Annotated in this window: 104 protein-coding genes and 2 tRNA genes (2 of these 106 only partly in view); 39 read left to right on the top strand and 67 right to left on the bottom strand. The window is 41.1% G+C overall.

Annotation, left to right across the window (positions count from 1 at the left end; all coding sequences use genetic code 11):
• A protein-coding gene (gene ilvC, locus QQK02_RS00760) for a ketol-acid reductoisomerase (RefSeq protein ID WP_284206022.1) crosses the window boundary here: on the bottom strand, positions 1–125 show its 5' portion. It extends 1360 nt beyond the left edge of the window; 125 of the gene's 1485 nt are visible here — the first part of the coding sequence; it begins with the start codon at positions 123–125; its stop codon lies off the left edge, out of view.
• Positions 126–234: 109 nt separating this feature from the next.
• On the opposite strand from ilvC, the gene ilvY reads away from it, so the two are divergent.
• Positions 235–1116 (top strand): HTH-type transcriptional activator IlvY, encoded by an 882-nt coding sequence (gene ilvY, locus QQK02_RS00765; RefSeq protein WP_284206023.1) that lies wholly within the window; start codon positions 235–237, stop codon positions 1114–1116.
• Here the strand turns inward: ilvY and QQK02_RS00770 are convergent.
• A complete protein-coding gene (locus QQK02_RS00770; protein WP_284206024.1) occupies positions 1113–2639 on the bottom strand; it encodes a YifB family Mg chelatase-like AAA ATPase in 1527 nt (508 codons plus the stop codon). The two genes, ilvY and QQK02_RS00770, sit on opposite strands and share 4 nt — an antisense overlap.
• A 447-nt stretch (positions 2640–3086) precedes the next feature.
• Here QQK02_RS00770 and ilvG point away from each other — a divergent pair, with 447 nt between their 5' ends.
• From ilvG to ilvA, 5 genes are all read left to right on the top strand, one after another.
• A complete protein-coding gene (gene ilvG / locus QQK02_RS00775) occupies positions 3087–4748 on the top strand; it encodes an acetolactate synthase 2 catalytic subunit (protein ID WP_284206025.1) in 1662 nt (553 codons plus the stop codon).
• On the top strand, positions 4748–5005 hold the full coding sequence (gene ilvM, locus QQK02_RS00780) for an acetolactate synthase 2 small subunit (protein ID WP_284206026.1): 258 nt from the start codon (positions 4748–4750) through the stop codon (positions 5003–5005). The genes ilvG and ilvM overlap by 1 nt, the downstream gene beginning before the upstream one ends.
• Positions 5006–5104: 99 nt before the next feature.
• Positions 5105–6031, top strand: a complete 927-nt coding sequence (locus tag QQK02_RS00785; RefSeq protein WP_284206027.1) for a branched-chain amino acid transaminase — start codon at positions 5105–5107, stop codon at positions 6029–6031.
• Positions 6032–6178: 147 nt separating this feature from the next.
• Positions 6179–8065 carry a dihydroxy-acid dehydratase gene (gene ilvD, locus QQK02_RS00790; RefSeq protein WP_284206028.1) on the top strand — a complete coding sequence of 629 codons (1887 nt, stop codon included), beginning with the start codon at positions 6179–6181 and terminating at the stop codon, positions 8063–8065.
• A 3-nt stretch (positions 8066–8068) separates the two neighbouring features.
• The gene (gene ilvA / locus QQK02_RS00795; protein ID WP_284206029.1) at positions 8069–9622 is read left to right on the top strand and encodes a threonine ammonia-lyase, biosynthetic; all 1554 of its coding nucleotides are present in this window, start codon (positions 8069–8071) and stop codon (positions 9620–9622) included.
• A 54-nt stretch (positions 9623–9676) separates the two neighbouring features.
• On the opposite strand, the gene ubiK is transcribed toward ilvA, so the two are convergent.
• The gene (gene ubiK, locus QQK02_RS00800; RefSeq protein WP_284206135.1) at positions 9677–9934 is read right to left on the bottom strand and encodes a ubiquinone biosynthesis accessory factor UbiK; all 258 of its coding nucleotides are present in this window, start codon (positions 9932–9934) and stop codon (positions 9677–9679) included.
• Positions 9935–10082: 148 nt separating this feature from the next.
• Between ubiK and rep the strand changes: the two genes are divergently transcribed.
• On the top strand, positions 10083–12098 hold the full coding sequence (rep, locus tag QQK02_RS00805; RefSeq protein WP_284206030.1) for a DNA helicase Rep: 2016 nt from the start codon (positions 10083–10085) through the stop codon (positions 12096–12098).
• A 353-nt stretch (positions 12099–12451) separates the two neighbouring features.
• On the opposite strand, the gene QQK02_RS00810 is transcribed toward rep, so the two are convergent.
• From QQK02_RS00810 to QQK02_RS00885, 16 genes are all read right to left on the bottom strand, one after another.
• Positions 12452–12829, bottom strand: a complete 378-nt coding sequence (locus QQK02_RS00810; RefSeq protein ID WP_284206031.1) for a PH domain-containing protein — start codon at positions 12827–12829, stop codon at positions 12452–12454.
• 70 nt (positions 12830–12899) lie between these two features.
• A complete protein-coding gene (locus tag QQK02_RS00815) occupies positions 12900–13304 on the bottom strand; it encodes a CBS domain-containing protein (RefSeq protein WP_284206032.1) in 405 nt (134 codons plus the stop codon).
• On the bottom strand, positions 13301–13651 hold the full coding sequence (locus QQK02_RS00820; protein WP_284206033.1) for a P-II family nitrogen regulator: 351 nt from the start codon (positions 13649–13651) through the stop codon (positions 13301–13303). The genes QQK02_RS00815 and QQK02_RS00820 overlap by 4 nt, the downstream gene beginning before the upstream one ends.
• A 43-nt stretch (positions 13652–13694) precedes the next feature.
• A complete protein-coding gene (locus QQK02_RS00825; protein ID WP_284206034.1) occupies positions 13695–14483 on the bottom strand; it encodes a DUF1538 domain-containing protein in 789 nt (262 codons plus the stop codon).
• Complete coding sequence (locus QQK02_RS00830; RefSeq protein ID WP_407704989.1) at positions 14480–15172, bottom strand: DUF1538 family protein; 693 nt, start codon at positions 15170–15172, stop codon at positions 14480–14482. The genes QQK02_RS00825 and QQK02_RS00830 overlap by 4 nt, the downstream gene beginning before the upstream one ends.
• A gap of 205 nt (positions 15173–15377) precedes the next feature.
• Positions 15378–17012, bottom strand: a complete 1635-nt coding sequence (ubiB, locus tag QQK02_RS00835; RefSeq protein ID WP_284206035.1) for a ubiquinone biosynthesis regulatory protein kinase UbiB — start codon at positions 17010–17012, stop codon at positions 15378–15380.
• An 8-nt stretch (positions 17013–17020) separates the two neighbouring features.
• A complete protein-coding gene (locus QQK02_RS00840; protein WP_284206036.1) occupies positions 17021–17653 on the bottom strand; it encodes a ubiquinone biosynthesis accessory factor UbiJ in 633 nt (210 codons plus the stop codon).
• Positions 17653–18423, bottom strand: coding sequence for a bifunctional demethylmenaquinone methyltransferase/2-methoxy-6-polyprenyl-1,4-benzoquinol methylase UbiE (gene ubiE, locus QQK02_RS00845; RefSeq protein ID WP_284206037.1), 771 nt, complete (start codon positions 18421–18423; stop codon positions 17653–17655). Before ubiE ends, QQK02_RS00840 begins: the two co-directional genes overlap by 1 nt.
• Positions 18424–18492: 69 nt before the next feature.
• Complete coding sequence (gene recG, locus QQK02_RS00850; protein ID WP_284206038.1) at positions 18493–20595, bottom strand: ATP-dependent DNA helicase RecG; 2103 nt, start codon at positions 20593–20595, stop codon at positions 18493–18495.
• Between the two features lie 24 nt (positions 20596–20619).
• Positions 20620–21327, bottom strand: coding sequence for a tRNA (guanosine(18)-2'-O)-methyltransferase TrmH (trmH, locus tag QQK02_RS00855; protein WP_284206039.1), 708 nt, complete (start codon positions 21325–21327; stop codon positions 20620–20622).
• A gap of 155 nt (positions 21328–21482) precedes the next feature.
• Positions 21483–21872 (bottom strand): RidA family protein, encoded by a 390-nt coding sequence (locus QQK02_RS00860; RefSeq protein WP_284206040.1) that lies wholly within the window; start codon positions 21870–21872, stop codon positions 21483–21485.
• A gap of 6 nt (positions 21873–21878) precedes the next feature.
• Positions 21879–23990 (bottom strand): bifunctional GTP diphosphokinase/guanosine-3',5'-bis pyrophosphate 3'-pyrophosphohydrolase, encoded by a 2112-nt coding sequence (gene spoT, locus QQK02_RS00865; RefSeq protein WP_284206041.1) that lies wholly within the window; start codon positions 23988–23990, stop codon positions 21879–21881.
• Between the two features lie 212 nt (positions 23991–24202).
• Positions 24203–24478: a DNA-directed RNA polymerase subunit omega gene (gene rpoZ, locus QQK02_RS00870; protein ID WP_284206042.1), complete on the bottom strand. Its 276-nt coding sequence runs from the start codon at positions 24476–24478 to the stop codon at positions 24203–24205.
• Between the two features lie 97 nt (positions 24479–24575).
• Positions 24576–25202, bottom strand: a complete 627-nt coding sequence (gmk, locus tag QQK02_RS00875; RefSeq protein WP_284206043.1) for a guanylate kinase — start codon at positions 25200–25202, stop codon at positions 24576–24578.
• A 120-nt stretch (positions 25203–25322) separates the two neighbouring features.
• Positions 25323–26510, bottom strand: a complete 1188-nt coding sequence (locus QQK02_RS00880; protein WP_284206044.1) for an amino acid aminotransferase — start codon at positions 26508–26510, stop codon at positions 25323–25325.
• A 214-nt stretch (positions 26511–26724) separates the two neighbouring features.
• Positions 26725–27432 (bottom strand): DUF445 family protein, encoded by a 708-nt coding sequence (locus QQK02_RS00885; protein ID WP_284206045.1) that lies wholly within the window; start codon positions 27430–27432, stop codon positions 26725–26727.
• Positions 27433–27552: 120 nt separating this feature from the next.
• Here QQK02_RS00885 and QQK02_RS00890 point away from each other — a divergent pair, with 120 nt between their 5' ends.
• Positions 27553–28443, top strand: a complete 891-nt coding sequence (locus tag QQK02_RS00890; protein WP_284206046.1) for a peptidylprolyl isomerase — start codon at positions 27553–27555, stop codon at positions 28441–28443.
• A 3-nt stretch (positions 28444–28446) separates the two neighbouring features.
• Here QQK02_RS00890 and QQK02_RS00895 read toward each other — a convergent pair whose 3' ends face one another.
• The gene (locus tag QQK02_RS00895) at positions 28447–28926 is read right to left on the bottom strand and encodes an NYN domain-containing protein (RefSeq protein ID WP_284206047.1); all 480 of its coding nucleotides are present in this window, start codon (positions 28924–28926) and stop codon (positions 28447–28449) included.
• 162 nt (positions 28927–29088) lie between these two features.
• Here QQK02_RS00895 and dbpA point away from each other — a divergent pair, with 162 nt between their 5' ends.
• The 3 genes from dbpA to QQK02_RS00910 all read left to right on the top strand — a co-directional run bounded on the left by dbpA (position 29089) and on the right by QQK02_RS00910 (position 33432).
• Positions 29089–30477 (top strand): ATP-dependent RNA helicase DbpA, encoded by a 1389-nt coding sequence (gene dbpA, locus QQK02_RS00900; protein WP_284206048.1) that lies wholly within the window; start codon positions 29089–29091, stop codon positions 30475–30477.
• Between the two features lie 22 nt (positions 30478–30499).
• Positions 30500–30982: a transcription elongation factor GreB gene (gene greB, locus QQK02_RS00905; RefSeq protein WP_284206049.1), complete on the top strand. Its 483-nt coding sequence runs from the start codon at positions 30500–30502 to the stop codon at positions 30980–30982.
• Between the two features lie 119 nt (positions 30983–31101).
• The gene (locus tag QQK02_RS00910) at positions 31102–33432 is read left to right on the top strand and encodes a Tex family protein (RefSeq protein WP_284206050.1); all 2331 of its coding nucleotides are present in this window, start codon (positions 31102–31104) and stop codon (positions 33430–33432) included.
• 77 nt (positions 33433–33509) lie between these two features.
• Here QQK02_RS00910 and QQK02_RS00915 read toward each other — a convergent pair whose 3' ends face one another.
• The gene (locus QQK02_RS00915) at positions 33510–33899 is read right to left on the bottom strand and encodes a hypothetical protein (RefSeq protein WP_284206051.1); all 390 of its coding nucleotides are present in this window, start codon (positions 33897–33899) and stop codon (positions 33510–33512) included.
• A gap of 162 nt (positions 33900–34061) precedes the next feature.
• Here QQK02_RS00915 and QQK02_RS00920 point away from each other — a divergent pair, with 162 nt between their 5' ends.
• Genes QQK02_RS00920 through QQK02_RS00930 form a run of 3 tightly spaced genes read left to right on the top strand, consistent with a single transcriptional unit; the run spans position 34062 to position 38803 of the window.
• Positions 34062–37184: a DUF3427 domain-containing protein gene (locus QQK02_RS00920; protein WP_284206052.1), complete on the top strand. Its 3123-nt coding sequence runs from the start codon at positions 34062–34064 to the stop codon at positions 37182–37184.
• Between the two features lie 5 nt (positions 37185–37189).
• Entirely contained in the window at positions 37190–37783 is a 594-nt protein-coding gene (locus tag QQK02_RS00925; protein WP_284206053.1) for a class I SAM-dependent methyltransferase, read from the top strand.
• Complete coding sequence (locus tag QQK02_RS00930) at positions 37784–38803, top strand: HNH endonuclease (RefSeq protein WP_284206054.1); 1020 nt, start codon at positions 37784–37786, stop codon at positions 38801–38803.
• Between the two features lie 123 nt (positions 38804–38926).
• On the opposite strand, the gene QQK02_RS00935 is transcribed toward QQK02_RS00930, so the two are convergent.
• The 6 genes from QQK02_RS00935 to QQK02_RS00960 form a co-directional block, all read right to left on the bottom strand.
• Positions 38927–39790 carry a YicC/YloC family endoribonuclease gene (locus QQK02_RS00935; protein WP_284206055.1) on the bottom strand — a complete coding sequence of 288 codons (864 nt, stop codon included), beginning with the start codon at positions 39788–39790 and terminating at the stop codon, positions 38927–38929.
• Positions 39791–39886: 96 nt separating this feature from the next.
• A complete protein-coding gene (locus QQK02_RS00940; protein WP_284206056.1) occupies positions 39887–40591 on the bottom strand; it encodes a 2OG-Fe(II) oxygenase in 705 nt (234 codons plus the stop codon).
• 113 nt (positions 40592–40704) lie between these two features.
• On the bottom strand, positions 40705–42396 hold the full coding sequence (locus QQK02_RS00945; RefSeq protein WP_284206057.1) for a GMC family oxidoreductase: 1692 nt from the start codon (positions 42394–42396) through the stop codon (positions 40705–40707).
• Positions 42393–43031: a gluconate 2-dehydrogenase subunit 3 family protein gene (locus QQK02_RS00950; protein ID WP_284206058.1), complete on the bottom strand. Its 639-nt coding sequence runs from the start codon at positions 43029–43031 to the stop codon at positions 42393–42395. Before QQK02_RS00950 ends, QQK02_RS00945 begins: the two co-directional genes overlap by 4 nt.
• A 10-nt stretch (positions 43032–43041) precedes the next feature.
• Positions 43042–43566 (bottom strand): thioredoxin family protein, encoded by a 525-nt coding sequence (locus QQK02_RS00955; protein ID WP_284206059.1) that lies wholly within the window; start codon positions 43564–43566, stop codon positions 43042–43044.
• Positions 43567–43681: 115 nt separating this feature from the next.
• The gene (locus QQK02_RS00960) at positions 43682–44746 is read right to left on the bottom strand and encodes a cytochrome-c peroxidase (protein ID WP_284206060.1); all 1065 of its coding nucleotides are present in this window, start codon (positions 44744–44746) and stop codon (positions 43682–43684) included.
• Between the two features lie 196 nt (positions 44747–44942).
• Between QQK02_RS00960 and rph the strand changes: the two genes are divergently transcribed.
• A complete protein-coding gene (rph, locus tag QQK02_RS00965) occupies positions 44943–45656 on the top strand; it encodes a ribonuclease PH (protein WP_284206061.1) in 714 nt (237 codons plus the stop codon).
• A gap of 24 nt (positions 45657–45680) precedes the next feature.
• Positions 45681–46322 carry an orotate phosphoribosyltransferase gene (pyrE, locus tag QQK02_RS00970; protein WP_284206062.1) on the top strand — a complete coding sequence of 214 codons (642 nt, stop codon included), beginning with the start codon at positions 45681–45683 and terminating at the stop codon, positions 46320–46322.
• A 75-nt stretch (positions 46323–46397) separates the two neighbouring features.
• Here pyrE and QQK02_RS00975 read toward each other — a convergent pair whose 3' ends face one another.
• From QQK02_RS00975 to bioH, 3 genes are all read right to left on the bottom strand, one after another.
• Positions 46398–47342, bottom strand: coding sequence for a putative metalloprotease CJM1_0395 family protein (locus tag QQK02_RS00975; protein WP_284206063.1), 945 nt, complete (start codon positions 47340–47342; stop codon positions 46398–46400).
• Between the two features lie 17 nt (positions 47343–47359).
• A complete protein-coding gene (locus QQK02_RS00980) occupies positions 47360–47632 on the bottom strand; it encodes a flagellar basal body rod C-terminal domain-containing protein (RefSeq protein ID WP_284206064.1) in 273 nt (90 codons plus the stop codon).
• Positions 47633–47737: 105 nt separating this feature from the next.
• Positions 47738–48514, bottom strand: a complete 777-nt coding sequence (gene bioH, locus QQK02_RS00985; protein ID WP_284206065.1) for a pimeloyl-ACP methyl ester esterase BioH — start codon at positions 48512–48514, stop codon at positions 47738–47740.
• 72 nt (positions 48515–48586) lie between these two features.
• On the opposite strand from bioH, the gene QQK02_RS00990 reads away from it, so the two are divergent.
• Complete coding sequence (locus QQK02_RS00990; protein ID WP_284206066.1) at positions 48587–49324, top strand: ComF family protein; 738 nt, start codon at positions 48587–48589, stop codon at positions 49322–49324.
• A 4-nt stretch (positions 49325–49328) separates the two neighbouring features.
• Here the strand turns inward: QQK02_RS00990 and QQK02_RS00995 are convergent, their stop codons facing one another.
• Positions 49329–51890 (bottom strand): M14 family zinc carboxypeptidase, encoded by a 2562-nt coding sequence (locus tag QQK02_RS00995; protein ID WP_284206067.1) that lies wholly within the window; start codon positions 51888–51890, stop codon positions 49329–49331.
• Between the two features lie 187 nt (positions 51891–52077).
• Between QQK02_RS00995 and nfuA the strand changes: the two genes are divergently transcribed.
• The gene (gene nfuA / locus QQK02_RS01000) at positions 52078–52656 is read left to right on the top strand and encodes a Fe-S biogenesis protein NfuA (protein ID WP_284206068.1); all 579 of its coding nucleotides are present in this window, start codon (positions 52078–52080) and stop codon (positions 52654–52656) included.
• A 55-nt stretch (positions 52657–52711) separates the two neighbouring features.
• Here the strand turns inward: nfuA and QQK02_RS01005 are convergent, their stop codons facing one another.
• Positions 52712–54034: an MATE family efflux transporter gene (locus tag QQK02_RS01005; RefSeq protein ID WP_284206069.1), complete on the bottom strand. Its 1323-nt coding sequence runs from the start codon at positions 54032–54034 to the stop codon at positions 52712–52714.
• 100 nt (positions 54035–54134) lie between these two features.
• Between QQK02_RS01005 and QQK02_RS01010 the strand changes: the two genes are divergently transcribed.
• Positions 54135–55157 (top strand): polysaccharide deacetylase family protein, encoded by a 1023-nt coding sequence (locus QQK02_RS01010; protein ID WP_284206137.1) that lies wholly within the window; start codon positions 54135–54137, stop codon positions 55155–55157.
• A gap of 65 nt (positions 55158–55222) precedes the next feature.
• Here QQK02_RS01010 and QQK02_RS01015 read toward each other — a convergent pair whose 3' ends face one another.
• Genes QQK02_RS01015 through QQK02_RS01035 form a run of 5 tightly spaced genes read right to left on the bottom strand, consistent with a single transcriptional unit; the run spans position 55223 to position 59082 of the window.
• The gene (locus QQK02_RS01015) at positions 55223–55849 is read right to left on the bottom strand and encodes an SCO family protein (RefSeq protein ID WP_284206070.1); all 627 of its coding nucleotides are present in this window, start codon (positions 55847–55849) and stop codon (positions 55223–55225) included.
• A gap of 24 nt (positions 55850–55873) precedes the next feature.
• Positions 55874–56785 (bottom strand): heme o synthase, encoded by a 912-nt coding sequence (gene cyoE, locus QQK02_RS01020; protein WP_284206071.1) that lies wholly within the window; start codon positions 56783–56785, stop codon positions 55874–55876.
• A gap of 9 nt (positions 56786–56794) precedes the next feature.
• Positions 56795–57787, bottom strand: coding sequence for a COX15/CtaA family protein (locus tag QQK02_RS01025; protein WP_284206072.1), 993 nt, complete (start codon positions 57785–57787; stop codon positions 56795–56797).
• 1 nt (position 57788) lies between these two features.
• On the bottom strand, positions 57789–58352 hold the full coding sequence (locus QQK02_RS01030; protein ID WP_284206073.1) for a hypothetical protein: 564 nt from the start codon (positions 58350–58352) through the stop codon (positions 57789–57791).
• A 4-nt stretch (positions 58353–58356) separates the two neighbouring features.
• A complete protein-coding gene (locus tag QQK02_RS01035; RefSeq protein ID WP_284206074.1) occupies positions 58357–59082 on the bottom strand; it encodes an SURF1 family protein in 726 nt (241 codons plus the stop codon).
• 53 nt (positions 59083–59135) lie between these two features.
• Here QQK02_RS01035 and QQK02_RS01040 point away from each other — a divergent pair, with 53 nt between their 5' ends.
• Entirely contained in the window at positions 59136–59351 is a 216-nt protein-coding gene (locus QQK02_RS01040) for a DUF2909 domain-containing protein (protein ID WP_407704990.1), read from the top strand.
• A 70-nt stretch (positions 59352–59421) separates the two neighbouring features.
• Here the strand turns inward: QQK02_RS01040 and QQK02_RS01045 are convergent, their stop codons facing one another.
• The 16 genes from QQK02_RS01045 to QQK02_RS01120 form a co-directional block, all read right to left on the bottom strand.
• Complete coding sequence (locus tag QQK02_RS01045) at positions 59422–60306, bottom strand: cytochrome c oxidase subunit 3 (RefSeq protein ID WP_284206075.1); 885 nt, start codon at positions 60304–60306, stop codon at positions 59422–59424.
• A gap of 25 nt (positions 60307–60331) precedes the next feature.
• On the bottom strand, positions 60332–60874 hold the full coding sequence (locus QQK02_RS01050; protein WP_284206076.1) for a cytochrome c oxidase assembly protein: 543 nt from the start codon (positions 60872–60874) through the stop codon (positions 60332–60334).
• A gap of 103 nt (positions 60875–60977) precedes the next feature.
• Positions 60978–62576 carry a cytochrome c oxidase subunit I gene (gene ctaD, locus QQK02_RS01055; RefSeq protein ID WP_284206077.1) on the bottom strand — a complete coding sequence of 533 codons (1599 nt, stop codon included), beginning with the start codon at positions 62574–62576 and terminating at the stop codon, positions 60978–60980.
• A 12-nt stretch (positions 62577–62588) separates the two neighbouring features.
• A complete protein-coding gene (gene coxB / locus QQK02_RS01060; RefSeq protein WP_284206078.1) occupies positions 62589–64142 on the bottom strand; it encodes a cytochrome c oxidase subunit II in 1554 nt (517 codons plus the stop codon).
• Between the two features lie 399 nt (positions 64143–64541).
• Positions 64542–65156 carry a transcriptional repressor LexA gene (gene lexA, locus QQK02_RS01065; protein ID WP_284206079.1) on the bottom strand — a complete coding sequence of 205 codons (615 nt, stop codon included), beginning with the start codon at positions 65154–65156 and terminating at the stop codon, positions 64542–64544.
• A gap of 80 nt (positions 65157–65236) precedes the next feature.
• On the bottom strand, positions 65237–65635 hold the full coding sequence (locus tag QQK02_RS01070; protein ID WP_284206080.1) for a hypothetical protein: 399 nt from the start codon (positions 65633–65635) through the stop codon (positions 65237–65239).
• 151 nt (positions 65636–65786) lie between these two features.
• Positions 65787–68894: an efflux RND transporter permease subunit gene (locus tag QQK02_RS01075; RefSeq protein ID WP_284206081.1), complete on the bottom strand. Its 3108-nt coding sequence runs from the start codon at positions 68892–68894 to the stop codon at positions 65787–65789.
• Between the two features lies 1 nt (position 68895).
• Positions 68896–69924 (bottom strand): efflux RND transporter periplasmic adaptor subunit, encoded by a 1029-nt coding sequence (locus tag QQK02_RS01080; RefSeq protein ID WP_284206082.1) that lies wholly within the window; start codon positions 69922–69924, stop codon positions 68896–68898.
• 372 nt (positions 69925–70296) lie between these two features.
• A complete protein-coding gene (locus tag QQK02_RS01085; RefSeq protein ID WP_284206083.1) occupies positions 70297–71835 on the bottom strand; it encodes a glycogen synthase in 1539 nt (512 codons plus the stop codon).
• Positions 71836–71871: 36 nt separating this feature from the next.
• Complete coding sequence (gene glgC / locus QQK02_RS01090) at positions 71872–73173, bottom strand: glucose-1-phosphate adenylyltransferase (RefSeq protein ID WP_284206084.1); 1302 nt, start codon at positions 73171–73173, stop codon at positions 71872–71874.
• Positions 73174–73185: 12 nt separating this feature from the next.
• Positions 73186–75720 carry a glycogen/starch/alpha-glucan phosphorylase gene (locus QQK02_RS01095; protein WP_407704991.1) on the bottom strand — a complete coding sequence of 845 codons (2535 nt, stop codon included), beginning with the start codon at positions 75718–75720 and terminating at the stop codon, positions 73186–73188.
• Complete coding sequence (gene glgX, locus QQK02_RS01100) at positions 75713–77815, bottom strand: glycogen debranching protein GlgX (RefSeq protein ID WP_284206085.1); 2103 nt, start codon at positions 77813–77815, stop codon at positions 75713–75715. The genes QQK02_RS01095 and glgX overlap by 8 nt, the downstream gene beginning before the upstream one ends.
• Positions 77812–80034 (bottom strand): 1,4-alpha-glucan branching protein GlgB, encoded by a 2223-nt coding sequence (gene glgB / locus QQK02_RS01105; RefSeq protein ID WP_284206086.1) that lies wholly within the window; start codon positions 80032–80034, stop codon positions 77812–77814. The genes glgX and glgB overlap by 4 nt, the downstream gene beginning before the upstream one ends.
• A gap of 223 nt (positions 80035–80257) precedes the next feature.
• Positions 80258–80557, bottom strand: a complete 300-nt coding sequence (locus tag QQK02_RS01110; protein ID WP_284206087.1) for an isoamylase early set domain-containing protein — start codon at positions 80555–80557, stop codon at positions 80258–80260.
• 440 nt (positions 80558–80997) lie between these two features.
• Positions 80998–81072, bottom strand: a tRNA-Arg gene (locus tag QQK02_RS01115).
• 85 nt (positions 81073–81157) lie between these two features.
• Positions 81158–82423, bottom strand: coding sequence for a Xaa-Pro dipeptidase (locus QQK02_RS01120; protein ID WP_284206088.1), 1266 nt, complete (start codon positions 82421–82423; stop codon positions 81158–81160).
• A gap of 173 nt (positions 82424–82596) precedes the next feature.
• On the opposite strand from QQK02_RS01120, the gene QQK02_RS01125 reads away from it, so the two are divergent.
• The 4 genes from QQK02_RS01125 to QQK02_RS01140 all read left to right on the top strand — a co-directional run bounded on the left by QQK02_RS01125 (position 82597) and on the right by QQK02_RS01140 (position 86539).
• Positions 82597–83247 (top strand): single-stranded DNA-binding protein, encoded by a 651-nt coding sequence (locus tag QQK02_RS01125; protein ID WP_284206089.1) that lies wholly within the window; start codon positions 82597–82599, stop codon positions 83245–83247.
• Between the two features lie 99 nt (positions 83248–83346).
• Complete coding sequence (locus tag QQK02_RS01130; RefSeq protein WP_284206090.1) at positions 83347–85425, top strand: SHOCT domain-containing protein; 2079 nt, start codon at positions 83347–83349, stop codon at positions 85423–85425.
• Positions 85426–85473: 48 nt separating this feature from the next.
• On the top strand, positions 85474–85905 hold the full coding sequence (locus QQK02_RS01135) for a thermonuclease family protein (RefSeq protein WP_284206091.1): 432 nt from the start codon (positions 85474–85476) through the stop codon (positions 85903–85905).
• The gene (locus QQK02_RS01140; protein WP_284206092.1) at positions 85871–86539 is read left to right on the top strand and encodes a TVP38/TMEM64 family protein; all 669 of its coding nucleotides are present in this window, start codon (positions 85871–85873) and stop codon (positions 86537–86539) included. The genes QQK02_RS01135 and QQK02_RS01140 overlap by 35 nt, the downstream gene beginning before the upstream one ends.
• 46 nt (positions 86540–86585) lie before the next feature.
• Here QQK02_RS01140 and QQK02_RS01145 read toward each other — a convergent pair whose 3' ends face one another.
• The 3 genes from QQK02_RS01145 to ccoG are packed head-to-tail and all read right to left on the bottom strand — an operon-like array spanning position 86586 to position 89657.
• Positions 86586–87218, bottom strand: coding sequence for a thiol:disulfide interchange protein DsbA/DsbL (locus QQK02_RS01145; RefSeq protein WP_284206093.1), 633 nt, complete (start codon positions 87216–87218; stop codon positions 86586–86588).
• A 25-nt stretch (positions 87219–87243) separates the two neighbouring features.
• Complete coding sequence (locus QQK02_RS01150) at positions 87244–88218, bottom strand: serine/threonine protein kinase (RefSeq protein ID WP_284206094.1); 975 nt, start codon at positions 88216–88218, stop codon at positions 87244–87246.
• Entirely contained in the window at positions 88218–89657 is a 1440-nt protein-coding gene (ccoG, locus tag QQK02_RS01155) for a cytochrome c oxidase accessory protein CcoG (protein ID WP_407704992.1), read from the bottom strand. Before ccoG ends, QQK02_RS01150 begins: the two co-directional genes overlap by 1 nt.
• A 120-nt stretch (positions 89658–89777) precedes the next feature.
• On the opposite strand from ccoG, the gene QQK02_RS01160 reads away from it, so the two are divergent.
• On the top strand, positions 89778–90137 hold the full coding sequence (locus tag QQK02_RS01160) for a hypothetical protein (RefSeq protein WP_284206095.1): 360 nt from the start codon (positions 89778–89780) through the stop codon (positions 90135–90137).
• Here the strand turns inward: QQK02_RS01160 and QQK02_RS01165 are convergent.
• The 5 genes from QQK02_RS01165 to QQK02_RS01185 form a co-directional block, all read right to left on the bottom strand.
• Positions 90130–92421 (bottom strand): FdhF/YdeP family oxidoreductase, encoded by a 2292-nt coding sequence (locus QQK02_RS01165; RefSeq protein WP_284206096.1) that lies wholly within the window; start codon positions 92419–92421, stop codon positions 90130–90132. The genes QQK02_RS01160 and QQK02_RS01165 overlap by 8 nt on opposite strands.
• Positions 92408–93277 (bottom strand): formate dehydrogenase accessory sulfurtransferase FdhD, encoded by an 870-nt coding sequence (gene fdhD / locus QQK02_RS01170; RefSeq protein WP_284206097.1) that lies wholly within the window; start codon positions 93275–93277, stop codon positions 92408–92410. Before fdhD ends, QQK02_RS01165 begins: the two co-directional genes overlap by 14 nt.
• An 11-nt stretch (positions 93278–93288) precedes the next feature.
• Positions 93289–94653, bottom strand: a complete 1365-nt coding sequence (locus tag QQK02_RS01175; protein WP_284206098.1) for a formimidoylglutamate deiminase — start codon at positions 94651–94653, stop codon at positions 93289–93291.
• A 4-nt stretch (positions 94654–94657) separates the two neighbouring features.
• Positions 94658–95470: an N-formylglutamate deformylase gene (gene hutG, locus QQK02_RS01180; RefSeq protein WP_284206099.1), complete on the bottom strand. Its 813-nt coding sequence runs from the start codon at positions 95468–95470 to the stop codon at positions 94658–94660.
• Positions 95471–95602: 132 nt separating this feature from the next.
• Entirely contained in the window at positions 95603–96226 is a 624-nt protein-coding gene (locus QQK02_RS01185; protein WP_284206100.1) for a peroxiredoxin-like family protein, read from the bottom strand.
• Positions 96227–96414: 188 nt separating this feature from the next.
• On the opposite strand from QQK02_RS01185, the gene QQK02_RS01190 reads away from it, so the two are divergent.
• On the top strand, positions 96415–99654 hold the full coding sequence (locus tag QQK02_RS01190) for an ATP-binding protein (protein WP_284206101.1): 3240 nt from the start codon (positions 96415–96417) through the stop codon (positions 99652–99654).
• Here QQK02_RS01190 and QQK02_RS01195 read toward each other — a convergent pair.
• Entirely contained in the window at positions 99651–101537 is a 1887-nt protein-coding gene (locus QQK02_RS01195; protein ID WP_284206102.1) for a methyl-accepting chemotaxis protein, read from the bottom strand. The genes QQK02_RS01190 and QQK02_RS01195 overlap by 4 nt on opposite strands.
• Before the next feature lie 176 nt (positions 101538–101713).
• Between QQK02_RS01195 and QQK02_RS01200 the strand changes: the two genes are divergently transcribed.
• The 6 genes from QQK02_RS01200 to hemN all read left to right on the top strand — a co-directional run bounded on the left by QQK02_RS01200 (position 101714) and on the right by hemN (position 107721).
• A complete protein-coding gene (locus QQK02_RS01200; RefSeq protein WP_284206103.1) occupies positions 101714–103495 on the top strand; it encodes a M61 family metallopeptidase in 1782 nt (593 codons plus the stop codon).
• Positions 103496–103630: 135 nt separating this feature from the next.
• Positions 103631–104161 carry a VOC family protein gene (locus QQK02_RS01205; protein ID WP_284206104.1) on the top strand — a complete coding sequence of 177 codons (531 nt, stop codon included), beginning with the start codon at positions 103631–103633 and terminating at the stop codon, positions 104159–104161.
• Positions 104162–104794: 633 nt separating this feature from the next.
• Positions 104795–105370 (top strand): Der GTPase-activating protein YihI, encoded by a 576-nt coding sequence (yihI, locus tag QQK02_RS01210; protein WP_284206105.1) that lies wholly within the window; start codon positions 104795–104797, stop codon positions 105368–105370.
• A 16-nt stretch (positions 105371–105386) separates the two neighbouring features.
• Positions 105387–105872, top strand: a complete 486-nt coding sequence (locus QQK02_RS01215; protein ID WP_284206106.1) for a DUF2489 domain-containing protein — start codon at positions 105387–105389, stop codon at positions 105870–105872.
• Positions 105873–105898: 26 nt separating this feature from the next.
• Positions 105899–106219, top strand: coding sequence for a TraR/DksA family transcriptional regulator (locus tag QQK02_RS01220; protein WP_284206107.1), 321 nt, complete (start codon positions 105899–105901; stop codon positions 106217–106219).
• A gap of 125 nt (positions 106220–106344) precedes the next feature.
• Complete coding sequence (hemN, locus tag QQK02_RS01225) at positions 106345–107721, top strand: oxygen-independent coproporphyrinogen III oxidase (protein WP_284206108.1); 1377 nt, start codon at positions 106345–106347, stop codon at positions 107719–107721.
• A gap of 1 nt (position 107722) precedes the next feature.
• Here the strand turns inward: hemN and QQK02_RS01230 are convergent, their stop codons facing one another.
• Positions 107723–108244, bottom strand: coding sequence for a DUF1285 domain-containing protein (locus tag QQK02_RS01230; protein ID WP_284206109.1), 522 nt, complete (start codon positions 108242–108244; stop codon positions 107723–107725).
• A gap of 209 nt (positions 108245–108453) precedes the next feature.
• On the opposite strand from QQK02_RS01230, the gene QQK02_RS01235 reads away from it, so the two are divergent.
• The 4 genes from QQK02_RS01235 to QQK02_RS01250 all read left to right on the top strand — a co-directional run bounded on the left by QQK02_RS01235 (position 108454) and on the right by QQK02_RS01250 (position 110253).
• Positions 108454–108618: a hypothetical protein gene (locus QQK02_RS01235; protein WP_284206110.1), complete on the top strand. Its 165-nt coding sequence runs from the start codon at positions 108454–108456 to the stop codon at positions 108616–108618.
• A gap of 6 nt (positions 108619–108624) precedes the next feature.
• Complete coding sequence (locus QQK02_RS01240) at positions 108625–108774, top strand: hypothetical protein (protein ID WP_284206111.1); 150 nt, start codon at positions 108625–108627, stop codon at positions 108772–108774.
• A 104-nt stretch (positions 108775–108878) separates the two neighbouring features.
• A tRNA-His gene (locus QQK02_RS01245) sits at positions 108879–108954 on the top strand.
• Between the two features lie 303 nt (positions 108955–109257).
• On the top strand, positions 109258–110253 hold the full coding sequence (locus QQK02_RS01250) for an alpha/beta hydrolase (RefSeq protein ID WP_284206112.1): 996 nt from the start codon (positions 109258–109260) through the stop codon (positions 110251–110253).
• Here the strand turns inward: QQK02_RS01250 and QQK02_RS01255 are convergent.
• Positions 110250–111146: a LysR family transcriptional regulator gene (locus QQK02_RS01255; protein WP_284206113.1), complete on the bottom strand. Its 897-nt coding sequence runs from the start codon at positions 111144–111146 to the stop codon at positions 110250–110252. The two genes, QQK02_RS01250 and QQK02_RS01255, sit on opposite strands and share 4 nt — an antisense overlap.
• 117 nt (positions 111147–111263) lie before the next feature.
• Between QQK02_RS01255 and QQK02_RS01260 the strand changes: the two genes are divergently transcribed.
• Positions 111264–111788, top strand: a complete 525-nt coding sequence (locus QQK02_RS01260; protein ID WP_284206114.1) for an NADPH-dependent FMN reductase — start codon at positions 111264–111266, stop codon at positions 111786–111788.
• A 70-nt stretch (positions 111789–111858) separates the two neighbouring features.
• Here QQK02_RS01260 and QQK02_RS01265 read toward each other — a convergent pair whose 3' ends face one another.
• The 3 genes from QQK02_RS01265 to QQK02_RS01275 all read right to left on the bottom strand — a co-directional run bounded on the left by QQK02_RS01265 (position 111859) and on the right by QQK02_RS01275 (position 113854).
• On the bottom strand, positions 111859–112503 hold the full coding sequence (locus QQK02_RS01265) for a hypothetical protein (protein WP_284206115.1): 645 nt from the start codon (positions 112501–112503) through the stop codon (positions 111859–111861).
• A gap of 3 nt (positions 112504–112506) precedes the next feature.
• Positions 112507–112995 (bottom strand): RNA polymerase sigma factor, encoded by a 489-nt coding sequence (locus QQK02_RS01270; protein WP_284206116.1) that lies wholly within the window; start codon positions 112993–112995, stop codon positions 112507–112509.
• Between the two features lie 172 nt (positions 112996–113167).
• Positions 113168–113854 (bottom strand): TorF family putative porin, encoded by a 687-nt coding sequence (locus tag QQK02_RS01275; RefSeq protein ID WP_284206117.1) that lies wholly within the window; start codon positions 113852–113854, stop codon positions 113168–113170.
• Positions 113855–114139: 285 nt separating this feature from the next.
• Here QQK02_RS01275 and rpe point away from each other — a divergent pair, with 285 nt between their 5' ends.
• A complete protein-coding gene (gene rpe / locus QQK02_RS01280; RefSeq protein WP_284206118.1) occupies positions 114140–114814 on the top strand; it encodes a ribulose-phosphate 3-epimerase in 675 nt (224 codons plus the stop codon).
• 23 nt (positions 114815–114837) lie between these two features.
• A protein-coding gene (trpS, locus tag QQK02_RS01285) for a tryptophan--tRNA ligase (RefSeq protein WP_284206119.1) crosses the window boundary here: on the top strand, positions 114838–115343 show its 5' portion. It continues 499 nt past the right edge of the window; 506 of the gene's 1005 nt are visible here — the first part of the coding sequence; it begins with the start codon at positions 114838–114840; its stop codon lies beyond the right edge, outside the window.

The raw sequence follows: 115343 nt of genomic DNA on the forward strand, positions 1-115343 counted from the left end.
ATCACGATATTCCAATCTTTTATGAAGTTACAGCCATCTTGAAATTCGTCTTTTTTCATAAAACGACATTTGCCTAATTGAGCTAATTGCTCACGTAAGCTTAAGGTGTTGAAATAATTTGCCATGATCTACTCCGAAAATTTTATTGCTTGTAGACTAATATAAAACTATCGTTGCTTAAATTGATATATTTGCATTACTATGTTGCAAATTACGCAACAAAAGAGGTTGGCGATGGATGCAAAATCATTAAGTATGTTTGCTCACCTTGCTCGTTCACTGCACTTTGGTAAAACAGCAACGGCGTTTTATGTCAGTCCATCAACATTGAGCCGAGCAGTTCAGCGTTTAGAAGAAGAGCTCGGATGTCAGTTATTGCATCGTGATAATCGTAATGTTGTGCTGACGCCTGCGGGACAAAAATTACAAGCATATGCGTTAGCGCAACAAAGTCAGCTTGAAGGTTTAAAGCTTGAATTAGCAAAACAACAAGAGCAGCTTACTGGCACACTCCATATTTATTGTTCTGTAACGGCGGCCTATAGTCACCTTCCCGATTTGCTCGATCGCTTTCGCCAACAACATCCTTTGGTTGAAATTATGCTCACAACCGGTGATGCGGCAGAATCTGTAAAATACATTCAACAACAAAGTGCCGATATCGCAATTGCTGCCAAGCCAGACGAGCTATCTTCAAGTTTCTATTTTCATCATCTGATGGATATTGATTTGCAGCTCATTGCGCCAAGTATGTTTTGCCCTGTAGAACAGCTGGTTAGCCAACCAACAATTGATTGGTCTCAAGTGCCGATTATTTTGCCAGAACAAGGGTTAGCGCGCACACGCTTTGAAAAGTGGTATCGCCAGCTTCAGTTCGGCAAACCCAATATTTACGCGAATGTATCTGGCCATGAGGCTATTGTCTCGATGGTTGCACTGGGTTGTGGCATTGGTATTGCCCCTGAAGTAGTTACAGAGCTTAGCCCGCTAAAGAACCGCGTAAAAGTGCTTGATATAGAAACGAATATTAAACCTTTTAACCTAGGCGTTTGTTGTTTGAACATTAAAAAGCAGCAACCGTTGATTAAGGCATTTTTTGAAGCAATCGATAACTAAACAGCGATAGATTCTGTTAAATGTCTCAAAATTCTATCCATTGCTCGGTAAGACAAAGCTTCAACGAGATGGTTGTTTTGAATCTCCGGTGTGCCTTCCATATCTGCCAAGGTTCGCGAAATTTTTAATATTTTATGGTGTGCCCTTGTCGAGAGGCCGAGCTTTTCAACGGCAAGCTCTAAAAACTCATTATCTTCATGATTTAAATAACAATAGTGTTTAATTTGTGCGGCAGTTAGTTGTGCATTAGCACATTGCTGTCGCTTAAGTTGAATGTCACGGCATGCAGCAACTCGGGCCTTAATTTCACTACTTGTTTCGTTGTTGTTTTGCTCATTTGCCCAAATCCCTCTTGGTAAACGAGCAACTTCAATTTGTATATCTATCCTGTCTAAAAAGGGCCCTGATAGGCGGCTTAAGTATTTCAAAATTTGTTCTGGTGTTGATCTGTTGTCGTTGTAGAAGCCGGTTGGGCTCGGGTTCATCGCAGCAACGAGTTGAAAGTTTGCTGGAAAGGTCAGTTTTTGTAGTGCGCGTGAAATCGTCACCTCGTTAGACTCCAATGGCTCACGCAAAACATCTAACACCTTTCGGTCAAATTCAGGTAACTCATCAAGAAATAAGACCCCATTGTGGGCTAAAGATACTTCACCTGGTTTAGGTTGACTGCCTCCACCGATTAACGCCGCTGCAGATGCCGTGTGATGCGGTGAACGAAAAGGTCGTGTATACCAATTACTATTCTCAACCGACTGATTAGCTATCGACGCGACAGCAGCTACGTCGAGCGCTTCGGCTTCAGTCATGGTCGGCAAAATACTGGGTAATCGACTTGCAAGCATCGTTTTACCAGTACCTGGTGGGCCAATAAATAAGAGGTTATGACCTCCACTGGCAGCGATTTCTAATGCTCGCTTCGCATGAGGTTGGCCAACCACATCTGCCATATCAAGTTCGCTGGTTTGCTCTACTTGTTGAGCATTTTCATGATAAGTCACCAATGGCAGTTCTTGCTGGCGCGCAAAGTGGGGGAATAGTTGGGTTAAGTGTTCTATGCCTAAAACTTTTGCAGATTTTACATGGCAGGCTTTTTGTGCGCTTTGTAGTGGTAACACTAAGGTTCGATTTTGTGCGGCACACGCCATGGCCATCGGAATATCGCCAATAATTGAACGCAATGCACCCGACAACGCAAGCTCGCCGGCAAATTCATAATGGCCAATATCGTTTTCTGGTATCTGTTGGGAGGCGACAAGAATGCCAATAGCAATGGGTAAATCATATCGGCCACCTTCTTTGGGTAAGTCAGCGGGCGCAAGATTGATCGTGATACGTTTTGCAGGAAACTCAAAGCCACAGTTGATAATGGCACTGCGCACTCGGTCTTTTGACTCTTTCACTGAAGTTTCTGGCAGGCCGACAATATGGAAGGCAGGTAAACCATTGGCAATGTGCACTTCTACAGTAACTAAGGGGGCTTCCAGTCCAAGGCGAGCTCGGCTATACACGCAGGATAAAGACATAAAAATTCCATTTATTATGTTTTATCATTGAGTGTAGTTAACGAAATTATTTTTGCCTAATAACTAAACAGGATTTAAATAGAAAAAATATTTTAACATTTTATTAAAAAGTACTTGCTTGGATGATTAGAGCTATGGTACTAATTTAAAAAAGCAAAACACTAAAATAAAATTTCATTATTTTTAAATAAATATGCATAACATAAACGCAATTATTATTAACATTATTCTCGTCGTGGTGATTATTATTTCATCGCGGGATCGTTTGTTGCGTTAACAAAAATTAATTTTTTACAACAAACCCCCGCTCCGAAAGGACCGGGGGTTTTGTTTTTCTTAGGGCAAGAAAAACGTTATTAACCATTACATTTAAACTGACAGAGGAAAGAAGTGTAGAAAGTGATTGTAAGTTGAAAAACGACTTTTTACATATTCTATTGAAGACACATGGCAAGTGAACAATTAACCGGCGCAGCGTTACTTTTCAAAGTATTGCAGCAGCATCAAGTAAAGCATGTTTTTGGCTATCCAGGCGGTGCCATTATGCCAATTTATGATGCGCTTTATGATAGTGACGTTGAACACTTTTTGTGTCGTCATGAGCAAGGGGCAGCATTTTCTGCAATAGGCTATGCCCGTGCGTCTGAGCAGGTAGGCGTTTGTTTTGCAACGTCGGGACCTGGTGCAACTAACCTGATCACCGGCTTAGCCGATGCGCTTGCAGATTCTATTCCTGTTGTCGCGATTACTGGTCAAGTGGCTACCGCAGCAATGGGCTCAGATGCCTTTCAGGAAATTGATGTTTTTGGTTTATCGCTAGCGTGTACAAAGCATTCCTTCCAGGTGACAGATGTTAATGATTTAGAGAAAGTGTTACATCGTGCGTTTGCCATCGCACTTGAAGGGCGCCAAGGCCCTGTATTAGTTGATATCCCAAAAGACGTTCAAATAGCATTGGTTGATGAGAAACACGGAAATTATTCACAGCTGAAAAACAAAGTTAAATTACCACCAGCAAATGTTGGCAGTGCGCTTGCGTTAATGAGTAAAGCTAAAAAGCCAATTTTATATGTCGGTGGTGGTGTTGGTATGGCACAAGCGATTGATGAACTTCGCAGTTTTGCTAAGTGCACTGGTATCCCAAGTGTTTCAACCTTGAAAGGTCTAGGTGCCTTAGATCCGCAGGACGCAAATTATATGGGTATGTTAGGCATGCACGGCACGAAAGCGTCTAACTTAGCTGTACAAGCGTGTGATCTGTTAATTGCCGTAGGGGCGCGATTTGATGACCGTGTAACGGGCAAATTAAATGAATTCGCGCCAAATGCCAAAGTCATTCACTTTGATATAGATACGGCTGAAATTGATAAACGTCGTAAAGCGGATGTCGCTATTTTAGGTGATCTTAAAGTGAATTTGCCATCGCTTGAAATGCCTTTAAGCATAGAGCAATGGCAAGAAACTTGTCAGGCGATGCAGCGCGATTTTGGCTGGCGTTACGATCATCCGGGTGAAAACATCTTTGCCCCTGCGGTATTAAAAGAACTGAGTGATCGTGTTCCTGAAAATACTTGTGTCACAACAGATGTTGGTCAGCACCAAATGTGGACTGCACAACATATGAAATTTAATGATCCGACTAACTTTTTAACAAGTGGTGGTATGGGGACAATGGGTTTTGGTCTACCTGCGGCCATTGGTGCACAAGTTAGTCGTCCTCACGATTGTATTATCACGGTATCGGGTGATGGTTCAATCATGATGAACGTTCAGGAACTTGCAACCATCAAGCGTTTTCAGTTACCGGTTAAAATTGTATTAATCGATAACAGTAAGCTGGGAATGGTGCGTCAATGGCAAGATTTATTCTTTAATGGTCGCCTAAGCGAAACAGACTTATCTGATAATCCAGATTTTATTATGCTAGCGCAAGCCTTTGATATTAAAGCAAGACAGATCACTAAAAAGCATGAGGTAGCGGAGGCGATTGAAGAAATGTTGGATCACAATGGTCCTTATCTATTGCAAGTGAAAATAGATGCAAAAGACAATGTATGGCCACTTGTTCCACCAAATACTGCAAACGACAAAATGATGGAGAATACCTAATGAATCACTATCAATTAAACATCACAGCAGATGACAAACAGGTGGTTTTAGAGCGTATTCTTCAAGTCGCAAGGTATCGCGGATTTTTGATCAATGGCATTAATGCACAGGTAAATAACGCCGACAATATTGGCATTATTAAGTTGTTCGTTAGCAGTGAGCGCTCAATCGGACTTTTAGTTGATCAGATCAATAAACTCATCGACATCAAGAGTGTCACGGTAGACAATAAGGCTACGCAGTCAACAAGCGCTTAACATGGTTAACGAATAAGTTCGTTACTTAATGAATAAACAATAAATAATCACTAAGTCACTCGCGACTTAGTGAAAAGATACAAATTTAGGACAACACAAATGGCTAAAGTAAATGCAGAATTAATTTGGTTTAACGGTGAACTCATGCCTTGGCAAAATGCGACGGTTCACGTGATGAGCCATGCATTGCATTATGGTTCGTCGGTTTTTGAAGGTATTCGTGCCTACGAAACCCATAAAGGTACTTGTATTTTCCGATTAGAAGAGCATATCAAACGCCTTTTTGATTCGGCAAAAGTATATCGAATGAATATCCCATTCACGCAAGAAGAAGTTGAGCAGGCATGCAAAGATGCTGTCGCTAAAAATGGTTTAGCATCTGCTTACCTTCGTCCATTGGCGTTTTTAGGCGATGTCGGCATGGGATTACGTCCACCTGCTGATGCGAAAGCTGATTTAATGGTTGCTGCTTTTAGTTGGGAAGCATATCTCGGCGCTGAAGCGATTGAGCAAGGTGTTGATGTCGGTGTTTCAAGTTGGAACCGATTAGCGCCTAACACCATGCCAACGGCAGCCAAAGCCGGTGGTAATTACTTATCTTCGCAACTGATTTCAATGGAAGCTGGTCGTCATGGCTATACCGAAGGTATCGCGTTAGACATCAACAACATGGTTAGTGAGGGTGCTGGTCAAAACCTATTTTTAGTGCGTAATGGCATCATCTACACGCCATTTAGCACCGCTTCAATTTTACCTGGTTTAACACGAGATACGGTGATGAAACTAGCTGCACAATTAGGTTATGAAGTGCGTGAAGAACCTGTTTCTCGTGAGTCTTTATATCTAGCGGATGAGTTCTTCATGACAGGTACTGCAACCGAAGTTGTACCGGTTAAAAGTGTCGATGGTATGCCAGTAGGTACAGGTTCTCGTGGGCCAGTTACAAAAGCCATTCAAGAAGCTTTCTTCGGTATTTTTGATGGTAGTACCGATATCCCAGACTCTTGGTTAGCGCCTGTAAAATAACGATAATTAATAGCGCTAATTGATGAGTGGGAATACGTTGAACTTTAACAGCGTATTCCCACGTTAAATTAGCCTACTAATTTTTCGTTATTGCTAACGAATTTTATATTAACTAAAAACGAATATAGCAATAGTAGGAAAAATAGAATGCCAAAATTAAGATCAGCAACTTCGACACAAGGCCGCAATATGGCAGGTGCAAGAGCACTCTGGCGAGCTACCGGCATGACCGATGGTGACTTTGGTAAGCCTATTATTGCAGTAGTAAATTCATTTACCCAGTTTGTACCAGGTCATGTGCATCTAAAAGACATGGGGCAACTTGTTGCTGGCGCTATTGAAGACGCGGGTGGTGTTGCAAAAGAATTCAATACCATCGCCGTTGATGATGGCATCGCTATGGGGCATAGCGGTATGCTTTATAGCTTACCTTCACGTGACCTTATTGCCGATTCTGTTGAATATATGGTAAATGCACATTGCGCCGATGCTATGGTGTGTATTTCGAACTGTGACAAAATCACTCCGGGCATGTTAATGGCGGCAATGCGTCTTAATATCCCGGTCATTTTCGTTTCTGGTGGTCCGATGGAAGCAGGTAAAACTAAGCTTTCAGATCAAATCATTAAGCTCGATTTAGTTGACGCTATGATTCAAGGTGCTGATCCAACCGTTTCAGACGAACAAAGTAAACAAGTTGAACGTTCAGCATGTCCTACATGTGGCTCCTGTTCGGGTATGTTTACTGCAAACTCGATGAACTGTTTAGCAGAAGCGTTAGGCCTAGCGCTACCTGGCAATGGTTCTATGTTGGCGACACATGCTGACCGTGAACAATTGTTTCTAAAAGCTGGCAAACAAATTGTTGAGCTAACAAAACGTTACTATCAAGAAAACGATGAGAGTGCGCTTCCGCGTAATATTGCCAATAAAGACGCGTTGCATAACGCGATGTGTTTAGATATTGCCATGGGCGGCTCTACCAATACGATTTTACATTTGCTTGCTTTAGCGCAAGAAGCTGAAATTGATTACACAATGGCGGATATGGACCAATTATCACGAATCGTTCCGCAGTTATGTAAAGTAGCGCCGTCAACACCAGATTATCACATGGAAGATGTGCATCGCGCTGGCGGCGTCATTGCCATTTTAGGTGAGTTAGCGCGAGCAAATTTATTAAAAATGGATGTCACCAATGTCTTAGGCACAAGCCTGACAGAGCATCTTAATCAATACGATATTAAGACAACGAAAGACGAAGACATTAAAACCTTTTACCGAGCAGGTCCTGCTGGTATTCGCACAACCAAAGCGTTTAGCCAAGATTGTCGCTGGGATACCTTAGATGATGATCGTGCAAACGGTTGTATTCGCTCACTCGACAATGCCTTTTCTACCGAAGGTGGTTTAGCGGTGCTTACCGGTAACATTGCACTTGATGGCTGTGTTGTTAAAACAGCAGGTGTAAGCGACGATAACTTAACCTTTACAGGCCCTGCTCATGTCTTTGAAAGTCAAGATGATGCAGTTGCCGGCATTCTTGACGGCAAAGTTGTTGCTGGTGAAGTTGTCGTTATACGTTACGAGGGGCCAAAAGGTGGTCCGGGCATGCAAGAAATGCTGTATCCAACAACTTACCTTAAATCAATGGGATTAGGTAAAGCCTGTGCGCTATTAACTGATGGCCGCTTTTCAGGCGGTACTTCGGGTTTATCGATTGGCCATGTTTCACCAGAAGCAGCAAGTGGTGGTGTAATTGGTCTAGTGGAACAAGGCGATATTATTGATATTGATATCCCTAACCGTTCAATTCAGTTAAAAATATCTGAACAAGAATTAGCCAAGCGTCAGACCCAAATGAACGCCAAAGGTACAAGCGCTTGGCAGCCAAAAGATCGTGTTAGACCTATCAGTTATGCACTTAAAAACTATGCAATGTTAGCGACCAGCGCCGACAAAGGTGCTGTGCGAGATCGTGCAGTACTAGATGGTGCATCAGCACACTTATCGAACCAATCTGAAAAAGCATAAATTATGGCAACGTTAAAGACTCTCGAAGTATCGCAAGCAGAAATGGCAACAGAATATCTTAAGAAAATCTTATTAGCACCAGTATACGATATTGCTATTGAGTCGCCTTTAACGCCATGTGATAAAATTTCAGCGCGGCTAGGTAATGGTAATCAGGTCTTCTTAAAACGTGAAGACCAACAGCCAGTGCACTCGTTTAAGTTACGCGGGGCATATACCAAGCTCTCAAATTTACCTGCTAGCCAACGAGACAAAGGTGTTGTTGCTGCCTCAGCAGGAAATCATGCCCAAGGTTTAGCGTTAGCGGCCCATAAACTTGGTGTAACAGCAACCATTTGTATGCCAATCACCACGCCAGATATTAAAGTTGATAACGTGAGGCGCTTAGGAGCAGATGTTCGGCTAATCGGTAAAAGCTTTAACGATGCGCAATCGGCTTCAATTGACATAGCGTCTAACGAGCATAAAACCTTAGTACATCCTTTTGATGATCCAGATGTTATCGCTGGCCAAGGGACTGTCGCTAAAGAGTTATTGCAACAAAATCATCAGCTTGATGCGGTTTTTATACCTGTTGGCGGTGGTGGATTGTTAGCCGGCATGGCGGTTTATTTAAAACAATTACGTCCTGATATTAAAATTATCGGTGTTGAAGCGGAAGATTCGGCATGTTTGAAAGCCGCGCTTGAAAAGGGTGAACCGACAGATTTAGAACAGGTTGGCTTATTTGCTGATGGTGTGGCTGTTAAGCGAATCGGTCAGCACACGTTTGATGTTATCAAACAATATTGTGACGACGTGATCACCGTAACCACTGATGAAATCTGTGCGGCTATTAAAGAAGTCTTCGAGCAAACGCGTGTAATTGCTGAGCCGGCAGGCGCTTTATCGTTAGCGGGTATCAATAAATATTGCCAAACCAGCCAAGGTAATGAGCAACTTGCTGGTATTTTATCAGGTGCCAATATGAATTTTCACAGCCTACGTTATGTTTCAGAGCGCTGTGAATTAGGAGAGCAAAAAGAAGCGGTGTTTGCCGTTACCATTCCTGAAGAAAAAGGCAGTTTTAAACGTTTCTGTCAGTCGCTTGGCTCTAAAGTGATCACTGAATTTAACTATCGATTCGTTGGTAAAGAGCAGGCAGATGTCTTTGTTGGTGTAAAAATTGGCGGCACTCAAGAACGCAAGGCGTTGTGCCAGAAATTAAACGAACAAGGTTTTGTCGCTATCGATCTTACTGATAACGAACTAGCTAAGTTACATGTGCGGTATATGGTTGGTGGCCCTAACCCTAATTCAGCGCAAGAACGATTATTTAGGTTTGAGTTCCCAGAAGCGCCAGGTGCATTAGAAACCTTTTTGGAAACACTTGGTGAGCTTTGGAACATTACCCTGTTCCATTACCGTAACCACGGTGCAGCCTATGGTCAGGTATTAGCGGGTTTTGAAGTAGATAATGATGAGCAGTTAGCTTTTTTTAGACACTTAAAAGCGTTGGGTTACAAATGGCAGGAAGAAAGTCAAAATCCAGCTTTTAAAGCGTTTTTAAGTAAATAATACGCAGGGGCAACGTCATGAATACCTTGCCCCTACTTTATCTTAAACCCAAGGTTACTCGCCTTTATCAGCTAATTTAGCTTCAAGTTCGGCGATTTTCTTTTCAAGTTCGTTTAATTGTGTACGTGTTTTTAATAGTACTTGCGTTTGCACATCAAATTCTTCACGAGACACAACATCAAGCTGAGATAATTTACGTTGAATAACGGTTTTTGTTTTGTCTTCAAAATCGTTAGCTAAGTTTTTCAACCCCGGAGGAATTGACTCGGTAACTTGTTGGGCAATTTCTTCAATTTTCTTAGCGTTAATCATCATTACGTCCTATTAGTTTCGTGTTGTTATTGTAATCTATTTTTATTTTTGCGGTAGATTTTTATGTCACTAAATGTTGTTTATGGTGTGCTTAATTACAAAAACAGGTAAAATTGCCCTTTTCTAAAAGAGGTAAAAAGCATTGGCAATGAAATTAAACCCAAGACAAGCAGAAGCAGTAAAATATGTTTCAGGTCCTTGTTTAGTCTTAGCGGGCGCAGGTAGCGGTAAAACCGGGGTTATTTGTCAAAAAATTGCTTATCTCATTCAAAAATGTGGTTACAAAGCACGTAATATTGCTGCGGTAACCTTTACCAATAAAGCGGCACGTGAAATGAAAGAGCGTGTCAGCAATATGTTAGGTAGAGATCTGACACGTGGCTTAACCGTGTCAACGTTCCACTCCCTTGGCCTAGATATTATCCGAAAAGAAATCAAAACCTTAGGTTATAAACCTGGTTTTACGTTGTTTGACGATCAAGACACATTGGCTTTACTTAAAGAGCTAACGGCTGAAGAGCTTGATGGCGACAAAGACTTACTCAGTAAGCTGCAAATGATGATTTCTAATTGGAAGAATGATTTATTATTGCCCGATCAAGCGATTGAATACGCAAGTGATTCCGATACTCGTTTGTACGCCGAGTTTTATCAACGCTATCAAAAACACATGAAAGCATACAATGCGCTCGATTTTGATGATCTTATCCTTATTCCTACGCTACTGTTTAGAAACTTTGCTGATGTCAGAGAGCGCTGGCAAAACAAAATTCAATATATGTTGGTCGATGAATACCAAGATACTAATGCCAGCCAGTACGAGTTAGTCAAGCTTATCACTGGTGACAAGGGGTTGCTGACGGTTGTAGGTGACGATGACCAATCTATCTACTCTTGGCGTGGCGCAAAGCCGCAAAACCTAGTGTTATTAGGTAAAGATTACCCTAGCTTAAAATTGATTAAGCTAGAGCAAAATTATCGTTCTAGTGGCCGTATTTTAAAGTGCGCCAATATTCTGATCGCCAACAACCCACATGATTACGATAAAGCACTATTTAGCGAGCTCGCCTATGGCGTAGAACTTAAAGTTGTAGAAACGAAAAACGAAGAGCATGAAGTAGAGCGTCTTGTCGGTGAACTTATCGGTCATCGCTTTATGAATAAAACGCAATATCGTGACTATGCGGTACTTTATCGTGGTAACCATCAATCGAGATTGCTTGAAAAAGCATTAATGACTAACCGTATTCCTTATAAGATTAGCGGTGGTACGTCATTTTTCTCGCGTGCCGAAATTAAAGACATGATGGCGTATTTACGGGTGATCGTGAACCCAGATGATGACAATGCATTTTTGCGCATTGTTAATGTACCAAAGCGCGAAATTGGCCCTGCCACTTTAGAAAAGCTTGGTACTTATGCCAATATGCGCCAAATCAGTATGTTTGCAGCAAGCTTTGAATTGGGCTTAGAGCAGCACCTAACTGGGCGTGGTTTAGCACATGTACAAAAGTTTACTCGTTGGATAGTGGAAACTGCAGACAATGCCCAGCGCGGTGATACCTCTGCAGTATTGCGCGCCATGGTTAGAGAAATGAATTATGAAGATTATCTTTATGATTCATCAACCAGCGCCAAAGCCGCTGAAATGCGAATGAAAAACGTCACGCAGTTATTTAGTTGGGTAAATGACATGTTGGAAGGTACCGACATGGATGAGCCGATGACACTGGCTCAAGTGGTTACCCGATTAACACTTCGTGACATGATGGAGCGCGGTGAAGAGGAAGAAAACGCGGACCAAGTGCAATTGATGACGCTGCATGCCTCTAAAGGTCTCGAGTTTCCATTTGTTTTTCTTATCGGCATGGAAGAAGGCTTATTACCTCATCAAACGAGTGTGGATGAAGGCAATGTTGAGGAAGAGCGTCGCCTTGCTTATGTAGGCATTACACGAGCACAAAGAGAGTTAATTTTTACTTATGCCAAAGAGCGTCGTCAATTTGGTGAGGTTGCGCGAACAGAGCCAAGCCGATTTTTACACGAATTGCCGCAAGATGATTTGATTTGGGAAAATACTCGCAAACCAAAATCTAGAGAAGAGACTCAGCAAACAGCCAAGGCCGGCGTGGCTAACCTAAGAGCGTTATTGAAAAACAAGTAATGGCTAATAGCCATGAATGAAATGATTAAGCTAACGTTTCTTCGTTGGCTTTATATTTTTGTTGACCCGACTATAACTTCACCCTTCAAGATTGTTGAGAACTAACTGCTGGAGGATGAATATGAATAAAGAAAGATGGGTAACTATTTTGAAGATGGCGGGTATTACCGAAGCACAAATGTTAGCTTGGCATCAGGCATTTGAAAAATAAGAGCCACAAGCACATCAATCATCTCTAGAGGACTTACAATTAGTTCAAGACGAGATTGAAAGATTCGCGCATTGTAATCTTAACTTTATATGGTCCCGTTCAACGCTGATTGGGACCATTTACCACGTTATTTATTTTTCTATTAAGCTAAAACACATTCACTCAATAGCTTATTGAAACCAACAATGTCAAAGCTACCACTGATCTCAAAACCAACTTTACCTACGCTACTGATATACAGCTGAATTTCACAGTCTAAATCTAATGAGCCTGACGTCTCTATCGAGAAGGTTTGGATTTTACTGTATGGGATTGACGTATAATCGACTTTAGAGCCTGTAATACCCTGTACGTTTGCCGCAATCACGCGTTTATTGGTAAAAACTACTTGGTCACGAAAGGTTTTAAATACGGCAAAAATCGCTTCGCCGTCAATTAAAAAACGGTGAAAGTCCTCACGTGCTTTGTCGGTATCAATAGGCTTTAGTTTAAAAATGTCTGAGCTGTTAAAGTCGATCATCGTATTTCCTTATAAAAATATGGGGTAAAGTAATACATACCCTGCCCCCTTTATTTGAAAATATCAATCATTAATCAAGTGTGTCGAACATTGCCATAAGAAGTTGTTTATAACCAACTAAGCCGAGTAATTCTTCTGACTCAATAACAGGGGCGCAAGATAAACCAACTTGATCAAATAAACGCGCGCAGTAGCGAATATCTAATTCTGGCGCGATTGGAATAACAGGTTTAGTCATGACTTCGTAGATATTCACTCGTTCAGGTGCTTTGTCTTTAGCGAGCACCTTTTTAGCGATATCAGACAAGAGCAAAATACCATAGGCATCGTGTTGATCGCGTTTATTGACGATAACCACATCGCAATTGCTTTCTCGCATTGCATTAATTGCATCTTTTACTGTCGCAAGACCGTCTAACTTAATAAAGTTTTGGGTCATTACGTCTTTTGCTTTGATTGAAACTTTGTTACTCACAGCTCATTCTCCACCGTTGAGGTTAACTGACTAATTTGATGATTCACGCCAACGGCGTCTTCGACGTCTATTTGAAAGGCAATACCTGTGCCCGGCTTTTCATCAAATTCACCGACCTTGGCAATGGTTTCTAAAATATGTCGACTCAAGTGTTCCTCAACGAGAAACAGCAAAACGTCACGTTGTGTATCAAGTGATAAACCAAAAAACGTCTTAGGTTTTTCTAACCCTTCACCACGCGCATTATTAATAACCGTAGCACCGGTAGCACCAGCTTTTCTTGCTGCATGCATCACTGTATCGGTATTGCTATCGTCCGTAAAAACGATGATCATTTTAAAATGCATTCATTTTCTCCAATTAGCCTAACTTAGATAGGCATGTGTTTGATTAGTTTTGTTTTTTAGCTCGCCACTCTGAGAGCTGGGCGTAGGCCATAACAGAAATAATCGGAAATAAACTTGCAAAAGCAATTAAGCCAAAGCCATCAATTAACGGGCTTCGCCCTGGAACCGTTTCAGCTAAACCAAGGCCTAATGCAGCAACTAAAGGTACCGTTACCGTCGATGTGGTAACACCACCGGAGTCATAAGCCAGTGGGATAATCATTTTGGGCGCAAACATTGTTTGGATCACCACCACAATATAGCCAACAATGATGTACCAATGTATTGGGTCGCCTACGACAATGCGGTAACAGCCAAGGGAAATACCAATCGCTACACCAATGGCCACTGAAATACGTAGCCCCCAAACGCCAATGGCACCACCTGATACATCATTCGCTTTAATCGCTACTGAAATTAAAGAAGGCTCTGCAATCGTCGTACTAAAGCCAATTAACAAGGCAAAAATATAGACCCAAAAATAGTCTTGCCAATGTAGTGCAATATTTTTTACCGCTTCGCTACTATCGACACCGGCAATAAATGCAGGATCTGTTAATTGTTGCGCCATTAATTTCCCTAGCGGGAATAACGCCCACTCAAGCCCTATTAGAAATAAGGATAGTCCAACAATAACCCATGCAAAACCTGCTAACACCTTAGCTAAGTTTGGAATAGGCTTGCGGATAATGGCAAATTGAAAACCAAATAATATCGCAGCAATTGGCAATACATCGGTAATTGTCGTTAACAGGGTACTAATAAATTCACTCAGCATATCGATAATTGTCATAGCATCACCATGCCGTACGCCATAACAAAAATCATTGGAGTGAGTGAAGCGAGCGCTATTAAACCAAACCCGTCTGTCATTGGGTTTCTACCAGAAATAGATGAGGCTAAACCGACACCTAATGCGGTAACTAGGGGGACTGTGATGGTTGAAGTTGTGACACCGCCCGAGTCGTATGCAATGCCTATGATTTCAATGGGGGCAAAAATGGTCATTACGACAACCATGATATAGCCACCGATAATGAGCCATTGAATAGGCCAACCTTTAATGATGCGCACAACACCGATTAAAATAGCTAACCCAACACTAAACGCTACGGTATATCGTAAGCCTGATGCATAGCCATTCATAGCTTCTTGAGTGGTGGCAATCATATTACCACTCGCGGCTACTTCAGCCGCTTCATCGGCGATGGCAATAAGTGCGGGCTCGGCAATGGTCGTACCAAACCCTAGCGAGAAGGCAAAAATCATCAGCCAAATGACACTGCCTTTTTTCGCAAAGGCGTGGGCCATGGTTTCGCCGATTGGAAACAAGCCTTGTTCTAGGCCATGGATAAAGAAGGTTAAACCAAGTAAAACAAAGACAACACCAATCAGCACTTGGCCAACATTGGGTAAAGGTTCTTGGATTATAAATAATTGGAAAAACAAGATGACAAGCACGATCGGCGCTAAGTCGCGCATGCTATCTATCAAAAACCTTCCTAATTTTTTGAATGTAGCTATCAAGATAATCTATACACTAAAAACTGATTTGTTATTAGTGTATAGATTATCTTAGAGAAAGAGTTTGATTTATGACAAACAAATTATCAATATCGTAACAAATCAAACCATTCCCCAACGTTTTGTTAATGCGTTGGGTTATGACAGTAAAAGGTGAGTAAGACTATTTCTTTAGTGATTGGCGAAGGAAAATTGCGGCAGCAGCGAACAATACGCCACTAATAATCAAGTGAGTAGTGAACATCACGCCACTAGAGATTAAAAAACTACCGCCAATAATGCTTAAAATAATACGTTTTTGGCTTTGTTGACTTTGCTGATTGAGCTCTACCATTAAACGTTGTTGAGCTTGATGGTTTTCTTTACCGGCTTGCAAATAGTCGTAAACCAGATCAGGAATTTCAGGTAGCTTTTCATTCCAAAAGGGTAGGTTGTCTTTTACTTTTTTATAGACCGCTTTAACACCCATTTGCTCTTTAACCCAATCTTCTAAGAATGGTTTAGCAGTATCCCACAAGTCGAGCTCTGGATATAACTGACGGCCTAACCCTTCAATATAAAGTAACGTTTTTTGCAGCAATACAAGCTGAGGTTGTACTTCCATATTGAATCGTCTTGCGGTGTTAAACAGGCTAACAAGTACCTGACCAAAGGAAATTTCGGCCAACGGCTTGTTAAAGATTGGTTCACAGACCGTGCGAATAGCGAATTCAAACTCGTCGACATTTGTTGAACGCGGAACCCAACCTGAGTCAACGTGAAGTTGGGCAACTTTATAATAATCACGATTAAAAAACGCAACAAAGTTTTCAGCTAAGTAACGCTTATCTTCTTTGTTTAGTGTACCAACGATTCCGCAGTCAATAGCGATCCATGTAGGGTCATCGGGATTAGTTGCGTTAACGAAAACATTACCAGGGTGCATATCTGCATGGAAAAAACTATCGCGAAAAACTTGCGTGAAAAACACTTGAACGCCACGCTCAGCAAGCAACTGCATATCAACATTATTTGCTTTTAGCTGCTCAACTTCGCCGACACCTATGCCATAAATACGCTCCATCACGAGTACGTTTTTATGACTAAACTCGCTATAAACTTCAGGTACATAGAGAATGCGGTCATAGTCATGACCTTGGCTAAAGTTACGCTTAAGCTGAATACCGTTAGCAGCCTCTCTTAGTAAATCAAGTTCATCTAAAATGGTTTTTCGATATTCATTCACGACTTCTTTCGGGCGAAGACGCTTACCGTCGGATAACCATTTAGCAACAAACCCAGCAAAGTACGCCATGACTTCTATATCGGCATGTATAACTGACTCAATATCAGGGCGTAGCACCTTAATCACGATTTCTTTTTCAACACCTTCGTGTAGCAAAGTTGCCGTATGCACTTGCGCGATAGAAGCCGAGGCCAGTGGTGTTAACTCAAAGTTGCTGATACTGGTATTGAAGGTCTCTTCACCGATAGCGTCAATGATGATTTGTTTCGCCGTTTCACCATCAAAAGGTGATACTTGATCTTGTAGCAGCGCTAGCTCATTGGCAAAGTCGTCAGGTAGTAAATCTCGACGCGTCGATAACATCTGACCAAACTTAATAAATACAGGGCCTAATGATTCAATAGCTAAACGAAAGCGAACCGCTTTGGGCTTGTCTTTATGCTTGTTACGCAACCAAAATAATGCGCTTTTTCCTAGCTTTACGTACCAAGGTAGTAAATGTTTAGGGACAAGCTCGTCTAAGCCATATTCTAAAAAGGTTTTGACGATTTGATGTAAACGTTTACTTTTCACTAGGCTACTTACTCTTTGGTGAAATTAATTTGTTGGTCGAGTTTGGTTAACCGTTGCATTAACCCATTTACGCGTTGGCTTACTTGATTAACATCGTTTTTAAAATGTTGAATTTCAACATTATTGACAGCGAGCTTCTTTTCATAAACCAGCCATTGGCTAAAGTCTTCAGAAATTTGTTGTTTGGCAAAGTCCGCTTTTTCTTGCACAAAACCAAACGCTTGGCTTAAACGATATGTGGCGACATCGCCAATATGCTTTGCTATTTCAGACTGCCAGTCGATAGTAAGCTGTTCAAAAACCTGAGCAAATTGTTGAGCAGTTTTTAAGTCGCCCTGAATATCGAGTTTTTCTTGCTTGATAAGTTCTGTTAATTGCTGAGATTGTTTTAGCTCGGCGAGTGTTTTTAAGCTTGTAGAAATTGTACAGTCACTTTCTACATCATCAGTTAACACATAAGCAGTTGATTGACTAAAACCTATCGTAATAGGAACGCCAATCTCATCAATATGAATCTTTAGGTGCTTACCTGCTAGCTGCTCAATCGGTACACGCGTATTGATGTTTTTAGCTAATGCTTGGTTGATTGCAGCTTCAATAGCACCGCCAAGCATTTGGGTAGGCAAGAGCCAATTCATCATTAGAATTTGTACCCTTTGTGCAATGCGACAATACCACCGGTTAAGTTTTTATAGGTGGTTTGTTCAAAGCCCGCTGATTTCATCATGTTTTCAAGGGTATCTTGATCTGGATGCATACGAATTGACTCAGCTAAATACTGATAACTTTCACCATCTTTAGCAACTAATTCACCCATTTTAGGCAAAATATTGAAAGAGTAAAAATCGTAGGCTTTATTAAGTATTTCATGTTCTGGCTTAGAAAACTCAAGCACCAGTAGTCGACCACCTGGCTTTAACACGCGGTACATAGAGCGCAGTGCTTTATCTTTATCAGTGACGTTACGTAGACCAAATGCAATGGTGATAATATCAAATGTGTTGTCTTCAAATGGCAAGAATTCAGCGTTTGCTTGCACGTATTCAATATTTTGAACAAGGCCTCTATCGCGCAATTTATCGCGTCCAACATTAAGCATCGAGCTATTAATGTCAGCTAAAATAATCTGGCCGTCTTTTCCAACAATTTGTGAAAATTTTGCGGTTAAATCACCAGTACCACCAGCAAGGTCAAGCACTTTATTGCCAGGGCGTACACCAGAAGCATCAATGGTAAAACGCTTCCATAATCGGTGAATACCAAAAGACATCAAATCATTCATCACATCGTATTGCGCAGCAACAGAGTGAAACACGTCTGCCACCATCGATGCTTTGTTTTCAGCTTCTACGGTTTTATAACCAAAATGTGTGGTGTTATCGTTTTGACTTGATTGATCGTTAGATGCCATGTGATTGCTCTACTTAAAAATTATCGCTCTAGTTTACTGTATGCGTCGCGTGACAACAATTGTTCTGTATCAAGCGTTTGAATATTTTTCTCGATTGCCTAACCAGCGCTCAATAAGCGCGTTGGCTTGTTCAGGGTATTTTTTCCAGATTAAGTAGGCGTGTTGCTGCACTTCTGGAATGATTTGCGCGTCACGCACTAAATCAGCAATTTTTAAATCGGCTAAACCTGTTTGTTTCGTCCCTAAAAGCTCTCCAGGGCCACGAATTTCTAAGTCTTTTTGCGCGATGACAAAGCCATCATTGCTATCACGTAACACACCTAAACGTTTAATCGCTGTTTTAGATAGTGGATTTTTATACATCAACACACAATGAGAGGCGACAGCGCCTCGGCCTACACGTCCGCGTAATTGATGCAGTTGAGCTAAGCCTAAGCGTTCAGGATTTTCAATCACCATAATACTCGCATTTGGCACGTTTACACCAACTTCAATGACGGTGGTAGCCACTAATAAATGCAAATCTCCAGACTTAAACGCTTCCATTACTTGCTGCTTTTCTGCCGGCTTCATTCGTCCGTGCACCAGCCCAATATGAAGCTCCGGTAATTGGCTTGCTAAATAATTTGCCGTATCTTCCGCCGCTTGGCATTGCAATACTTCCGATTCTTCAATAAGCGTACATACCCAATACGCTTGTCGATTATCTTTAGTGCAACCTTCTCTAATGCGCTCTATGACCTGATCACGACGCTCATCGGGCAAGGCTACCGTTTGAATAGGTGTACGTCCCGGCGGCAGCTCATCGATCACTGATGTGTCTAAATCTGCATATGCCGTCATCGCTAACGTACGCGGGATCGGCGTCGCTGTCATGATTAACTGATGTGGATATTTATTATCAAAAGCGCCTTTTTCTCGAAGAGATAAGCGTTGGTGAACACCAAACCTATGCTGTTCGTCGATGATGATCAGCGTTAACTTGTGGAAGTTCACTTGGTCTTGAAATAGCGCATGCGTGCCAACAGCGAGTTGAATTTCTCCAGAGGCTATTTTCTCTAATGCTTCGCGGCGCGCTTTTGCTTTGGTTTTACCCGCTAGCCAGCCAACGCTAATACCCAAAGGTTCAAACCACTCTTTAAAATTGATGGCATGCTGCTCGGCCAATATTTCAGTGGGTGCCATTAAAGCAACTTGATAGCCCTGACTAATCGCAGTTATCGCTGCCAAAGCCGCCACTAAGGTTTTACCTGAACCAACGTCACCTTGCACTAAACGCATCATCGGTGTGTCTTTCGATAAATCGTTACGAATTTCTTCAACAACACGTGTTTGTGCGTTGGTTGGTGAAAACGGCAAACTAGCTAAAAATTGACTATCAAGCTTATCATCAACTTGCAGTGTAACGGCGAAGTGTTTTTCAGTAGACTCGCGCAGTTTAAGCATACTCAAATTATGAGCAAGTAACTCTTCTTTGATCAGTCGCAATTGTGCAGGGTGTTTGCCTTCTTCGAAAGCAATCGTTGATGCGTCTGGTGGCGGCCGATGAATAATTGCCAGTGCTTGCGCTAACGTGTAAGGCTCATTTAAATATTCCTCCGGCAACAACTCTTGAACGTGACCACGCTCTAGTCTAATCAATGCTTGTTCTGTCAGGTTTCGTAGGGTGATTTGCCTAAGGCCATCAGTGGTTGGGTAAACCGGCGTTAACGTTTCTTCTACTGGGGTAAGCTCTTGATCTTTATCTAAGGTTTTATACTCAGGGTGAACAATTTGAAAACCTTGAGGCCCGCGCTGTATTTCACCATAACAACGAATTTCAGTGCCGATACTTAAGTGATTTTTTTGAGCGGCGCTAAAGTGAAAAAAGCGCAGAGTAACATTGCCAGTGCCGTCGTTAATGGTAACGACCATCATACGACGTCGACCTTGAACCACCTGATTATTTGTTACTTCGCCAATGATGTTAGTAAAAACACCAGGCAATAAATCGCGAATTGCTGTAATACGGGTGCGATCTTCATAACGGTTGGGTAGATGAAAGAGTAAGTCTTGTACCGACACCAAACCTATTTTAGCTAGCTTTTCGGCCATGCTTGGGCCAACCCCCTTAAACGAAGAGAGTGAAATAGCTGATAAGTTTGTTAATCCTTCCTTGACTTGCCCTGTCATATATTAGCGTTGCACCTGAATCGATTAGTCGTCGATATCTTGCCAGTTTTCCTGACTCATTTGCATTTTATTCCACCAATCTTTTGATGCGATGATTTCACCTTCTTCATCAATATGTGGGTAAGGTAGGCCTTTCGTTTTACACACTTTTGCAAAAATTGGGTGACCCCCTTCAAACAACATACGTTGGCGAACTTCTTCATCGATAGTAGGTTTACCATACATACCAGCTGCTTCGCGTTGACGCTGTGCTTCATAAAGCACAACAGCGTTGGCAACTGAAACGTTCAGTGATTGCACCATGCCAATCATTGGAATAATGATATCTTGATCCGCCAGTTCAAGTGCTTCTTTAGAAGCGCCAAATTTTTCCTGGCCTAAGATGATGGCTGTTGGTTTGGTGTAATCAATTTCTCTAAAGTCGACAGCTTTTTCAGATAAGTTGGTAACAAGCACTTGCATGTTCTTTTCTTTTAACACGCTAATAGCTTCTTTAGTTGACGTGTAGTTGTGCACGTCTACCCAGTTTTGGCTACCTGTCGCAATACCCCCTGAAACGCGCATTTGTTCGTTTTTCCAAACCGCATGCACTTCACTAACACCAATAGCATCACACGTTCGTACAACGGCGGCTAGGTTGTGGGCTTTATGCACGCCTTCCATACAAACGGTTAAGTCTGGTTGACGGTTGTTGAGCATGCTGAGGATTCGTTGGTGTCTTTCTGGTGTCATGTTTTCTACTTTCATTGCTCGTCGAAATCATCACAGGTGCATTGATGATTTTCTTCGTCAATGCACTTTGTATGATTCTACACGGCAATAAAAAGCCTATATAAAGTCTTAATATGCGTAATTTTATGCTGAAATTTGAGTAATTGGTATTGGAATTATGAAACGTTTGGTAATTCCATTACACCGTCAATTTCAATATCTACGCCTTTTGGTAGCTGTGAAACACCAATAGCAGCGCGTGCCGGATACGGTTCGGTGAAGTATTGGCTCATAACGTCATTCACAGTGGCAAAGTTTGATAAATCAGTCATGAAAATATTCACTTTCACCATGTCATTGATTTCGCCCCCTGCAGCTTCACAGACAGCAACTAGGTTCTTAAATACTTGATGTGTTTGAGCTTCAAAGGTGTCACCTACCACTTCCATCGATTGAGGATCTAATGGAATTTGGCCTGATAAATAAACGGTATTATTTACTTTTACCGCTTGGCTGTAGGTACCAATTGCGCTTGGTGCGTTTTCTGTTGAGATAATTGTTTTCATTAGGTTCTACTTATTTCTGATAACTTTTTGGACATCAACCATCACTTTGATTTTTCTCATGATATCGGCAAGGTGAATTCGGTCGTGGCAGGTAAGCTCCATGTCAATCACATAAAGGTTTGAGTCTTTCTCACCTGAATTTAACGCGTGAACGTTAGAACCACAACGTGCAACAACGTTGGTTAGCGCGGCTAATGCACCTTGGTGGTTGATAATTTCAATTCTTAGTTTAGCGATAAAATCACGTTCAATATCGCTATCCCATTTCACAGGGAAAAGCTTACCTTGCTCTTGGCTTTTAACATTACCACAGCCTGTTTGGTGAACAATCAGCCCTTTTCCAGGGCTTAAGTACGCCATAATCGTGTCGCCAGGAATAGGTCGACAACATTTACCATAGCTAACCAACATACCTTCAGTACCTTTAATTGGCATTTTGGTCTTTGGATCGGTATTTTGGCTTTCATGCTCTTCGGTAAATTCATCGGTTAGTCGGCGTGCAATACCAATGCTAAGTGCATTACCTAAGCCGATATTAATCACTAAGTCATTGAAAGATTCATGACCCGTATCAACTACTACCTGTTGTACTTTTTCTGTTGGAATGTCTTCAATTTTTGTTGAGCCTAAAGCATGGCTTAATAAACGAAGCCCTAATGCATGAGATTCATTTTTCTCTTGAGAGCGCAAGTAAGTTCGGATTTGCAGGCGTGCTTTTGCCGTCACTACAAAGTTTAACCAGGTTGCATTTGGTCTAGCTGCGCTAGAGGTTATAATTTCTAATGTTTGACCAGAGTCAAGCGGGCGACTTAATGGGTAAGTTTTTCTGTCTACCTTGACACCAACACATGAATTGCCGACATCGGTATGCACGGCATAGGCAAAATCAACTGCAGTCGCACCCATCGGTAATTCGACAATGCGACCATCAGGTGTGAAGACATAAATTTCTTCAGGGAATAAATCTGATTTGACGTTTTCAATAAATTCAAACGAACTACCGGCGCTTTGTTGTAGCTCAAGCAAGCTTTGCATCCAACGATGTGCTTTCATTTGCGCCGTTGTGCCACCACTTTCATTGTTATCTTGTTTATATAACCAATGTGCAGCAACACCTTTATCCGCCATTTGGTCCATATCTTGGGTACGAATTTGAATTTCTACCGGGATACCATGTGGACCAATTAATGAGGTATGTAATGACTGATAGCCATTAGTTTTAGGAATGGCGATATAGTCTTTAAAGCGTGTTTCAATTGGTTTAAACAGGTTGTGCATGGCACCAAGTGCGCGGTAACAGTCATCGAGTTTGTCAGGCACAATAACGCGAAACGCATAGATATCCATCACCTCGTTGAACATCAATTCCTTATTTTTCATCTTGCGATAAATGGAATATAGATGCTTTTCACGACCAATAACTTCCGCTTGAATGCCACTTTCAGATAAGCGAGAGATTATCTCTTCATGAATGTTGTTAATAATTTCTTTGCGGTTACCACGTGCTTGGCGAATAGCACTCTTTAATGCGCGAGAACGCATCGGGTACATGGCTTCAAAACCCAGCACTTCTAATTCATTTTTAATGTCATGAATACCAAGACGGTTAGCAATTGGAGCGTAGATTTCTAATGTTTCACGAGCAATGCGGCGACGTTTATCAGGTCTGAGTGACTCTAATGTGCGCATGTTGTGAGTACGGTCGGCAAGTTTAATTAAAATCACGCGAATGTCTTGGGTCATCGCCAAGACCATTTTGCGGAAGTTTTCCGCCTGCATTTCTTCTTTATTATCAAACTTCAGTTTGTCGAGTTTACTTACGCCTTCGACAAGTTCAGCAACGGTAGAGCCAAATAACTCGGCAAGTTCATCTTTGGTTGTTTCCGTATCTTCAATAACATCGTGTAACAGTGCCGCCATCAAGGTTTCATGATCAAGGTGCATTTTGGCGAGGTTAATTGCTACAGCAACAGGGTGAGTAATATATGGGTCGCCACTTGAGCGCATTTGGCCATCGTGAGCATCACGCGCAACAACAAACGCTTGTTTTAATAGGTCGACCTGTACTTTGGAAAGATAAGTAGAAACCAATTCTTTTAATGGTTCAAACAAATACACTAATAGCTCCCCTGAGACTAAATTATTGAACTACTGTTAACTGATATGACACGCAACACCTTTAACTTTGGGGTTATCCTAAGCATACGTTGAATTGTTGCTATTGCCAACGTTATTTAATTAATTGTTATGTTCAGTTTTTTGGATGAATTTGAGGTATAAAAAAACGCGTAAAAATTTACGCGTTTTTCTTGCTGATTGTTAAGTAGCGACTAGCTATTGCCACCAACAATTGCTGCAACAGCAGCTAACTCAGCTGATTCTTCTTCAACTTGTTGATGACGATCTGCTTCGTCCATCAAGTCGTTGTTGATTAAACCTTTTTCGATTTCACGTAATGCGAGTACTGTCGGCTTGTCATTCTCTAATTCAACAAGAGGTTCTTTACCGCCTGTTGCAATCTGACGTGCACGACGTGAAGCCATTAAAATTAAATCAAAACGATTACCTACTTGATCTACGGCATCTTCAACTGTAACGCGAGCCATTGGCTACTCCAACATTTAAAACTTTATAAAACAGCCCATTATTTTACTAAAGGGGGCTAACAACTGCAATCAATAAGTTACTGATTTAGGATCTTTTTTAATCAGCGATCAGATCGTTAAACATTGCTTGGTGTTTTGCAATTTGCTGATCGCGCTTTAAGCGCTGGTTATTTACAATCGTTTTTAGATCGTCAACGGCTTGATCAAAGTCATCATTTACGATGATGTAATCAAACTCTTGATAATGAGAACATTCAGATTGTGCTTGTGCCATACGGCCTGCAATAACTTCGTCACTGTCTTGGCCTCGACCTTTGAGGCGACTTTCAAGTTCAGCTTTTGAAGGTGGGGCAATAAATATTGTCGTCACTTCCGGCTTCTTTAAACGTACTTGTTGAGCACCTTGCCAATCGATATCTAAAAACACATCAATACCTTGTGCTAATTGATCGTCTATCGCTTTTTCAGAAGTACCGTAGTAATTGCCAAACACTTCAGCGTATTCGTAGAAGTGGTTTTGTTTGATTTGTTTCTCAAATTCAGCCTTCGCAACAAAATGATAATGCTGGCCATTAACTTCACCTGGACGAGGATCACGTGTTGTTGTAGAAACCGATACTTGCAGGGGTCTAGGCGACGCCAACTTTAAAAGCGCGCTAATTAAGCTAGATTTTCCAGCGCCACTTGGCGCAGACAAAATGAATAGGTTACCTGGTACAGTCACGATATAGCCTTTTCGTAGTGAATGATAAAGCGCAGTATTTTCGCATTTTTTTATTTAATAGCAAAATAAAAAAGGCGACTGAATGTGAGCCCAGTCGCCTTTTATCATCTTTTTTCGCCGTTAAAGAACGTTAGCAATTGATTTTGCTAAGTAATCAACGTTGCTATTAGCAATACCAGCAATACTCATACGGCTTGAACCCACCATGTAAATTGAGTATTCATCTTGCAGGCGTTGAACTTGCTCTGGTGTAATACCTAAGAACGAGAACATACCTTTTTGACGAGTAATAAAGCTAAAGTCACGTGTTACGCCATTTTCAATGAGTTTTTCAACAATTAAACGACGGTTACCGTTAATACGGTCACGCATTTGCGTTAACTCGTTATACCACTGATGGCGTAACTCGTCTGAGCTTAAAATAGTTTCTACTAATGCTGCACCGTGTGCTGGTGGCATTGAGTAAATAACGCGCACTACAGCCAGTAATACAGAGTAAGCTACGTCAACGGCAGAAGAAGACTTACCAATAATAGTCGTTGCACCAATACGCTCACGGTACAAGCCAAAGTTCTTAGAACAAGAGCTACATACAACCATTTCTTCAACGCTGTCAGCCATTAATCGTAAGCCGTAGGCGTCTTCATCTAAACCGTCACCAAAACCTTGGTAAGCCATATCGATAACTGGTAAGAAGCCTTTAGCTTTAGCAACTTCAGCTACTTGCTGCCATTGCTCTTGATTTAAATCCATACCGCTTGGGTTGTGACAACAAGCGTGAAGCAATACAGCGTCGTCGCTATTGACTTCTTTTAACGCAGCTAACATACCATCAAAGTCTAACGATTTATTTTCATAGTCGTAGTATGGGTATGTTTTAACGGTTAAGCCTGCTGCTTCAAATAAGCCCGTATGGTTAGCCCATGTTGGGTTACTTACCCAAATAGTTGCACCGGCTTTACATGACTTGATAAATTCAGCCGCAACACGCAAAGCACCTGTACCACCCGGTGTAGAAACTGTACGAGCACGATTGCTTGATAACACTTGATGATCGCCAAAGATTAACTTTGACATTTCCTCGTTAAAAAGCGGAGAACCTGTAGGACCAATATAAACTTTGGTATCTTCGTTATCGTGACGGTATTTCTCAGCTGCTTTTACACAGTCTAAAATAGCGGTATGACCCGCTTCATTTTTATAAACACCTACACCTAAATCGATTTTTTGAGGATTTGCATCTTCACGATATTTTGCCAAAAGACCCAAAATAGGATCGGCAGGCAACGCCTTTAAGCTACCAAACATGACTCCAATTACCTTATTGTTTACACGAGGATGATATCAATCAGTGAGTGTGGTTACTGATCAACTAAATATAGGCTTTAGCATAGCTATTTAGATGGCTAAGTTAAAGGGAAATAGATCAAAAAATAACGCTATATTGGAATAAAATATTCCTTAAAACTTTACAAGCTTGGCAACAGGTTTTGACAAGCTGTAAAAATAATTCTGTTTATCCTTAAAAATTTCCAGTGATCGCTGCAATAAAACCAATAATGCCACCAAAAACACCGCCCCAAACGACAAGCCAGCCAAGGTGTTTTTTGATCATATCTTGAATAATTTCTTTGACTAAACTCGGCGTTAATTCATTTAAACGTTGCTCAATGATATTGCTCACTTTTTCTTGAATATTAGCGATATTTGAGTCGCCTTCAATAACGTCTTTTAGGTTTTCATGAAAGCTTTCACTTTGGGTAATATCAACAACGCTTGCGCGCATTTTTTCAATGAAAGGCTCGCGCATAGGTTCAACGGCGTCGCGACCACCGACCATCGCGAGCATACTGCCAAACGACGAGGCTTCGATAACATCAACCAAGTTGTCGAATGCTGGTGTTAGGTCAATTTTTTCAATCACAGGCACAAAATTAATTTGTTGAGCACTGTTGCTTGTTGATAAGAAGCGGTCGATATTTTCCTTAGTAAAAAATTGATTCATCATCAATTGACGAATACCAACCTTAAAATCTTCAAATCTTGCAGGAATAACACCAGAACCATAGAGGCCAGGTACTTTTTCAAAAAGCATATGAATGGCAAGCCAATTAGTTACGCTACCCGACAAAGCGAATAAACCAATGGCATATAAAATGGGTTGCGCTAAAAAATAGCCAGACAGCGTGGTTATTAACGCGATAACGTTGGTCACTAAGCTTTTATTCAACAGATATTTCTCATATTCAAACAAGTTATCGCTATATTATCTAACAGGGTAACGACAATATACAAGCCGGCTAAAAATCGTTAGATTATTAACGAGCAAGAAAATACTAAGGAATTTCAGGTGAATAGATTATCAATGAACAAACGTGCACTGCGCGCAGTGTGGGTTGTTTCAGGGTTACTAACAACGATGCTAACTAGCACGCTAGCCATAGCACAAGAGGTTAAATGGCGTGACGTGCCTGCCGAGAACATGGTGATTATGTCGTTACCCCACGGTGATGTTGTGTTTGAACTTAGCCGTGATTTCTCACCTGAACATGTAAAACAATTTACATCATTAACTAAAGATGGTGTCTACAAAGACAATAGTTTTTATCGCGTAATTGATGGCTTTGTTGCGCAAGCGGGGCCAAGTGAAGAGACAGAAAAAAAATTTAAAATTAATACGCTAGCGATTGAAGAAGAGCGAAGTATTGATGACAAGTGGGCCTACACTAAAGTGCAAGATAACGATTTGTTTGCGCCAATAACGGGGTTTAAAAATGGCTTTGCAATTGGCGTAGATGAACAACAAGGTAAAGCGTGGCTTACCCATTGTCCTGGCATATTAGCGTTAGGGCGAGGTAATGAGCCAGATACAGCAACCAGTCATTTCTATATCACTAATGGTCAAGCACCCCGTTATTTAGATCGCATTATGTCGGTATTTGGTCGTGTGATTTACGGGATGAATCATGTTCAAGCGATTCAAAGAACCTCGGTCATAGAAGGTGAAGATGCAATTCCAGCTGAGTTATATACAAAAATATTAGATATGCAGTTGATGAGCGACTTACCGGCAGAGAAGCAATGGCAAATAGCTGTTGAAGATACCGAAAGCGACGCCTTCATTAAAAAGCTAGATGACAGACGAAAACGCGATCATGCCTTTTTCTATAAAAAACCACCACCGGTATTAGATGTTTGCCAAGTACCGGTAGCGAGCAAACTTATTTATCAACCTAAATAAGCGTTAAGACATGAGCAGCCGCTCATCAATGGGGTGAAAACTATCTGCGGCGTTAATTAATGACGCTGCGGTTAGTTGATGCACACCATAAACCGACGTTTCTACGTCAAACTGAGCGCTCACTCGTTCAAGCAACATATCAAAGTCACCGTCACCTGAAAGTAATATCACTTTGTCTACTTGGCTAGCCAGCTCATAAACATCGAGCGTTATACCAACGTCCCAATCACCTTTTGCTGAACCGTCACTGCGCTGAATAAAGGGCTTAAGCTTTACATTAAAGCCAATATGCTTGAGTGCTTTTTGAAACTTGTGCTGCTGATCATCAGGCGGTGCAATCGCGTAGGCATTTGCGATATGAATATCACCTTGTTTTTCAATTTTTTGCCAGAACTCACGATAGTTAAACGAGCGGCCAAATGCCTGTCGAGTGGTGTAATAGATATTTTGAACATCAACAAAAATCGCAATTTTTGAGGGCATAGCGCCAATACTCATCCAATAGAAGTTCACGGTAGTTTAACAACATACCACACGACAAGTGATAAACTTTTCATTAATTTGAGCTAGCAATGATACAATGCCGGCCTGTTCACTTGTTATCGAGATAACCCGATAACGCTACATACTATCTAAGGGCCTGTTGTGCATTCTACAAACTTCTCTACTTTGAACCTTAAACCTGCGCTTTTCGAAAATTTGGCAAGTTTGGGTTATCACGAAATGACACCTATTCAAGCCCAAACACTGCCCTTGGTGGTATCAGGTAAAGACGTGATTGGCCAAGGCAAAACTGGCTCAGGTAAAACGGCGGCATTTGCATTAGGGTTATTACAACGTTTAGATGTGAAAAGATTTCGTATTCAGTCACTTGTGCTTTGCCCAACGCGCGAATTAGCAGAACAAGTAGCCAAAGATATTCGCACCTTAGCGCGTGGTATTCATAATATTAAAGTACTAACGTTATGTGGTGGCACACCCATGGGACCACAAATTGGCTCATTAGAGCATGGTGCACATATTATTGTTGGCACACCAGGGCGCCTTGAAGATCACTTATTTCGTGGCCGTTTAAAGCTAGATGATGTTAACACATTGGTGCTAGATGAAGCGGATCGCATGCTTGATATGGGTTTTCAAGCAGCGCTTGATAACATCATGGAGCAATGCCCGGTTGAGCGACAAACGCTTTTATTTAGCGCAACATTTCCAGACAAAATTCAAAAAATAGCTGACAGCTTTATGAAGCAACCAGCACTTGTAAAAGTAGCTTCTGTGCATAAAGAAAATGCAATTACCCAAGCTTTTTATCATTTAGAAAATTCAAATGCGCGTTATGATGCGACCAAACGTTTATTGCTTGCCAAGCAAGCACAGTCAGCTGTGATATTTGCCAACACTAAAGTGGAAGTCCATGAACTTTACCAACGTCTTGTCGAAGACGGTTTTAGCGTACTGGCGTTACATGGTGATTTAGAGCAACGAGAGCGAAATGAAACCTTACTGCGATTTGCTAATCAAAGTTCATTGATATTAGTTGCTACTGACGTTGCCGCACGTGGTTTAGATATTGATGATTTAGACATGGTGATTAATTACCATTTAACGCCTGACACTGAAGTGCATGTGCATCGTATCGGTAGAACAGGGCGCGCAGGCGCAAAAGGTATTGCTTGCTCGTTATATACAGATAGAGATACCCGTAAAATTGCTGATCTTGAAACCTACTTTGATATCGTTATAGAGCCTACACAACTGCCTGATGAGTCGATACTCGCAACACAGCCACCAAAAGCTAACATGGTGACTATTCAAATTGACGGTGGTAAAAAACAGAAACTTCGCCCAGGTGATATTGTTGGCGGGTTAACTGGTAAGCAAGGTATTAAAGGCGACCAAATTGGTAAAATTCAAGTAACTGACTTAAAAGCTTATGTTGCAGTACAAAGTAATGTGGCAAAAACAGCATTGAAAAAAATTGAGCGCGATAAAATGAAAGGCCGTACCTTTCGTGCGCGTTTAATGACATGGTAAAACATTAATAACCAAGTAAATCATGAAGAAAACCAATTTAATCACACGAGAAGGCTTTGCTAAGTTACAAGCCGAACTTGACCATCTATGGCGAGAAGAGCGACCTGAAACCACCAAAAAAGTTTCGTGGGCAGCTAGTTTAGGTGATCGCTCTGAAAACGCCGATTATCAATACAATAAAAAACGCTTACGTGAAATTGATCGACGTGTGCGTTATTTAAGAAAACGCTTAGAAGCGATAAAAATTGTTGACTATAACCCACAGCAAGATGGCAAAGTGTTTTTTGGCGCTTGGGTTGAAATTGAAGATGAAGAAGGTGACGTGTTGCGCTTTCGCATTGTTGGCCCTGATGAAATTTATGGCCGAAACGACTATGTTTCAATTGATGCCCCAATGGCGCGTGCACTATTAAAAAAAGAAATTGATGATGAAGCCGTTGTAGCAACACCTAACGGTGAAAAAGTGTGGTTAATAAATAAAATTAGCTATCAAACGGATGAGTAGCATATTTGGCATAACGCCCAATACACGATTAAATAATATAAAACGCTAGATAAAAGCTGATTAGAACGCGCTTAACGCGCTGTGAATCAAGTGCTAGTAACAAACAGCAAGGCAAATAAATGGCAACTATTTCTCAACAGATTGCAGAAGAACTTAACGTAAAACCGGTTCAAATTGAAGCGGCGGTGTCATTACTTGATGAAGGCGCAACGGTGCCGTTCATTGCGCGCTATCGTAAAGAAGCAACTCAAGGGTTAGACGATAATCATCTACGATTTTTAGCACAACGTTTGGTTTATCTTCGCGAATTGAATGAGCGAAAGCAGGTTGTAAAAACGAACATCAAACAACAAGGTAAGTTAACTGACTCGTTAAGCCACGCGATTGATCACGTTGAAAATAAAACACAACTAGAAGACCTATACCTGCCGTTTAAACCAAAGCGCAGAACAAAAGGCCAAATTGCCATTGAAGCGGGCATTGAGCCACTTGCTAAAGCGCTATTTAAAGATACTCATTTAGATCCTGAACTAGAAGCTAAGCTATACATCAACGCAGACAAAGGCTTTGCAGATGTTAAGGCTGTGCTTGAAGGCGCAAGCTTTATCTTAATTGAATACATTGCCGAGCAACCTAGTTTAGTGCAGAAACTAAGACGCTTGATGCAGCGACAAGGGCAACTTACCGCAACTGTTGTGAAAGGGAAAACACAAGAAGGTGCAAAGTATCGCGATTATTTTGAGCACAGTGAAAAGCTAACCAAAGTGCCATCTCATCGTGCATTAGCGATGCTTCGTGGGCGTAATGAAGGCTTTTTACAGTTATCAATTTCAATTGACCCAGAAGGCACAGCAACATCAAGTGCTGAGCAGCTAATTCATGAGCACTTTAATTTTCGCTTAACACAGCAAAAAGGTGCGGCTTTTATCCAAAAAGTGATTCGTTTGGCGTGGAAAACCAAACTGAATGTCTCACTTGAAAACGAAAGCTTAGGGGTATTACGCGAACAAGCTGAGAAAGAAGCGATTAAAGTCTTTGCTAAAAACCTAAGTGATTTATTAATGGCAGCCCCAGCGGGTGAAAAGGTAACACTAGGATTAGATCCAGGCCTACGCACTGGCTGTAAACTTGCTGTTGTTGATGGCACCGGTAAATTATTATCAACTAACACTATTTTCCCGCATGCACCTCAGAATAACTGGGATAAGTCGATGCGCACGATTGTTAATTTGTGCAAGCAGCACAAGGTATCACTTATAGCGATCGGTAATGGTACCGGCTCAAGAGAAAGTGACAAGTTAGTTGCTGAAGCGATTAAAATGCTTGAAAAAAACAAACCGATGAAGGTGATGGTGTCTGAAGCTGGCGCATCAGTTTATTCGGCATCGGAATTTGCAGCAGCTGAATTTAGTGATCTTGATGTTTCATTACGTGGTGCGGTTTCCATTGCAAGACGTTTGCAAGACCCGCTAGCTGAACTCGTTAAAATTGACCCTAAAGCGATAGGCGTAGGCCAATATCAGCACGATGTAAGCCAAAGTTTGTTGAGCCAAAGCTTAGATGATGTGATTGAAGATTGTGTGAACAAAGTAGGTGTAGATTTAAACCAAGCATCTATGCCGTTGCTTGCGCGCGTATCAGGTTTGAATAAAACGATTGCACAAAACATCGTTATTCATCGTGAAGAACATGGTCGTTTTGAAGAAAGAAAACAGCTATTGAAAGTAGCGCGACTTGGGCCTAAAGCGTTTGAACAATCAGCAGGGTTTTTACGTATCCGAGAAGGCAAAAATCCACTCGACATGTCGGGAGTTCATCCTGAAACCTACCCATTAGTAGAAAAAATTATTCAACAACTATCACAACCTGTAGACGCCGTTATTGGACAAACTCAACTGGCGAGCAAGGTAAATAAATCAGCATTAATTGATGCAAACTTTGGTGAAATTACTGTAGATGATGTGATTCATGAGCTTGAAAAGCCTGGCAGAGATCCTAGACCTGAATTTAAAACGGCTACCTTTCAAGAAGGTGTCGAAAAAATATCTGATCTAAAGGTTGGGATGATATTAGAAGGCGTTATTTCTAATGTTGCTAATTTTGGTGCCTTTGTTGATATTGGTGTGCATCAAGACGGACTAGTACATATTTCAGCGATAACGGATAAGTACATTTCAGATCCGCGAGAAGTGGTAAAAGCAGGCGATATTGTAAAAGTTAAAGTACTTGAAGTAGACAGCGATAGAAAGCGAATTAACTTAACCATGCGTTTAACTGACAAAGCACCAGCTAAGCCTAAAGGGCAAGTGGCTCAGCACAGCAAACCGAACGGTCATCAAAATAAGCAAAACCAACAAAACAGACCAAAGCATAAATCAAAGCCTAAACCTATTGGCAATGAAGCCATGGGTAACGCGTTTGCCGATGCCTTTGCTAAGTTAAAGAAGTAATTTTTCTTTTACTGATTTATTAGCACGCTATATCCTATGTAGCGTGCTTTTTAGGGAAGTTAGCTAAACATTTCTGTTTAATGCTCCATATTATGAGCACATGCTTCTTTCTTTAGTTGTTTAGCTTTTTCCGATTTATTTGACATTGCAGCTAAGATGGCATCGTTACATTTCTTATCCTGCTCAGATATTTTATTAGCATTATTTCCGAAAGATATTTGAGTTCTGCGTTCTAAGTCTCTTTGTATGGCCTGGGCCTTTTGATATTCTCGTATTTTTCTTTCTCTTTCCTGCTCAGCTGCTATCTTTTGTTGTTGAATTATCAGTTTTTTACTCGAGTTTGTAAGCTCGTTACCCAATAGATTAGCAAACCATAAAAATGTGCCAAATCGAATGAACCAAAAAAGAGTAAATGCAATAAGAATAGCGAGAATTAGAGCCAGTGTTTTCTTTAAATTAAATTCCATTTTTTTATCTCCCTGTAACAGGTGTAGGTTAATTTAAATTAACTCAGAAGCCAATAATAAGACTGAAGTGTTTATCTCTGTTTATGAGTCAAAAGTGTTTATTCAATTTGGATGTAATTAGGTGTATGGTTAACTTAACTCAAGGAACTGAGAAACCAGGGTATGAATCAAACAGGCATATATGAACAACTTATCACCAATCTCATTTCGGGCCGTTTAGCTTACGATCAATTCTATATTGGTGAACGAGTTCTGGAGCAACCAGAGGCGGCTGTTTGGTTGTCTCGTTTCTTGTCTCACGTAATAGAATATGCGGTTAATTGCTTACCGTCCGGAGATGATAAACTTCAACGTCAAATCGAGTTATCAAATCAGCTTATTTTATGGCTTAAAGATAAACTACAGGATGATGAGTTTTTTGATGAAAACTTGCTTGAAGGTCAAGGTAGAATACTCACTGCTTTGTATGAAATTGAGAATCCAGTTTCCGCTGATTTAAAGAAATATGTTGAAGATATATTCCCGTTAACAGGCCTTACGCAGAGTGAATTGTTTTGCGGCAGTAATGCAGGTTTGTCTTTGGAAAGCGAATTAAAGCGTGAAATTAAATCATCAGACACTATTTATTGGCTGGTATCATTTATTAAATGGGCTGGCATTCGTATTTTTCGTAATGAGCTTGAAGAGTTCACTCGAAGTGGCAAACAGCTAAAAATCATCACTACATCATATATGGGTGCTACCGATGCTAAAGCCGTTGAGTTCTTGGCATCATTACCAAATACCGAAGTTAAGCTTAGCTACAACACAAAGCGCGAACGATTACACGCTAAAAGTTATTTGTTTTTGCGAAATACAGGTTTTAATACTGGCTATATTGGTTCTTCCAACTTATCTCATTCAGCCTTAACGAGTGGCCTTGAGTGGAATTTAAAGATCACATCTCAAGAGATCCCTCATATTATTGAGCGATCCATAAATACATTTGAAACCTATTGGAATTCGAAAGAATTTGAAGTATTTGATGGTGAAATTGAAGCTAAAGAAAAGCTAAAATCAGCTTTAAGAGAAGCTAGAATGGGGTGTGCCCAGGAGCAAACCCATTACTTCGAAATTAAACCTTTTACTCATCAGCAAGAAATCTTAGAACAGCTAGAAGTTGAACGCTCTTTACATAAGCGATTTAAAAATTTAGTCGTAGCTGCAACAGGCACTGGTAAAACGTTAATCTCCGCTTTTGACTTTGCACGATTCATTAAAAACAAACCTAATGCTAAGTTTTTGTTTGTCGCCCATCGAGAAGAAATTCTTAAACAAGCTCGATTAGCCTATAGAGGCGTGCTTAAGAATTCTAACTTTGGTGAGCTATGGGTAGGCAACTACAAGCCTGAAAGCTACGAACAACTGTTCGCATCGGTGCTGACACTATATAACCAAATAGATAACCTATCGCTCTCTAGCGGATACTTTGATTACATCGTAATTGATGAAGTACATCACGTAGCTGCTAGTTCTTATCGCAATGTTTTAAATAAGTTTTCTCCGAGTATATTACTCGGCTTAACAGCTACGCCAGAACGGCATGATGGTACCAATATACTTGATGATTTTTGTGGTGTCATAGCAGCAGAAATTCGCTTACCAGAAGCGATTAATCGTCGCCATTTATGCCCGTTTCAGTATTTTGGGGTTGATGATGATACTGACCTGCGCAATGTTAGTTGGAATCGAGGTCGTTACGACATTGCAGAGCTTACTAACTTGTATACCCATAACCAGCAACGAGTAGACAAAATATACCAAACCCTAAATGAACTAATTACTTCAATAAGTAACATGCGAGCGTTGGCTTTCTGCATTAGTAAAGAGCACGCGGAATATATGTCTAAGCAGTTTGTGCTTAAAGGTATTAAGTGTGACCATTTAACCAGTGATAACAGTCAAGATCGAGGCCAAAAGCAGCAAGCCCTCCGAAGTGGCGAAATCAACATTTTGTTCGTTGTTGATATTTTCAATGAGGGTGTGGATATACCAGAGGTAGATACGCTTCTGTTTTTGAGACCAACAGAAAGCTTGACGATCTTTTTGCAACAACTGGGGCGTGGCTTGCGTTTAGCTGATAACAAAGAAGTTTGCACAATCTTGGATTTTGTTGGTAATGCCAATGCTGATTACGATTTTGCCCATAAGTTTCGAGCGCTGGTGGGGAAAACCGATGGCGCCATTAGTGATGAAATTAAAAATGGATTTCCTCATGCACCTCTAGGGTGCCGAATAGAGCTATCAAAACAAACCCAAGAAGTTGTTCTACGAAACATTCGTAATGCGATCTTGAGCAGACAACGGTTAATTGGTTTAGTACGTTCATTTTCTCGAGACTCAACCTTAGAAATGAACTTGGCAAATTTCATCAAGGTATACCCACAAGTTGAAGTAGAAGCTTTGTATAAAAGACTAAGCTGGACTGAGCTTTGTTTAGAAGCCGGTTTGTTAAATGATGTGTATCCTGAACTTGTTCGTAACTTTACTCGAATGGTAAAGACAAGGTTATTAGTGTGTGATGATTATGATTACCTAAAGAGCTTACAACGTTTCGTTACTAACGGTTCGATAGCTTCAGATTTACACCAACTCATGTTGCATTATGACTTCTGGCAACAATCAGGTGAAAAGCTAGGTTTCCAAGATATAAACGACAGTTTAAACCGACTTGAACATCAGTGGTTTAAATCGGAATTGGCAAGTTTAACCACTTTGTTAATTGACCGTATACATCATAAACAAGAAACAATGCCAATGATGGGCAACCACCCAATAAAGCTTCACGCTAGATATGCTAGAGAGCAGATTTTGGTTGGCTTTGGTGCGACAACTTTTGATAAGCAACCTAACTCAAGAGAAGGCGTGTTTAAAATTAAAGACAAAAATATTGAGCTGTTGTTTGTTACGCTTAATAAAAACGAAAAGCAGTTTTCGCCAACTACCATGTATCATGATTATGCAATAAATGAAGACCTCTTCCATTGGCAGAGCCAAAACTCGGCAAGAGCTGAACGCGGCAAAGGGTTAGAGTATGTAACCCACAAAGAAAATGGTAAACGCTTGTTCCTGTTTGTTCGGGAGCAATCTAAAGATGAATTCGGTAAAACGATGGGGTTTGTTAATTTCGGTGAAGTTGACTATGTATCGCATACAGGTAGCCAACCAATGAATATCACTTGGATGTTGCGTAATACCATGCCGGCATTTATGTGGAAACAGGCTGCTAAATTGGCAATGGCTTAGCGAATATGAATGATAACTTAACTTTTTATTCTGAAAATACTGATTCACTTGTATCTCAATATGACAGTGTTTCATTTGATTCGGTTCATAATGAATGGCTTACGTATGTACCAACAAACGGCATGGTTTTGGATATTGGAGCAGGCTCAGGGCGAGATGCACGGTATCTATCAGAGCATGGGTTAAAGGTATATGCTGTTGAACCAGCATTGGCCTTAATGCAAGCCGCGCAAAACAATTCATCAGAGTGCGATATAACATGGTATCAAGATAGCCTGCCTAATTTGGAGCGTGTAAGGGTATTAGACGTTCAGTTTGATTTGATCTTATTGAGCGCTGTGTGGATGCACTTATCGCTTGATGAAAGAACTTTATCTATGAAAACTATGGCATCACTACTAAGAACTGGTGCCCGGTTAGTTATCACATTAAGGCATGGTGAATTTAGTGACGGTAGAACTACATTTCCTCTAAGTGCTGATGAAGTCGCTCAGTTGGGGGAGCAGAATGGTTTATCACTATTACTAAAAACTAAATTGTCAGATGATCAATTAGGTCGTGGTGATGTGGTTTGGCAAACAGTGGTGTTAGGCAAATAGATGGAAGCACTCTATAAGCATCAAATAGAATTCATTTCCTACATGCAACGCTTGTTGCAAGAAGGTGACTTTTCGTCCACCTATAAATTTGCATTTTTGCATTCTCTAGCTGATATCTGTATTGAAAAAGATGTACCTAGTAGCGGGCAGTTACTAATTTCGTTTGATGAGATTGTCGATAAGATGATTACTTTATATTGGCAGCACGCTACCCCGTTTATTGTCGAAAATGATCGGTTGGAAGGTGGAGTTCTGTTACAAAACTCAGGTAACCAAGCTAAAATTATTACGGATATTGTTGAGTTACAAAACAGTGGGGCTCGCAACTTAAGTCAGGCTAAGAAGCTACCATTTTGGAGCCAGATTCACAAAAACACCATGGACACATTTAAAAAAGGTCCTCTGTGGCGTTTGCAAAAACTACTAGGAGATGATGTTTGTTATTTATTTCCTCATATCAAAAACCGTAACTATATTGAGTTAAACTCTGGAATAGCTGATTGCTTCAGGTTATTTCATGACCTAATAGTGCAATTTGCTCGTCAGGGGTGGATTGAAAAAATATCTAAAATTCCAAAAAATCAAACGACAATTGGTCATGCTGGCGAGTTGACAGATTTCTTGTTCGGTACGTCACGTAGCTCATTAAAGTCTGCGTCACAGCTATTTAAAGAGATCCAAGCTGGTAATTGTTTTTATTGTAAAAAGCAGCTTAAAGGTAATGCTGAAGTAGATCATTTCATTCCATTTGCTAAATACAATAATGACCTAGGTCACAATTTCGTATTGGCTCACAAAACCTGCAATAACAATAAGCGGGATTATTTGGCTGCTCCAAAGCATAGAGAAAATTGGCAGGAGCAAAATCTAGTTTTGAATGAAAAGCTAATTACAAACGAGTTAACTAACCACTTTACTTGTGATGTAGAGAGAACAATTCATGTTGCTAATTGGGCTTACGGTATAGCACAGACTAATGGCGGTAAGTACTGGCTCGCAACAAAAGATGTATTTGTTTAAGCCAGATAAATCATAGAAACGCAATATAGTAGTCAGCTAATAAACTGTCCAAAGGAACCTCTTGATTTTTGTATGAAAGCCCTTTTGATAAGGGCTTTGAAAAACTAAGGTTATTTTGAAACGTTATTCTATATTCTGGATCTGTTCACGCATTTGCTCTATTAATACTTTCAATTCAACAGCAGAAGCTGTGATATCTGCGTTAATTGATTTAGAGCCTAAGGTGTTAGCTTCACGATTAAACTCTTGCATCATGAAGTCTAAACGACGACCTTGAGGGCCACCTTTTTTCAGGATCTTTTGCGTTTCTTTCACATGGCTAAATAAACGATCAATTTCTTCGTCTACATCCATTTTTTGTGCAAGTAATACAAGTTCTTGTTCTAAACGAGTCGACTCTGGCTCAATTCCTGCGTCATTGAATTTTTCAATAATACGGTCACGTTGCCATTGAATAATCTCCGGCATTTGTGCTTTAACGTTATTGGCTTGCTCTGTAATTGCTTCAAGACGCTGTGCAATTAACTCTTTCATGTTTGAGCCTTCACTTGCACGTGCGGCAATGAAGTCTTTTAACGCCGTGTCAAAACCAGCAAGAATGTCTGCTTGAATAGCATCCATATCAGATTCTTCAGCTTCCATTACACCCGGCCAGCGCATAATTTCGAGCGGATTAATTTGGCTATTTAATGTTTGCTCGTTTACCCAGTTAGCATGTTTAATCAGTTCGTTTGCTAAGTTCTGGTTTAACGTTAAGTTGCTTTTTGCAGCTGGGTTTGCGTTAAATCGCAACGCGCATTCTACTTTACCGCGGTTTAACTGCTTGCGAAAACGTTCACGTAAAACGGGCTCTAAGCTACGGAATTGCTCAGGTAGGCGAAAGTAAGTTTCTAAAAATCGTTGGTTTACACTGCGGATTTCCCATACAGCGTTACCCCAGTCACCCTTTACTTCAACACGAGCAAAGGCAGTCATACTATGGATCATAATCTTTCCTATTAACTATTTTATAAGAATGAACGGTGGAATTATGCCTGAGTATTCGCAATACAGCTAGAAATCAATAGTGAGTTTGTCTAGGTATTATTTGCGGCCATATAACTGGGCGGCTTGTTTGTAGTTAACCCAAGACGCTAGCACATATTTGTCATGCGATATTGGCGTTCTGCCTCGGTGAGTATGAGTAAATCCGCATGGTGAGAGAATTAAGCTGCCTGTACTTGGTTTTAAACTCGCTTGTTGATATAAAAAATCTGTTTCTCCACCTTCTTCTACATCGTTAAGGTAAATAAGCCACAATAATACTCGGTGTAAGCTTTTTTGCTTGGTATCGGTTGGGTGTGGAAAGTGCTCTGAATGCCAGTGACCAAAATTACCTTCTTTGGCAGTATATTTTTGCAGGTTTATCGCATCTAACTCAAAAATGCTCTCAACAATAGGTAGTAACTGCGCGTCATCTAGTTTACTAATCATCTCAGGCGTTAATGTTGTTTGTTTTCCTGTTGTTGCATCTTGAATGCTAGGGCTTATCGCTCCCGTGATTAAATGAGGGTAGGCTTTGATATATTGAAGCAATCCTTGAAACACTAAATTGTTGATTTGTTGGTGCTCTGATTTCCAATGAGCCAGCGTAGACAAATGGATATCAATACTGTTTTTCTTACTAATATCAACACCAGAGCCTATACGGCCTTGTTGTTTATTCTTATCTTGTTCAAATTTTTCAATGATCTGTTGGCAGGTTAATTCAGGTAACGCGTTTTTAAACTCAACGATAAAATGATGCATGGCTTTGGTAAAGCTCTTAGTATTGTTTGTATCGATATTAACGTTTAATTTACATTTGAGGTAGTGTTATTTGCGAAGAAGAATGGGAGCCGATTGACTCCCAATATAAAGGTTTAGGCTTTTTTCCAGTGCTCTTTGATGACTTGTGCAACACGAAAGGCATTGGCATAAATAGTATAGGTGTAAGGGACACTGCCACCCGTAGGCATGAACGAGCCGTCGGTGACATAAAGATTGCTAACTTCATGTGCTTGGCAATTCTTATTTAATACCGATGTGTTTGGATCGTCACCAAATCGGCAACCGCCAGCCATCAGGTTAGTTGGCGGATATGAGCTTACTGAAGACGATACGTTTTTCGCCCCCATTGCTTGTAATACCGTTTCTGCCTTTTCCGCGATGTATTCACCAACTTTTAAATCATGCTCATGAAAGCCAATACGTACTTTAGCGACAGGGTCGCCCCATTTGTCAGTTTCGTCGGCGTCTAATTCCACAAAGCAGTTATCTGTTGGTAACCAGTCATTAAATACTTCAAAACGTAGTGTTTTATAAGAAGTAAATTCTTGTTTAAGGTTAGTTTTTAGCTGCTCGCCCCATACTAAATTGTCGTTATTGTCATACTGTGAACCACGTGCACGGGCAATCGGGTTTTGGTAGAACAAAAAGTCGATTGTTCCGCCTTTAGCGCGTTTGCCAAAACTTTTATCGTCTATTTCATACCAGTCTTGTAGTGCGCGGTTGATGAATGGGCCTACCGTTCTAATTTGCGCTTCTTGTTCTTCAGTTAAGTCGTCAAAAAGGAAATCACCACGCCCTGTTCCACCAGCACTAAACACTAAATTTTTACCTACTTGGCCATGGTTATTTGCCAAGCCGTTAGGGAATTTTTCACCCGTAGAGGCTAACAATAAACGAGATGTTTCTACTGCTTGGCAAGCTACTACATAAATTTTGGCTTTTACTTCTTGGCTTTTGCCTTTTTTATCGTAATACCACACGCCAGAAATTTCACCTTGGCTATCTGTAGCAATTTTATGAACCTTTGCATGAGGGGTAATGGTGCAATTACCTGAAGCAACGGCATGATTTAGCAGCGCTGCTCTACCGCTACCTTTAGCGCCTGACGAACACCCATAACTACTGCAATAGCCTGAGTATTCGCAACTTCTTCTACCCATTGCTGGCAGCGACAACACGGCACGAGGCACCGGAATACTGTGATAATTTAACTCGCTCGCTGTTTTGTCTATCCATTGTGAAATAGGGTGTTCAGCAATTGGTGGGTAGGGGAAATCAGCTTCACTTCTTGGCTCTTTAAAAGGGTGGTCAACGGCTTTGCCTGACACGCCAACAATGTGGTCTACCATGGTGTAATACGGCTCAAGTTCATCGTAACTAATTGGCCAATCGGCAACGTTGGCGCCTTCAATTTCACCAAACTCTGTTTTTAGGCGAAAATCAATCGGCTTTAACCGATGAAAGTAACCACTCATAAAGTTTGAAGAACCACCTACTACGGTGCCATTCCAAAAGCTCCAACCAGATTTGCTTGTCGCTTCTTTTTGCCAAAACGACTCACCATTTTCATCTTCATATTCTTCTTCGATGACATGCTGCTCTTCAGTAAGCTTTGGGTTATAAGCGTCACGTAAGCTAATCGCAATTTCGTCTTTATAAAAGTCTTCTTCCGTTAACCAAGGGCCTTTTTCTAAAACAATTACCTTAGCGCCTGCGAGTGAAAGTTGATGTGCAATAGGAGAAGCACCTGCGCCGCTACCAACAATACAAATATCGTAACTCATGATTTTGTGGTTTCCTCTACAGTCACTTGGCTAACTGAAATTCGGTGAGAGCCGGGCAATTCAAAATATCGTTTACCTTCTGGAGGCAGTGGAAAACCACCCTGGTGTTCTAGCCATTGCCAGCCAATGCCATTAGGGTTGCCACCGTAGCTAGGTGCCGACAAAGAAGCTTCGTAAATGTAATTTATTAAGGTGTCTATCCAGTTGTAACCAGCGTCTGATTTACTGATCGCCTTGAGCATTTTCTCTTTGTTACTGGTATCTAATTGAGCAAAATTCTGTTTGGTTTGGCTTTGACTATAACCATTGAGCCAACCCACCCCTTTTTTGATGAAATCTTTTTCTGCATCATCAATCGGCTGAGTGCTGATTAATACATAAAGATATTGCGTGATTTGTAACTCGTTAGCTCCGGGGCCTGAAGTAGAGCTTGGTAGTAGGTGGTTAACAACGGCGTCTAAGGTTAACCAAGGCTCTATGGTTAGATTTGGCTGGGCAGTTTTGACGGCCGATAATGCCAAGGTTGGCATGGCAACAATAGCTGTTGCACCTGCGGCTGATTTAAGCACAGCACGTCGAGATACTTTGTTTGTGTACCATGACGGTATTTGGTAATTTCTGTCAAAAAAAGACACGAATACGCTCCTAATTGCCGGCTTGAATAGCGACTGCTTTCTCACCGTTGGGTTGCCAGTTTTCAATAAACGTTTGCCACTGGTTTCTCGAATATTCGAGGTCGTCTAAAAACTCTGCGGTATCTTTAGATAACAGCATTTTTCCATGTCCTGTTGTTACGTACATGTGCGGATAGCCTTCAACAGGAGGTAGCCCCTTCATAAAATCAGCATTTTCATTGGTATCACTTACATTTACTTTAAGTAGCACAAAGTGGTTATGTAAGGACTGATAAATGTCGGGATTATCTGTTAAGAATTTATCCATTTTATGACACCAGCCGCACCACTTGCCGCCTATTTTTATGAGGATGTTGCGATTCGTTTCTTGCGCTAAATTAATGGCATGAACAGCGTCTTTAAACGGGTCACGTTGTTCATCAAAGCCTTTGCTGTATTCAGGTAAAGGATTAGCTAGGGAAGCTTCTAAAGTGGGAGATGCTGACACTTGCCCAGCAAGTGCCAGAGAGAAAAAAACACTGAGCACAAATTTCATTATTCTGATTTTCCTATTTCTTGGTTAACGTATTAACAGACCTAGTTAGTTAATACATTCTTTCAAAACAAACAGTTTAGTGAGCAAGAAGTATAAAATCAGTATAAGTGATAGCTTAGTTAATGTCGCCTCCAATTGACAGGCCACTGGGTACGTAATCTGGTATTGTTTTGGATAGTTCCGGCGTATCTAATGTACGTAAAAAAGCTTCAAGATTTGAGATTTGATCATCTCCAAAACTCACTTCAAGATCGTCTCTACCTTCATATATATCAATTGCACTGCGCAACGTATCACGCTCGCCAGTATGCATATAAGGTGCAGTGGCAGAAACATTACGTAAACTTGGTGTTCTAACCGCTGGTAAACCTTGAAGTACGGGTTGTGATTCGTGAATAAGGTTGTCTGACAGCATAGGCCCGCCATGACAACGAACACAACCCGCGTCAATAAAGGTGTTTAAGCCAGCAACTTCTTCAGAGGTTAAAGCCGTTGTGTCGCCCGCTATAAACTGATCAAAGCGACTATTGTTTGCTGTTAAGGTGCGTTGGTAGGTCGCTAGTGCTTTGGCCACTAAATCGATAGTGATTTCAGTATGCTCTGGAAACGCATCTTTAAACAACGCTTGATACGCTTGAATGTTTGTTAAACGTGATTCGATCAGCGGGAAAATATCCTCTTGCGAAATATGCTTTCCGCGCATTTCTATTTCATTCGCGATGGGCCCTAAACTTTGCGCTTCAAGTGATGCCGCGCGAAGATCCCAAAAGTAAGGGCCAGCTACAAACGCGTCAAGGTCGGTATTGTTTTCTAGACCGTTAAATGCGGTGTTTGCAACGGTTGGTGAATGTATTGGGGTGATTGCAAAACCAAATCGTTCAGGGCCCAGTCCAACGCCATCTGCACCAATTGAAAACGCTCTGCCGTCTGCCCAACCGAAATCTGGGTGATGGCAACTCGCGCAAGCGACATTCTCTGCGCCAGAAAGGATAGGGTCCCAAAACAAAAATTCTCCAAGTTTGGCTTTTTCTATCGAATATGGATTGTCTTTGGGAAAAGAAGCCACTTCAGGAAGAACACTAAAATGCTCACTGTAATCTCGAACGTTCGTGTTGCCTTCGTTTTCTTGGCAACCTAATAGACAACCACACAGTAAAGCTAACGCAGCGAATTTATTCATATTAACACCCTAAATATCAATGACGGATTCACGGCGAGGTTAGCCCAATGTATGTCTAAAAAATGTCGACTACATCAAAAAGTGATTAACCATTAAAAACTAAACATCTCATCAAATAGATAGCAATCTGCAGTGTCATATTTGTTCAGTTGCCATTATAATTACGCCAATTTTAGATTTATAGGAATATCGTGTCATGCGTCCAAGTGGTAGAACTCCGGGGCAAATTCGCCCAGTGACGATTACTCGTCAATTTACAGCTCATGCTGAAGGTTCAATTTTAATCGAATTTGGTGATACCAAAGTTATATGCACAGCTACGGTAGAAGAAGGTGTTCCTCGTTTTCTAAAAGGCCAAGGTAAAGGTTGGGTCACGGCTGAGTATGGCATGTTGCCGCGCTCTACTCATACACGTATGCGCCGCGAAGCTGCCTCGGGTAAGCAGGGTGGTCGCACAATGGAAATTCAACGTTTAATCGCTCGTTCACTGAGAGCTGCGGTTGATTTAGCTGCTCTTGGCGAGAACACGATTACAATTGATTGTGACGTTATTCAAGCCGACGGCGGTACTCGAACTGCCTCTATCACCGGTGCATGTGTAGCATTGGTTGAAGCATTAAACTATATGCGCGCGAAAGAAATCATTAAAACCAACCCGTTAAAACACATGATTGCGGCGGTTTCAGTAGGTATTTACCAAGGTGTACCAATTGCTGACTTGGAATACGTTGAAGATTCTGCAGCAGAAACAGACATGAATGTTGTGATGACTGATACGGGCAAGCTAATTGAAGTACAAGGTACGGCTGAAGAAGAACCGTTTAGCTTTGACGAAATGAATGAAATGATGCAGTTAGCAAAACATGGTATTGCTGAACTGTTCGATGCGCAAAAATCAGCATTAAACTAAGTTGGAAAAATAGTAGGAAAGCACATGAAAGCCTATCAAAAAGAATTTATTGAATTTGCTTTGTCTAAGCAGGTACTTCGCTTTGGTCAGTTTACGTTAAAATCTGGCCGCACAAGCCCATACTTTTTTAATGCGGGTTTATTTAATACCGGCGGCGATTTAGCGCGTTTAGGTCGTTACTATGCTTCGGCACTTGCTGACGCGAATATCGACTTTGATTTACTATTTGGTCCAGCTTATAAAGGTATTCCTATCGCTACCACAACAGCGGTTGCGTTAGCCGATCATCATAATATGGATATGCCATATTGCTTTAACCGTAAAGAAGCGAAAACGCATGGTGAAGGTGGTAACTTAGTTGGTAGTGCACTTGAAGGTAAAGTGATGCTAGTTGACGATGTGATCACGGCTGGTACTGCAATTCGTGAGTCGATGGAAATTATTAAAGCCAATGGCGCTGAGTTATCAGGTGTATTAATTGCATTAGATCGTCAAGAAAAAGGTAAAGGCGAACTATCTGCCATTCAAGAAGTTGAGCGTGATTTTGGTACGCACGTTATTTCTATCGTTACACTAGGTGATTTAATTAGCTATTTGGAAGACAAGCCTGAAATGGCTGAGCATTTAGAAAATATTAAGCAATACCGCCAAGATTACGGCATCTAAATGATTGAATGTATCGTTTAGAATAAACAAAAAGGGCAGCGTATGAATACGCTGCCCTTTTTTTATTTATGAAATTTATGCGGTTAATTCAAATTGAGAGCGCGGAGGTTTTTGATATGCATTGCCTACCTCTGCATACAAGCTTTCAATTACGGTAGCACGCTCAGCCATTATGTTACTCTGCGTTGGCGCGATACTTTCTTGTGATTTTAGCGTTTCATTAATAAATTGGTCGAAGTCTTTACTGGCCTTTTCTTCGCTTGCTAATTGCTCATCGGTTTGCTCACCAAGCGTTGCTTTTGTTGTACCAATACTGCTTGGTTTAGCCTCGCTTACACCGGTATGTTGTTCACGCAGTTCAGCTTGTGATTGCAAAATAATGCTGCTTGCCTTTTGTGCAACTTTTCGATCTTGTGCTGAAGGCTCAGCAGGCGCTAGCGCTGCGTCATGTACTTTGCGCATTTTTACAATAGTGGCGCGAGGATCATTAGGTATTCTAGATAAATCTACCGACACTTCACCATCAACAATATAACGCTTGCCGTCTGGGCCTGTTTCATAACTGTAGCTAGGTGAGCCCGTGTAAGTGCCACCAACGGTAGCGTGCGCTTGTTCGTGAATACGTACTTCAGCATCACGAGCTTTCAATTGCTCTATGATTTTTTGCTCAGCAGCACTTTCTTGGTTTGATTCTTCAGATGTTGACTCTTCACGAGTCGATTGATTAGCAGTTTGCTGCTGATTTTGGTCAGAGTTTGAGTTTTCTTCCTGACCGTTAATTTTTTCTTTTGCCTGTGACGCGTTTTTCTCTAGCTTTGCAAAATCAATTTGCTCATTAAGTTGGCCAGGCGTTTTTACCCGATCTTTGTCGCCAGCAACTTTTTGCTCTGCTAATGAAGGATTAATTGCGCTTGGTTGTGTGATAACTTCACGTTGATTATTTTCACGGCGCAAGCTATCTGTCTGTGGGTTAACGACAGTAGCGAGTGGAAGTTGTGTAACTTGCGGCGTGATATTCATAAGGACTAAGGGCTTGGCTAAACGGTAACGTCGAGCAATGAACCTAAGGTTTCATCAGCTGTTTGAATGGCTTGTGCAGACGCTTGAGCTTGAACTTCAGCTACTCGTAAGTTCACAACTTCTTCTGTTAAATTAACAGGTTGTAATTGAGAAGGTGCTGATTCTAAAGTTTGTTCTGGCTCTTCAGTGCGCGCTGTTTCGCGTGCAATATTACTTGCAGCCTCTGTTGCAGCTTCAGTGGCATTGTTGAACCCCTCAACGCCAGCATTAAATGCTGATTGAATTTCCATAAAAGCCTCCACACTTAAAGATAGAAATTATTCGTTTAATTATTGACCAAAAACCTCGAAAAGTCTAGCTATTACTGCTATCTGGCCTGATAAACTAAGCGGTACTTAATCGGTCTTTATCCAAGAATCTAAAACCTCAATAAATTCAACTTGATGAGAAATAAACGGCGCATGAGATGCTTTCGGCAAAATACAGCTTTTACTGGCGGGAGCCATATCATCAATTTGTACAATAGCTTTGTGTGGTACTAATGCATCTAATTTACCGTAAATACGTAAAAACGGTTGGCTGATATTTTTCAGCTGATCGCGTAAGTCAACATCTGCCAGAATATCCAAGCCACTATCAAGCACGGTTTTTGATGGTTGTGGTTTTTGCTCCACCAGTTGTTTGATAATGCGTATGTCATCTCGCACATGTGGGCTGCCCATTGCCTGTAGTTTTAAAAAGCCAGCAAGTGTTTTACTTATATCGCCTTCTAATTGCCGATGGAACATAGCCAGAACGTCAGGTTTGATTCCCGGCCAATTGTCTTTTGCAACAAAAGCAGGGCTTGAGGCAATCGTCACTAACTTGGCGACTTTCTCTGGATATTCTAGGGCTAACTGTGTTGCCACTAAACCACCTAACGACCAACCAATGACAATTGAGCTTGGCGGAATAGTATTGCTTAGCTCTTTTGCTACATTGGCAAGTGAGTAAAGTGCTGGAAATTGCTCAACTTGGTCGCCAAAACCCGGTAAATCGAGACAAATAACTTGGTAGTTTGTTGAAAGTTGCTTAACCACGGGATCAAAAATTGCGGCGTTTACGCCCCAGCCATGTAGAAAAACAAGCGGTTGTTTTAGCGCTTTACTGGAAATGTGATTATTTTCGGCCATTATTATGTTAGGGATGATTAGCTGCTTTAGACATCATATTTTACGTGAGCAGTTAGGTTTATGGAATGGACGATGATGGCAAATCTATTAAATAGTTTGGGCACTGCAATTACTCAACTGCCTTCTCATCTCATCACTCAGCTTAAAACCCATTGTTTTTTATGTGGTAATAATTGCGCTATTACCGAAATGGTATGCGGCCACTGTTTAACTGAACTGCCATGTTGGCCAGTCGACGATTTACTTGATTCACCTCAAATAGCAAATAATATTGAACATCAATTCATTGACGAGCTTTATAGCTTTAGTGACTATCAACCGCCGTTAAGTCATTGGCTAAAATCAGTTAAATATAGCCGACAAACGAAACTGACAAGATTACTCGCACAGTTAATAGAATCTCATTTAGCTAATCTGCCAGTAGCTACTAACCGTACTGAACAGTCAACAGTTTTCCCGGTGCTAACAGTTGTACCTATTCATGTTAAAAAGTGGTCGCTTAGAGGGTTTAATCAGTGTCACGAAATTATTAAGCGGTGCAATGCAAAAAATCAATACAACTATGTGCCAGATTTAATGATTCAATTACGTGATGAAACTAAACAGGCGGGTTTAAGCGGTTTTCGTCGCCGAGCAAGGCGACGAAATTTTCAAGTTAACACTACCTACCGACTTGACGATCAGCATGTCATTCTTTTTGATGACGTATTAACCACAGGTAGTACTGTGAATAAAATAGCCAATCAGTTAAAACAAGCCGGTGCTAAACATGTTACGGTGCTAACGATTGCTGTTGCCGTTAAACGTTAGTGACTTATTCTTCCGCTTGTCTTGGTGCATTTACCGAAAATGCTTTGCTGAAAAACAAGCTATTAGCAAGTAACTTTGCACTACCTAACCAATAACCTCTAAAGGTTAAATTATCAGTAAAACCAATCACTCTGCCTGCTCCGTAGTTATGCGCAATCATCGCCGAATTAGAAGCAATTTGATTTACTAAATTACGATCACTGTAACCACTGAGTAATGGCGTTTCAGTATAATTGACCACGCTGAGAAACGGCGCTTTTGCCTGCTTCATGATCAACGTAGAGTTTTTAAATAGTGGCAAATTTTCACTGTTGTAACCAAAGGCAAGTGGGTGGTTTAAGTCGAGTTCTCCTTGGTAAATAGCGCCGGCGATACGCTTTCTAGCGGCTAATTGTTCTTTATCACCGTAGCTTAAACCACTGCTATCAAATAATTCATCAAGTGTTTTCTTGCTAACAAAATCCGCTTTAAGCCACTCTTGCTGCGCAAGCCACTTGGCGCCACTTTTTTGCCCGATCAGGACGCCGCCTTTTTCTAACCACATGGCTAGATTATTAACAGCACGCTCTGGAATCGCCGAATAATTGCCATTAACTAGCATGACATGGGTGTAATCTGAAAAGTTAACGCGAGCAAGTCTTTGCATCTCAACAACACTAACCGGAATGCCCATTAGCCTATCGAGATAATAAATTGCTTCGCCAGCCTCGTATTGCGATACCCCTTTACCACCAACCATCAGGACTTTTATTGGGCTAATTACCTGCATATTTCGACTACCTAAGTCGATACCTTTTGCAGTGAGACCAGTATCTAGTGGCAAAACGTCGATGCTATTTTCTTGGCTAAACTGAGCGACAATTGACTGCCAATCAGCAACTTGCTGTACTCCTGCCGGCAAAATAATACTGCCGGTACGAAAATCTGTTTCCGTGCCGTTTACCGCGACACTAAATGGCTTAACAGCAACGCGAGCCTGAATTCCATGAGATAACAACTGATTAAGTAATTTAGGCGCAAGAGAGTGAGCCCAATCAAACGCATAAGCATAGGCGCCGTTTTTAAACGGCGCTGTCGCCTCATTGTTAATTTGATAATTTTGTTTGGCTAACCCTAAGCCTGAAGTTTTAGATATTTTTTCAAAAGTGATGTTCATCGCAAGCGGAATTGTCCAGCCTGAAACATCATAAAAGGTATTGTCTCTGAAGTTTGTTTGCTGGTTAAACATCGCTTCAATAATACGATATTGCTCTTGTGCAAGCGGCACATAAAAGCTTTTACGGGCGTTAAATTGCTTGCCGTTAGTTTTATAATTTCGCTGCGTTTGATAAACCTTTACCTGATGTGATTGTAGCTTTTCGATAAAGCTATTAAGACGATAATCGTCTCCCTCAACGGTAAATAGATATCCTTTAAAATTTTGATTACTCGCGAGTTTAAAGCCATCTAAATAAAACTGTTTACGGTGTTTTTTCAGACGGTCACGGTTATGCCAAGCGCCTTCAAGGGTTGATAAAGACGTGATGACTTGGTTTGCTACGGTTTGCTCAAAAGTCAGTACACCGTTAATTGTTTCTTGGGCATAACCACGAGAACTTGCTTGCTCAAATAAGATGCCGACACTTGCGTTAATGTCCGGGTAGGTTGAACCTTTACCATAGTAAAAATCATCGAACGACTCTTGGCTAAAATACAGCTGTTTGGTTTGATCAAGGGCGCTGGCATGATAGTTAGCTAGTTCATTGGTCAAGTTAACATTTTCTTCTGGTGTTAATGGGTGAGTACGAGAAGGGATACCCGGTTGGAAAAAGTAGGTGCTGTTAGCGCCCATCTCATGAAAATCACCAAGCACGTGAGGTGCATATTTGTGAAATTGCTTAATACGATTCTTTGATTCAATTTGCGACAGCAGCAACCAATCTCTATTCAAATCAAACCAGAAGTGGTTGGTGCGGCCTGTTGGCCAGTTTTGATGGTGCTCAATGTGATTAGGATCGGTATTTAACGTTGCCCCCCTAAACGTGTCTACCCAATTCACAAAACGATCCATACCATCTGGGTTGATTGATGGCTCTAAAACAATAATCGCTTCTTTAAGTAAATTCTTTACTGCTTCGTCTTGGCTAGCTGCAAGGTGATAAGCAACAACTAGCGCTGCATTTGTCCCTGAAATTTCATCACCATGTACACTATAACCAAGCCAAATGACGAGAGGCTCATCTTTAGCAGATAAGTTGTTAGGTAATTGGCGGTTAGCCAATAACTCATCTACCTTTGTTAAGTTTTCTGGCGCAGAGATGGTGACTAATAATTGCGGGCGTTGTTGGAAAGTTCTACCAAATTCTTCTATCGATACACGCTCACTGGTGTCTGCTAAGTTTTCTAAATAATCAACCACTTGCCAGTGCCTTACGTGGCGTTCGCCAACTTCAAAACCCAGTGTCTGCTCAGGTTTTGGAATCGACATATCATATTGTCCATTTGAAGGCAGATATTGCTCTACGGGTAATGCCCAGGCGCTCGCGCTAAACGCAATCAACAGTAGTAACAAACGTGATAACAACATGATATTTCTCCTAAATTCGACTGTCACAAGATACCAAACAATCAGCCCTTAAACCAGTCGGCGCTAATTTATTTACAATTGTTATTTTCAGCCACTAGTTATTGTTGTCAATGCAGAGTAAAATACCATACCTGAGTAATTTACTCAGGTAATAACGTCGTGTAGTTTAAACGAGAGAAAAGCTTTTATGATCACCATTTCTGACACAGCCCAAGCACACTTTGCTAAGCTTTTATCTTCACAAGCTGAAGGTACCAATATTCGAGTATTTGTTGTTAACCCTGGCACAGCAAGTGCTGAGTGTGGCGTTTCATATTGTCCGGTTGATGCGGTTGAGCCAGAAGATTTAGAATTAAAATTTGAAGCTTTTTCTGCGTTTATTGATGCTGATAGCAAGCCGTTTTTAGAAGATGCGGAAATTGATTTTACGTCTGATCAAATGGGCTCACAGTTAACGCTTAAAGCACCAAATGCTAAATTACGTAAAGTTGCTGACGACGCACCTTTATTTGACCGTGTTGATTACTTTTTACAGGCTGAAGTAAACCCGCAACTTGCAGGTCACGGTGGTGAATGTAAGTTAATGGAAATTACCGAAGATGGTTATGCGGTGCTGCAATTTGGCGGTGGCTGTAATGGTTGTAGTCAAATTGATGTTACTGTTAAAGACGGTATTGAAAAACAGCTTACCGATATCATGGGTGATGAAATTAAAGGTGTTCGTGATATGACTGAACATCAACGTGGTGAGCATTCTTACTACTAACCGATAGTCCAAGTTTCTAGAAAAGGGTCAACGCTGATGAGCGCTGACCCTTTTTTTACATCACTTTTTTGTGGAAATGCCAGCCAAGGCTTACTCCCCTGACAACCATAAATAGTGAAAACGCCGCCCAAATAGCGTGATTGCCAAACGATTGCAAAAAATACCAAGCAGGAAAGAAACAACCAAAGGTTGAAATGATCATGCTATTTCGCATGATATCTGCTCTCATTAAACCAACATATATTCCGTCATAAAGGTAACACCAACAGGCAAGCAATGGCAGTGCAATAATCCATGGTAGGTAAGTACTTGCTAGTGTGTTTACTGCTGGTATATCACTAATTAAATGAATAAATGATTGGCCACCCAAGGCAAAAAACACACTATAACAAACCGCAAAAAGGAAGGTCCAAAATAAAGAGGTATCAACGATTGTTTTTAATCGCTTGTTATTGTTTGCGCCTTTAGCTTCTCCCACCATGGCTTCTGCGCCATTAGCAATGCCATCGAGACCGAAAGAAATCAGCAATATGAAATTCATTAAAATTGCGTTACTTGCGACCACTTCGTCGCCCAGCCTAGCCCCTTGAAAGGTGATAAAAACAAAGCAAATTTCAAGACATAAGGTGCGAATTAAAATATCTCTATTTAATGCAAAGTAATGCTTAAGCTTAGTGACATTAAATAGGTGCGCTAATGCCGCTTGATAGTTTATTTTAGCGTTAACTTTTTGCTTAAAATAAATAGATATAAAAAAGAGGCCTGTAAGAAATCCAAGATATTCCGCAATTAATGTTGCCCATGCAACACCGAGTAACCCCCAATTAAAGCCAAGCACAAAGAGCAAATCGAGGATCAGGTTACACAGGTTTGTGATAATCAGTATCCACATTACCGGTTTGGCTTGTTGTTGACCTAACAGCCAGCCTAAAACAACCAAGCTACCTAATGAAGCGGGCAGGCCCCAAATACGGACATCGGTGTAGCTCCTGCCATAAAACTGAATTTCCTCAGAGCCACCAGCCAAGTAAAATGCGAGATCAAAATAGGGCGTTTGACACACTATAACCAGTAACGCGATAGCAATGGCAACAAGTAAACCTCTCACCAGTACGAGAAAACTTTGTTCTGGATCTTGTTTTCCTAAAGTTTGCGCAGATAATCCCACGGAAGACATGCGTAAAAACCCACATAACCACGTAATAAAGGTTATAATCATGGCTCCAACGGCGCTTGCTCCAAGATAATATGCGTGCGGTAAGTGACCGATGACGGCCGTATCAACTAAACCTAATAGTGGCACCGTGATATTGGAGATAATCATTGGCACGGCGAGCGCAAATAAAGGTTTATGTGCCATTTGTGAGAAAGGGGTCAATCCGATACTCTTTATGTTTGTATGTTTCAGGATAAATATTATGCAACGGTTAACGACCATTCATAAATCGTTTTATACTTTTTTTCTATTCTTGTGTGTTGTGAGCTTATTGAGTATATCAAGATCTCAAGCGGCTGTGGTTTTGCAATATCATCATGTGAGTACTGAAACACCTAAAATCACCAGTATTGCGCCTGAACAATTTACGGCGCATTTAAATTTGCTTAAAGAAAAGCAATATCAAGTCATCTCTTTGCCTGAACTCATGAACAAGGTCGCCAAAGGGCACAACGTGATTAACCATGTGGCCATCACCTTTGATGATGGCTACAAAAATTTGTTAGCACATGCGGTACCTGAGCTTGAACGATTTGGCTTTCCTTACACCATTTTTGTAAACCCTGCGGTGATTGACGAGAAAAATGCAAGCTCGTTGACTTGGCAGCAACTTAAAGCATTAACCGAACATGGTGCAACCATTGCTAACCACGGGATGACGCATGATTCGTTAGCGAGAATACCAACGGGTACTTCAATGACCCAATGGGTTGAAATGCAAGGTAAGAAAATTGAGCAAGCCGAAGCGCGTATTAAAGAAAAAACTGAGCAAAATGTGCGTTTGTACGCATACCCCTATGGCGAATACACGCCAGAAATGCAGAGCTGGTTGAGAGAGAATAATTTTATAGCGTTTACTCAACAATCAGGTGCCGTTGGTAACTTTACCGATACCAGCATTGTACCGCGTTTTCCTGTCTCACAACCTTATGACAAGCTCTCTAGCTTATCAGATAAGCTCAATACATTAGCATTTGATCTTGAGCCTGTTGAGCAAAGTAAAGTGACGGTTGTTAACCATGGCGCTACTAATGAACTAGTGCTGAAAGTTAATAATCTAGATTTCTATCCTAAATTACTCGCTTGTTATGTGTCGGGCTTAGGCAAGCAAGAGGTTACTTGGCTGGATGAAACGACATTTAAGGTGAGTTTATCTGATGGTCTTAAACCCGGTCGTCAACGCTGTAACTGCACAGCGCCAAGTATCAGTAAACCAAGTCGTTATTATTGGTATTCAAAACCTTGGTTTGTGATGAAAGAAGATGGTCAATGGTTTCCACTGTAATTCATTAACTATTAATCACGAAACTAATGAAAGGTCAGCGTAATTTTTACACTGACCTTTTTCATTTAATATAGACGTACGATCTTTTCAAAATCAACAAGCAAATCATCACCTTTTACAATTGGCAGTTTACCTAGCTCGTGATCGGGTTTAAAAATCGCTGCAATGTCACCGTCAGGGTTGATTAAAACAACCGAAGCACTGTGATCAACTAGGTAGTTTTCTTGCGTGGTGTCGTCATGTACCGAGTACATCAAGCCTAAATTACGTGCAAAAGGAAATAGCACATCATGGCCAGCTCTAAGGGCAAAAAACTCTTCATTAAAATAGGGAATGTACTGGTTAAGCCTTTCTTGTGTGTCTCTGTTTGGATCAACACTGACAAGTAATACTTGTGTATTGTTTGCCACTTTCTTTAGATCATCGTAAACAAAATTAAGCTCTTGAAGTGTTGTTGGGCAGATATCAGGACACGATGTATAGCCAAAAAACACCCAAGACCACTGTTGGTTAAGTTGTTGATTAGTGAAGCTATTTCCTTGGTGATCCGTAAATTCAAAAGCCTTTACTTCTCGTGGTGACTGGTAATAAAGGCTATGCTCTGGCTCAGCCAGCATAAGCTTTTGATAGAGAAAAACACCCGAAAGCGCAGCAACTACTGCGATGATGACGGGTAATACAACTTTGTGCATACAACAGAATCCTAAATAAGCTACTTAAAGCGGTAGTAAGTAATGGTCGGCAAGTAAAACGATAAATAACAGCATCAAATGAATAATTGAGAACTTGAATGTATCCATCGCTGTATTTTCATCGGCATTGAATTTTAACTTCCAAGCATAGGCAAAGAAAACTAAATTTAAGACGATAGCGCCAATTAGATACAGCCAGTTACTCATGCCGACTAAATAAGGGATTAAACCCACGACAAAAAGTAGCACCGTATATAGCAATATTTGTGTTTTAGTAAATGTAACGCCATGAGTTACTGGCAACATAGGGATATTTACTTTGGCATAGTCATCTTTACGGTGAATCGCTAACGCCCAAAAGTGTGGTGGGGTCCACGTAAAGATAAGTAATACTAACAGCAACGCATTGGCATGAATTTCATTCGTCATTGCTGTCCAACCTAGCAATGGTGGTATTGCTCCAGCTAAGCCACCTATGGTGATATTTTGCGGTGTTGCTCGCTTTAAATACATGGTGTAAATAAAGCTATAACCAACCAAACCAGATAACGTTAACCACGCCGTTAATGGATTCACTAAGCTATAAAGCATGACAAAGCCAATAAGCGCTAGCGTACTTGCAAATAAAATTGCATTAGGTTGGCTGACCTTGCCGTTTGGCAATGGGCGCTTATGTGTACGTGCCATAATAGCGTCGATACGTTCATCGACAATATGATTAATTGCGGCAGCAGCTGACGATATAAGTCCAATGCCTAACATCGCTGGAATAAGTAGCTGCCATGGAATAATGCCCGGTGTTGATAAGCACATTCCGACAAGCGCGGTTAATACTAATAATGCAACAACACGTGGCTTAGTTAGCTCGTAATAGTCACGCCAAGTCGCTTTATCTTGAACACTTATTGGCATCGTTAAACTGGTAGATTTAGGCATAAGTGCTCCTTAGATTTTACGCTTTAGGGTATAGGTGAGCTTGATAAGTACCATCATTAAACAAGCGGCCACGATATTGTGACTAACCGCAATAGCGAGCGGTAAAGAGAGAACAATATTGCTGACACCAAGTGCGACCTGTATCGCTAAGACAAGGGTTAACAGTACACTGGTTTGCCGGATCAGTTGGCTTTGGGAGCGCATTAGAATACGTATTGCTAACCACAATAAGTAAGCGGCAGTAATGATTGCGCCGATTCTATGCATTACATGGATGGTCACACGTTCATAATGGTCTAAATGCCCATACTCATAGGTATCTCGTTTGGGAGGAATTGCGTCAAATGAGTCTTCAAAGGTAAGGTTTTCAACCCATGGTTGCTGACAAATCGGTAATTCTGTACAAACCAACGCCGCGTAATTTGACGATGTCCATCCGCCTAGTGCAATTTGTAGCGTAAGAATTAGCACCCCAATACTGGCAAATTTAGCGTACTTTTTAACAGCGAAATCGCCTTCTGGCACCCGATAATCCGACAGCCTTAAATAAAGTAAGAACAATAAGCACAGGGTGGTAAATCCACCAAGTAAATGCCCCATTACGACAATAGGCATCAATTTCATGGTCACGGTCCACATGCCTAAAGCGGCTTGAAACGTGACAATGCCGAGTAGGAAAAACGGCAAAAATAACGGTGTTCCAAGGTGTCTGTTACGGTATGAAATAATCGCAATTGCTAGAATCAATAAACCTAATGCACCAGCAAAGTAGCGATGAATCATTTCGTTCCACGCTTTTTGCACTTCAACAGGTCGTTCGGGAAATGCTTGCTCGGCTTTTGCTATTTGCTCAGCCGTTTGTGGTACATCTAATTGACCATAACAACCGGGCCAATCAGGGCAACCAAGACCGGCATGTGTGAGGCGTGTATAAGCGCCAAGTGTCACAACCACGATGGCTAAAATAATTGAAATAACGACCAATACGCGTAAGTTTTTCATGTTAGCCAATCCTTGAATATTTCAATAACTTCTTAAAGTCAGCAACGACGGCCTTGCCAAAAGCTGGAATTTGTTCTGATTGAGGTGGGATCGCATGACTAACAACAATATTGCCTAATGGATCAACAATGTAGATATGGTTTTGTTCAAGGTGCTGCTTGGTATGTTGAGTCAGTTCGGTAAATAACCAATCTTGCTGACGAATGGTAGATAGCGACTGCGCTGAAATGGCTTGTTGGTATAGGCCAACGGGTGTCACTCTTGGCATTTCTTTACCAAGTGCAATATATGTATTATTTACACCGGTAAGCATTTGGTCGCAGGCGCTTTGACAGTCTTGCGGCATCACATACAGCATGAGCCATTGCTTTTCTTTCGGTTGAGTTAACGCAATACCCGTATTTTCTAACGTTAACTCACCAGCAACAAGCTGTCCTTGATTTGTCACGCCATAGTTGAACCATTGTTGCTCTAAAGCAAGTTTGGCCAAAATAACCGGCAAAATAAATGCGATAAGTAAAAGCACAAAGCTTCGTCTATTTTTTTTGATTTTAGGACTATCCATACTGCTACGCCTTGTTGTTTTTATATTTTACGGCGGCAAAACCCATTAGGGTTACCCATGCGATTGCTAAAGAGAACCATTGAAACGCATAACCACGATGCTTTTCAGGTGGCATCACGATAGGTTGCCAATCTTTTTTATACCCTATGTCTTCATTTTTATCTAAGTAGATAACAAAGGGCAATAGTTGTTTATTAATTAATCGAGAAATTTTATCTAGTTCAATTTGCTGAATAACGATAGGGCCGTCTTTTTCCTCTAGAATTTGGTTTTGTAACTGTATGCCAGGTTCAACAATTCTGACGCTTCCTTTGAGGGTATACAGTTGCGTTAACGATGAAACTGTAGGCATGGTTTGTCTCGAACGGTCTCCTTGTATCCAGCCAAGGTTGACTAATACTGTATTGGACGCTGTTTCAAAGGCTTGGAGTACGCGAAAGCCATATCGGCCATTATCGACTTGGTTGTCGAGTAACAAGAGGGGAGAGGCGATAAATTGGCCGCTTTCTAATACTAGTATGTCGTTAGCAAGCTCGGGTGTTTGTTGGTAAACCTTTAATGCTTTGTTTAGCGATACACCGCCTTGTTTTTGCCATACTTGCATCTGCTCTATGCGAGCATCTTTTTCATTAGCTCTATCGAGTTGCCAAAGGCCGAGCTTGATTAATGTCGAAAAAACGAGCAAGGTAAATAAACTCAAAAGAATATATCGGGTAAAACGCTTAAGCATGTTTATTGGCCGAATGTTCTGCGGAAAATAATAACAATAATGGAAAAAATCTTATGTTGATATTGTTCAAAATACTACTCGTTGGCGCGATGTTTTATATGGTGTTTAACTTATTTAGGGCATTGGTGATAATGAATAAAAATGATCCAAACCAGCCACCAATGTCAAAATTTATTGGTCGTCGTGTTGCTACCTCGGCAGCGATTGTGATTGTGCTTCTTTTATTAATTGTGACGGGAGTGATAACTCCCAACCCACGCCCATATTAATTTCTATTGTTCAGTCAATAAGAAATAAAAAAGGTGACGACATATGCCGTCACCTTTTTTACTTGATGCGTTATAAAACGTATACAAAGACGAATAAGAATACCCATACAACGTCAACAAAGTGCCAGTACCAACTAGCCGCTTTAAAAGCAAAGTGATTCTCAGGTGTAAAGTGCCCTTTGTAGATACGCACAAGCATGGTAATTAACATAACCGTACCAAGCGTTACGTGCATGCCGTGAAAGCCCGTCAACATAAAGAAGGTATTACCATAAATGCCACTATCAAGATAAAGCTTCATGTCATCTGCATAAGCGTGTTGATACTCCAATACTTGTAGATATAAAAACACAGAGCCTAAAATAACCGTAGCCCACATCCACGCCTTTAATTGCGGTCGTTTATTTTGCTCTAATGATACATGAGCAAAATGTGCAGTTACTGATGATGTTAGTAGCAAAATTGTGTTGATAAGCGGCAAGCCATACCAACCCATTGCCGTAGTTTCAGTGCCATCTGGTGTTTTAATCAGTGGCCAAGTGGCTTGGAACTCAGGCCATAATACTTCCCACGTCATGGCATTATTTGCCTCACCGCCTAACCAAGGCACAGAAAACATGCGCGCATAAAATAACGCGCCAAAGAATGCTGCGAAGAACATCACCTCAGAAAAAATAAACCAACTCATACCTTGCTTAAAAGAGTTGTCCATTTGGTGGGAGTACTTGCCCGCCATTGACTCGTTAATGACGTTAGAGAACCAGCCCCACACCATGTATATGATCATGGCGATGCCAAAAAGTAGCACATAGCCACCCCAACTAGCTTCACCTGTTTTAAGTACTGAAACGTATTTACCAGCACCTATTGCGATTAAAAATAGTGCTACGGCGCCGATAATTGGCCAATGACTTTGTGCCGGCACGTAATAGCTTTCATATTCTTTTGAACTCATTGCTATTCTCCTTTTCCGCAAATCATTATGATTCTACTTTGGCGGTTATGTCATACAGTGTGTACGACAGTGTTAGCGTTTTTACATCTTCAGGAAGTTCTGGATCAACGTAAAACTGTAAGGCCATTTCTACTTCTTCTTGTGCCTTTAACGGTTGGTGGTTGAAACAAAAACATTCAATTTTTTGAAAATATACTGCGGCAACGCCCGGTGATACTGACGGTACGGCTTGTCCGATAATATCGCGCGTAGATTCATTTTTTGCGTAAAATTTTACTAATTTCATTTCACCTGGATGTACAGAAATCTCATTGGTCATTGGGGCAAATTGCCACGGAATGCCTTGAGCTGTTCGGCTGATAAACTGAACCTTCACTGTACGCGATTCATCAACACCATCAATCAGCGCAGTTGCTGCTTCTGTATTGGTTTTGCCGTTTAATCCGGTGATATCACAAAACACGTCGTATAACGGAACCAACGCAAAACCAAAACCAAACATGGCAAAAACTACAAGCACGAGTTTTTTGACTGTTTTCTTAATGTTTTGGTCGGTTGTTTGTGTCATTACGTGTCTCTACTTTAATTTCAATAATATGTTAAACGTTGTTTTTTTGCTTGAGCGTGGAAGTGGTATACCGTGATTTCTTCCATGCTCAAGCCTAAAACATTTAATCTATTTTCGGCGGTGTTTCGAATGTGTGATACGGCGCAGGGCTAGGTACCGTCCACTCTAAACCTTCAGCACCATCCCAAGGTTTTGCCGGGGCTTTCTCACCACCTTTAATACACTTGATAACAACCCATAAGAAAATAAGTTGCGATAGACCAAAGGCAAATCCGCCAATACTGACCCATTTGTTAAAGTCGGCAAACTGTAATGCGTAATCAGGAATACGGCGAGGCATGCCCGCTAAACCTAAGAAGTGCATTGGGAAGAACAATAGATTTACTGAAATTAAAGAGCACCAAAAGTGTGCTTTCGCCAATGTTTCATCAAACATGAAACCAGTCCATTTAGGTAACCAATAATATGCACCTGCATAAATAGAGAACAGGGCACCTGTTACAAGTACGTAATGGAAATGAGCAACCACGAAATATGTATCGTGATACTGGAAGTCAACTGGTGTTAACGCAAGCATTAAGCCAGAGAATCCACCAATAGTGAACAAGATCACAAAGGCGATGGAAAACAGCATCGGCACTTCAAATGAAATTGCCCCGCGCCACATTGTTGCCACCCAGTTAAAGACTTTTACGCCTGTTGGCACAGCAATTAGCATCGTACAATACATGAAGAACAACTCACCAAAGAGCGGCATGCCTGTTGTAAACATATGGTGAGCCCATACGATAAACGATAAGAATGCGATTGAGGCGGTTGCATAAACCATTGAACTATAGCCGAATAGTTTCTTGCGTGAAAATGCAGGAATGGTAGTAGATACAATACCAAAGGCCGGCAAAATCATGATGTAAACTTCAGGGTGACCAAAGAACCAGAAGATATGCTGGAACAAGACTGGATCACCACCACCTGCGGCGTCAAAGAAGCTCGTACCAAAGTAAGTATCTGTTAGTACCATGGTTACTGTGCCGGCTAACACGGGCATTACGGCAATTAGCAGGTAGGCCGTGATAAAGAATGTCCAAACGAATAATGGCATCTTCATGTACGTCATACCAGGTGCGCGCATGTTCATGATAGTCACGACAATGTTAATTGCGCCCATGATTGAGGAAATACCCATAATATGGACGGCAAATACAAAGAACGCGGTACTACCATTACTATAAGTTGTTGATAGTGGCGCGTAGAATGTCCAGCCGAAGTTTGGTGCCCCACCTTCCATAAAGAACGACGCCAATAAAATACTAAAGGCGAAAGGTAGTATCCAAAAACTCCAGTTATTTAAACGTGGTAACGCCATATCTGGCGCACCTACCATCATAGGTATCATCCAGTTAGCTAAACCTGTAAAGGCCGGCATGATGGCACCAAAAACCATAATTAAACCGTGAACGGTTGTCATTTGGTTAAAGAAATCAGGATCTACAATTTGTAAACCTGGTTGAAATAGCTCTGCGCGAATAACCATTGCCATTGCGCCGCCAGTTAAAAACATAATGAAAGAGAACCAAAGGTACATTGAACCAATGTCTTTGTGGTTAGTTGTTAGCAACCAACGCTTTATTCCTGTCATTTTGTGATCGTGATGTTCGCCGTCGTGATTGTCGTGCGAATCATGAATTGCTTCAGTTGTCATTATTCGAACTCCCTATTGGCCACTTACAGCATCAACATCTGCTGGCTGTACAAGATCGCCACTACTATTACCCCAAGCATTTCGCTCATAAGTAACCACAGCTGCGATTTGTGTTTTTGTTAATGTACCTAAGAAACCTTGCATTGCTGGATTCTTGCTACTACCTTTGACCACCATTTCAATATGAGCGGTGACATCACCTGTAATGTATGGGCTGTTTATTAGTGATGGGAATGCTGGTGGCATACCTGCGCCTGTTACTTGATGACAAGCTGAACATGAAGCCATATAAACCTCCTCGCCCATCGCCATCATTTCATCCATTGAATATTGTTTGGTCAGGTCTTCAGCAGGCATTGCTTCTTTAACAGCTTCAGTAACGGCTACTGACGTACTTTCAACTGAATCGCTAGCTGATGATGAGTCTCCACCTTTTACAGCAGCAACGTCTGCCGCTTGCACAGCGTCACCGGTATTGTTGCCCCAAGCATTACGCTCATAGGTAACAACAGCAGCGATTTCTTTAGCTGATAATTGTCTACCATAGCCTTGCATACCTGTGCCAGCGATACCATTTACCACAATATCAATATGCGTATTGGCATCACCTGTGGTTGCAACAGCACTTCCTTTTAATGCTGGGAATGCTGGTGGTAAACCTTCACCATTTGGCTGGTGACAAGCAGCACAATGAGCTGTGTACGTTGACTCACCTAAGTTCATGAGTTCATCTAACGATAGCGAAGCATTCAGCGATGCTTCCTCTGCAGCTTTAGCTTGTGCGATGAGTGCTTTTTGATCTTCAACCCATTGCGCGTAATCTTCTTCAGATTTCACTTCAACAACTACTGGCATATAGCCATGATCTTTACCACATAATTCAGCACATTGGCCGCGGTAAATACCTGGTGTGTCAACAATTGTCCATGCTTCGTTAATAAAGCCTGGGTTTGCATCTTGTTTAACAGCGAATGCTGGAACCCACCATGAGTGGATAACATCGTCTGAGGTAATCAGGAAGCGTACTTTTTTATTAACTGGAATAACGAGAGGGTTATCGACTTCAAGGAGGTAGTTTTCGCTTTTTTCTGCATTAGCACCCAGACGCTCGTCATATTGCTCTTTAGGTGTGGTCAATACAGAGAAAAACTCAATGTCTTGGTCGAAGTATTTATAATGCCATTTCCATTGAGAGCCTGTTACTTGCACGGTAATGTCAGAGTTAGTGTTATCTTCCATCTTGATTAACGTTGTCGTGGCAGGTATCGCCATTGCAACTAAAATAACGATGGGGATGGCGGTCCATAGAATTTCTATTTTGGTACTTTCATGAAACGTTGCAGGTTTTACACCTTTTGATTTTCTATGAAAGAACATAGACCAAAACATCGCACCAAATACGATGATACCGATTGCCGTACATATATACATGGCTAGCATATGTAGGTCATAAACTTCCTGACTGACAGCGGTTACACCTTTGGTAAGGTTTAGCTTACTGTCTGCCCAAGCTGAACTGGAAAGCAGTGTTCCCAACAACAGCCAACCTAGGTTACGTCTTTTCACACGACATCCCTCCCTTTTTAAAAGCAAAAAAACAGCGCTCAGTTTTAAGCGTACTACTCAGATCACTGTTGCTAAGTTCTGCTCTAATTTTTATTTTTATTTAATTAACGTAATAGAATTGTTAGCGCGATTACGTTGATTTATTGTTGTAATAATGTTTATTTTTTGGGTGTTTTCTATTCTAGAATTACCTAAAAATTAACCAAGGTCTAGCGTTTTTTTTCGAAAGGAAGTAAAAAAGTTTAATAATATCAGCTGAGTAACTACTCTAATTGTTAAATGTGTGACTGGTTAAATTTTAACCGTTGTGTGGCGTGGGCTAGAGGGAATAAGCGACATAAAAAAGCCAACGTTAAACGTTGGCTAAATTTGTGAGTTCAGAAATGTACGGTTTATGAATTACATCCAATCAGCATTTCTTACAACGCCAACGGCTAATCCTTCAATATTAAATGCTTGTTGTGATAAATCGACCTTGATTGGCGCAAAATCTTCATTTTCCGCATGAAGGTAGACAATGTTGCCTTCACGTTTAAAGCGTTTAACGGTAACATCATCTTCTACTCGAGCGACAACAACTTGCCCGTTTTTGACATCTTGTGTGGTATGAACAGCGAGTAAGTCGCCATCTAAAATACCGATATCTTTCATGCTTTCGCCATCAACTCGCAGCAAGTAATCGGCATTGGGGTGAAAAAGGCTACCATCAATTTTATAGGTATCTTCAACATGCTCTTGCGCTAAAATAGGCTCACCAGCAGCAACACGGCCAATTAATGGCAAACCTTCTTCTACAATAAATTCTTCAGCTAAGCGAATACCACGTGAGGTACCAGCCAGCATTTCAATGTAGCCTTTTTTAGCGAGGGCTTTTAAGTGCTCTTCCGCGGCATTTGCTGAACGGAAACCGAAGTGTTCTGCGATTTCAGCGCGAGTTGGCGGCATTCCAGTCGCGTTTATCGTCTCTCTAATGAGATCAAAAATTTCACTTTGTCGTTTTGTTAATTCGCGCATACTAACCTGTTGTTTCGTACAGTGGTGTATTTATTGTCAGTATATCGAGCAAATTTTCAAACGCAAGAACAAATATTGATTTAAAGCATAAAGTTAAGATTGTCTAAGGTACCAGTAGCGTCTAATGTTATAGCCTGTTGACGTTCTTCTTCAGTTAAAATGTTAATAAATGGTGTCGTGCGTCTTAGTCGTCGCATTCTTTTATCGTAGTCGATTACCCCGTCGTAAAATGCTTTCGGATCGTCGAGTGCAATGTCTAATAAACTAAACCAAGTTAAGTACGCGCTATAGCTCATTCGCCCTTCTTTACGCTTCTTTTCTAATGTCGATTTCACCACATCAATTAATGCGGGTTGCGCCAATACTTTCTTTGCCATCGCCTTGTGAATAGCTAACACCTGTTTGTCGATGAAATCATCTCGGATGGTGTTTTTTGAAACTTGGTAAGGTCTCTTTCTTTTGGTTTGGTTTCGACTCATAACGAGCCCTGCTTAATAAATGCGTTACTTTAACAACACTATAGTGAGTATTTGTAGCATTAACAGCTTGATGGTAGTGAAATATGATGTGGTCAAATTACTGTGACCACATCAACTTGTTTACACGATGCAATAGGAGATTACTTAACTATTATTTTGATAATGATGGTGTTTCTGCTTCTGATAGCTCATTTGCTAAACGTTGCTCTTGATCTGCTCTTGGTTTTGCAAAACGAGCCAACCAAACATATAACACGGGTGTTAAAAAGAGAGTAAATATCACGGCGATGCCTAAACCACCAAAGACTACCCAGCCGATAGCATTTCGTGCTTCTGCGCCAGCTCCTGTTGACATAATAAGCGGTAGCCCACCTAAAACGGTCGATAATAAGGTCATCATAATTGGTCTTAGGCGCACTTTACCAGCTTCAATGATTGCTTCTTTGATGTCTGCGCCCCGATCACGCAATTGGTCAGCAAACTCCACTAGCAATATCGAGTTTTTCGCCAGTAAACCAATCAGCATGACGAGGCCTATTTGTGAGTAGATATTAATGGTTGTACCGGTAATTGATACGGCAAAGATAGCGGCCGCAATACCAAAAGGTACCGTTAACATCACTACTAATGCGCTCGTGGCGCTCTCAAATTGGGCAGCGAGCACCAGTAAAACAATTAAGAAGGCGACTAAGTAGGTCATGGTGACTTGTTGGTCTGTTTCTTGGTATGTCTTGGCTTCACCTAATAACACGAGTCCGTAGCCATTGGGTAAATGTTGACGAGCTAATTCTCGCAGGGTGCTAACCGCGTCGGCCATGGGCATGCTGTCAGGCAATTCTAAATCAACTTCAATCGCTCTGCGTTGTGCATGTCGCTCAAGCTCTGCTGCGACACCTTCTTCAGAAATATAGGCAATTGACGACAAAGAAACGAGTTCTCCATTTCGCGCTGCGACATAAAGGTTTGTTAAATCTGAAGGGTTAGCCGAATCCTTGTAAGAGGACTGTAAAATAATAGGAATGGCCTGATCACCAACATTCAAATCTGTTATATCATCACCACCGATGGCAGCGCGTAATGTTTGATTGATATCGGCAAATGGCACACCGAGTTCTTCAGCTCTATTGCGATCAATATGAACACGCATTTGAGGCTGAGTAGGTTGGTAGGAAATTCTGGGTTGACCATATTCAGGATACTGAGCTTCGATTGCTTCGCTAAAATCTTGGGCTACTTTAAAGATTTCTTCATAACTTTCACCAGTGATGGCGAACTGGAAGCCACCACCTTGGCCTCTTAAATTAAGACTGTTTGCGCCGAAGGCACGACCAGGTGCGCCTGGTATCGCGGCCAATTTAGGTCGTATCTCATTAATGATTTTCTGCTGACTATTTTCTCGTTCAGCCCAATCTTTAAGGTTTACCGTCATGAAAACGATATTTGGATCCCATTGGCCTACAACGGTGCGAATCGAGTCGATGTCCCCCAAATTCGCATAGGGCAATAAGATATCTTCCATCGCTTGTGCTTGACGATCCATATAAGAGATGCCGACACCATCTGGGCCACGAGCAAAGATACGAACACTGCCTCGATCTTCTGATGGCAATAGCTCTTTATCGACCTTCTGATAAAGCATAGTCGCAGTGCCAGCAGCTATTAAACTTAGTAGCAAGATAAGCCAGCCGTATTGAATACAAAATGACAATGCGCGCTCATAGCCATCAACAATTTTTTTACCCAATTTAGCCATGAAAACTGGTTGAGAAGCGCTAGATGCGCCGATAATTTTCGCCTTTAGTGCTGGCACTAGTGTTAAAGCAACGAAGGAGGAAATAATAACTGCCCCCGCTAATACGCCACCAAACTCTCTAAATAACTTACCAGCCGTTGAAGGAAGAAACGCTATCGGGACAAATACGGCAACCAATACGGCAGTGGTGGCGACAACGGCAAAAAAGACTTCCCGTGAACCCACAACAGCCGCTGCTTTTGCTTTAATGCCTTGAGATTTTCGTCGTTGAATATTTTCAGAGACAACAATAGCATCATCTACAATTAAGCCTGTCGCTAATACAAGCGCAAGTAAGGTTAAGATATTGATGGAAAAACCGAGCGACCACATTATCGCCAGTACACCAATTAAAGAAACGGGAATTGAAAGTGCAGGTACTAAGGTGGCTTTCCAACTACCTAAAAACAACCACAAAGTAACCACAACCAATAACACGGTATAACCGAGAGATTTAATAACTTCTTCAACAGAGCTACGGATGAACTGTGCATCATCTGAGGTCGTGTATATCTCAAGCTCAGGGAAGCGCTCTTTGAGTTCATCAACCATAGCCAAGGCTTGATCAGATATCTCGATGGTATTGGCGCTGGCCTGACGAATAACACCCAGCCCAATAACCGGCTTACCGTTGAGTCGAACAAAACTGTTGGCATCTGCCGGTCCAAAGTAAACCGTGGCAATATCACCGATGCGAGTATCTCCTTCAACAATGATGTTCTCAACTTGATCGGCTGTTACTGAGGTGGCATCTGCTCTAACTATTACTTGGTGATCTGTTGATCGCAGACTGCCGGCGGGCACATCAAATGGCGCTGAACGTAAGGCACTAGAAACGTGAGTAAATGACAAGCCAAAACTTGCTAGTCTCATTGGATCGACTACGACTCTTAATACTCTTTGGCGTTCACCATTTAGTCTGACATCCGCAACTCCTGGTATTGCCAAAAATAGTGGTGAAATATCGCGTTCAACGATTTCGGCGACCGTTTCCATGTCAAAGCGCTCACTAGCAATGGCTAAACTAATCACCGATTGAGCATCGTTATCGGCCTTAACGATAGAAAGGCGTTCTACTTCTTCTGGCAGTTGGCGCTGAACTCGACTAATCGATTCGCGCATTTCGTTAGCGGCATCTTCTAAATTAATGCCTGGTCTAAATTCAACGACAATGCGTGAAAAACCTTCTTCACTTTGCGCTCTAATTGATTTCACACCACTGACTCTCGCAGCCGCACCTTCAATTCGTCGAGTGACTTCATTATCGACGGTTTCAGGCGCTGCTCCTGGGAAGTTAGCGCGCACACTTACGATCGGACGGTCAACATCTGGCAGTTCTCGTACTTCTAAGCCTAAAATAGCCGACATGCCTGCAATAATAATGAGGATGTTAAGTACTATGATGGTGACAGGGCGACGCACCGATAGCGAAGGTAAATCATCTTTATTTTGAAATAGGTTTAACATATTAATCCTTCACCGCTAAGGCACTTGCTGCAACAACCTCAGCACCTTCTCTTAAGCGCTGAATGCCTTCAACGATCAATACGTCGTCATTAGCAAAGTCTCCTTCTACCAAGATGAAACCTCTTAATCGCTGTTTGATCGACACCGCTTTTTTAACAGCTTTGCCGTCTTTAGCTAGCCAAATATATGACCCCGTCGCTCCCCATGCTAGTGCGGCTTCAGGTACCACTGGGTAAACCGCGCCTTTAGCATTGAGTGACACTTTGAAGCTTAGTCCTGGTCGAAATAAGTCGTCACTATTGTCTAACACGGCGCGTACTTTTAAGGTTCTATTTTGCGCATCGATACGGCTATCTAATTGTGATAGAGACGCGTTAAAGGAAGCTGAACGATTGTTCCAAGGCTGCACTTCAACACTCGTGTCTTGGTCAACTAAACTATAGGCTGATTCAGGTACAGAAAAATTGATAAAGAGTTGTGCTCTATCATCGATCGTTGTTATTAACGTGGACTGATTAATTCGATCGCCGACTTCAACTTCGGTAAGCCCGACAAAACCACTAAATGGCGCGACAACTTTTCGATCGTCTAAGTCAGCTTGTGCTTCGGTTACTGCTATTTTCGCCAGATCTAATAATGCATTTGCTTCGTCTAATTCTGATTCAGTCACTGCGCCATTAACATGACTTTTGATTAGTCGATCAACGTCACGTTGCTGATCGGCTAATTCGATTTTAGCTCGTCTTAATGCTGCCAACTGACGTCTCGCATCAAGCTCAAGTAATACACTACCTTTTTCGACATAGTCTCCCGGCTGAAATGCAACTTGTGTAACACGATCGGATGTCGCTGGAAATAAACTGACAGACTTTTGTGCTTCGGCGGTACCCACTGTCTCGATGCTAACTTGAATTGGCTGAAATGACATATTTTCTAGGATAACGTTTGCAGGCGGACTTTTGCGCTCATTAGCGATACTTGAGTTGGGCAGAAATAAGATAACTGCCATAATCGTGATAAGTACTTTCATAACCTTCCTTAACAAACCCAAGTCACCAATAAACCCTTGAGTATAAAAAATAAAAACCTTTTGCCTCTTATATACTCGATTACAGCTAACAATGATTAACTATAGAACACTTATTTCGATGAAGCGCATGAAAAATACGCTGAGTAGTGACTGGCATGATCAAATGAATTATGAGTCTTTACTGACATGTGCAACTTTTATCATTCAAGCGGTATAACACGTTATTACTTGATATCACTGAGTAACTCAAAGACACTGAATTATTATCTTATTCCTTATAACGTATAGATGCTCATAAAAATGCTCTGTGAGTGAGGTATCTATGCCTTGCTAGCAGAGCACCCAAAGCCAAGAAGCTAAGATAAACGCAAACTAGATGTATAACTGAGTGAGATATTTTTTTGCACTATCTTGCCAAGTAAAGCGTGTTTGTTTTGCCTTTTCCGCGATTGCATGCCATTGCTCGGGGTGATCACTATATATATTAAGCGCTTGCTCAAGAGATGCTAGCAGGGCGTTCAACTGTAACTTAAGTGATTCACCAGTAAATGCAAAGCCATTTTCCATGTCCAATACCGTGTCTTTTAACCCGCCTACTGCATGAACTAAACAAGGTTGCCCTGCTCGCATAGCTAGCATTTGGCTAATACCGCATGGTTCAAACGAGCTAGGCATTAAGAACAAATCGCCTAAGCTATAGATTTGATTTGATAACCCCAGCGCGAAGCCATTTAAGAATAAAAAGTTATCATTAATCGCCATAACTTTCGTTAATTCTTGCTCAAGTGTTTGATCGCCACTGCCTAAGATTATCAGTCTTGCGTCTTTGCTTTTAAGCACGTCTAAGGTTTTCTGGAGTCCACCAGCACGCATGAGTAACATCTTTTGATCGGTTAATCGTCCAACACTCGTTACCAAGGGCCCTTCACTTGGCGTGTTTTGCCACCCCAGTAGACGTTGCGATGCGAGATAGTGAGCACTTTGCAGTACGCTATTTTGACCTGCCCAGCGCAGTATTTCTTTTTCTGCTACGAGATAGAAATCATCAAGGCTTGTGTCACTGTTGTATTGAACACCATATTCACAGCCATTAAGGATGCCAGATAAACGCCCTCGTGCTTGCGCATGTTGCAGGTCTGCCTCTATCCCTTCTCCACCGAAAAAGCCGAGCTCAGGCTGACTTGGCTGTATAACCTCTTGCGCATAACTAGGCGATACAACGTGAACTTTATCGCATAAATTTATAGCTGCCCGCATAGGGTTAAAGCAATGAGGGTAACGAGGATCGCAAATTACCTCGCCATTGTAACTGAGGTGTGGGAACCAAGTTTCAAAAGCAGAATCATCATCCTTAAACGGGCGTATGCCTTGCAATGCAATGTTGTGAACGGTAAATACCCGAGGGATCTGGGCGATGTCGTGATAGCAAGGCGCACTTTTCATCAGCACCGCCACACATGCTGAATGCCAGTCATGCAAGTGAATGTAATCAGGACGAGGAAGTGCTTGCTGATGAAGCGCTTCGGTTACCGCGGCGCTAAACAAAGCAAATTTAGTTGCATCACTTGCAAACGGGCGGTTATCGGGATCATTACAATACACCTGACCTTTACCGCCAATGGCAAATAAATCATGCTTTACTAACCATTGTTGGACGTTAGTTTCGCCGTTTTGCTTCGTTAATTTATAGAGGCCAACATGTTCAGATTGCCCTTTAAAAGAAACCTGAATATTGGCAACCCATTGGTGTGGCTCTCGATCAATGATTAACCCGTAGTCTGGCACGATTACGTCTAATGTTTGCTCTAGTTTTGCTAGCGCTTGTGGGATGTCGCGAATGACATCAGCTACGCCACCAACTTTCATACCGGCGATAGCATCATTCTCTGCTGCGACCATCAAAATTCGCATTGATTACCTCGTTGTAGCATATTGCTGCTGGGCATTTTAGCCCAGCTCAACCTCTAACGTTTGTTTTTTGTTTGTGTGTTGTTCTTCAAGTAATGACAACATATCTCGCGTGACCAAAACAATCCCTTTGTCCGTGATGCGAAAGCCATTGGCTTTATCCTGCTCAGGATCAACACCAATGGTCATGCCTTCAGGAATAATGCAGCTACGGTCGATAATGGCGCGTTTAATGGTACAGTTTCGCTCAATAACTACGCCGGGTAAAATCACACATTCTTGGACATCACAATACGAGTGAATGTGGACTTTAAAAAACAGCAATGAACGACGCACCGTTGAGCCTGAAATAATACAGCCACCTGAAACCATAGAGTCAACTGCCATGCCGCGACGTGTATCGTCATCGAAGACAAATTTTGCTGGTGCAAGTTGTTCCTGATAACTCCAAATTGGCCAGGTTTCATCGTAGAGATCTAAATCGGGTTCGGTAGAGACTAAATCCATATTGGCTTCCCAGAATGAATCTAAGGTACCGACATCGCGCCAATAGGGTTGACCTTGCCCTGGTGAACGAAACGGAAAGGCGTAGACTTTATGCTGTTCAATAATACGTGGAATAATATCGTTGCCAAAGTCTCGACCTGAACCTTTAATTTCGGCATCACGACGAAGTTGTTCGAATAAAAACTCTGTGTTAAATACATAGTTACCCATTGAAGCTAATGCCGTATTGGGCTTTCCTGGCACTGTATCAGGAACTTCAGGCTTTTCTTTGAATTTGGTCACGCGATTGTCTTCATCAACACTAATTACGCCAAAGCGGCCTGCTGCCTCTTCTTTTTCAACTTCAATACAACATACCGTCATATCTGCGCCACTTTCTACATGGCTGGCTATTAGACCAGCGTAGTCCATGCGATAAACATGGTCACCTGATAAAATCATCACATATTTGGGTAGTTCATGGCGAATAATGTCAATGTTCTGAAAAACGGCATCGGCGGTACCACAGTACCAATCATCACCGTAACGCTGCGATGCTGGTAAAATCTCTACTGATTCGCCGAGTTCCTTCTTAAAATGTCCCCATGCGCGATTAATATGGCGAATTAAAGAATGTGACTTGTATTGTGTGGCAATACCCACTCGGCGAATGCCTGAGTTAATACAATTTGACAACGGGAAGTCGATGATACGAAATTTACCGCCGAAATACACTGCAGGTTTAGCGCGCCAATCGGTAAGCTCTTTTAGGCGAGAGCCACGTCCGCCGGCGAGAATTATCGCGTAAGTTTGCCGAGTAAGGTTACTGATATAACGATTTTCATAGCTGGGCATAGGCACTCCTTCTTAAGCCAGACTGGGTGTAGCGTTGCACTGCAATTGCCAAATATTGGTGGCGTATTCCAAAATCGTACGATCACTGGAAAACGGCCCGCTTGCAGCGGTGTTTAAAATGCTCATTGCGGCCCAACGAGCGGAATCTTGATAACAACGGTCAACTTCATCTTGAGCATGGATGTAGCTAGCAAAATCATGGGCGGTCAGCCAAGGATCCGTTGGGCTAGTTATGGCATCGATAATTGATTGAAAGATACCGGGTTCAAATAAGTTAAAGTGGCCACTAGTAAGCAACTGCATAACTTCTTGTAGCGCTGGAGTTGCTTCGATAATACGACTAGGGTTGTGATTGCGAAATATTTCATCGAGCTCTTCACTACGCGCACCAAACAAAAAGAAATTCTCTTCACCGACAGCGTCACGAATTTCAATATTGGCACCATCTAATGTGCCAATGGTTAATGCGCCATTCATCATAAACTTCATGTTACCTGTGCCTGACGCTTCTTTACCTGCAGTGGATATTTGCTCAGATAGTTCAGTTGCCGGACAAATCGTTTCCATCGCAGTTACGTTGTAATTTGGTAAGAAGGCTACGCGAAGATAAGGCTTAGCTAATGGGTCGTTATTAATGGTGTCGGCAACATTGCTAATTAATTTGATGATTTGTTTGGCCATGTCATAGCCTGGCGCTGCTTTGCCTCCGAGTAGTATGCAACGCGGTACCATAGTGGCAGTATCGCAGTTGCGAATGCGTTCATAGCGATAAATGACGTGCAGGATATTGAGCAGTTGTCGTTTGTATTCATGAATACGTTTTACCTGCACATCGAACATCATGTTAGGGTCAAATTCGACACCGCAGCGCTCTTGCACAAGCTCAGCTAATTTAACCTTGTTGTCGAATTTAACTTGTTGCCATTGTACTTGAAGTTTTTCATCGTCAGCGTAATTGGCGAGCTTTTGGATTTGCGAGAAATCGTTTACCCATTGTTCGCCAATCGTGCGGGTTATAAGGTCTGACAATGCAGGATTACAATGATGTAGCCAACGACGTGGCGTCACACCATTGGTTTTGTTATTAAACTTTTGCGGCGACAATTGATAAAAGTCGTTAAACAAGCCATTCGTCAGTAATTTAGTGTGTAAGGCCGCAACCCCATTAACAGAATAACTGCCGATAATAGCCAAGTAAGCCATACGAATTTGAGGCTCATCGCCCTCTTCGATAATTGACATTTGGCGGGTTTTGTCGACATCACCAGGCCAACGTTGTGCAACTTGTAGAAGAAAACGGGCGTTAATTTCGTAAATAATTTCTAATAATCGCGGTAATAGGCGCTCAAATAAGCGCACTGACCACTTCTCTAATGCTTCTGGCAGCAAGGTATGATTGGTATAGGCCATTGTTGTGCTCGTGATTGACCAGGCTTTATCCCAACTCAAACCGTGTTCGTCGATTAACAGGCGCATTAATTCAGCAACCGCAATACTTGGATGCGTATCGTTTAATTGAAATACATGCTGATCAGTAAAGCCGATAAAATCTTGACCATGACTTTCAATCCATTGCGCTAAAATGTCTTGCAGACTTGCTGAGCTAAGGAAGTATTGCTGACGTAAACGTAGCTCCTTTCCGCTCTCGCTTGCGTCATTTGGATACAGCACCATGGTTATCTGTTCTGCGAGGTTTTTCTTGGCGACTGCCTCGGAATAACTACCGGCATTAAATTCACTTAAATCAAATTCGTCGGTCGCTTCAGATTTCCATAAGCGCAAAGTATTTACTATGTCGTTGTTATAGCCGGGAACCGGTATATCAAAAGGTACCGCTAAGACGTCTTGCGTGTTAACCCAACGACGATGCTGACGACCCTTGAGATCTTCGTGTACTTCAACATGACCAAAAAATTTGACGCGACGTGAGTAATCTGGCGCCTTGGTTTCCCACGGACATTCTTCCCTAAGCCAGTTGTCTGGTTGCTCCACCTGATAACCGTTATCGATTTCTTGATTGAACATACCGTATTCATAGCGTATGCCATATCCTGTAACGGGAAGACCTAAGGTTGCACAGCTATCGAGAAAACAGGCCGCAAGTCGTCCTAAACCGCCATTACCTAAGCCGGCGTCATGTTCGGCTTGTTCGACATCTTCTAACGCTGTGCAAAACTCGTTGAGTGCACAGCGCACCTTGTCCTCTAAATCGAGGTTTAAGATCGCGTTATTGAGGGAGCGCCCCATCAAGAATTCCAGCGACAAATAGGCAACTTGCTTACGGTTGTGCTTTTCATTTTTGAGTCGCGTTTCTCGGCAACGAGCAATTAAGCGATCGCGAATGGTTAAGGCTAAGGCGTGATAAAGGTACAAGCGAGATTCACCAACTTTGTCCCTACCCAGGGTGTAATAAAAGTGACGAGTTAAATCATCATGCAAGGTGTGCTCATCGATGGTTGGCCCTTCGTACCATTGCGTGGTGTGGCAAACATTAGGCGCAGCTTGCTGTTCGTTAATTTCCGGCTTATTAGACGTTGTCTTAGTCACGTGATAGCTCCTGTCGCGGTTTTGGCTCGTTAGCCGTGGTTAAAATCCAACTGCTTTGCGGACTCAGAAATAAGCTTCCTGAAATGTATTGAAATTCATCACAATTGACATTGGCATCAGTGGTTAATAATAGGCGCCACTGTCTCTTAGTATTTGCCTGACAAATTGGTAACTCTACCTTGTGGTTGGTGCATCCTGAATTGAAGAGGCACAAGATTGGCGTTTCAAGCCCTGTAATGAGATAGCCAATATAACGATTGCTATGACTGCCCCAGTTTTCCTTGCTCATGGCTTGGCCATCGGAATTTAGCCAGGTGATGGTATAAGGTGTATTGTCTTTGTGTATAAAGCGCGACAGGCGTAGGCCTGGAAACTGTTGTCTTATTTGAGATAACTGATTAATAAAGTCACAGAGGTTATTGTCGCTATTTTGATACTTTTCCCACCTCAGCCAGTTGATTTCATTGTCTTGGCAGTACGCATTATTGTTGCCACCTTGGCTTTGAGAAAACTCATCACCACTGCGCAGCATAGGAACGCCTTGTGCTAAAAATAGTGAAGTGAGGAGGTTTTTTTGTTGGCGTAGGCGCCTAGCTAAGATGTCTGGATCTCGGGTTTCTCCTTCGACGCCGTAATTGGCTGAGAAGTTATCACTGTGACCATCGCGATTGTCTTCACCATTTGCCTGATTGTGCTTGTTTTGATAGCTCACTAGGTCACGTAGAGAAAAGCCGTCGTGGCTGGTAATAAAGTTAACACTGGAGTGGGGGCCTCGACCGTTATGTTCAAACATATCGCTAGAGCCGTGTATGCGTCTGGCGAATTCTGGTAAGACACCATGATCACCGCGCCAGAAGCGACGCATAATATCGCGGTATCGATCGTTCCACTCACTCCATGGTGGTGGAAAATTGCCAAGTTGGTAGCCACCTGGGCCAATATCCCAAGGCTCGGCAATCAATTTCACTTGGCTTAAAATCGGGTCTTGTAAAATGGCACGAAAAAACCCGCTATTACTTGAAAAACCGTCAGGGTTGCGAGCTAGTATCGCAGCAAGATCAAAACGAAAGCCGTCGACACCCATCGTCTCTACCCAAAATCGTAAGCTATCCATGACCAATTGTAGGCAGCGAGGATGATTCAAATCTAAGGTATTGCCACAACCTGTATCGTTGATGTAGTGACGAGGTTGTTGGTGTTGGAGCTTGTAATAGCTGACATTATCTATGCCGCGCAATGACAATGTGGGGCCAAGACGGTTACCTTCAGCAGTGTGGTTGTAGACAACGTCTATAATGACTTCGATATTATGCTGATGTAAAACTCGCACCATATGTTGAAATTCACCGACGTCTTCGCTACTTAGGTAGTCGCTATGAGGGGCGAAAAAGCTCAAGGAGTTGTAGCCCCAATAATTTACTAAGCGCTTTTCTTCTAAGAAATGCTCATTGATAAAATAATGCACCGGTAACAACTCGACTGTAGTTACCCCTAAACGCGTTAAGTGGTCGATAAAAGCAGGGTGACATAGTCCCAAAAATCGACCGCGCATGGGCGTAGGAATTTCTGGGTGTAATCGTGTAGCTCCTTTGACATGGCACTCGTATATAACCGTATCAGCCCAAGGAATATCTGGATGTTGAGTGTTTGCTTGGGCAAGGGCGATAACACGACTTTTCGGCATGTCGAGCGCATTATCACGGCTGTCTTTGGCCAAATCTTCATCATCACTTTGCATATCGTAGGCATAATGACGTTCTGACCACTGAAATTGACCAAAAATACTTTTACCGTATGGGTCGAGTAACAGTTTATTTGGGTTAAACCTTAATCCTTGATCTGGTTGATACGGTCCATGAACACGATATCCGTAGAGTTGCCCTGGTTGGCAACCCTCCAAAAAACAATGCCAAACTTGATGGTTACAATGAGGCATTGCTATACGCGCGACTTCTGTGTGTCCACTATCGTCAAACAGGCATAGCTCTACTTTCTGCGCATGAGCGGAAAATATCGCAAAGTTAACACCATTACTTTTCGGTGTTGAACCTAATGGGTACGGCGTCCCTGTTTGTAAGATGAACGTTGAGGTCATGGCCGCACCTTAAACGCAAACATCATGGTGGCTAACGGAGGAATGTCAGTCATGATTGATTGTGCTTGGCCATGGCATTGCTCAGTTTCGGTTTCGACGTAGTCGGTTAGACCAACACCTGAGCCGCCATAACGAGCATTGTCGGTATTGATGAGCTGGTGATAACGACCTGCTGAAGGCACGCCAATGCGATAACATTGATAGGTGGCAGGGGTCATGTTGGCAAGTATTAAAACACCACAAGTGCGTTCTTTGTTGTAACGTATAAAACTGAAAATAGATTGCTCTGCATTGCCCTCGTCTATCCAGTCAAAGCCTAGTGGACTGTTATCGTATTGATAAAGCGCTGGCTGAGATACATAGGTGTAATTCAAGTCGCGAATAAGATTCTGTAGACCTTGATGAGGTTCGTATTGTAGGAGGTGCCAGTCAAGACTGTGATCGTGATCCCATTCTTTCCACTGGCCAAATTCGCCACCCATGAACAGGAGCTTTTTGCCCGGGTGTCCCCACATAAATCCGTAATACGCACGCAGGTTAGCAAATTTTTGCCAATCGTCTCCGGGCATTTTGTTTAATAGTGAGCCTTTACCGTGAACGACTTCATCATGGCTCAGCGGTAAAATGTAGTTTTCTGAAAAAGCATATACCATGGAGAATGTCATCTCGCCGTGATAATGATTGCGGTAAAGCGGGTCGCGATGCATGTATTGCAGGCTATCGTTCATCCAGCCCATATTCCATTTAAAGCCAAAACCCAATCCACCGCCGTCGACAAACCCTGTTACGCCTGGCCATGCAGTCGACTCTTCGGCAACCATCATGATGCCAGGGTTGTCGCGATAACAATCTTGGTTAATTTGTTGAATAAGAGAAATCGCGTCTAAATTTTCACGGCCACCATGCTCGTTAGCGATCCATTCTCCCTCGTCGCGGCTATAGTCGAGATATAACATAGAGGCCACAGCGTCGACCCGTAAACCATCTACGCCATATTGTTGAAACCAAACATTGGCGCTCGAGTGCAAGTATGAGCGGACTTCTTCGCGCCCGTAGTTATAGATCAGTGTATTCCAGTCAGGATGAAAGCCTTGTCGTTTATCCGCATGTTCAAATAAATGCGTACCGTCGAATCGAGCTAAGCCATGAGGGTCTGATGGAAAATGGCCAGGTACCCAATCTATCAATACGCCAATCCCTGCTTGTTGAAACTGTGCCACTAAGTAGGCGAAATCTTCTGGTGTGCCAAATCGACTCGTTGGTGCAAACATTCCTACCGGTTGGTAGCCCCATGAGCCATTGAAAGGAAATTCACTAATTGGCATAAATTGCACATGTGTAAAGCCTAAATCACTGACGTAAGGTACTAATTGTTCTGCTAATTGTTGGTAACTTAAAAACGCTTTGCCATCATCACCTTGTCTTTTCCAAGAGCCCAGATGAACCTCGTAAATACTGATTGGCGCATCGACCGCGTTTCTTGTATTACGTTTGTCTTGCCAAGATTTAGGCATTCTATGTGGCATGCAATGATGCAGTATAGATGCGGTATCTGGTGGGTTTTGCATAAAATTCGCATAGGGGTCTGCCTTTTCTATGCGTTCACCTGTCATGGCGACGATGTGGTATTTGTAACGAACACCTGATGTGAGTTCTGGAATGAATATGTCCCAAATACCGCTTGCTGGGTGTTTGCGCATGATATGTCGGCTTGGATTCCAATGATTATCATCGCTAATCAAAGATACCGATTTTGCATTTGGCGCCCATAGTGAAAAACGCGCACCATGAATACCATCTACCTCATCAAAGTGCCCGCCTAAATGGCGATAAGCTTGGCTTTGTTTACCTTGATTGAATAAGAAACAAAAGTCTTCATCAAGCAAACTATTAAATCGATAAGGATCTTCAATAACGATTGTTGTTAACGGATAGCAGACCTTTAATTGATAGTCGTTTTGGTCATTGTGATTAGGGATATCAGCGATAAATAAATCGCTATTATTGATACGCTGAGCGACATAGTCAGTGTCTGTTGTGGTCACGATAACCGATTCAGCACCAGGCAAAAATAAACGAATTTGCATGCGCTCATCAACACAGTGAGGACCTAAAAATCCAAAGATGTCTTCAAAACACGCGGCATTTAATGCGTCTATTTCATCTTGATACTGTGTGAGCGGGGGGATCTTCCTAAGCCTTGTTATAGTAACCTCCACGACGCCAATTTATAGCGTCAAGCTCGGTGTCGCATTCGATAAGTTGCAACGTTCGATAAACAAAATAATAGGGTTGTGAATATCATTGTCGCGGGCGATAAGAAACGCCTAACGAGTATGCTAATTATCTCAACTAACCTAACCAATTTTGTTGTTGAGTCAGTGGAAAAAGCTTATAGATACAAAAGCTACGACAATGTATTCATTCAACAATTTTTAACGGTTAGGTAGGTTGCGTACAAACCACACTATTTTCCGTGCCAAATGGGTTTGGAATATAAGCGTCGGCTGCGTAGTCGTTCTCCCATTCTTGCGCGTTGAGCAAATAGCGGAAATTAAAATCTTGGTTTTTAGGTAGACGAATACGCGTTCGAAAAACGTTGTCTTTTTTTACGAATTTCATAGGCTGAGGTTGCCACTCATTAAAATCACCAGCGATAGCGACGTCTGTTACGTCTTCACGGGCAAATTCAAATGTGACTTCTGTTTCGTCTATAGACTTAAAAAATTTCTTTTTTAGCATAGCGAGGCTCCTTGATTGACTTAGTTAAGTAAGTTATTCCAATGCCACATTGCCGTACTGCATAAAATCGGGTGTGCGTTTCGAGAATCAAGTTTGGCAGAGTTTTGTGTCTGCTTTATGACAGTGCAGGTCTAATTTGATTTGCGCACTTAGCTGGTGCATTTTTGACCAAAATCACTTGAAAGCTCGTGGATTATGTTTATTACTGCAATCGCAATACCAACATTGTGAAAGGCTGGAATGACCAGTTAGAACGCTATCTTTAAGTTGGCATCTAAACTTCACCGCGAATATCGGCAGAATGGGACTCGATAGTTTTTCATGCTATTTGTCTAGCAAAAAGCATCTTGAATAAACGACCAGCTAAAGCGGATATGCTTTATTGGTATTGCGAAATAGTCGATCTTGTGAATATCTTAAGGCAAAGTATGAAGTAAAACTGGCGCTCCCGGCAGGAATCGAACCTGCGACTTAGACTCCGGAGGTCCACGTGATATCCACTTCACCACGGGAGCACAGCTACAGGCAGGATAATAGTCAAAAGCGCGTTGGTTTACTAGCGGTAATTGTTTAGTTGTTTAATTACCGCTCAATTTGTACTTACTGTTTAAATACTTCGCCGTTTTTCATAACAAAACTCACATTCTCTAATGTAGAAATGTTTTCAAGTGGATTTTGCTCAACGGCAATGATATCGGCATATTTGCCAGCAGAAATACTACCTAGGTTTTCCTGCCATTTTAATAGCTTTGCAGACTCTATGGTCGCTGCTTGAATCGCTTGCAGTGGCGTCATGCCAAATTTCACCATACGAGAAAACTGGTTTGCATTGTCGCCATGCGGGTAAATACCTGCATCAGAGCCTAGTACCATTTTTGCATTCGCTTTTACAGCATTTGAGAAGCTTTCACGCTGAATGGTACCAACTTCTCGTTCTTTATTGATGTTTTCTTCGGGCACGCCATTTTTTTCCCCTTCTGCAAGGGTATATTCGGTATTGTATATATCCATTGATAAATAAGTGCCGTGCTTTTTAGCAAGCGCAATCGTTTCTTTGTCTAAAAAGCTTGCATGCTCTATTGAGTCAACGCCTGCTTTGATGGCGAATTTTATCCCTTCGGTACCGTGAGCGTGAGCTGCAACTGTTCGACCATGGGTATGTGCCTCATCAACGATGGCTTTCATTTCTTCAAAGGTGTATTGACGTTGCCCGACTTTAGTACCTTTTGAAAATACGCCACCTGTTGCGCAAAACTTTATAAGATCAACACCATATTTAACGTTTAGTCTTACTTTTTCTCGCACTGACCAGGGACCATCGGCAACACCGTCAGACTTTTGTTTAAAACTATGGTTTAGTGCATTATTGTCGCAATGCCCACCAGTAATACCAATTGACGGGCCAGAGACCGCCATACGTGGACCTTTGATTTCACCTGCGTTGATAGCGTTACGCAGGGCGACATCTTGATAATTGCTTGCTCCAACATTTCGAATGGTTGTAAAGCCCGCCATCAAGGTTTTTTCCGCGTTAACTACACCACCAATTAATGCTCGGTGCGGAGATTGAAATAGACCGGCGTAGTAGTCTTTCTCTAAATGTTGAACAACATGCGTATGCATATCCATTAAACCTGGCAACAAATATTTATCACCAAGATCTATGATGTTTGCATTAGCGGGTAGTCGAGACTGGTCCTTAATGATGGCTGTAATCTTGCCATCATCAATAACGATAAAGTGGTTTTTTAGTAAGTTGCCAGTTTCCACATCTAGTGTGTTTTTAGCGGTAATTACGGTAGTTGCTAGTGTTAAATTGCTGATCAGCAATGAGCTAATTGCGAGGAAAGTGTTAAGTGTTTTCATAAATAATCCCTTGTTGTTAAACAAGTTATAGAGGAATGTTAAATCAGGTGCAATCTATAGCCGTTCAATAGCGTACTTTTTAAGATAGGCATTACATAATATCATTGCCCAATTGCAACTCTCTGGGCTATTACGTAAAGTAGCTCAGCAAATTTTTAATTAAGTAAATGATCATGACAGCATCTTTAGGTAACCATCATCTTTGTAAAGTCACTTTATTAGGCAACCTTGTCGCTAAACCTGAGGTGCGTTACTTTACAAACCCTGTTGTGGCGATTGCAGAAATTACTCTTGCAACGCATAGTCGATGGTTTGATAAGGCGAGTAACCAGTTCAAAGAGTGGACTGATTTTCATACGATTAAGGTCGTGGGTGATATCGTAGAAGAAGCCTTATTGTATGCAGAAAAAGGTGACGTGATGCTTGTGCATGGCTATTTACTTGATAGCGCGACATCACAACGTCAAATCATTCATGCAAACTTTGCCCAACATTTTGCCAAAGGCTATGCTCAATCAATTAACCTCGTGCAATTAAGTGGTGAGGTGAATGCACCAATTAAATTAGTGACAACAAATAATAATAAGCAGATGGCAGAACTTTCGTTAGCGATTAGGCATCAAGTCGTGTCGCCGGTCTCTGGTAAAAAACAAGAATTTAGCTTATCGCGCTTGGTTCATGTTTGGGGAAAACAAGCTGAATACCTTGCCAACAATGCACAAGAAGGTAGTCAAATAGTTGTTGAAGGCAAGTTGAGCTATCAAAATGATCAACAGAAAACCCAGTTTGTTGAGGCAAAACAGACGGTTGTATTGAAGAGCTAAAATAGACATCGCGACTAATAGTTGAGCTATTTACATATTTTTTGCATAATTGAAATAAGGACATACCAAAAATAACTCGAGAAGGAAGTGCGGGTCATAATGCAGAAATGTGATGTAATACTACAACGATGGCTCGTTACGTGTCTGTGTTTGATATGTGGTTTTGTTTTAACGGCTAAAAGTTATGCCGAATCTTGGCAAGTAAAACTTCCTGTGCAGTTAAATCAGCCTTCTCCACATCAGTTAATTCCAATTCCTAAATCTCAGCAATATTTCTTATTTAATCATTCAGGTGATATTCACGTTGTCGATACACAGCCTTTAGACGCAGAGCCGTTTGTTAGCCAACCTGTTTTATCGCTCAAACAACAGTTAAATAATGAACATATAGAGCTCATGTCTGTTGCTTTGCATCCGAGTTTTTCTATGGAAAGTAAACAGGGCTACAATACTTTTTACGTAGCATATAAAGCGCCATTTAATCGCCAAAGTGCAACAGTTAGGCTCGCACAACAATCATCAAATAGTAAATTCGATATTGTAATCAGTGAGTGGGTCTATCTGAAACACAGCGGCCAAGTAGCCAATAATAGCCAACGAGAAATTTTTCGCATAGCCACTAATTCAGACAATTTTTCGGTTAAACATTTGAGTTTTAACCCTTATATAAAACCATGGCAGGACGATTATGGTCTTCTGCATGTGTTATTAAGTCAAATAGACAACGAAAGTGCGCCTATTTTTAGCGGAAGTTTACTTCGTATAAATCCTGCACCGTTTGGGCTGAAGCAATATACTGTGCCAATGGGCAATCCTTATCAGCAAAAAAATAATATTTTGCCTGAGGTTGTGCTTTATAACATTAATAGTCCTCAAACGCTTTATTGGCAAAAGAGTAGTCACCATGACCTATTGATTCATCAACGCGACGAAACTCAGGGCTTTGCCTCATCAGTATCGCTAGGTGACAATATGTTAGCTGTTAAGCCTGAATACCGATATCCGATTTCGCAAAAAGCAGGCCATGCGAAAGAGTTGCATTACTTTGGATTGAATAAAGTCGATGCGAGTCCCGTGTATCTGGCTTTAGATGAACAAGCCAAGGAGCTTATGAAATTAAGTTTTGTTGATAATACGCAACAATTAGAGCCGGCCAAATTGCTCGAAAAACCCTTGAAAATGGTAAATGCTAAGCTGTTAGGCGTTTATGAGAATTTAGCCGTTCTTTATACCGTTTCGAACCAAGTGCTTCATTTCATAACCTTACAAGCCCATTCAGAAGAATCAGAGGTTGTTAGTCTGCATGATGAATTTACAGCTGAGCAATCACGAACTTCAGCTGGCTTAGGGCCTTTCTTTTATCTTACGTTGTTCATTTTTATAGTGTTAGCTGTTTGGTTAAACCGAGAAGCAATAATCGAAGCTCACGCTAAACGAAAAATTCGTCAGCAATTTGGAAAGGCTTCAATTAATGATGGCTTCGTCTGCTTATACAAGCGCCACAATGAAGAGATTGCTGTGTCATTGAATTCAAACAATATTGTCTTGAGTGAAATGCTGTTAAATCAACAAGTGATTAATCAAGTAGATGCGAAAGATAATGCTTTTACTAATGACACCGAATGTGACGTTAAAGGCGTTTTTAATCGTGAATATCATTTGAAAATGTATGGTAATCGAGTAAGACAAATACAATTGCAGTTAACTGATAATAAAGGGAAAAAGTATTTAGTTTGCCCTTATTTTAGAATAGGCGATCAAAGATATACTAAACTTCACTTTAAGCCTAGCTTAGCACTTTTATTAGATTTTCAATGGCAGATATCTGCTTTAATTAATCCTAATAACACGTCCGAAAGAAAGCCTGAGATAGTGCTTGAGCCTGAAGCATTAAAACCTGCTAATAAGGTTACAAGTGAGCCATCTCCTATTTCCGAACCTTCAATTTCAGTAACACCTGACCAACCATCAACACTCAATACCATAGAGCGTGACACGCCTGACAATAGTGTTGGTAAAGTTGAAGAATCGGTGTCAAACGTTCGGGCTGATATACAAGATACAAAAATTATTGATGCCCTCGAAAAGCTGGTTAAATTACATCAGCAAGGGTTTATTGATGATACTGAGTTTTCTCAAGCAAAAAGTAAATTATTACAAAGCTTAGTTGACCCATAGTTAGACAACGCAGACAATATTACTCCTGTTGTACCTTTCTGGATTGTTATGGATCGTGTTGTACCATTTCTTTGTTGTTTAATACTGCTTCCTTTCTTAACTCACGCTAAAGCTGAGTTTGGTGATGTGCAAATATCACGTGTTGTCTCTGTCTATGACGGTGATACCTTCAGAGTGGATATCGATCACTGGCCAGCTTTAGTTGGAAAAAACGCGCCAATTCGCGTAAAGCAAGTTGATACGCCTGAAATGCGAGGTAAATGTGCGTTGGAAAAGAGCATGGCAAAGCAAGCGAAGCGCTTTACACAACAACTGTTAGCAAAGGCGACAGAAATCGAATTAAGAAATATTGAGCGCGGCAAATATTTTCGTATTCTTGCCGATGTTTATATTGATGATCAAAGTCTAGCTGAATTGCTTATCTTAAATCACTTGGCGAGGCCTTATGCCGGTGGTGAACGTCGAGGTTGGTGTGAGTAAGAGTGTTGTCATAACAACTTTAGTGGCATTGGCGCTGTTTGCGCTTGCTATTTTACCGAGTCAATTGTGGCTCACCCAAGACGTCGTGACTGGTTGGCTTAATACTTGGTTGCCGGCGAATGCGTTTCTTCAAGTGATGAGTTTGTTCGTGGTATGCTGTGTTGCAATGACTATTGGCATGCCTCGTCAGTTTGCAGCGATTGCATGCGGCTATATTTTGGGTAGTTGGCAAGGCACACTAGTGGCGTTATTTGCAGGTAGCTGCGCATGTTTATTGACAGCATTATTAGCTCGTTACTTATTTGCTAATTTTGTTAGGCAAAAGTTTTCTCAACAACAGCAAGCGATTTATCAATTCTTATCAATCAATGAATTTACCAAAGCGTTGATTATTCGCTTGTTGCCGGTAGGAAGTAACTTTTTAACGAATATCGTTGCGGGTAGTTGTGGTATTAAATTGGCCCCATTTGTCTACGGCTCTACGTTGGGTTTTATTCCGCAAATGTTTATTTTTAGCCTGGTAGGTGCCGGCGTTAAATTAAGCAGTACTAGCCACTTATTAGTTGCTTGTGCTTTGTTTATTGTCGCTTTTATTCTTGGTACATGGCTTTATTTTAAAGAAAAGCAGACATAAAAAAGGCAACCTTATTTGGTTGCCTTTGTTCAGTAACTATTGTGTTTTAGCTTAATGTTAATAAGTGTTGGACTAACTTATTGTAATCAGCTTTTAAATTATTTCTGTCTAACTCTTGCATATTAATGCGGTATTTACCGTTAATAAAAACAGCTGGAACACCTTTTAACGCGCCACGACGACTAAAGTAGTCTTGTGTTTTCTTCATCGCTTTTGCTTGAGAATTTACACTGAAGCTTTTCATTCGCTTGTCGAACTCAGCACCATCTACACCGTTAAGCACGAAAAGGTTACGTAAGTCTTTTTCTGATGAAAACGTTGCACGTTGAACCTGTACATAATTGAACATCGCTCCAACTAGCTTATCTTCCATGTTTAATTGCTTAGCAACGACTAAGCCTTTTGTAAGCATGAATTGAATCTCTGGAGATGCCATACGTAAAAAGTCTACGTGGCTGCGTTCAAAAGAAACGTCACTCGGTAACTCTTTTTTAATGTCAGCCATAAATGGTTCAAAGCTGAAACAGTGTGGGCAGTAGAATGAGAAAAACTCTCTTACTTCTGGTTTCTTTGATGCTTTGTCACTTACAACGGTATAGTGCTTGCCTTCTTCATAGTTAGCTGCTGTTGCTAACATCGGCAAAGCTAATAATAAAAATAAACCAATAATCTTTTTCATATTCACTGCTTTCCTTCTTGTTGCCCTATGGCAATAAACTTAGTGGCGGTTGTTGCAGGGCAGACATTTGCTCTTTTAGCATAAGAATTTGTTGTTCCCAGTACTTCTCAGTATTGAACCAAGGAAAATTACGGGGAAACGCAGGGTCTTGCCAACGTTTACATAACCAAGCCATATAATTAACAACTCGCATTGTACGCAATGATTCTATCAAGGCAAGTTGTGATGTTTCAAATGAATTAAACTCTTCATACCCACAAAGTAGTTTATCCAATTGTAACAATTGTTGTTGACGGTCGCCGGATAACATCATCCAAAGGTCTTGAATCGCTGGTCCCATGCGACAATCATCAAGATCGACAAAGTGTGGCCCGTCATCTGTCCATAAGATATTGCCCGCATGGCAATCACCATGTAGACGGATATATTTTTGCTTAGAAAATTGTCCTTGAGCCTCAATTATCACGTGTTCTAAAATTGTTTCAAAAGGCGTTTGGAGACTAAGAGGAACAAAATCCGAGTTTAAAATTGTGCTTTTTGCCTCAACTAAAAACTCTTGTGGGTTAATATCAAGTCGATGTTTAAACGCCGATTTTTCAGAAATTGCATGGATACGGCCAATAAAGCGACCCATCCATTCGAGTTGATCGAGATTATCAACTTCAAAGATGCGACCACCGCGACATGGGTACAACGCAAAATGATACCCTTGATGCTCAAAGAGGCTTTCGCCATCAATCACCAGAGGGGCAACAAAGGGTAATTCGTTGTCGGCTAATTCAAGGGCAAAGTCATGCTCTTCTTGAATTTGTTCTAATGACCAGCGCTGAGGTCGATAAAACTTGGTGACATACTTTACTTTGTTATCGTCATGAAATTGATATACACGATTCTCATAACTATTAAGAGGCAGTAACCCGCTCTCTACATAAATGCCCAATGATTCGATGGCATCAAGCATGACATCTGGAGAGAGCGAACTAAAATTAAAAACGGCCATTAGCGTTTGTTGAAAAACCTACTTGCATGTTCCACATAAACGTCATCATCGCTGTTAACGAGCTCAATAACAAATGTTATATCTGTCATGTACTCATCTAGATCGTATGGATCAATGGCAATACTGATTGGTAACGTGTAGACGCTAGCTGCTTTTATAAATATTTCTTGCTTGCCAATCCAGCGAGCATTATCGATACCTTTAATAGATAATTTGTAGGTATTGTCAGATTGCGACTTATTTAAGATTTTTAAGGTGTAAACGTTTTCTATTTCACCATCAAAGTTTTCGCGCGCAAGCTCCGTTCTATCGCGAATAATATCAAGTGCAACAGGTACGCGTGATGCAATGCCATAGCTCATTAACGAGGCAAAAACGACGAGGATAAGCGCGTAACCAATGAGTTTAGGTCTTACTAAGTGTACTTTCTTGCCTTCAAGATCGTGTTCAGTGGTGTAACGTATTAAGCCGCGAGGATATTTCATTCTATCCATCACGCCGTCACACGCGTCAACGCAAGAGCCACAGTTGATACATTCGTATTGCAAGCCATTGCGAATATCGATACCGGTAGGACAAACCTGCACACATAAGTTACAGTCAATACAATCGCCTAAACCGAGCGCTTTTGGGTCTTGCTTGCGGCCTCGAGCACCGCGGTTTTCACCACGATTAAAGTCATAAGTAACGGTTAATGTATCTTTATCAAACATTGCTGATTGGAAGCGCGCATAAGGACACATATGTAAACACATGATTTCACGCATCCAGCCAGCATTGCCGTAAGTACAAAAGGTAAAGAAAATAACAACCAACACGACAGTTATTGACGCATTGAATGTAAAGAAGTCGATGAATAACTCGTCTACCGGTGTGAAGTAGCCGGCAAATGTTAAAGAGGTGAGCAGGGCGACGATTAGCCAGCAAAAATGTTTGAGTGCTTTTTTGAAAAATTTGTTTTTGCTCATTGCTTGTTGATCAAGCTTTTTACGTTGGTTTGCCGTGCCCTCTATTTTTTCTTCAAACCATATATAGATAAATGTCCAAACAGTTTGTGGGCACAAGTAACCACACCAAACACGGCCTAAAAAGGTCGTAATAAAAAACAGTAAAAATGCGCTGAACATCAATAACCAGGCAAACAAGGTCAAATCTTGTGGCCACAGAGTTAAACCGAAAATATTAAAGCGTTGTTCGCCAATATCAAACAATATCGCTTGATGGCCGTTGAACTGAATCCATGGTAAAAGTGCGAACATCGCCATGAAAAAGAAATTCATTTTTTGTCGCAATCGTTGGAAAAAACCCTCAACCTTGCGGACATAAATTTGGTCGCGTGGTTGATATTGTTCTGCTTTACCGCCCTTAGCTGGGTGAATATTAACGTTTTTTACTGGGATATGAACTACAGGTTTGGTATCTTTAGGGTTTGAGCTCACGGGCTTTCCTTAACGATAATGTTTTGTTAAGTCATAATCACTACATCATGACGAAATCGAAAACGTATTGTTAGTAATTTTGTTTTATTCGGAAAATACACCCTGATTATAAGCTAACCTATGAAAAAAATATTGATCTTAATCGTTGTTATCGCTTTATTTTTACATTTCAATCCACAACCAGAAGTGAATAAATTCATTGAACAGCAAAAAACGAGCTTCTTAGATACCATGGCTGAATTCTCTGGTACTAAAGTAAGAATGAAATCCAGCACGATTTTAACCAACATGGAAGATCAGCTAACGAGCTTTTCGTCTGAGGAACTTCACAAACTTAAAGAAATTACACTCACGCGTGCGAGTGTTCGAGGCTACTTCAATAGTAGTTGTCAACCGGGTCAGTCAGATCCAACTTTTCATTCGATAAACCATCGCAAGGTTTGTCAGCAAATCAGTAATTTCTTATCGTCAACTAGATAATTTTCTCAACGCTGCTGTTATCAATAAACTGCACGGCGATTGATTTAGAGGTTGGTGTATCGCTATCTACACCAACACTCGCTCTTGGTACGAGTGCATTCGCCTCAGGGAAGTAACAGGCGACTTGGCCTCTTGGGATGTCATAGTCGACGAGCGTAAACCCCGACACTTTGCGCGTATTACTATCATGCCAAAGGCTAATAATATCGACTTTGTCGCCAGGCTTTCTGCCTAGGGTTTTTATATCTTTTGCATTCATTAAGACAACGTTTCTGTCGCCTGATATGCCGCGGTATCTATCTTCAAAGCCGTAAATTGTCGTGTTGTATTGATCATGAGAACGCAGTGTTTGCATGGTAAACACTTTTTGGTTTTTGTTCGATGATAGCGCAGAGATTTGGGGTGGTAATTTGGCGGCGCTAAAATTTGCTTTTGCCGAATCAGTTTTCCAAATATATGAAGCGGCACTGTTGCCTAAATAAAAGCCACCAGGTTGCCCTAACTTCTGATTAAATTGCTCAAATCCTGGGATGGTAGCGGCAATTAAATTACGGATATCATCATAGTTGTTGATGATATCAAGCCAATTAATTGGAAAATTACCCAGTGTCGCTTGCGCAATACCTGCAATGATTGCAGGCTCGGAACGTAAATCTCGTGATTTTACTTCGATAACACCTTTCGAGGCATGGACCATCGAAAACGAATCTTCAACCGTTATTGCTTGAGGTTTACCATTTTGAATATCGACATCTGTTCGTCCTAAACAGGGCAAAATGATGCTCTTCTTACCAGGCGTAACATGTGTGCGATTTAACTTTGTTGCAATTGAAACCGTCAGATTGCAGTTAGACAGGGCTTTTATTGTTTGCGGAGTATCTGGCGTTGCAGAAACAAAATTGCCACCTAACGCGATGAAGACTTTGCTTTCACCGCTTAGCATGGCATCTATTGCCTGCACGGTATTGTGACCGTGAGCTTGAGGTGGAGAAAAGCTAAATTGTTTTTCTATTGCCTGCAAAAATGATGCGTTTGGCTTTTCATTGATGCCCATTGTGCGATCACCTTGCACATTTGAGTGACCACGAACAGGGCAAAGACCAGCCCCTGTTTTGCCTAATTGACCAAAAAGTAATTGAAGGTTTGTTAGTTCCTGTATCATCACAACAGAATGTTGATGCTGTGTGATGCCCATCGCCCACGTTAAAATCACACGCTCTGCGTTTTGATAGACGTTGGCAAGCTTTTCGATTGCTTGCTTATTGATGCCTGATTGCGCTTCAATCAATGGCCAAGAAGTTTCTTCAACTGTCGTTAAATAATCATCAAGGCCTTGCGTATGTTTTTCGATAAATGGCAAATTAAATACCGATTGACCATTTTGCACTGCCGTTTGATGGCGCGATAACAACACTTTTACCATACCGCGCACTATGGCCATGTCGCCGCCAAGGTTCGGTCTGAAATAATAAGACGATATTTCAGTTGACGATAGCGTGAGCATTTCTTTGGCTGATTGTGGGTTAGTGAAGCGCTCTAAACCTCGCTCTTTCAGCGGATTGATCGATACAACATTTGCACCACGTCGAGAGGCTGAGCTTAGTGCGTCAAGCATTCTCGGATGGTTTGTACCTGGGTTTTGTCCAAACACGAAAATTGCGTCGGCATGCTCAAAATCTTCAATGGTCACTGTGCCCTTGCCGATACCAATGGAGCGCTTTAATGCAACGCCACTGGCTTCATGACACATGTTTGAACAATCAGGGAGATTATTGGTACCGTAGGCACGAACAAAAAGTTGATATAAAAAAGCAGCTTCGTTACTTGCTCGTCCAGAGGTATAGAATTCTGCTTGGTGCGGGCTTGGCAGTTGCTTAAGTTCTGTAGCAATTAAGTCAAAGGCGTTTTGCCAAGTGATCGGCTCGTAATGATCTGTATCAGGGTTATAAACCATAGGTTGAGATAATCGCCCTTGGTATTCCAAGAAATAATCAGACTGGCGGCTAAGGAAACTTACACTGTGCTCTGAAAAAAATGCTTCACCAATACTTTTCTTTGTTGCTTCCCAGTTAACGGCTTTAGCACCGTTTTCACAAAATCTAAAACGTCCGGGCTCATCTTTTTCACCCCAAGCACAACCGGGGCAGTCAAAGCCATGATCTTGATTAGTTTTGAGTAGGCTCTTAATGTTCTTAGCAACATTTTGGCTTTTCAATAAATGCTTTGTCGTACTTTTTAATGCACCCCAGCCACCTGCAGCGCCTTGGTATTTAGATGTTGTCATTAGAAAATTCCTGACTATTTTCTTGTAGGCGCCAGTCTCCGCAATAAATATTTGCTTGGCTTGTTTGCATAAAACCGATAAGCGTAAGGTTAAATTGCTTAGCCGTTTGTATTGCCAAACTCGATGGTGCGCCAATAGCAGCAATAACAGATATACCCGCCATGACTGCTTTTTGTACTAATTCAAAACTAATTCTACCGCTAAGTAAAAGTACATTATGAGTTGGTAAAGTAGAAAGTAAGTGTTTACCAACTAGTTTATCGACGGCATTGTGTCTACCTACATCTTCTTTACAGTCTAGCAAAACTAAGGTGTTATCTTGCCTCTGTAAAAGTGCTGCGCCATGCACGCCACCTGTTTTTTGAAATAATTGCTGGTGACTCGACAGCAGGCTAGCGTGCTCAAGTAAACTATCAAAAGGGAGCCAGTGCTTACTTTCATCGATTGCACGGTGTTGTTGCAAAGCAAGTTGCTTAAGTGTGGTTTTACCGCAGATGCCACAGCCTGAATAACTGACAAATGGTCTTGATAATGCTTGAATATCAACAGGAATATCAGCTGCTATGGTTAGTATTATTTCGTTTTCTTGTTCACTGCCAATGCTTGTTACGTCGCTACCTTGTTTAATGATATTTTCAGCAAACACAAAACCTAAGGCAAGTGAGCGGTCATCGCCAGGCGTGCGCATGATGGTAGCAATTGGTATTTTTCGGTCTAATTGCTGTAGTTGAATTTGTAATGGCGTCTCAACAATCACTGCATCATTTGCTACCGAACGATGATTGTTAGCGCGAACAATTTTTGTCGTTGATGCAACTGCATTGGATAGATATGGAGAAACGCCTTTCTGTGTCATGTTACTCGCTCTTAGCTTGATAGTTTTGCTAGCAAATCGGTAAAACGATTTTGAATATCTTGCTCTAATGGGTGTTGATGATCTTCTATAACCCATTGCCCATTAACCATAACATCTTTGATGCAGTTGTTTTGACTAGCAAAAATTAAGCTATCTAAACTATATTTTTCACCCGTAGCAAAGCAATTGAGCTTATCCTGATCTAACACTACGATATCAGCTTGTTTACCAACAGCAAGTTCACCGGTATTGCTACTGGTTGATTGAGCGCCACCTTTTGCGGCTTGTTGCCATAGGTTAAGGCCAACAGATGGCGTTTTTGTTGTGGCTAGAATAGCGCGTTGCTGCTTAATTAAGCGTTGTGCATATTCTAAAAGCCTAAGCTCTTCTACTGGGTTTACTGAAATATGCGAGTCAGAGCCAATCGCGATAGTGCCTTGCTTAGCCATAAATTCAGTTGTAGGAAAAATTCCATCACCCAAATTTGCTTCTGTAGTTGGACAAATACCAGCAATAGCGCCAGTTTCAACCATGCCATTGAGCTCGTTTTCGTCAATATGAGTGGCATGTATCAAGCACCAGTGCTTATCAATATTCACGTTATCGAGTAACCATTGAACCGGGCGCTTTTGGTAATGGGCTAAACAATCGGCAACTTCTTTTTGTTGTTCGGCAATATGAATATGGATTGGTGCTTTGTCATCTAATGAACGAACGTGATTTACCGCGTCGATCAGTCCTTGTTTATTAACCGCCCTTAGAGAGTGAGGCGCAATACCCACATTGGTATTCGGGGTACGTTTGGCTAATTCGGCGCAGGCTGACACTAGCTCGTTAAACTGGGCTGTTGAATTAATAAAACGTCGTTGGCCGTGGTTAGGTGTTTGCTCGCCAAACCCGCTAAACTGGTAAAGCACGGGTAACATGGTCAACCCTATACCTGAAGCGTTGCTGGCTTTAAAAATTGCGTTTGCCATGGCTTCAAGCTCATTGTGAGGCGCACCCTGGTTGTCGTGATGTAAATAATGGAACTCGGCAACACGTGTATAACCAGATTTAAGCATTTCAATATAGAGTTGCGTTGCAATGAGTTGCGCATCGTCGACACTTAACTGCTCAAGGAATTGGTACATGATATTGCGCCACGTCCAAAAACTGTCTTTTCCCTCACTGCCTTGTTCACTAAAACCAGCAAACGCTCGTTGAAACGCATGCGAATGGCAATTAACCATGCCGGGAATAATTGTGCTTACTACTTTGTCAGCATCATCGGCAATGCCTTGTGTTATTTGAGTAATAACACCGTTTTCAATTGTCAGTAATTGTTCACTAGCCCAGCCAGTGCCAAGTAGCGCCTTTTCTGCAAATAATTTCATATAACTATTTAACCTGTTTCGCTTTTGAATTAGCGTATGTTAATAAGGTTTCTACTAAGGCAACGAGTTTAGGTTTTACTTGTTCCGCTTTGCTTTTGTCGTAGCCTAGTGACGATTCATCTAGGTAGGTAGCTTGAGATAATTCTAGTTGAATTGCTTCAATATTGCGCTGTGGTTGGCCAAAGTGTCGAGTAATATAACCGCCTTTAAAACGTCCATTGGTGACTTGGCTAAAAGGTGCGAAATGAATTGCTTCGATAGCATTAACTAATTCATCAGAGCAGCTTTCACCTTGGTTGCTACCAAAATTAAAGTCTGGCAGTTGGCCTTCAAAAAAACGTGGCACATGGGATAAAATTGAGTGGGCTTCAAGTAACACAACAAAGCCATGCTCCGCCTTTAAACGTGCAATTTCTGATTGTAATGCTTGATGATAAGGCTGCCAATATAACTCAATTCTACGCGCTATTTCCTGTTCATCTGGTTGCATATCAGCAAAATAAAGAGGCGATAAATCAAAAGCTGTTGTCGGGCATAATTCAGTGCTGTTTGCGCCAGGGTATAGATTTTCACCATTAATATTGCGATTAAGATCTATTACGTAGCGATTGTATTTAGGTGCGATCACACTCGCCCCTAATTGTGCGGCAAAATCATACAACCTATCTAAATACCAGTCGGTGTCAGGCACTGCTAGGCCAGTTTCCGTCATGGTTGCTTTGATATCATCTGGGATCTCTTGGCCATTGTGGGGCATAGAGATGAGTACGGGTTGATTGCCTAACGACAAATCAAAAATAGCAGAGGGTTCAATCATAATTTTGCTCAAATTGTATATACAACTTTGTGGCTGCTAATTTATCATGCCTCGCATTGTCAGTAAATGAACTTGTGTTTAGGCGAAAAAAAGGCGGTGATACCGCCTTTTGAACAAACTATTTGTGTTGCATTACATTGCTGCTTTCGCCGCTGATAGTAAAACCGATTCGTCTAAACGCACTTTGAAGTTAGGGTTTACATAGTTAAATTGTACTAAGCCGTTTTCATCAATCAGGTAAATAGCAGGTACAGGCAGGACTAAACGTGCATCACCTGCTTTGTTTTTCTGTAATGGGTTTTCTAACCCCATTTTAGCTAAATAACGGTCGGTAACTTTTTGAGAGCTGAAAAAAGCTAAACCAAATGCTTGGCTCATCGTTGAGTTAAAGTCAGACAGTAACTGGTAGTTGAGATCCATTTTTGTCACACTTTTCTTCAAATCTGCAGGCGAATCAGTCGACACACCAACTAATTGATATCCCATGTCTGAAAGTTGGCCTTCAATTTGTTTTAATTGTCCCATTTGTGTATTACAAAATGGACACCAACCGCCGCGGTAGAAAAACAAGATTGTTTTTTTATTGTTTAAGAATTTCGCTAATGACTGTTGTTTACTGTCAATTGTTACAACATCAACGTTAGGGATGGTTTGCCCGTTCAGTAATGGGCTAACATCGTCTGCCGTTTCAGCAACCTGCTTAGCAACAGCACTAAAACTCAGCATACAAGCAAGTAATACGGTGATAACTCTCATGAAAATTCCTTTCTAGATAAATAAATTGGTTATGAGTGATGATAGACCCGTGCATTAGCGGTTTTATTTCATTGAAACAATTGGGTAACAATTCTTAGCAGGCGGTTAACAATCAACGTTTAATGCATGTGCTAATATTTTGTGACCTACGTATTTATTTTTTGTATTAACACGCCATGGATTTTTCTTTGAATAAAAAGTTATCTGTCACGTCAATTTGTCTGATATTGACGCTGTTACTTTTATTGTTGTTGACCTTACCATTGGGTGCTCAAGAGCAAAGTAAACCGTTGCGTGTTGCTTTACCAGATGAAGCTTCTTTGCAAGTGCATTCAGCCGGAAAATTTGAGCAAATTGTCAATTTAATGCGGGAATATTGGCACGAATGGAGTATTGATAATCAGCGCCCGGTTCAGTTTATTCGAATTCCTAGTGCGCGCTCATTTGATGCCTTGCACAATAATGAAGTGGATGTCATCGCGATATCCGCTGCGCGCGAATATCCAAATACACTCTTTAGTATACCTTACGCAAAATACCATCAGCGCATTTTTCGTCGTTTAGACGCTGCCGATACATCTCAAATTGTGATGGCAATTCACTCTCCTAGCAATCGCATTTTAGCGGCGCTTACTCCGTCGGTGCGTCGCACGTTTTATCGTGATATTGATGTACTGCTCGATGATTACCAGCAATATAATGCGATTTATTCTGTTCAGCCATGGAAAGTAGAGCAGCGTTTAAAAGAGCGAGGGTTAAGTGATGTGTTCTATATTAGTGAAAACGACACGCCTGATATTTTCTTTCGCTTTGCTTTTAGAAAAAGTGATGAGGAGTTTGCATTAAGAGTTAACGATTCATTGCGTAATGTCAGTAAGCTTCAAGCACAACTGTGGACTGATAAATACATTACTCGCAGTGAAAACCGCTTTGACCTTACTTTGGGTGACTACGACAAGACGTTATCATCGCAAGAAAAGCGTTTTGTATTGACTCACCCTCATTTAAAGTTTCCTTCAATGCCTGAAGGTTTTCCGCCGTATTTAATAACCGATAGTTTTAATCATATTGGTGCGACTGGGTTTTCTGTCGATTTACTTAAGGTTCTTGTTAAAAAGCTGGGGGTGACGTTTGAACCTGTCTATGTCAGTTCATTTGATTTAGCGCGAGAATCAATTAAAGCCAATGAGCTAGATTTCTATCATTTGCATATCAATGATCCTGAACGCTACCCTCATTTAAGGTTTTCAAACACCTTAGTGAATATGAATTTTAGTCTGATTACTCGTGACGACTACATACTTAATAATCATATCTCTAGCTTAAAAAATGAGAAGCTTGGTTTGATCAATGGTTTTGCCAGTGCCGATGCGCTAATGCAAAAATTACCTAATGCGGATTTTAACTTCTACCTGTCAATAACAGATGCATTTAAAGCGTTGGAAGCCGGTGAAATAAATGCGTTTGTTGAGCCAACATTATCGGCGTCTTACTTTATACGTCAAAAGGGCAGTACCTATTTTACGATACAGCCTTTTCATGGATTTATTGATGAAGTGCCACTTGCTTTTGCGACTACCCAGCGAAATGCAGATCTTATCTTGCTGTTTAATCGTGCGCTTAATTCAATTGACTCTGAAGAATATGAACGTATGTATGCCAAGTGGAGCACGGTTGCTTTTAGTAAAGGGGATATCTATCAGCAGGTCAGTAATGTTTATCAACGAGCGGGCTATATTTTATTGACGATTTTCGTCATGAGTGTGTTGATGACCATCTTCTATTTACATCAACTTAAACTGCGTAAAGCTGCTCAAAAAGAAGTAGAAAAAGCACTGGTCGTTGCTGAAAAAGCAAGAGCCGCAGCTGAAAAATCAGGCATAGCTAAAACGAGTTTCCTAGCGCGTATGAGTCATGAGATTCGAACACCAATGAATGGTGTTTTCGGCATGGCTGAAGCGCTACGTTATACCAACTTAGATAAACATCAAGCTGAATTGTTAAATACACTGACATCGTCGGCAGATAATTTATTGTCGATATTAAATGACGTGTTAGATTTTTCTAAAATGGATGCCGGCAAACTCACCCTCGAAAGTGTCCCTGTTAACTTAAGTGAGCTAGCGAAAAACGTTGTTAACGCTTTTACACCGCTTGCTCATCAAAAAGGATTACGATTAAAGCTAAATGTTGATGATGATCTTGCGACTCAATATATGCTTGATCCAACACGGTTAACACAAGTGTTAAATAACTTAGTGTCGAATGCGCTTAAGTTCACTGAGTTTGGTTATGTCGAGGTGAATATAGCCGTGAGTAAACGCGAACAGATTGATGATGCGCTATATGACAGTGTAAATATTTCAGTTGTTGATACTGGTATTGGTATTGCGCCTGAGCAGCAAAACTTGCTGTTTAGTCCTTTTATTCAAGCTGATAGTGCGGTAACTCGTCGATTTGGTGGCACTGGCTTAGGTTTAAGTATTTGCCAAGAGATTGTTAATGCGATGGGCGGCAAGATAGCGACACAATCAGAGCACGGTAAGGGAAGTACCTTTTTCTTTAATATTGCGTTAAAAACGGTTGCGTCAACACCGGTGAAAGCAATAGCGGCGTTGACAAAAGAAAAAACTGAACTGCCAGATTTTTCAACCTTGTCAGTCCTGTTAGTGGAAGACAATATTGTTAACATTAAAGTATTAACAGCGCAGTTAGAGCGTCTTCGCATCCACCCTGATCTCGCCTATAACGGTGAAGAAGGCTTAGCCTTGCATAAGCAAAATCAGTACGACTTAATTATTTCAGACTGTCATATGCCTATTATGGATGGCTTTGAGTTAGCACATACATTATCTTCTGCGCCCAAAACGCGTCCATTTTGGTTAATTGCTGTAACGGCTGATGCATTAGCTGATACTGCTCAAAAGTGTTTAGATGCTGGCTTTGATGATTATATGACTAAGCCTTGTCCACAAGATGAAATAACGGAAAAAATGACCAACGCTTTTATTCAATTGCGCTCGCAAAAAGGTCAATTTAGCCAGTCGAGCGTTGTGCCTCAAACTGAGCCGTTACAGGTTCATCAGCAGTTATTTGACGCGCATCGATTAATTAAGCGCAATAATCAAGACAAAGTACTCACCAGCCATATTTGCCAACTTTATGTTGATACATGGCAAGACGAAAAACAGCAACTGTTGGCTGCTATTGAAAAAGAAGACTTTGAGCAAGCTTATGCTATCGCTCATAAGCTAAAAGGTAGTTTACGCTATTTAGCCGTGTGTGATTTAGATGAGCAAATTGCTGATGTTGAAAAGTTTAGTAGTGCGCAAGATATTATTAAACTTGAGCCAGCCGTCAACATGTTTGTTGAGTCGCTGGCCAAAGTAGCTGAGCAAATACAAGGGTGGTTAACCGAGCAGGACTAAACCTTGAATTGGCTAACCAGTTTGTCGAGACTAGCAAATTCTGACTGTAGTAAATCACAAGCTTGATGGGTTTGCTTTAACGAGCTAACACCTTGATCATTAAGCGCCATCATGTTGTTTACGTCGTGATCAATCGATTGAATCATATCCACTTGTTGTTTGGTTGCCGTTGCAACCGCATGGTTTTCATCATCAACTTGGGTCAATGATTTAATGATTTCTCTCATCTCAATATCTGCTTGATTTGCCAGGTCAACGCTTGATGCGCTATTTTCCTGGCTTTCATGCATGGTTTGAACAACCGACGACGTGCCTACCTGAAGGTTTTCGATTAAGCTTTCAATTTCTTGAGTAGACTCTTGGGTTAACTGAGCTAACTGTCTTACTTCATCAGCAACAACTGCGAATCCTCGCCCCATTTCACCGGCACGGGCCGCTTCAATTGCAGCATTTAACGCTAATAAGTTGGTTTGTGAACTGATACCTTTTATCACGTCAAGAATTTTGCCAATGTTGTCAGCTTCGATATTTAGCTTCTCGATCTCTTGACTTGAATGGCTAATATTATTGGTTAGCTGTTCAATAGCATTAATATTGTTAGATAGGGCGTTTGTACCTGACTTTGAGCGCTCATGCATTTGAGAGGTTAGGTTGGAAGCATTTTCAGCGTTGCCTGATATTTCTGTTACTGAGCCGTTTAATTGGGTCACCGCAGTCGCAATGTGTTCACCGCCAATGAGCTGTTGTTGGGCAAGTTCGATACCATATTTAGCGCTTTGCCTAACCTGATCAATTTGCTCATCAAGCGCATTCGCCGCTTCATGGGTTTTTTGCATTGAGCGGTGAATGGTTTCAATAAAGTCGTTGAAATGCTGTGAAAGTTGACCTATTTCGTCTTGACTGCGCACGTCTAATCGTTGTGTTAGGTCGCCATCACCTTCTGAAATTCGCTTAATGGCTTTTGTTAATCCATTGATTGGCTTTAGTAATTGTCCTAACAATAGGTTCAATAGCACAATGGTAATAATCACGGCGATAACACCAAAAATCATCGCTTGCGTGCGCGCGTCAGCCAGTGGTTGGTATGCTTTGTCTTTATCAAGTACGACACCTAAATACCAAGTAACAGACTCTATGCCTTCAATTCGAATAAAGGAAACAATTTGGTTTTTCCCTTCTAGCTCCGTTAACTGGGCTGTTAAAACGGGAGTCATGCCAAATAATTTTGAAAAGTGTTGGTCAACCATTTTGGTATTCGGATGACTTAACACCTTGCCTTCTGCCGTCATTAAAAAGGCATGGCCTAATTCTAGAAAGTCGAGTGAATTGATAATCGTCGCGATTTCATCCAATAAAATATCACCGCCAGCAACGCCTAAAAATCTACTGCCTGTTTTGACTGGGGCAATAGCAGAAATTAATAACTCGTTTGTTGTTACGTCAATATAGGGTTCAGTAAAAGATGACTTAGATTGCAGTTTAGCTTGCGTGTACCAAGGGCGCTTTCGAGGGTCAAAGTCTGCAGGTAAAACGATTGATTTGTCATCCAGAATGAATTGGCCTGTTTGCTCTATGGCAACATAGCTATTTTTGAAATCTCCAGCAACATCTGCCATGACTGCGCTGCGCTCTAAAAACACTTGGTCTTGATCAATACCAGCACTCTTGGCAAGCGATTCAACAATCGCCAATTTACCATTTAGCCAATTGGCAATGTTTAATGAAACCGAGTCTGAAATCTCAGTGATCGCGCGTGTTAGGTTTGTTTTGGTATCTTGCTTGACAGAAAAGTAATGATTAGTTGTCGATATGGCTAAGGCAAGGATCAGTAAACTTGCCGCTACTATGATGATTTTATGGGCAAACTTTAACTTATTAATCATAAATGTAAACTACCTTAACGGCTCGATTGTAATTATTCTTGTTTCGCTAGCTTAACATGTTGGTATAGTGACGCAAGTTGTTAGCCTGTGGGTGGTCAGGAAAATATGCTAAGACCTTTGTCCTGACAATTCGACATCTGTTAAAATAAGCTATCTACAGTAAAAAGCGTGCCAATATGAGCTCAGTAAATTACCAAATCACACCTGTTAACGTAAATAACCATCTTTTTTTAGTCAGCGTCGATTTTAATACCGAAGTTGGTCAATCATATACCTTGTCATTACCTGCTTGGTTACCAGGTAGTTATATGATTCGTGATTTTTCAAAAAACTTGATTGAGTTATCGGCAAAAGACAAAAAAAATACAGAAATTGAGTTAGCACGTGTTGATAAACAAACATGGCAATTTTGTGCCCAAAGTGAGCATGCCACGCTAAGCTATTATGTTCACGCATTCGATTTATCGGTTAGAACCGCCTACCTCGATAGCCAGCGAGGCTTTTTTAATGGCAGCTCAACGTTTTTATGTGTTGAGCAATTAGCATCGCTTCCTTGTCAATTAACCATTCATCCAAACGAACAATTAACTACGTGGCGTGTTGCAACAGGTCTTGAAAGAGCTCAGGGTACCGATCTTTATGCCTTTGGCAAATATCAGGCAAACGACTATCAACACCTGATTGATTGCCCTGTTGCGTTAGGTGATTTTGACGTCAGTGAATTTACAGTTGCCGGTATTCCACACTATTTAGTCTTTACCAGCGAGCACTTTGGTGATCGAGAGCGCATGGTAAGAGATATTACTAAACTCTGTCAGCACCATATTGACCTATTTGAAGAAGCGCCTTTTAACGAGTACTGGTTCATCACACATTTGCAAGCGAAAGGGTTTGGTGGTCTAGAGCATAAAAATTCAACGATATTACAAGCGGGTCGTTTTGATTTACCTAACCCACAAAAACCGGACGAACTTTCCGATAGCTATAAAACCTATTTAAGCTTGTGCTCCCATGAATACTTTCATGCATGGAATGTCTGTCGATTAAAACCGAAAGAATTTGTTCCTTATGATTTGTCTCAAGAAGTATATACAGAGCAGTTATGGGCTTATGAAGGCATAACATCATATTACGACGACTTTTCCCTCGTGCGCACGGGGATCATTTCTTTTGATGAATATTTAGCGCTATTAAGTAAAACGGCGACGCGTGTTTATCGAGGGCCAGGTGAATACAAACAAAGTATCGTGGAGTCGAGCTTTTATACTTGGACTAAATTCTATCAACAAGGACCAGAAGCACCGAATCATATCGTGAGCTATTACACGAAAGGCTCTTTATTTGCCTTGTGGTTAGACCTAACGCTTAGGCAAATGACTCAAGGTAAAAAGAGCCTAGATAGCTTGATGAAAGTTATGTGGCAGCGTTTTGGTAAGGATGAAAAAGGTACAAAAACGGAAGATTATTTAACGGTATTTAATGATTTATGCCAACAGGATATGTCTACGGCGTTTTATGAACGTTTGAATGCTAAAGCTCCCTATGATTTGACTGAGCAACTATCTCAGGTTGGCGTTCAATTTGCACTAGTTAAATTCGATAAATTAAATAGCTTAGATACCACTGATACGGAAGATGTTAGACCTTATATTGGTGCCATGTATCAACAAACGGCTGCAGGGTTAAAGATTTCCTCGGTAATTGAAAACTCTCCTGCTGCTAACGCCGGCTTAGCCGTCAACGACATTTTAGTCGCTGTTGATTCAATGAAGGTAACCGAGCAAAGTCTTGCCCTGTTGTTATCTCATATGCCGCTAACGACAAGTTTAACTTGCCATTACTTTAGAGATGATAAGCTTCTTTGTGGTGAACTTAGCGTTAATGATTCGCCATTAGCTGGCGTTAAGTTGACGACTTTGGCGCCGAATCGCACTGAGCAGTGGCTAAGTATTGTCTAACGTGTGTATTAAAAAATTTACACCTGTAGCAAAAGCCTGACGGTTGTTACCACAGCTATTTCCGCCGTTTTATAGCTGACGAATGGCGTATTGTGGTAAATATTGCCGTATAAATTGATAAAAAAGACAATAACTATGATTGATATTAAACGTTTTCACCATGTCGCATACCGATGTAAAGATGCTAAAGAAACTGTTGATTGGTATAAAGAGATGCTCAATATGGAGCTTACGGTAGCAATCGCTGAAAATGAAGTACCGTCAACGAAAGAGCCGGATCCTTATATGCATATCTTTTTAGATGCAGGTATGGGGAATGTTTTAGCTTTTTTTGAAATACCAAATTCACCAGATATGGGGCGTGATGAGAATACCCCTAAATGGGTACAACATATCGCACTTGAAGTTGAAAATATCGATGCTTTAGTGAATGCAAAGAATGAGTTAGTCAGTAAAGGTGTTGAGGTTTTAGGCCCAGTAAATCACGGTGTGTTTAAATCAATCTACTTCTTTGACCCTAATGGTCATCGTTTAGAATTAGCGGCTAATTCTGGCAGTATTGAGCAAATGGCTGAATTAAAGCGTGTTGCACCGTTAATGGTAGAAGAGTGGTCAACGACTAAAGTAGCGCCGACACATGCGGCCTGGTTGCATGAACAAGACTAATTTTTAATAGTATTTAGTTATTTAAAATTACACTTGTATATTTATTGGTTATTTGTTGTTCGATAAACAACCAATAAACTTAAAAAAAAAAGGTTATTTTTTAATAATAAAAACAAGAAGATATTAACTAAATGTAAAAAAGTGTAAATGTTTTGTCATAATTCGCTTGCTGTATAAAATATTATCAGTAAAGTAATACGTAGCTACAAGGTAGCAACTTAAAAATATGGAAGTGATTTTAGCATTGGAAGCAAGATATCAACTGAAGTAGATGTAAATTAGAAACACGGATGGTTTACTCGTATTCAGGAAGGAATTTTTTCGGTCCAGGAGGGCTTGAAAAGGGATTGCCAAGAAAGTGTTAGGAAGACCAAAAACAATAAAAGCTTATACGGAAAGTAATAATAAAAACAGGAAATGTCAGAATAAACAGGGATAGTATTTATTAGGTAGGACGCCAATAAGATTTTGGAGTATTTCAATTGCGATTTGAGCAATTTTTTCCACAAAAGCGATGACTTAGTCATCGCTTTTTTCCTTTCTGGGATTTAATTTTTAATCAAGTACCCATTTCTCACCATAATATCGTAAAATAGGCGTAATTTAGTAATTAGGTCGATTGAGCGTGAAATCATGACACGAAAGAAAAAATCAAGAAAGCCGGGTAGAGGCAGCAGCGGACAGCTTAAGCAAGAATCTGCCACAGAGTTTGACGTAGACAAGCGTATTCGCAAAAAGAAAGGTAATAAGCCTGGTAGTCGTCACCAAGTTAAAGAGAGTGCAGAGGGGCAACAAAATCAAGGCAATAAAGATCCACGCGTTGGTAGTAAAAAGCCTGTCTCATTAGGTGTGCCAATTAAAGCGAAGGTTAATAAGCCAAAACCGGTTAAACCATCGACCTTGCCTAAAATTGTTGCAGTAAGCTCGACTGAAGCTGCGAGTAAAGAACTATGGCAAGAACTCGAGCAAATTGAGGAAAACCCTCAGTTGCAGGCTATCATTGAAAAAATGGACGCTGAGCAAGCTTTAACGGCAGAAGAGGTTGATTTATATAATGAACTTATGGACCGTCATGAAGCGCTTAGTGAACAACTAGGTATTGATGATGTGCCCGAAACAGAAGGAGACATCGACAATACTGATGAAAAGCCGCTTTCTGAAGACGAGTTATGGAATAAGTTTAACGATGATCAATTTGACGTTGAGTAGTTAGATGAATAGTACAATGACAATTGTTTTAATGTTGGCTGCGTTATTAATTATTTTAGCGTTGTCAGTATATGCTGGCAGATTACTTTGGTTGGTCAAAAAGCAGCGCATTGAACAAGAAGAGAAAAAGGTCGCTCAACAAAAAGCATTAGCAAGCCACGATACTAAAATATTGCAAAGTGTTTTGATCATAGTCAAAGCAATGCAAGAAGAACAATGTGACTATAGTGAAGGATGCTGGCGTTTAAGTGTTTTATTAGATTCACTCAAGCTCAGTACTCAGATGGAAAATGAATTTCCTGCTATATTTAATTTATATAAGCAAATTAAACATTTATCTATTTTAGATGAACGTAAGCAAATGGCTAAACGCGATCGAATGAAGCAAGACCTGGAACGAATGAAGGTTGAAGCTCAGTGCCTAGAGGGTGTTTCAACTACGCTACCTTTATTGCGTCAATATACAACGGAGCGCTTAGCTGTTTTAGCAAACGACATGTAAAATAGAATGCATTTGTCGAGGTGGCTATGACACAAGAACTAAAAGCACAATTTACTAAACGCATTGTTGAACTTCAGCAGCGTATTGAAGCTATTCATAACGATTTTGCCAAAGCAAATGAAAGCGATTGGGCTGAACTTGCTAGTGAACGTGAAAATGATGAAGTGCTCAACGCATTAGAATCTGAAGCTAAAGTAGAAATTCAACAATTAAGTAATGCGATTAACCGTATTGAAAACGGCACTTACGGTACTTGTGAAACATGTGGTGAAGATATAGCGCTAAAGCGTTTAGCAGTGCAACCAGCTGCGATTCAATGCATTTCATGTGCTGAGAAAGCGGCTTAACTTTCTGCCAATAAAACCATTTGACGCAACGAGAGGTAAATTACCTTTTGTTGCGTTTGATCAACACTTTCTCCCTGAGTTGTTTGATAAAATGTTAACACTTCTATTTAAGGTTAACCGTTATCATGACAACAAATATCAGCCACTTTTTCGATAAAACGTTACTTGCTAAATATAATACAAGTGGCCCTCGATATACTTCTTACCCTACGGCGCTTGAATTTAGTGAGAACTTTCAAGAACCTGACCTTATTCAAGCAATTGATCAATCACCTTCAGAGGAACTGTCGTTATATATTCATATACCGTTTTGTCATAGCCTTTGTTATTACTGTGGTTGCAACAAAATCGTTACACGTCACCAAGATAAAGCGGATGTTTACCTAGATTACTTGCTTAAAGAAATTGATTATAGAGCTCCCTTGTTCGAACGTTATAAAGTAAGACAAGTTCATTTAGGTGGCGGAACACCAAGTTTTTTAACTGATGCTCAGTTAACGCGTTTAATTAACAAGATAAAATCGAGTTTTGAGTTTACCCAAAGCATTGAAATGAGTATTGAAATCGATCCTCGTGAAATCGAAGTCAATAAAATTGACGAGCTTAAAGCACTTGGCTTTAATCGCATTAGTATTGGTGTACAAGATATTGATGAAAAAGTTCAGGAAGCGATTAACCGTGTTCAATCAACAACATTCATTGGTCAACTCATTGAACGTGCTAAGGCACTTGAGTTTGACTCCGTTAATGTGGATTTGATCTACGGCTTACCACATCAAAATCAAGCAACCTTTGCGAAAACCTTAGCGCAAGTTAACGCGTTTGATGTTGACCGAATTTCATTGTTTAGTTACGCCCACTTACCTAGTCGTTTTGCCGCTCAACGTAAACTTAAAGATGAGTGGTTGCCAAATGCTGATGAAAAACTCTCTTTGATGCGCCAAGCGATTGAAACGCTTTCTACTTATGGCTATGAATTTATCGGTATGGATCATTTTGCTAAGCCGAGTGATGAACTTGCCATGGCACAAAAATTAGGCCAATTGCATCGTAACTTTCAAGGATATACAACGAAAGGCGAGTGTGACTTGTTAGGATTAGGGGTTTCTTCTATCAGCGCAATTGGCAATAGTTATAGTCAAAACATTAAAGAGCTCACACCATATTACCAAGCGATTGACGAAAAAGAGCATGCCCTAGAGCGTGGCATTGCCTTGACGAAAGACGATTTAATTCGTGGTGATGTTATTCGTGAGCTAATGTGTAACCTATTTCTTGATAAGCAAAGTATCGAACAAAAGCACGATATTTGTTTTGATCAGTATTTTGCGCAGGAGCTGATTTCCTTACAAACATTTATTGATGATGGCTTGGTTGATAACGCTCAAACGACCATTATGGTATCGCCACGTGCGCGATTATTGATCCGTAATATTTGCATGAGCTTTGACGCGTATATGAAACGTCACCTAAACCAACAGCGATTCTCTCGCGTTATTTAGCTTATAACTGACCCAATACAAAAGATTGTCCATTACTGTGAATAACCAGCGATGTATTATCTTGGCTGGTTTTAGCTTCTTCAATCCATTGGTAATAGACATTTCGGTGTACGATGGCGTGCAGGTTTCGTCGCACGGTGACTATTAGGTTGTCTTCATTATCTATCGTTAATGGGTGCTCTGCATCAAGCAAAAATGTGTCACCAAGGTTTGTTGACAGCACCATATCTTGCTTGTTTTCATCAAGCCATTGCCAGTGCGTGATAACAAACGGGTAATGCTCTACGCTAATTTTAATTTTTTCAACTGGCGTCACTAAAAAGTAATCTTGCGCTTCTTTTTTAATCACCGAAGCAAACAGTTTAACCATGTTCATTCGTTTAAATGGCGTGCCTTGATAAAACCATGTCCCGTCTTTTTTGATGATCAAATCAATTTCACCACAATAGTCGGGATTCCACTGTTCAACAGGTGGCATTGATGATTGCGATGATAATTGGGCAAGTAAACTATCTAATGACATAAAAGGGTTGAGCAATATAGTTGTTAAGCTTTAATCATAAGCCATGTTAAATTAAATTTGTAATACAAAAACAAAAATATCCAGGCTAGAGATGAAAACGATTCTTAAAGGTTTAACCTTTTTATCGGTTCAATAGCTGTATTAAGTGGTTGTGCGTTAACACCATCTAACCATGATGTGATAGCAAGTGCTATTGCCGAAAAATTAGCGTGCGTAGCCCTGACAATGCGAGTGAGCTTCAACTGTATTCAAATGATAAATGGTTGGTATACGGTACAAGGGAAGAAGATCATCTGGTATACAAATCTTTTCAAGTAGATAAGCCCATCCAAGAAGGTACGTTCGCAGAACCTGAACTTATTGTTGGTGAGTAAGGGGTGATGGATATTGTTGATATCAACGAGCAGGGGGATATTTTGTATGCAATAGATTTTCATATGAAGCGCTCGAGCCTGGCATACCTAGAGAACAGCCTGCCTAAGCAGTGTTATATCGAAGATAAAATCCACGATAGCACTGAAGTAGAGTAATAGAATAGAAAAAAATCCGCTAAAATTTGAAAATTGCCTTGATCTCGTTTGATATTCTCTTTAGAATCCGCGACCTAACTTGTTCAAGTTAGCAAACCTTTGTGGTGGCTATAGCTCAGTTGGTAGAGCCCCGGATTGTGATTCCGGTTGTCGTGGGTTCAAATCCCATTAGCCACCCCACTTTTCTCAACACCGTTAAGGTGTTTTTTATGCCTAAAACAAAATAAACACGACCGTCATCACAGGTGATTCCGCTAATTTTGATTGGCGCGGGTTCAAATCCCATTAGCCACCCCACTTTTCTCAACACCGTTAAGGTGTTTTTTTATGCCTAAAACAAAATAAACACGACCGTCATCATCTGCGCTCAAACAAATTAATATTTTTACTTTTACGTAATTGTGCGTTTCTCTTTTTACGCTATGCTATAGAACAACAGCTAGCACATGAGTGTTAACTTCCATGGATTTAAGGGCGAAAAATATGGACGTGAAAGGTAAAATTATTGTTGTTAGTAATCGTAATGTAGATAAAAACAGGCACGATGAAGGTTTATTTGGCGATGATTTAAATCCAAAAGGATCAGAGCAACTCAACATTGCTCTAGCGCAGCGAGAAACAGACCCTCAGAGTGCATCTAATTGGCAATTAGAGCTGCTATCAAATCCCGCGAATCCTAGTTATCGCAAGCCCAAGTTATTTGAAACCTTCAAAGCGGTTATGAGGCAAATAGAGCAAGATCGAGCTGATGGTGCCAAGCCGGTTAATTGGCTTGTGTTTACCCATGGTTTTAACCAAAGCTTAGATAAGAATTTACGTAAGTGTGAAGAGCTCGCATCGTATGGCGTTAATGTCATTACTTTTTCGTGGCCTTCTAATCCAGGCCCTCAGGAGTTTTGGCTAAAACATAAAGAATATCAACGCGCAGTCAAAAATGCCAAACGTTCGGTTGTTGCATTTGAGCGCTTTTTAGAGTTCTTTTCTACTTATGTGAATCAATTTCAGTCGGCACATTGCGAGGTAAACTTAAATTTTATTGTTCATAGCTTAGGTAATTTTTTGGTTGAGGAATTTGTCAAAAGTAGTACGTATGATAATGAATTTAAGGTTTTCTCAAACGTTATTCTCCATCAAGGTGATGCCGACTCTTATCAACATGAATTGTGGGTCGCTAAAATAGTAAATGACGCACGTGTCTATATTACGATTAACGACAAAGACTATGTGCTTGCCGGCTCTGATGTTGTTAATCCAAACAGGTTAGGTAATAGCTCAGATAATTGTGTGATGCAGCAAGCCAAGTACTTTGATTTTACTGATGGTGAAGGAGTTGGCGTGAGCCATAGACCATGGTTTACGCCTGGCAAAAGTAACCCTGCAGTCGGTGAATTTTTCACAAAAGTACTTAACGGTCATCGTGGTGAGCACGCTGATGGTTGGCAGTATGTACCGGCAAAAAACTACTATGAGCTTGGTTAGTGAAGTTGTTCGGTAATTAAATCAATAAATGCTCTTACTTTGGGCGACAGGTGTTGCTTGCTAGGGTAAATAGCAAAGACATCTATCGGTTTAGTTGGTAAGTCAGGAAATAGCAGAGTTAGGTTTCCGTTGCCGATATGTTCATTTAAATAAAAGTCTGGCAGCCTAGCTACACCCTGGCCTGATAATGCCATTGATAGCAACATATTACCGTCGTTACAGCTAATTTTATCTTTAACGTCTACGATAAAGTGTCGACCATCTTTTTCTAGATAATCCCACTTTGTTGGGAATTTAAGGTTTGAATAGCAAATACAGTGATGCTTTGATAATTCCCGAGGATGATATATCAACCCATGTTTATCTAGGTAAGATTTAGCAGCAACTGTATAACCCTTAGCGCTGTATATTTTTCGACAAATCAAGCTAGACTCATCAAGTTGAGCCGTCGCACGAATCACCAAGTCGTAGCCGTCACCAATAACATCTAAATGACGATCACTTAAATTAAGGTCAATATTCACGTTAGGGTAACGTGATAAGTATTCTTCAATTATAGGTGTTAGGTGTTTATGAGCAAATTGAACGGGACAACTCACTTTTAAACGGCCTTTGGGGTTAAAGTCATTCTGTGTCACTAAATCAAAGGCGGATTCAGCATCATCAATGAGCTGTTGGCAGTGTTGGTAATAGAGTTTGCCTTCAGGTGTTAAGCTAATAGAGCGTGTCGTTCTATTTAATAATCTCACGCCAAGTTTTGCTTCGAGCTTATTCAGTGCTTTACTGATAAAAGAGGTGGAATGGCCAAGATCATTAGCTGCTGCCGAAAAGCCGCCACTTTTTACAACATGAACAAAAATAACAATCCCGTCGAATAATTTATTATGAGTCATATAGAAACAGTGTTTGTCTTTTTAGGTTATTAATCTCTTATTGTGGCTAATATATACTAAAAATCGTCAAGTTACTGCAATGAACGAAATTAACGAACTAGGTTTAGGAGAGCAATAATGAACGTATTAGTATTTGGAGCAACAAACTCTACCACTTCAATCAATCAACAATTAGCAAAATATGCGGGATCGTTAATTAAAGGGGCAAATGTAGAAGCGTTAGATTTAAACGATTTTGAAATGCCAATTTATTCGCCTCAACGTGAAGAAGCATTGGGGCAGCCGAAGTTAGCCCAACAATTTTATAAAAAGATTGGTGATGCAGACGCTATTATCATTTCATTTGCCGAACACAATGGTAGTTACACGGCGGCTTATAAAAACTTATTCGATTGGACATCACGTATCGATATGAAAGTTTTTCAAAACAAACCTATGGTTATGTTAGCGACTTCACCTGGACCAGGAGGCGCTAATTCTGTGCTTTCTTCTGCGGTAAATTCAGCACCATTTTTTGCAGCACAAGTAAAAGCATCATTATCTGTTCCTAGCTTTTTCGATAACTTCGATATGGAAAAACGAGTGTTGATAAATCCAGAATTAGACAAAGCGTTAAATGAAGCCGTTGGGCAATTAGTTTAAATGCACATTGGGTTGTCAGCATGCTCGCCTACCTATTGATAGGCGAGCACTGTTTGAGTGGATACACTTATTAGCCGTTTCTGAGTTCTTCCATATCGGCGATTAACTCCTTTAGCTTTTTGAACTGACGCCCATAAACAATATTTAAATCGAGTCGGTAGAGGGCATCAGCGTATTTGATCATTAACAAGGTCACTAAGACAATTGCGATGATCAAGTAATAGGGTTGACCTAAAATAACCCAAGATGTCGGCAACTTAAGTAATAGCAAATCGACAATTTTACCACCTGCTTTACTCGCAAGGGCTTGTATTGCCATACCTAGAAATAACAAAGGGTAAAAGTATTGATAGTACTTTGCGTAAGTTTTGATAGAGCTTTGTAACCAGTTATTGAAATTTATTAAATAATCATAGCTACTTTGCCCTTTAGACAGCCCATTTGTTTTATTAAGCTCTTTTTGCGCGATATATACGAGTGGCGCCAATAAACAGCACATATATACACCAAGAATCGGTGCGCCTATCAATGTCATCATAATGAGCATAATGACGCTACCAATGACAATCGCTTTAATATTGATGGCGAACATCCGCTGAAGTTTATCAACGATGTTTTGTGATTTACGACCGTAAAGATCATTTATTTTAGGCGCTGAAAGTGACTCTTCCGATAAAAAGCCTTGTTTCCACATTGATTCAATTGATTTAGCCATAGTTTAGTCCTTTTCCTGTAAAAACTGATTAAGCCTATCTTTGATGCGAGTAATACGCACACCGATGTTGTTGGTGCTGCTTCCGACAATGTCGGCGATCTCGAGATAAGATTTTTCTTCTAAATAAAGGAGGATAATGGCGCGATCAGTTTCTGATAAATGCTTAATGGCATTGTATAGCTCATTAATATCATCATTGACGAACGCCTTACTATCATCAATCACTTCGTCTGGTAAGCTATCGGATGCAAGCTGGCGACTACTTTTTGAATCACGTTTTAAATAGGTTAAACAAACGTTTAATGAAACGCGGTAAATCCATGTAGACCACTGACTATCATGATTAAAGTTGTCTTTACTTCGCCAAATTTGCAAGCAAACTTCTTGGTAGTAATCTTCAAAGTCTTCTTGGTTATTTGTATAAGCGCGACAAATTTTAATAATAATACCGGCGTAAGGTAATATCGATAGTTGATAAAAATCACTTCCCATTTGAAATTGATTATCCTTGTATTTGTTTGCTTAAGTTAGTGGCGCTAATAATCAATTTATTACATCTAGGAAAAAATATTTTAGTTTTTATATGGAGCGGTGTGAAAAAACTAAAAAAGAGGCAATAAAAAAGCAGCCATTAGGCTGCTTTTTTATGAGAGGCTTTACTTACTTATAAATCGATATCGATTGAGTAAGAGATAACAACTTTCATGTCATCGTCATCTAAGTCAGTGTCAGAAACAGCAAGTGTGAAACCACTTTTGCTTAGGCTTATACCGTAATCTGTGTAATCGTCTGCACCGTCAATATCAAAAGAGTAGTTACCAATGTGTAAACCAAGCTCTAAACCGTCTGCAACTTCAAATGCAGCGTCAGCACTTAGGTATAATGCATCTTCAAATAGTTCACCCGCATCTTGTGCATGAACACCGTAGTTTGCTGATACAGAGAATGCACCGTATGAAAGGCTACCGTATACTTCACCGAAATCATATTCGTTTGCTGAATCTACTTCAGCTGAATCTGGGTATGCATAGTAAATATAACCAACGTCATAACCAAAACCTTCACCAAACTCACCGCCGAAACCAGCGTAAAAATCTAACTCGTAACTTGCTGCGTCACCAAAGTCTACGTTTGATGCCCAAGTACCCACATAAAAGCCAGATTCAGAAGCGTAATCGATACCACCAGAAATCGCAGCAGCGTCATCAGTTTGTGACACACCACGCCATAAATAGTTACTTGTTAAACCTACGTTTGCAGATAAGCCGTCAACAGCTGAAGCTTGAGTTGAAACTAGCGCACTACTTGCTATTACTGTAGACAAAGCTACTGATAAAATTGATTTTTTCATGTTATACCCTTAAGTGTTTTTATATTATAAATTTTTGTTAACACTATGCCAGCAAAGACAGTGCCTGAGTTGAAAATCATAAAATAAAAATAATTATTTGTTAATTATCATCAGCTTATGTAAGTGGTGATAACTGTAGAGTTTACGGAATTGATGCTTTTTGCGCCATGCTGGTGCGCGTTGTTCAAAAAAAGTGCAAAAATAGTCGAAAGAACTACGTATTATTACTTCATTATTGGATGTGCTTTCGGTAAAGTAGCGCACACAAAATTGTAGGGGGAATGTATGTCTTCATTTTTAATCGCACCATCTATTTTATCAGCTGATTTTGCTCGTCTAGGCGAAGATACAGCTAAGGTGTTAGCTGCAGGCGCTGATGTCGTCCATTTTGATGTGATGGATAACCACTACGTCCCTAATTTAACCTTTGGGCCAATGGTCTGTAAGTCATTACGTGATTACGGCATTACTGCGCCAATTGATGTTCATTTGATGGTCAAGCCGGTTGATTCACTTGTTCCAGCATTTGCTGAAGCTGGTGCAAGTATTATTACGTTTCACCCTGAAGCATCAGAGCACATTGATCGTACGTTACAATTAATAAAAGAAAGTGGTTGTAAGGCTGGATTAGTCTTTAACCCTGCCACTTCGTTGCATTACTTAGATCACGTCATGGATAAGTTAGACGTTATTTTATTAATGTCTGTGAACCCTGGCTTCGGTGGTCAGTCTTTTATTCCTTCTACGTTAGATAAACTTCGACAAGTCAAACAGCGCATCGTTGATAGTGGTTATGATATTCGTTTAGAAGTTGATGGTGGCGTTAAGGTTGATAATATTGCAGAAGTAGCCGCGGCAGGCGCCGATATGTTTGTCGCAGGTTCTGCTATTTTCTCGCAGCCAGACTATAAAGCCGTTATCGATAAAATGCGCGCAGAATTAGCTACCGTAAAAAATTAAGTTAAATACCCATTGAGGAAATTATGTCAAAACCAATCGTATTAAGTGGCTGTCAGCCATCTGGTTCTTTAACGCTAGGTAATTATTTAGGCGCGTTGAAGCAGTGGGTTGATATGCAGGCAAGCCATGAATGCTATTACTCTATTGTTGATTTACACGCGATTACCGTTCGTCAAGATCCAAAAGAATTGCACGAAGCATGTTTGGATGCCTTAGCCTTATATATGGCATGTGGCGTTGATCCAGAGCAAAGTACTATTTTTATGCAGTCTCATGTCGCAGCTCATAGCCAATTAAGTTGGGTATTAAATTGTTATGCGCAAATGGGTGAGCTAAATCGTATGACTCAATTTAAAGATAAGTCGACGCGTGCTGGTGCAGATATTAACACCGGACTATTTACATACCCTGTGCTAATGGCAGCAGATATCCTTTTATATAATACCAATGCAGTGCCTGTGGGTGACGATCAAAAGCAACATTTAGAATTAGCAAGAGATGTAGCTACGCGTTTTAATAACCTTTATGG

The organism is Thalassotalea eurytherma (assembly GCF_030161415.1).
In the GTDB taxonomy this organism is placed as follows: domain Bacteria; phylum Pseudomonadota; class Gammaproteobacteria; order Enterobacterales; family Alteromonadaceae; genus Thalassotalea_G; species Thalassotalea_G eurytherma.

What these genes read in the sequence shown, in the direction of transcription:
- bioH (WP_284206065.1), bottom strand. Translation starts at nt 48,514, where the DNA reads ATGGCCGAAAATAATCACATTTCCAGTAAAGCGCTAAAACAACCGCTT.
- ubiK (WP_284206135.1), bottom strand. Translation starts at nt 9,934, where the DNA reads ATGATTAACGCTAAGAAAATTGAAGAAATTGCCCAACAAGTTACCGAG.
- trmH (WP_284206039.1), bottom strand. Translation starts at nt 21,327, where the DNA reads ATGACACCAGAAAGACACCAACGAATCCTCAGCATGCTCAACAACCGT.
- QQK02_RS01185 (WP_284206100.1), bottom strand. Translation starts at nt 96,226, where the DNA reads ATGAGAGTTATCACCGTATTACTTGCTTGTATGCTGAGTTTTAGTGCT.
- QQK02_RS01070 (WP_284206080.1), bottom strand. Translation starts at nt 65,635, where the DNA reads ATGAGTCGAAACCAAACCAAAAGAAAGAGACCTTACCAAGTTTCAAAA.
- QQK02_RS01255 (WP_284206113.1), bottom strand. Translation starts at nt 111,146, where the DNA reads ATGACTCATAATAAATTATTCGACGGGATTGTTATTTTTGTTCATGTT.
- rph (WP_284206061.1), top strand. Translation starts at nt 44,943, where the DNA reads ATGCGTCCAAGTGGTAGAACTCCGGGGCAAATTCGCCCAGTGACGATT.
- QQK02_RS01195 (WP_284206102.1), bottom strand. Translation starts at nt 101,537, where the DNA reads ATGATTAATAAGTTAAAGTTTGCCCATAAAATCATCATAGTAGCGGCA.
- QQK02_RS00910 (WP_284206050.1), top strand. Translation starts at nt 31,102, where the DNA reads ATGGCAACTATTTCTCAACAGATTGCAGAAGAACTTAACGTAAAACCG.
- QQK02_RS00990 (WP_284206066.1), top strand. Translation starts at nt 48,587, where the DNA reads ATGATGGCAAATCTATTAAATAGTTTGGGCACTGCAATTACTCAACTG.
- rep (WP_284206030.1), top strand. Translation starts at nt 10,083, where the DNA reads ATGAAATTAAACCCAAGACAAGCAGAAGCAGTAAAATATGTTTCAGGT.
- ctaD (WP_284206077.1), bottom strand. Translation starts at nt 62,576, where the DNA reads ATGACAACTGAAGCAATTCATGATTCGCACGACAATCACGACGGCGAA.
- lexA (WP_284206079.1), bottom strand. Translation starts at nt 65,156, where the DNA reads ATGCGCGAATTAACAAAACGACAAAGTGAAATTTTTGATCTCATTAGA.
- QQK02_RS01260 (WP_284206114.1), top strand. Translation starts at nt 111,264, where the DNA reads ATGAACGTATTAGTATTTGGAGCAACAAACTCTACCACTTCAATCAAT.
- QQK02_RS01160 (WP_284206095.1), top strand. Translation starts at nt 89,778, where the DNA reads ATGAAAAAAATATTGATCTTAATCGTTGTTATCGCTTTATTTTTACAT.
- QQK02_RS01270 (WP_284206116.1), bottom strand. Translation starts at nt 112,995, where the DNA reads ATGGGAAGTGATTTTTATCAACTATCGATATTACCTTACGCCGGTATT.
- QQK02_RS01250 (WP_284206112.1), top strand. Translation starts at nt 109,258, where the DNA reads ATGGACGTGAAAGGTAAAATTATTGTTGTTAGTAATCGTAATGTAGAT.
- QQK02_RS00945 (WP_284206057.1), bottom strand. Translation starts at nt 42,396, where the DNA reads ATGAGTTACGATATTTGTATTGTTGGTAGCGGCGCAGGTGCTTCTCCT.
- QQK02_RS01015 (WP_284206070.1), bottom strand. Translation starts at nt 55,849, where the DNA reads ATGCACAAAGTTGTATTACCCGTCATCATCGCAGTAGTTGCTGCGCTT.
- QQK02_RS01150 (WP_284206094.1), bottom strand. Translation starts at nt 88,218, where the DNA reads ATGGCCGTTTTTAATTTTAGTTCGCTCTCTCCAGATGTCATGCTTGAT.
- ilvY (WP_284206023.1), top strand. Translation starts at nt 235, where the DNA reads ATGGATGCAAAATCATTAAGTATGTTTGCTCACCTTGCTCGTTCACTG.
- QQK02_RS01050 (WP_284206076.1), bottom strand. Translation starts at nt 60,874, where the DNA reads ATGACACAAACAACCGACCAAAACATTAAGAAAACAGTCAAAAAACTC.
- QQK02_RS00830 (WP_407704989.1), bottom strand. Translation starts at nt 15,172, where the DNA reads ATGCGCGACTTAGCGCCGATCGTGCTTGTCATCTTGTTTTTCCAATTA.
- QQK02_RS01125 (WP_284206089.1), top strand. Translation starts at nt 82,597, where the DNA reads ATGACAGCATCTTTAGGTAACCATCATCTTTGTAAAGTCACTTTATTA.
- QQK02_RS01135 (WP_284206091.1), top strand. Translation starts at nt 85,474, where the DNA reads ATGGATCGTGTTGTACCATTTCTTTGTTGTTTAATACTGCTTCCTTTC.
- QQK02_RS00820 (WP_284206033.1), bottom strand. Translation starts at nt 13,651, where the DNA reads ATGCATTTTAAAATGATCATCGTTTTTACGGACGATAGCAATACCGAT.
- recG (WP_284206038.1), bottom strand. Translation starts at nt 20,595, where the DNA reads ATGACAGGGCAAGTCAAGGAAGGATTAACAAACTTATCAGCTATTTCA.
- QQK02_RS01110 (WP_284206087.1), bottom strand. Translation starts at nt 80,557, where the DNA reads ATGCTAAAAAAGAAATTTTTTAAGTCTATAGACGAAACAGAAGTCACA.
- QQK02_RS01265 (WP_284206115.1), bottom strand. Translation starts at nt 112,503, where the DNA reads ATGGCTAAATCAATTGAATCAATGTGGAAACAAGGCTTTTTATCGGAA.
- QQK02_RS01140 (WP_284206092.1), top strand. Translation starts at nt 85,871, where the DNA reads ATGCCGGTGGTGAACGTCGAGGTTGGTGTGAGTAAGAGTGTTGTCATA.
- ilvG (WP_284206025.1), top strand. Translation starts at nt 3,087, where the DNA reads ATGGCAAGTGAACAATTAACCGGCGCAGCGTTACTTTTCAAAGTATTG.
- QQK02_RS00770 (WP_284206024.1), bottom strand. Translation starts at nt 2,639, where the DNA reads ATGTCTTTATCCTGCGTGTATAGCCGAGCTCGCCTTGGACTGGAAGCC.
- hemN (WP_284206108.1), top strand. Translation starts at nt 106,345, where the DNA reads ATGACAACAAATATCAGCCACTTTTTCGATAAAACGTTACTTGCTAAA.
- QQK02_RS01075 (WP_284206081.1), bottom strand. Translation starts at nt 68,894, where the DNA reads ATGTTAAACCTATTTCAAAATAAAGATGATTTACCTTCGCTATCGGTG.
- QQK02_RS01130 (WP_284206090.1), top strand. Translation starts at nt 83,347, where the DNA reads ATGCAGAAATGTGATGTAATACTACAACGATGGCTCGTTACGTGTCTG.
- cyoE (WP_284206071.1), bottom strand. Translation starts at nt 56,785, where the DNA reads ATGCCTAAATCTACCAGTTTAACGATGCCAATAAGTGTTCAAGATAAA.
- QQK02_RS00940 (WP_284206056.1), bottom strand. Translation starts at nt 40,591, where the DNA reads ATGCATCATTTTATCGTTGAGTTTAAAAACGCGTTACCTGAATTAACC.
- QQK02_RS00925 (WP_284206053.1), top strand. Translation starts at nt 37,190, where the DNA reads ATGAATGATAACTTAACTTTTTATTCTGAAAATACTGATTCACTTGTA.
- QQK02_RS01175 (WP_284206098.1), bottom strand. Translation starts at nt 94,653, where the DNA reads ATGAAATTATTTGCAGAAAAGGCGCTACTTGGCACTGGCTGGGCTAGT.
- rpoZ (WP_284206042.1), bottom strand. Translation starts at nt 24,478, where the DNA reads ATGGCTCGCGTTACAGTTGAAGATGCCGTAGATCAAGTAGGTAATCGT.
- pyrE (WP_284206062.1), top strand. Translation starts at nt 45,681, where the DNA reads ATGAAAGCCTATCAAAAAGAATTTATTGAATTTGCTTTGTCTAAGCAG.
- ilvA (WP_284206029.1), top strand. Translation starts at nt 8,069, where the DNA reads ATGGCAACGTTAAAGACTCTCGAAGTATCGCAAGCAGAAATGGCAACA.
- QQK02_RS01215 (WP_284206106.1), top strand. Translation starts at nt 105,387, where the DNA reads ATGACAATTGTTTTAATGTTGGCTGCGTTATTAATTATTTTAGCGTTG.
- QQK02_RS00860 (WP_284206040.1), bottom strand. Translation starts at nt 21,872, where the DNA reads ATGAAAACAATTATCTCAACAGAAAACGCACCAAGCGCAATTGGTACC.
- ubiE (WP_284206037.1), bottom strand. Translation starts at nt 18,423, where the DNA reads ATGGCATCTAACGATCAATCAAGTCAAAACGATAACACCACACATTTT.
- QQK02_RS00975 (WP_284206063.1), bottom strand. Translation starts at nt 47,342, where the DNA reads ATGAATATCACGCCGCAAGTTACACAACTTCCACTCGCTACTGTCGTT.
- QQK02_RS01240 (WP_284206111.1), top strand. Translation starts at nt 108,625, where the DNA reads ATGGATATTGTTGATATCAACGAGCAGGGGGATATTTTGTATGCAATA.
- greB (WP_284206049.1), top strand. Translation starts at nt 30,500, where the DNA reads ATGAAGAAAACCAATTTAATCACACGAGAAGGCTTTGCTAAGTTACAA.
- QQK02_RS00980 (WP_284206064.1), bottom strand. Translation starts at nt 47,632, where the DNA reads ATGGAAATTCAATCAGCATTTAATGCTGGCGTTGAGGGGTTCAACAAT.
- QQK02_RS01040 (WP_407704990.1), top strand. Translation starts at nt 59,136, where the DNA reads ATGTTGATATTGTTCAAAATACTACTCGTTGGCGCGATGTTTTATATG.
- QQK02_RS00915 (WP_284206051.1), bottom strand. Translation starts at nt 33,899, where the DNA reads ATGGAATTTAATTTAAAGAAAACACTGGCTCTAATTCTCGCTATTCTT.
- QQK02_RS01120 (WP_284206088.1), bottom strand. Translation starts at nt 82,423, where the DNA reads ATGAAAACACTTAACACTTTCCTCGCAATTAGCTCATTGCTGATCAGC.
- QQK02_RS01220 (WP_284206107.1), top strand. Translation starts at nt 105,899, where the DNA reads ATGACACAAGAACTAAAAGCACAATTTACTAAACGCATTGTTGAACTT.
- nfuA (WP_284206068.1), top strand. Translation starts at nt 52,078, where the DNA reads ATGATCACCATTTCTGACACAGCCCAAGCACACTTTGCTAAGCTTTTA.
- fdhD (WP_284206097.1), bottom strand. Translation starts at nt 93,277, where the DNA reads ATGACACAGAAAGGCGTTTCTCCATATCTATCCAATGCAGTTGCATCA.
- QQK02_RS01165 (WP_284206096.1), bottom strand. Translation starts at nt 92,421, where the DNA reads ATGACAACATCTAAATACCAAGGCGCTGCAGGTGGCTGGGGTGCATTA.
- QQK02_RS00930 (WP_284206054.1), top strand. Translation starts at nt 37,784, where the DNA reads ATGGAAGCACTCTATAAGCATCAAATAGAATTCATTTCCTACATGCAA.
- QQK02_RS00785 (WP_284206027.1), top strand. Translation starts at nt 5,105, where the DNA reads ATGGCTAAAGTAAATGCAGAATTAATTTGGTTTAACGGTGAACTCATG.
- ilvD (WP_284206028.1), top strand. Translation starts at nt 6,179, where the DNA reads ATGCCAAAATTAAGATCAGCAACTTCGACACAAGGCCGCAATATGGCA.
- hutG (WP_284206099.1), bottom strand. Translation starts at nt 95,470, where the DNA reads ATGATTGAACCCTCTGCTATTTTTGATTTGTCGTTAGGCAATCAACCC.
- QQK02_RS00995 (WP_284206067.1), bottom strand. Translation starts at nt 51,890, where the DNA reads ATGTTGTTATCACGTTTGTTACTACTGTTGATTGCGTTTAGCGCGAGC.
- QQK02_RS01030 (WP_284206073.1), bottom strand. Translation starts at nt 58,352, where the DNA reads ATGGATAGTCCTAAAATCAAAAAAAATAGACGAAGCTTTGTGCTTTTA.
- QQK02_RS01200 (WP_284206103.1), top strand. Translation starts at nt 101,714, where the DNA reads ATGAGCTCAGTAAATTACCAAATCACACCTGTTAACGTAAATAACCAT.
- glgC (WP_284206084.1), bottom strand. Translation starts at nt 73,173, where the DNA reads ATGCCCAGCTATGAAAATCGTTATATCAGTAACCTTACTCGGCAAACT.
- QQK02_RS00935 (WP_284206055.1), bottom strand. Translation starts at nt 39,790, where the DNA reads ATGATCCATAGTATGACTGCCTTTGCTCGTGTTGAAGTAAAGGGTGAC.
- QQK02_RS01025 (WP_284206072.1), bottom strand. Translation starts at nt 57,787, where the DNA reads ATGAAAAACTTACGCGTATTGGTCGTTATTTCAATTATTTTAGCCATC.
- QQK02_RS00960 (WP_284206060.1), bottom strand. Translation starts at nt 44,746, where the DNA reads ATGAATAAATTCGCTGCGTTAGCTTTACTGTGTGGTTGTCTATTAGGT.
- QQK02_RS01230 (WP_284206109.1), bottom strand. Translation starts at nt 108,244, where the DNA reads ATGTCATTAGATAGTTTACTTGCCCAATTATCATCGCAATCATCAATG.
- QQK02_RS00920 (WP_284206052.1), top strand. Translation starts at nt 34,062, where the DNA reads ATGAATCAAACAGGCATATATGAACAACTTATCACCAATCTCATTTCG.
- ilvM (WP_284206026.1), top strand. Translation starts at nt 4,748, where the DNA reads ATGAATCACTATCAATTAAACATCACAGCAGATGACAAACAGGTGGTT.
- QQK02_RS01085 (WP_284206083.1), bottom strand. Translation starts at nt 71,835, where the DNA reads ATGCGAATTTTGATGGTCGCAGCAGAGAATGATGCTATCGCCGGTATG.
- QQK02_RS01205 (WP_284206104.1), top strand. Translation starts at nt 103,631, where the DNA reads ATGATTGATATTAAACGTTTTCACCATGTCGCATACCGATGTAAAGAT.
- QQK02_RS01275 (WP_284206117.1), bottom strand. Translation starts at nt 113,854, where the DNA reads ATGAAAAAATCAATTTTATCAGTAGCTTTGTCTACAGTAATAGCAAGT.
- QQK02_RS00825 (WP_284206034.1), bottom strand. Translation starts at nt 14,483, where the DNA reads ATGACAATTATCGATATGCTGAGTGAATTTATTAGTACCCTGTTAACG.
- yihI (WP_284206105.1), top strand. Translation starts at nt 104,795, where the DNA reads ATGACACGAAAGAAAAAATCAAGAAAGCCGGGTAGAGGCAGCAGCGGA.
- QQK02_RS01035 (WP_284206074.1), bottom strand. Translation starts at nt 59,082, where the DNA reads ATGCTTAAGCGTTTTACCCGATATATTCTTTTGAGTTTATTTACCTTG.
- glgX (WP_284206085.1), bottom strand. Translation starts at nt 77,815, where the DNA reads ATGACCTCAACGTTCATCTTACAAACAGGGACGCCGTACCCATTAGGT.
- rpe (WP_284206118.1), top strand. Translation starts at nt 114,140, where the DNA reads ATGTCTTCATTTTTAATCGCACCATCTATTTTATCAGCTGATTTTGCT.
- QQK02_RS01145 (WP_284206093.1), bottom strand. Translation starts at nt 87,218, where the DNA reads ATGAAAAAGATTATTGGTTTATTTTTATTATTAGCTTTGCCGATGTTA.
- QQK02_RS00880 (WP_284206044.1), bottom strand. Translation starts at nt 26,510, where the DNA reads ATGTTTGGTAGCTTAAAGGCGTTGCCTGCCGATCCTATTTTGGGTCTT.
- QQK02_RS01045 (WP_284206075.1), bottom strand. Translation starts at nt 60,306, where the DNA reads ATGAGTTCAAAAGAATATGAAAGCTATTACGTGCCGGCACAAAGTCAT.
- QQK02_RS00955 (WP_284206059.1), bottom strand. Translation starts at nt 43,566, where the DNA reads ATGAAATTTGTGCTCAGTGTTTTTTTCTCTCTGGCACTTGCTGGGCAA.
- QQK02_RS00810 (WP_284206031.1), bottom strand. Translation starts at nt 12,829, where the DNA reads ATGATCGACTTTAACAGCTCAGACATTTTTAAACTAAAGCCTATTGAT.
- QQK02_RS01080 (WP_284206082.1), bottom strand. Translation starts at nt 69,924, where the DNA reads ATGAAAGTACTTATCACGATTATGGCAGTTATCTTATTTCTGCCCAAC.
- QQK02_RS00895 (WP_284206047.1), bottom strand. Translation starts at nt 28,926, where the DNA reads ATGCCCTCAAAAATTGCGATTTTTGTTGATGTTCAAAATATCTATTAC.
- QQK02_RS00840 (WP_284206036.1), bottom strand. Translation starts at nt 17,653, where the DNA reads ATGATGAATTGGCTCTTGCCTACCCAAATGCTTGGCGGTGCTATTGAA.